This is a genomic window from Streptomyces luteogriseus, assembly GCF_014205055.1.
In the GTDB taxonomy this organism is placed as follows: Bacteria; Actinomycetota; Actinomycetes; order Streptomycetales; family Streptomycetaceae; genus Streptomyces; species Streptomyces luteogriseus.
In genome coordinates this window covers 3360322-3474858 of the sequence record NZ_JACHMS010000001.1, presented here as the reverse complement: position 1 = coordinate 3474858, position 114537 = coordinate 3360322, and the positions used below count along the sequence as shown (strand labels likewise).

Below are 114537 nucleotides of genomic sequence, written 5' to 3'. Positions count from 1 at the left end.
CAGCCGCCGATCCAGCGCGGGCCGCGCGGCCGGGGCGGCCGGGGGCGCTGGGCGGGTATGTCCTCGCGGGAACCGGGCCGGGTGCCGAGGCTGATGTTGACGGCCGCGGCGACATCCAGGTCGTGGGTGTCGCGAGGGCCCCACAGATAGCCCGTGCCGCCGATGTGGGTGCCGTCCTTGACGATCGGGTCGCGCCACCAGGAGGGCGTGGTGAGGAGCACCGGCGGTGCCTGGGGCTCCGGCGGGGCGTCGGCCGCGGCCTGGGCGGCCAGCGGGTCGGGGCTGAGGGCGCCGCGCTGGCGCGACCAGTAACCGGCGCCCGCGAGGAGGAGGGAGAGGACGACGGCGAAGGTCAGCACCCCGCCGTTGTGCAGCATGGTCAGGAACACCCCGCAGCCGACCAGCGCGAACAGCACGGCCGCCAGGGCCTGGCCGTCGACGCGGCCGGTGAGCAGCTTGCGGACCTCGTTCTCGTCCTCGTCGTCGTACGGGACGAAGAGCCAGGCGAAGCCGTAGAAGAGGAGGCCGATGCCGCCGGTGGCGGAGAGCACGGCGAGGGTGATGCGGAAGATCACCGGGTCCATGTCGCACTGCCGCCCGAGTCCGGCACAGACGCCGGCCAGGGCCTTGTGGCGGCGGTCGCGGCGGAAGGTGTGGGGCGGCCCGGCCGGGGCGGCGTCCTCGGCGGGGGCGGCCGTACCGGGTGCTCCTCCCTGCTCTCCCGCGCCCGCGCGCCCGGGTGCGGATCCCGCGGCGGGCGCGGCATCCTGCGGCCCGGCGCCCGGAGCGGGGCGTGGGCCGGAGCCGGGTCCCGGACCCGTCGCGGCGTGCTCGTGATCGGTCATGGGTCCATGGTGACGGGCGCGGCGCCCCGGCGGGAGTCGGAACGACCCTGGCCGGACCCTGATATCGGCCCTGAGAAGCCGCTCGGGAAGCGTTCGAGGGGCGGTCCGCGGAGATCAGGGGAGCTCTAGGGGTCGACCCTGATGCTCCCGCCTCCCGCACATGTGACCATCAATGGCATGTCGGAAGCCGCAGCAGCGCCACTCGCCGAACCGCGGCCGCCGCGCAAGCTCTACCGCAGCAGTGACGGACGCTGGCTCGGGGGCGTGGCGCGGGGCCTCGCCGGGCATCTCGGGCTGCCCGTGATCTGGGTGCGACTGGTCTTCGTCGGCCTGTTCATGGCCGACGGCCTCGGCGCGCTGCTGTACGCCGCGTTCTGGTTCTTCGTCCCGCTCGGCGTCGGCGGTGTCGAGGCGCAGAAGCCGCCCTCCCCCCTGACCGCGGAGACCTCGTCCGACGGCCGCCGCAGGCTCGTCGCGCGCAGACCCGACAAGGGTCAGATCGTGGCCCTGCTCCTCATGGTCGTGGTGGCCATGGTCTTCGTGGGCAATGTGAACCTCAGCGGCGGAGCCAGGGCGTACCTCTGGCCGATGGTGTTCGTCGGCGCGGGCGTCGCCCTGGTCTGGCGGCAGGCGGACAACGCCCGCCGGGCCCGCTGGGCCGAGGTCGGCCGCCGCCGGCGCACGGTCACGCTGCTGCGCTCGGTGGGCGGCGTGCTGCTGGTGACGGCCGGCGTCTCCGGCATCTTCGTCCTGCAAGGTTCCGCGGCCCACCTCGGATCCGTCCTGCAGGCGGCCCTCGCGGTCCTCGTCGGGATAACGCTGCTCGCCGGGCCCTATCTGGTGCGCATGACGCAGGACCTCTCCGAGGAGCGCCTGATGCGCATCCGGGCCCAGGAGCGTGCGGAGGTCGCCGCCCATGTGCACGACTCGGTGCTGCACACCCTCACCCTGATACAGCGCAACGCGGAGAACGCGAACGAGGTCCGCCGCCTGGCCCGCGCCCAGGAGCGCGACCTGCGCACCTGGCTCTACAAGCCCGAGGGCACCGGCAAGGACGAGGCCGACGAGCCCACCACCCTCGCCGACGCCGTCCGGCACAACGCGGCCGAGGTGGAGGACAAGCACGGCGTGCCCATCGAGGTCGTGGTCGTGGGCGACTGCCCGCTCGACGAGAGGATCTCCGCGCAGATGCAGGCCGCGCGGGAAGCAATGGTGAACGCCGCCAAGTACGGTGGCGAGGGCGGCGCCGTACAGGTCTTCGCCGAGGTCGAGGGGAAGACGGTCTTCGTGTCCGTCCGGGACCGCGGCCCCGGCTTCGACCTCGGCTCGATACCCGCCGACCGGATGGGTGTCAGAGAATCGATCATCGGCCGCATGGAGCGCAACGGCGGTACGGCGCGGCTGCGCGCGGTGCCGGACGGCGGCACGGAGGTCGAGCTGGAGATGGAGAGGGCGGAGAAGACGTCATGAGCGACCCGACCGAGGCGAACGGTACGGCGGGATCGGCGGAGGCGGCCGGACCCGCGGAGTCGGGCGGCGGCCCCGGGCGGCACGTGCGCGTGGTCCTCGTGGACGACCACCGCATGTTCCGCACGGGGGTCCAGGCCGAGATCGGGCAGACCGAGCAGACCGGAGTCGAGGTCGTCGGCGAGGCCGCGGACGTCGACCAGGCGGTCACGGTCATCACCGCGACCCGGCCCGAGGTGGTCCTCCTCGATGTGCATCTGCCGGGCGGGGGCGGTGTGGAAGTGCTGCGCCGCTGCGCCCCGTTGATGGGCGACGCCGAGCAGCCGGTCCGCTTCCTCGCGCTGTCCGTGTCGGACGCGGCGGAGGACGTGATCGGCGTGATCCGCGGCGGGGCCCGAGGGTACGTCACCAAGACGATCACCGGCACGGACCTGGTGAACTCCGTCTTCCGCGTCCAGGAGGGCGACGCGGTCTTCTCCCCGCGGCTGGCCGGCTTCGTCCTGGACGCCTTCGCCTCCACGGACGCGCCGCCGGTCGACGAGGACCTGGACCGCCTGACCCAGCGCGAGCGCGAGGTGCTGCGGCTCATCGCGCGGGGCTACGCGTACAAGGAGATCGCCAAGCAGCTGTACATCTCGGTGAAGACGGTCGAGTCGCATGTCTCGGCGGTGCTGCGCAAGCTCCAGCTGTCGAACCGGCACGAGCTGACGCGCTGGGCGACGGCTCGCCGGCTGGTCTGACTCCGGCGCTCACACGACCCGGGTCGCCCCGGCGAACGGCATCTCGTCCAGCGGGGCGACGCGCACCGGCGCGGAGGGGTTCGGCGCGTGGATCATCCGCCCGTTGCCGACGTAGATGCCGACATGGCTGATGCCGGCGTAGAAGAAGACCAGGTCGCCGGGGAGGAGTTCGGAGCGGGAGACGCGGCGGCCCGCGGTGATCTGGGAGTACGTCGTGCGGGGGAGGGAGACGCCCGCGGCCCGGTACGCGGCCTGGACGAGGCCCGAGCAGTCGAAGGCGTTCGGGCCGGTGGCGCCCCAGACGTAGGGGCTGCCGAGCTTCTGGTAGGCGTAGGAGACGGCCGCGGCGGCACGGGGGTTGGGCGCCTGCGACGAGGCGGAGCCCGGGGCGGCGAGGGTGTCCCGCGCGCCCGTCGAGCGGGAGGCGCGGTCGGGCGACGCACCCGGCCGGGAACGTTCCTGCACGCCGAGCCTGGACAGCAGCTGCCGTGCCGAGCCCAGCTTGCCGGTGATCGTCTTCTTGTGCTGCTTCAGCTCCTTCTGCCGCGACTTCAGCGAGGTCAGCTCGATGTGGGCGGCCCCGCGCAGCTGCTCGATCTCCCGCAGCTGATTGCGTACGCCCGCGACGGCGGCGTTCTGCCGGTTGCCGACCCGCTCCACGAACTCTGCGTTCTCGAGGTACCGGTCGGGGTCGTCGGACAGGGCGAGCTGCACCGCGGGGTCGAGGCCCCCGGCGCGGTACTGCGCGGCGGCGACCGAACCGAGTGCGTCCCGAGCGGAGTTGAGCCGCTCCTCCTTGCGCGCCGCCTGGTCCTGGAGATCCTTGAGCCGCTGCCCGGCCGCGTAGGCCTTCTCCTTCGCGCCGTTGTACTTCTCGGTGGCGACCTCCGCCTCCTGGTACAGCTCGTCCACCTTGGCCTTGACCTGGGCGGGGCTGAGCTGGGGTTCGGCGTGTCCTGTGCCGTCGAAGCCCGTCGCTGTCGCCGCGCCCGCGAGGGCGATCGTGGCGGCCGTACGGGCCTTGCTGCCACCCATCGAGCGCTGTCGGGGCTTGCGGTGCGCTGCCACCTGGAGGCCACGTCCTTTCCTCGACCGCCGAGGGGTGTGTGCGGCCGCCGGGGGAGCGGACGGGCGGCCTGCGCGTCCGGCGACGGCCCGCACAGGGGGAGCGGATCGCCGCCGGACTTCTCGGCGGTGGTGTCCGACTGCCGCCCCTGGCCCGGGCGGCGGTGGGGAGCCGGGCACCTGGTGGAGGACGCTAAGCGTCGCCGTGCCGGGCCGGTGGCGGGTGTGCGGAAGTGACGTGAGAGGACCGGCGGTGACCGTATGCGATCGTGACCCCGCCGTGGCGCCGTCCACTTCACTCAGCGTGATGACCGATGCGTCGAATTCGGAGCGAGTGACCGTGATCGGGTGCTATGGGGCGCATATATGCATCGGTGGGCCGGTGTCGGGTGCCCCAGGAGCGCCTGATTAGGCTCCGGCCCCATGGACGTACTCATCCACCTCTTCGTCGGCCTCCACATCATCGGCATCGCCTCGCTCCTGGGTGGCTTTCTCACCCAGCTGAAGGCGATGGGCGAGGGTATCGCCCGCTTCACCCCCGCGATGCTGCACGGCGCCTTCACGATGCTGGTCACCGGTGTGATCCTGGTCGGCCTCAACCAGGCCGACGACCAGTCCGTGAACAACATCAAGATCGGCGTGAAGCTGGCCCTGCTGATCGTGATCCTCGGCCTGGTCTACGTGAAGCGGGACGAAGAGAAGGTGGACAAGGGCCTCTTCGGCCTGGTCGGTCTGCTGACCACGGCGAACATCTTCATCGCCGTGCTCTGGACCTGACCTGGGAACGCCGGGCGCCGGCCCGGGCGGCGGTGAGAGCCCAGGCGGTGCACCCGAGCCAGGCGGCCACCGCGATCCACAGCAGCACCTCCCCGGCGGCGTCGAGCCAGGCGACGTCGAGCGCGGCGGCCACCGCCAGGGCGGCCGTGGCGGTCACGACCGCGGCGAACACGGTCGCCCAGCGCCGCACGTCGTAGTGGTGCCGGGGCCAGAAGAGCTCGGCGAGGAGCAGGGCGACGCAGGCGATCAGCGCGAGCACGAGCAGAGTGACGACCGTCGTGCGCAGGGCGCTGGTGTTCTCCTCGTTCCACAGATACAGGCGCGGGCCGTCGGCGCTGAGCAGTTTCGCCCCGGCCAGGGCGGAGACGGCGAGGGCGCCGGCCGCGAGCCAGTGGTCCCCGCACCCCTCCTCCACCTGCCGGGGCTGGAAGCGGAACAGGGCGAGACAGTAGAGGGAGAGTCCCAGCCAGAACAGCACCAGGGCCGCGTGGGCGAGCCAGGCCACCGCATCGGCCGCGGCGAGCGTGGCGCCGAGTACGGCGAGCCCCTCGGTGGCCACGCAGCGCAGGAACACCGTCCCGCGCCGCCCCTGGGCCTCCACGGTGAGCAGCACCGCCCAGAGCAGCATGGCGAGCGCCAGCAGTGCCTCGGCGAGGGGCTGCCGGCCGGCCGCGGAGAAGCCGGTGCCGAGGACGGCGGTCGCGGCCACGGTGGTGAGCGCGGCCGGCGTCTCCGCCCGCCACTGGCCGTGCCTGCGCTGGGCGAGGCCCGCGGCCGCCACCAGCCAGGCCGCGCAGGCCAGGGCGAGGGCGATGCGGGAGAGGACCTCGTACCCCGTGGAGTCGAGTCCGACCGACACGATGCCGGTCGCCAGCGCATACGTCGCCCACCAGGTGGCAAACGGGGAGGGACCGGACATAGCGCCGATGCTAGAGAGCGCCGTGCGGGTTACGAGAGGGGCACGCGCACGTGCCCCTCAAAAACGTGGCGGGACTTCTCAGGCCGGGCGCACCACGCTGTGGATCGCCGACTCGCCGTCGTAGAAGATCGACTCCTCGCGCACGTACGTGCCGGGCTTCGGGGCGTGGATCATCATGCCGTTGCCGATGTATATCCCGACGTGGGTGACGTCGTCGTAGAAGAAGACCAGGTCACCGGGCTGGGCCTGGGAGAGCGGGACCGTGGTGCCGGCGTTCACCTGGTCGTAGGTCGTGCGCGGCAGGGTGACGCCCGCGGCCTTCCAGGCGGCCTGGGTGAGGCCGGAGCAGTCGTAGGAGCCGGGTCCGACCGCGCCCCACACGTACGGCTTGCCGATCTGGGCGCGGGCGAAGGCGAGCGCCTTGTCGGCCTTGGTGGCGTACGAGGAGTCGGCCGGGGGCGTCGAGGAGGACGAGCCGGAGCCCGAAGAGCCGGACGAGGAGGACCCGCTGTCCTGCTGCTGGGCCGCCTCGTCCTGCGCCTTCTGCTGCGCGGCCTGCTGCCGGGCCAGCTCGTCGGCCTTGCGGGCGGCCTCCGCCCGCTTCTCCTTCTCGATCGCCGCCAGCCGGGCCTTCTCCTCGGCGGTCAGCTTCGACATCAGCTCGCGCGCGGCGGCGAGCTTCCGCTGGACGGTGGCCTTGGCCGTCCTCAGGCCGTCCTGCGAGTCGGTGAGCGTCTCGAGGCTCTCGGTGGCCTCCCGGCGCTTCTTCATCGTCTCGGACTGCTGCGTGACGTAGTCGTCGACCGCGACCTTCTGGCGGCCGGTCATCCGGTCCATCAGCTGGGTCTGGTCGAAGTAGTCCTGCGGGGTGTCCGCGAGCAGGAACGTGGCGGTGTCCGGGGCGGCGGCGCCGGTGCGGTACTGGGCGGAGGCGAAGGAACCCAGCTCCTCGCGCGCCTCGTTGAGCTTCTGGGTGCGCTGGGCGACGTCGTCGAGGAGGGTGTCGACGCGCTTGCGCTGCTTCGCGGTCTTCTCCTTGGCCGCGTTGTACTTGTCGGTCGCCGACTCGGCCTGGCGGTACAGGTCGTCGACCTTCTTCTCGACTTCCTCCAGGCTGGGCTTGTCGTCGGCCTCGGGGGCGGCGTTGGCCGACTGGGACAGCAGGGCCACGGAGGTGAGGGCCGCCGTTGCGAGGGCGGGGGTCCGTATGCCTGCCACGCGCGTACCCGTAGGACGCGACTTGCGGTGCGACGCCAAGGGAGGCGACTCCTTCCACGTTCCGCCTACCGGGTTAGCTGTCGGGTTCGGGCGGGTGGTTCGGAAGGTTTGCCCTACGGCCGTCTCCGTACAGGGAGTCGGGCCGATTCACCCCAGGTTCACGGTTGGGTCCCCGGCTCCGGCTGCCGCTGCGGCACACCGGACTCGGCGGAGGCCGCGCGGCCCGGCGACGTTCGCCGGTGGGGGTCATGCGGCCTGGTCGCACCGTAGCCAACTCGTGTGGCCCCTGTGAAGGTTGATGGGTGATATGCCCGATACATTTTCGTGACCTCACTCATGAGCGTTGCCGAGCGTGAGCGATCGCGGGGGATTGGTCACGAGTCGTCCATAATTGCGGGGGGTGTAGCAGGGCGTGGTCATGCGGTCATGGAGGGCGACAATGAGCCGCCGGGCATTCGGCGGGAGCCCCGGCGCGGGGCGATGTTCTCAGGGCGGCGGCGGGCTGTCAGTGGGGCGCCCTAGACTCGGAGAGCGATGAGCAGCCTCTTTGACGACAACTTCCTGGCGAACCTCCAGGCCCAGCGGGGCCCGGCCGACGAGCCCCCGCCGCCACCCGAGGACGATCACGTACCGGAGCCGATTCCGGACGATCTGTTCGGCGGGAAGTTCGACGCGCCCCCGGACCGGGACGCCTACTACCGGGACGGCGCCCCCCGTCCCGTGATCGACTCCGCCGCGCTGCTGGAAGGGCTGAACGACAACCAGCGCGCCGCCGTCGTCCACTCCGGCTCCCCGCTGCTCATCGTGGCCGGAGCCGGCTCCGGCAAGACCCGTGTGCTCACGCACCGCATCGCCCACCTGCTCGCCGAGCGGGACGTGCACCCGGGCCAGATCCTCGCGATCACCTTCACGAACAAGGCCGCCGGCGAGATGAAGGAGCGCGTCGAGCAGCTCGTCGGCCCGCGCGCCAACGCCATGTGGGTCATGACGTTCCACAGCGCGTGCGTGCGCATCCTGCGCCGGGAGAGCAAGAGGCTCGGCTTCACGTCGTCCTTCTCGATCTACGACGCCGCCGACTCCAAGCGCCTGATGGCCCTGGTCTGCCGCGACCTGGACCTCGACCCCAAGCGCTTCCCGCCCAAGTCCTTCAGCGCCAAGATCAGCAACCTGAAGAACGAGCTGATCGACGAGGAGGACTTCGCCGCCCAGGCCACCGACGGCTTCGAGAAGACCCTCGCCCAGGCCTACGCCATGTACCAGTCGCGGCTGCGCGAGGCGAACGCCCTCGACTTCGACGACCTGATCATGACGACGGTCAACCTGCTGCGCGCCTTCCCGGACGTCGCCGAGCACTACCGCCGCCGCTTCCGCCATGTGCTGGTGGACGAGTACCAGGACACCAACCACGCCCAGTACGCCCTCGTCCGCGAGCTCGTCGGCACCTCCGAGCACGCCGTCGACGTACCGCCCGAGGCGGAGGTCCCGCCCGCCGAGCTGTGCGTGGTGGGCGACGCCGACCAGTCGATCTACGCCTTCCGCGGCGCGACGATCCGCAACATCCTCCAGTTCGAGGAGGACTACCCGGACGCGACGACGATCCTGCTCGAGCAGAACTACCGCTCCACACAGACGATCCTCAGCGCCGCCAACGCCGTCATCGAGCGCAACGAGTCCCGCCGCCCCAAGAACCTGTGGACCAACGCGGGCACGGGCGCGCAGATCACCGGCTACGTCGCCGACACCGAGCACGACGAAGCGCAGTTCGTCGCCGAGGAGATAGACCGCCTCACCGACGCGGGCGACGCGAAGGCCGGCGACGTCGCCGTCTTCTACCGCACCAACGCCCAGTCCCGTGTCTTCGAAGAGATCTTCATCCGCGTCGGCCTGCCCTACAAGGTCGTCGGCGGCGTCCGCTTCTACGAGCGCAAGGAGGTCCGGGACGTCCTGGCCTACCTGCGTGTGCTGGCCAACCCGGAGGACTCGGTCCCGCTGCGCCGGATCCTCAACGTCCCCAAGCGGGGCATCGGTGACCGCGCCGAGGCGATGATCGACGCCCTGTCCCAGCGGGAGAAGATCAGTTTCCCGCAGGCGCTCAAGCGCGTCGACGAGGCGTACGGCATGGCCGCGCGCTCCACCAACGCCGTCAAGCGGTTCAACACGCTGATGGAGGACCTCCGCACCATCGTCGAGTCCGGCGCCGGACCGGCCACGGTGCTGGAGGCCGTCCTGGAGCGCACCGGCTACCTCGCCGAGCTCCAGGCCTCCACCGACCCGCAGGACGAGACCCGCATCGAGAACCTCCAGGAACTCGCGGCCGTCGCCATGGAGTTCGAGCAGGAGCGCGGCGAGGAGGAGCAGAGCACCCTGTCCGACTTCCTCGAACAGGTCGCGCTGGTCGCCGACTCAGACCAGATCCCCGACGAGGAGGACGGCGACGGCGTCATCACGCTGATGACCCTGCACACCGCCAAGGGCCTCGAATTCCCGGTCGTCTTCCTGACCGGCATGGAGGACGGTGTCTTCCCGCACATGCGCGCCCTCGGCCAGAACAAGGAACTGGAGGAGGAGCGGCGCCTGGCCTACGTCGGCATCACCCGCGCGCGGGAGCGGCTCTACCTGACCCGGTCCACGCTGCGCAGCGCCTGGGGCCAGCCCTCGTACAACCCGCCCTCTCGTTTCCTGGAGGAGATTCCGCCGACCCACGTGGAGTGGAAGCGGACGGGAGCGACCGCCCCCGCGTCCTCCGGGCCGGTCTCGGCGGTGGCGGCCTCGCTGTCGTCGTCCCGCTCGCGCTCGTCGGCGTCGGGCGCCTCCGGTTTCGCCACGCGCCGCACTGCCGAGAAGCCGGTGGTGTCCCTGGCGGTCGGGGACCGGGTCACGCACGACCAGTTCGGGCTCGGGACGGTCGTCGGGGTCAAGGGCACGGGCGGCAACGCCGAGGCGACGATCGACTTCGGCGACACCAAGCCGAAGCGGCTGCTGCTGCGGTACGCGCCGGTGGAGAAGCTGTAGCCCGGTGAGACGGGCCGGGGGCCCCGCTCGCTCCACGGGCGGGGGCTGCCAGGACGTTTGCTCGCTCGACGGGCGGGGGCTGCCGGTACGTTACGTCGGGTCGATGCCGTGGCTGCGCAGCCACGGGAGCGGGTCGATCGCCGAGCCGCCGCCCGGGCGCACCTCGAAGTGCAGGTGCGGGCCGGTGGAGTTGCCGGAGTTGCCGGAGCGCGCGATCGGATCGCCGGCCTTCACGGTCGTACCCGAGGGCACCGTGTAGGTGGAGAGGTGGCAGTACCACGTCTCCGTGCCGTCCTTCGCGGTCAGGATCAGCATGTTGCCGTACGCGCTGTTCCACTGCGTACGGACGGTGCCGTCGGTCGCGGCCATCACGGTCGTGCCGTACGAGACGGGGAAGTCGATGCCGGTGTGCAGGGACATCCAGTTGATGCCGGACTGGCCGTAGGTGGCGCTGAGGCCGTGTCGCGCGACCGGCAGGGCGAACTTGGGGCGCAGCCGCTCCTTGCGGGCCGCCTCCTCCGCCGCCCTCTTCTTCTCGGCCGCCTGCTGGGCCTTGAGGTCGATGCGCTCCTGCGTACGGCTGGCCCGGTCGGCGAAGTCGTCGGCGCCGGCGGACAGGCTCTGCAACTGCGTGTCCAGCTTGTTGTTGGCGGCGGCCGGCTTGACCGGCTGCGCGTCCGCCGCGGTCGTCTGGGCCTCCGCGGCACTGTCGCCGGAGAAGGTGCCGACGGAGGCGGCGGCGATCCCGGCGACACCCATCACACACGCCGAGGGCACGGCGAGGGTCATCAGCGCCGAGCGCTTCGGGGGCGTACGGCGGCGGGAACGGGATCCTGCGCGCGAGGCCGCCCGGGAGGACGGGGCCGCGGCGACGTCCTCCTGTCCGTCCAGCAGCGGGGCGACGACGGGCAGTTCGCCGGTGGCGGCCGGCTCGGCGCCGTCCGCGGCGGGGTCGTGGTAGCCGGCCTCGGCGGATTCGTCGTACGTGACCTGGTCGAAGGTGGCGGTCTCGAGCTGGTCGAACGTCGCGGTCTCGAGCTGGTCGAAGGTTTCGGCAGGGTGCTCGTACGCGTCGGGGGCCGGTGCGGCGGTGCCGTCGGAATTCCACTGCGTCGCGTCGAAGGCGCCCGTGTCGAAGGTCTGCGTGCCCCACTCCCACTGCTGGGTGTGGTCGGCGGGGTTGCCGGCCTGGTCGGGCTGGAGCCAGGAACCGGCGTCCCACTGCCCGGTGGCGTCGGGGGACGGCGCCTGGGAGGGGATCGCCGACATCGGCTGCTGCTCGGCCGTCCAGGAGGTCGTGTCGTAGACGCCGGTGTCGTAGGCGGCGTGGTGCTGGGCCGCGTACGCGTCGTAGTGCACGTTCTCGTGCGTGCCGGTGGGCCAGTGGCCGGTGCCGTAACTGCCCGTGTCCTGGCCGCTGCCCGGCATGTCGCCGAAGAGGGGGTCGGTCGCGAAGCTCGCGGTGGTGTGCGCGGTGGCGTCGAAACCGGCGCCGTGGGTACCGGCGACGGGGGCACCGGTGGCGTCAAAACCTGTGGCGGCGTAGTCGCCGTACGTGGTGAAGTCGCCGTGCTGGGCTTCCTGTGTGCCATGCGACGCGTAGTGCGCGGAGGCGGCGTCGGAAGCCGGAGCCGGGGTCATGGTCCCCGACGGGTGACGGTCGTTCACCAACTTCTCTTTCGCCTCGACAACAGGGGCTGCCAGAGCAGTGCGGCGACTGTACCCGGCGGTACGCGGGCACGACAATCTTCGGCAGGTTTCGCGTGCGCAGGAAACGGGCATTCGGCCGTGTTTTGGCGGACGGCGGGCACGGGTTTGGCCCTGTGTTCGAAGTTTGTTCGAGCTTGATCGGTGATGTGGCACCGAGTGATCGCTGTATGACGAGTCTCAGGCGACTGTCAGACCGGCGGTGTGTTCGGTGGACGGTTCACCCGGGCGGGCCGTGTCGAGGACCTGCCGTATGCCGTTGGCGACGGCGGGGTGCACGGGCAGGGCGAGATGGCCGATGCCGGTCACGCGCACGTTCTGCGCCGTCAGATCGGGATGATCGATGCAGGCCGTCTCCGGCGGGTCCATGACATGGTCCAGGTCGCTCCAGAAGCCGACGAAGTGCGTACGGCAGTCAGGGGCGGGCAGCGTGAGCTCCTCGAGCACCGGTGAGCCGGGGCGCATCTGGCGCACGATGGGGTGCGCGTCGGCCACGGGCATCACTCGGGTTCCCGAGTGCGGCGTGCCGAGCGTGACAAGGGTCCGCACGCGTGCGTCGCCGCCGAGCCGCTGCACGTAGTAGCGCGCTATCAGGCCGCCGAGACTGTGCCCGACGACATCGATCTGCCCGGCCCCCGTGCGCTCGCAGAGCTCCTCGATGCGCCGGCCGAGCAGCTCGGCGGCGGCGCGTATGTCGCGGGTCAGCGGCGAGTAGTTGAGGGTCTCGATCTGCTGCCGGCCGTGCTGGGCGAGGCTGCGGCGCAGTAGGACGAAGACCGAACGGTTGTCGATGAAGCCGTGCAGCAGGAGCACCGGCGGCTTTGCCTCCGTGGGCAGTTGGGCGGCGCCGTCCGCCGGCAGGGCCGGGACGGGGGCGCGCCGCTCCTGGGTGATGCCGGACGGGTAGAGGAGGAGATGCCCTGCCAGGATCGCGATCTCCAGGACGGTGGCCTTCAGGAGCGCCAGGGAGAGTCCCGCCGGCCTGCTTGGCAGCAGGCGCTCGCAGAACGGAAGAAAGGGCAGAGCCGCCCTGGTGACCTTCATGGCCGACCTCCTGTCGGCACGCGGGAGGACGCCTCCGCCCCCCGTGTGCTCTCGTGGGAAGCAGCTGCGAAGACGGCCGGCGAGGACCGCGAGAGCGGCGTGAGCCGCGTGAGCTGCGGGGGTGGAGCGCGGCGTGTGGCGTGTGTGACGCCGGTGGTGCGACGGGGGTCCCCGATCGGTGGGGTGACGAGGCTCCCCGCCGGCGCGCCGTGTCTGCCCTGCGTGCTGTGCGTGCGGTGCTTGCCCTGCGTGTCTTCCCCGAGATGCCGCACCGCCGCGGTGCCTGGTGGATGCGGCGTGACGGCAACCTCGGTGCGGCTCCCCTTGCGCTTGTCCCATCGTGTGATTTCCCCCTCGCTATCCACCGCGAAACTGCCGGTTGCGGGATCCTGGAGATAACGTTCGTTCACTTGCCCGGACGGTTCGGGGCGGGGTGTCCGTGCGGTGCGGCGTGTACGGCTTGCCCGATGTGTGCGGTACTTGTCGATACGGATGGATGTAATCGCTTCATGGAGGCAGTGATGGGTGTGGCAGCCGGTCCGATCCGCGTGGTGGTGGCCAAGCCGGGGCTCGACGGCCACGATCGCGGGGCCAAGGTGATCGCGCGGGCCCTGCGCGACGCCGGTATGGAGGTCATCTACACCGGCCTCCACCAGACTCCCGAGCAGATCGTCGACACGGCGATCCAGGAGGACGCCGACGCGATCGGACTGTCCATCCTCTCCGGAGCGCACAACACGCTCTTCGCGGCTGTGATCGAACTGCTCAAGGAGCGGGACGCGGAGGACATCCTGGTCTTCGGCGGCGGGATCATCCCCGAGGCGGACATTCCCCCGCTGAAGGAGAAGGGCGTCGCGGAGATCTTCACGCCGGGCGCCACGACCGCGTCGATCGTGGACTGGGTCCGGACGAACGCCCGGCAGCCCGCGCAGGCTTAGGACTCCGGCGGTCCGGCCCGGGTTCCCTCGTCCGGCCGGGGCCGGTACGCCCCCGGCCCGACGGGACGCGACGGCTGTCTCTCGCGGCCGTCCCGGTCGTCGGTGTACTCCGAGGCGGCCGGCTCCCGGACGGCGCCTGGTGCCGGATACCGCACGGATCCCGTCGGGCAGCGGGTTGTGGCGCGCCCTTCCCGAAGCGCCTACGGAGGTCAGGCCGCTCCCAGCTCCTCGGTCATCGCCGCGCGTAGTCGCAGGGTCGTGACCAGACGCTGGAAAGCCTCCGCCCAGTAGCCCCCGGCCCCCGGCGACGCGTTCTCCGGCTCGTCGGGCACGGCCAGCAGGGCGTCGAGCCGGGAGGCCTCGGACGGGTCGAGGCAGCGCTCGGCCAGGCCCATGACTCCGCTGAAACTCCATGGATAACTCCCCGCGTCCCGCGCGATGTTGAGCGCGTCCACCACCGCCCGGCCGAGCGGCGCCGCCCAGGGCACCGCGCACACCCCGAGCAGCTGGAAGGCCTCGGACAGTCCGTGCGCGGCGATGAAGCCGGCCACCCACTCGGCCCGTTCGGCGGCGTCCAGCGTGCCGAGCAGCTTGGCCCGTTCCGCAAGGGACACCGCACCCGGACCGCCCGCGTCCGGTGCCGACGGCTCGCCGAGCAGGGCCCGTGACCACTCGGCGTCCTGCTGGCGCACCGCCGCCCGGCACCACGCCGCGTGCAGTTCGCCCTGCCATTCGTCCGCCACCGGCAGTGCCACGATCTCCCGGGGCATGCGCCCGCCGAGCCGCCGCGACCAGGTCGAGAGCGGTGCCGCCTCCACCAACTGACCGAGCCACCAGGACCGTTCGCCACGACCCGCCGGGGCCTTCGCCACGACACCGTCGCGTTCCATGCCCGGATCGCACTCGTGCGGGGCCTCGACGGCGATCGTCGGGGTGCTCTTCGCGGCTCCGGCGGATTCCTCGCCCTCCACCCCTGGCCCACCGGGCTGCGCGGTCCGCATGTGGTCGATGGCCACGCACGCCCCCGCCCTGACCGCCATCCGCGCGGCCAGCGCCGAACCGGGAAGAGCGGACAGCAGTTCCGCCGCCGTCGCCCTGACGTTGCGGCTGCGGTCGGCCAGGGCCTGCTCCAGGAACGGCTCGTCGTCCGGACCCAGACCCGCGCGCAGGGAGTCGAGGAACATCAGCCGGTCCTCGGCCCGCTCCGTCGCCCATGTCGTCGCGAGCAGGTCGCGTGCGGCGGCCGGTTCGCGGGAGCGCAGGGCGGACAGCAGCGCGACCCGTTCGGCGAACAGGCCCTCCTGCCAGAGCCGCTGGATCCGCTCCTCGTCCTCGAGCTGCGGCAGGGCCGCTCCGCCGCCCGGGGTCGCGCGCAGAGCGAACCGCCAGTCCGGGTTCAGCCTGGCCAGCCACAGGGCACGCGGCCCCGCGAACTCCAGCGCCGCCGGCCGCAGATCGGTACGACCCCGGGCCGCGTCCAGCAATGCCGGGAGTACCTGCGGAGGCGGTGCGAACCCACGGGCGTTCGCCACCGCGAGCCATTGCGGCAGCAGCTCCGTCAGGTCGGGCGCGGTACCCCGCCGGCCGCCGCCGGACGGGCCCGGGCGGTCGGTCAGCAGCATCGCGAGCCTGCGGGCGGCCGCCGGGGGCAGGGCCGGACGCGGGTCCTCCGGAGCAGGCTGCGGACGCCCGGCCGCCCGTGCCGGGCGCAGACCGGCCCGTCGGCGTACGGTCTCCACGGCTGCCGCGTCCAGCAGGGCCGCGGGCGCGTCGGGGCCCGGCGCGGTGCCCGGCGGGGTGCGCCGGTCGGTGCCCAGCAGCGCGGTGGTGACGAGCCCCTCCCAGACGTCCGCGCCGGGCGCGTCCACAGGAGCGGGGGACCTGGTCATGAGCTTCCTTTCCGCGGGGCACCCGGTGGTTGAAGGCTCGCCCTTACCGGTTGTCCCGTGATGCCTGAAAGATTCGTGGATCTGTGGGAGGGGAGGGGCGGGTTGCCATGGTGTGAGCGGGGCCGCCGTCCTCCGCTCAGCACAGCGCGACCGGGTCACCCGGGCCCTCGGGCCAAACCGTCAGCGGGGTGAAGCCCTGGTGGCCGTATTCGCCGAAGACCTTGACCGGGGCACCGCCCGACAGTGCGACGAGCCGCCACAGACCCGGCCGGGAACGGGCGCCGGGGGTCAGCGGCAACGCCGCGTCCTCGTCGGCGTCCGCCAGCTGCCAGGAGTCGCCGTCCGGGGCCGGCACGACCCGGTCCAGCGTCACCGGGACGGACTCCAGCCACGGGTCGTCGCGCAGGGCGTCGCCGTAACGGGCCGCCGCCCGGGACGTGGTCATCCCCGGCGGACGTATCGCCGCGGGCGCGGACCGGGCGAACTGCTCGCCCAGGGCCACCCGCGGCTGCCCGGCGCCGGGATACGCGGACACCTCTGCCTCCAGGGCCAGTCCCACCGGCAGCGCCAGCTCCGGGGAGCGGCCCGCCGCGCCGTAGGAGAGGAGCAGGACTGTGCGGTGCGAGTCGGCGCCGTACAGCCAGATCCGGCGGGTCGTCAGGCGCGGGTCCGTCGTGTCGTACTGGGCGAGGACCAGCCAGCGGTCGCGCAGCGGCGGGCCGTCCGCGGAGGCCGGGAGGCCCATGCGGGAGCGGACCGTGGCGGCGAGGCCGTCCGGCAGCCGCTCGCGGCGCAGCCAGCCCCGGCCGAGGAGATGCAGCAACGCGCATTCCTCCAGCAGCCGCACCGGCCAGCCCGGACCGGTGGACGGGATCGCCCCCAACTCCCGCACCCGGCCTGCCAGACCCTGGGCCTGGGCGTCGACCATGCGGGCCGCCGTCTCCTCCCAGAGGCCGTACCCCGACTGCTCCGCGGTCGCCAGGCCGCCGCGCAGCAGGTCGGCCAGCCGCTGCTCCAGCTCCACCGCGCCCGCCGTGACCCTGTCGGCCCGGCGCTCCGCCCGGCGTCGCGCCGCCTCCGGGTCAGCGGACCCGGACTGCGCGCCGGAGTCGTCCCCGGCCTTCTTCTCCTCCGCACGCCTGCGCCGCCCCGCCGTCCACTGCCGGGCCCACTCCGGCTCCTGTCCCGGCGGAACCGCCGCGTCGTCGGCGGCCCAGAGCAGCAGCAGCCCGAGCGCGTGCTTGCACGGGAACTTGCGGCTCGGACAACTGCACTTGTACGCGGGACCGGCGGCGTCCGCGATGTCCACGACCGTCTGATACGGCTTGCTTCCGCTGCCCTTGCACAGCCCCCACACCGTCCCCTCGTCGGAACTCCCCGCCTCGGACCACGGCCCTGCCGCGCCGAGTTTGCTTCCCGCTTTGCGTGATGCGGCGTCAGGCGCCAGTGCCAGCACCTGGTCCGCGGTCCAGCGCGCCCCCTGCTGAGTCATGCCATCGAAGGTAGATCCCACCACTGACAATCGAGTCCGCGAGTGGTCTCGGCAGCGCGTTTTCGCAGGTCGGAATGGATTGTCAGTGGTGTGGTGCAACGTTGGTGCCAGATCCGAACCGGCCGAGCTGGAGGGGGACTTTGCCATGACTGTGTCCGTGGAGCCGACGTCCGTCGAAGCGGGGGAGACGGAAGCCGCCCAGGCGTTGCGACCGCACGCCGAGGACGCCTTCGCGCGGGAACTCGCCGCGCTGGCCGCCCAGGACGACCGGCCGCGCCCGGCCCGCTGGAAGCTGTCGCCGTGGGCGGTCGCGACCTACCTGCTGGGCGGCACGCTGCCGGACGGCACGGTGATCAGTCCGAAGTACGTCGGCCCGCGCCGCATCGTCGAGGTCGCCGTCACCACGCTCGCCACCGACCGGGCCCTGCTGCTGCTCGGCGTGCCGGGCACGGCGAAGACCTGGGTGTCCGAACACCTGGCCGCGGCCGTCAGCGGCGACTCCACGCTGCTGGTGCAGGGCACCGCCGGCACCCCGGAAGAGGCCATCCGCTACGGCTGGAACTACGCGCAGTTGCTCGCCCACGGCCCGAGCCGCGACGCCCTCGTGCCCAGCCCGGTCATGCGGGCCATGGCGGAGGGCATGACGGCCCGCGTCGAGGAGCTGACCCGGATCCCGGCCGACGTGCAGGACACGCTCATCACGATCCTGTCGGAGAAGACCCTGCCGATACCGGAGCTCGGCCAGGAGGTGCAGGCGGTCCGCGGCTTCAACCTGATCGCCACCGCCAACGACCGCGACCGCGGGGTCAACGACCTGTCCAGCGCCCTGCGCCGCCGCTTCAACACGGTGGTGCTGCCGCTGCCGGAGAGCCCCGAGGCGGAGGTCGACATCGTCTCGCGGCGCGTCGACCAGATCGGCCGTTCCCTCGACCTGCCGGCCGCGCCCGACGGGCTGGTCGAGATCCGCCGGGTGGTCACGGTCTTCCGCGAGCTGCGCGACGGGGTCACGGCCGACGGCCGGACGAAGCTGAAGTCGCCCAGCGGCACGCTGTCCACGGCCGAGGCGATCTCCGTCGTCACCAACGGGCTCGCCCTGGCGGCCCACTTCGGCGACGGCGTGCTGCGGCCGGGCGATGTCGCCGCGGGCATCCTCGGCGCGGTGGTCCGCGACCCGGCGGCGGACCGGGTCGTCTGGCAGGAGTACCTGGAGACGGTGGTCCGTGAGCGGGACGGCTGGAAGGACTTCTACCGGGCCTGCCGCGAGGTGAGCGTGTGAAGGACGCGGGGCCGGGGGCCCCGGGCGGTGGGGCGGCGGTCGGCGGCGGGTTCGGGGCGGGACGTGCGGGACGGGAGGGGGACGAAGTGACCGGTGTGGAAAGCGCCGTGGGCCGGCGGGCCGGGGCGGGACCGGTGCTGCTCGGGGTGCGGCATCACGGACCCGGATCGGCGCGGGCGGTGCGGGCGGCGCTGGAGGAGGTCCGGCCGCGGGTCGTGCTGATCGAAGGGCCACCCGAGGCCGACGCCCTGATCCCGCTCGCCGCCGACGAGGAGATGCGGCCACCGGTCGCCCTGCTCGCCCACGCCGTGGACGAGCCCGGCCGCTCGGCGTTCTGGCCAATGGCCGGGTTCTCCCCGGAATGGGTCGCCCTTCGCTGGGCCCTGGACCACGACGTCCCGGCCCGCTTCATCGACCTGCCGGCCACGCACACGCTGGCCTGGGGGAGCCAGGAGGACGCGGAGGCGCCGGAGGGCGAACGCCCGCTGGACGCCGAGACGGTGACGGAGGAAGGAGACACCGGCCCCGGCCCCGCGGCCTTGCGGATCGATCCGCTCCGCGTGCTCGCCGAGACTGCCGGCTACGACGACCCGGAGCGGTGGTGGGAGGACGTCGTGGAGCACCGGGGTGCGGGGGAGGGCGACGCGCTGGCGCCGTTCACCGCGCTGGAGGAGGCCATGGGCGCACTCCGGGAGACCTACGGCAGCGGGGGGCACGACCGGGACCTGGTGCGGGAGGCGTACATGCGGCTCCAGGTCCGGGCCGCGCAGCGGGAGTTCGACGACGCGGTGGTCGTCGTCTGCGGGGCCTGGCACGTGCCCGCACTGCGGCGGAAGGCCACCGTCGCCGCAGACAAGGCGCTGCTCAAGGGGCTGCCCAAGGTGAAGACGGATCTGACCTGGGTGCCGTGGACCCACCGGCGGCTGTCCCGGAGCAGCGGGTACGGGGCCGGTATCGACTCGCCCGGCTGGTACGGGCATCTGTTCAGCGCCCCCGACCGGCCGGTGGAGCGGTGGCTGACCAAGGTGGCGGGAATGCTCCGCGCCGAGGACCGGATCGTCTCCTCCGCCCACGTCATCGAGGCGGTGCGGCTGGCCGAGACGCTTGCCGCGATGCGCGGCCGTCCGCTGCCCGGTCTGAGCGAGACGACCGACGCGGTGCGCGCGGTGATGTGCGAGGGCTCGGACGTGCCGCTGGAGCTGGTGCGGGACCGGCTGGTCGTGGGGGACGTGCTGGGGGAGGTGCCGCCGTCCGCGCCGGCGGTGCCGTTGCAGCGGGATCTCGCCCGGCTGCAACGCCGGCTGCGGCTGAAACCGGAGGCGTTGGAGCGGGAGTTGGAGCTCGACCTGCGCAAGGAGAACGACGCCGCCCGCAGCAGACTGCTGCACCGGCTGCGGCTGCTCGGCATCGCGTGGGGCGAACCGGCCGCCTCGCGGGGCAGCACGGGCACGTTCCGGGAGACGTGGCGGCTGCGCTGGGAGCCCGAGCTGTCCGTTCGGATCGCCGAGGCGGGGGTGTGGGGCACGACCGTCCTGTCCGCCGCGACCGCCAAGGCCGAGACGGACGCCGTCACCGCGCAGGGCCTCGCCGACGTCACCGCGCTCGCCGAGCACTGCCTCCTGGCCGAACTGCCCGGCGCACTGCCGACGGTGATGAGGATCCTCGCCGACCGGGCGGCCCTCGACACGGACGTCGGCCATCTCGCCCAGGCGCTCCCGGCCCTGGTCCGCTCCCTGCGCTACGGCGACGTGCGCGGCACGGACACCGGTGCCCTGGCCGAGGTCGCCGCGGGGCTGGCCGAGCGGGTCTTCGTCGGCCTGCCCCCGTCCTGCGCCGCCCTCGACGCGGACGCCGCCGAGGAGATGCGACGCCATGTGGACGCGGTGCACCAGGCCGTGGGCCTCCTGGGCGACGCGCCCGCGGCGGGACACGGCCGGCTGAGAGGACGCTGGCGGTCGGTGCTGCGGGTGCTCTCCGGGCGGGACACCGTGCCCGGAGTCATCCGGGGGCGGGCCGTGCGGCTGCTGCTCGACGACGGGGAGCTGACCCACGACGAGGCGGCCCTGCTGATGGGACTCGTCCTGTCACCGGGCACACCGCCGGCGGACGCGGCCGCGTGGATCGAGGGCTTCATCGGAGGGGGCTCCGGGGGCGGACTGCTCCTGGTGCACGACGAGCGGCTGCTCGGGCTGGTCGACGCGTGGCTGACCGGGGTTCCCGCCGAGGCCTTCACAGACGTACTGCCCCTGCTGCGGCGGACGTTCTCGGCGTACGAGCCCGGGGTGCGCCGGACCCTCGGTGAACTGGTCCGGCGCGGACCGGGAGCCGGGGGCGGCGCGACAGCCGCCGGCGGGGGGACACCCGGCTTCGCGGCCGACCTCGACCTGATGCGCGCGGACGCCGTGCTGCCGGTCGTACGGCTGCTGCTCGGGCTGGACGACGTGCGCGAGAACACCGACAACGACCTTGCGGGGGTGACGGGATGACGACCGTGGCACTGAAGGAGCGGACGAAGGCACCGGCGGCGGGGAACACCCCGGCGGGCGGACTCCGGGCGGGCGTACGGCCCGCTACGACCGTGCCGGTGATCCCGCTGTGGGAACGGCCTCGCAAGGGAGGACGGGGATGACGGCCGAGGCGACGGACCCGGCACAGGAGCGGCTGCGGCGCTGGCGGCTCGTGCTCGGAGGAGACTCCGCGGACGGCACCGGCTGTGCGCTGTCGGGGCAGGACGCGGCGATGGACGGGGCACTGACCGCGCTCTACGGCAGAAAGGACGGCAGGTCACAGGGGGGTCGGGACCGTTCGGCGGGGCTCGGGGCGTCGGCGCCGTCGGTGGCGCGCTGGCTCGGGGACATCCGCACGTACTTCCCCTCCTCCGTCGTGCAGGTCATGCAGCGCGACGCCATCGACCGGCTCGGTCTCGCCACGCTGCTGCTGGAGCCGGAGATGCTGGAGGCGGTCGAGGCGGACGTGCACCTCGTCGGCACGCTGCTGTCGCTCAACAAGGCGATGCCGGAGACGACGAAGGAGACGGCCCGGACCGTCGTGCGCAAGGTCGTCGAGGACCTGGAGAAGCGGCTCGCCACCCGCACCCGGGCCACCCTCACCGGCGCGCTCGACCGCAGCGCCCGCGTCAACCGGCCCCGCCACCACGACATCGACTGGAACCGCACCATCGCGGCCAACCTCAAGCACTACCTGCCCGAGTACCGGACGATCGTGCCGGAGCGGCTCATCGGATACGGGCGGGCGAACCGGTCCACGAAGAAGGAGGTCATCCTCTGTATCGACCAGTCGGGATCCATGGCGGCATCGGTGGTGTACGCCTCGGTGTTCGGGGCGGTGCTCGCCTCGATGCGGACGATCTCCACGCGACTCGTCGTCTTCGACACGGCGGTCGTGGACCTCACGGACCAGCTGGACGACCCGGTCGACGTGCTGTTCGGGACGCAGCTCGGCGGTGGCACGGACATCAACCGGGCGCTCGCCTACTGCCAGTCGCAGATCACCCGGCCCGCGGAAACGGTGGTCGTGCTGATCAGCGACCTCTACGAAGGCGGCATTCGCAACGAGATGCTCAAGCGGGTCTCCGCGATGAAGGCGTCGGGCGTGCAGTTCGTGACGCTGCTGGCGCTCTCGGACGAGGGGGCACCGGCGTACGACCGGGAGCACGCGGCGGCCCTCGCGGCGCTGGGGGCACCGGCGTTCGCCTGCACGCCCGATCTGTTCCCGGAGGTGATGGCGGCGGCGATCGAGAAGCGGCCGTTGCCGATGCCGGATGCGGCGTGAAGGGACCCGGTGGGAGGGGTGGATGACGGCGTGCCGACGCACCGCCGTCCGACCTGGAGCAGCAAAACGGACATGACGGGCCATCGGTAAGCAAGGGCTTGCGCAACCTCCGCACTCCCGTGCGAGGATCGGCGCCTGCTCGGCCGTGCGCGCTGCCGGCCGGGCAGTGCCGCTTCCGTCGCACGGGAGGAAGCTCCCCCTCTTGACCTGGTCAGCAGCCCCGCCCGAGGCCGCGTTGCGCGCGCTGCGCACAGCGGCCGGGCGGCGTGCGCTCCAAGTGGTGCTGCTGGTGGGCGGGTTGCTGGGATTCGGGCTGCTGTGCGGGGAGCGGGCCTACGCGGAGAGCGGCGTGGGGGCGCTGTCGGAGGGCCGGGCCGGGCAGGTCGTCAGCGGTGTTCACGCCCCGGGGGGCGCGGGGGACCGGCTCGGACGGGCTGCCGGCGACGTGGGGAAGACCGCGAGCGAGGGGGTGGCGGAGGCCCGGGTGAAACCGCTGTCACCGTCGCAGTCGTCGCCCTCGGCTTCGCTGTCGTCGTCCTCGCGGTCGTCTTCGCCTTCGCTGTCGTCGTCCTCGCCGTCGCCCTCGCCCTCGCTGTCGTCGTCCTCGCGGTCGCAGTCGTCCGAGCAGCCGTTGCACGCGGGGCGGCAGGAGCCGTCGAGGAAGTCGAAGAAGCCGTCGCACCCGGCCCTGCCCAAGCCCCCATCGCGCCCCGTGCTGCCCGACCTACCGGCTCTTCCGGCCTTCTCCGCTCTTCCGAACCTCCGGGTTCCAGCCGACCTGCCGACAGCGCCCTCTGTGCCAGGGCTCCCGGATCCACCCGCCCTGCCCGCCTCGCCGGGGCCGCACGACTCACTCCCGCTGCCGAGCCTGCCGGGTCTTCCTGTCCTGCCTGCACCCCCGGGCAGCGACACCGCACTCCCGGGAACGTCTGCCCTCCCCACTCTCCCCGTCCCCCTCCCCGTGCCCGTCACGACTGACCCGCGGCCGGGCGGGGCGACGACGCCGGTGGCGGACGCGACCGGACCCCGGCGGCAGGCCGGAACGCCGGACACCGCGGCCCACGACAACGAGCCCCGCGCCAACGACCGCCACGCGGCACCCGCGGGCCCGATGGTCGTCCCCGGCATTCACACGCACCACGTCAGACACACACACGCCACCGGCCACCCCGGCCACTCCGCCCACCTCGCTCACCCCGGCCACCCCGGGCCGTCCACCCACGCCGGACCCACCGCGTCCGACCGTCCGCCCGGCGGTCGTCCCGGCGGCGCGCTCGGCAACCGGTCCCTGGCCGACAGCGGCTCGTCACGGCACGGCGACGCCCACGCCGTCCCGCCGGGCCTCCGGGCCCCGCTCGCGCTCGTAGCCGGGCTCGTGACCCGTACCGACCGGGCCGGTACCCGGGGCGGACACCGGGGCATCCCCCTCTTCCCCGGCTAGCACGGGGAGACCGCCGAGGCCTCCCCGCCGTCGGCCCGCCGCCCCTTGCGGCGTTGAGATCCCCCAGCTCTTCACGAGGTGTCACGCCCGGACGGCCGAAAGCCGTCGGTGGTCCGAGGCCGAAACCTCGTGGAGGGGTCGGGTGCTCCCCATTGGGGTGGGGCCCGCCCGACCGATCCCCGGAGCCGGGCCCTGAACAGGGCCTTCGCACTGCTCCGGGGGTGTCCCGCGGGCCTCACCGGGTCAACCCCAGCCCGGTGAGGCCCCTCACCCACCCCCGTCCGGACCTCACACCCGGCACGCCGTGCCAGAGAGCGCGGCATCATGTGACAGGTATCACCGCTCAGGTGTGACCCTCGATTTAGGGGCCCCCCGGAAGCAGCGATAACCTGCGAGACGGACATGCCGCGCGCTCGGACACCGTGTGCGCCTCCCTTGTGACTGACAGCGGACGTCACGTTGCCCTCGCGGCACGCCCACGCAGACAACGAACCGCGAGATCACTGATAGGGACGGAAGCGCGTGGACCTGTTCGAGTACCAGGCGAGGGACCTCTTCGCCAAGCACGATGTACCGGTGCTGGCCGGTGAAGTCATCGACACGCCTGAGGCGGCCCGCGCAGCCACCGAGCGCCTCGGTGGCAAGTCCGTCGTCAAGGCCCAGGTGAAGGTCGGTGGCCGCGGCAAGGCCGGCGGCGTGAAGCTGGCCGCGACCGCCGACGAGGCGGTCGAGCACGCGACCAACATCCTCGGCATGGACATCAAGGGCCACACGGTCCACAAGGTGATGATCGCCGAGACGGCCCCGGAGATCGTGGAGGAGTACTACGTCTCCTTCCTCCTGGACCGTGCCAACCGCACCTTCCTCTCCATCGCCTCCGTCGAGGGCGGCATGGAGATCGAGGAGGTGGCGGAGACCCGCCCCGAGGCCGTCGCCAAGACGCCGATCGACGCCAACGTGGGCGTGACCCCCGAGGTCGCCCGCCAGATCGTCGAGGCCGCGAACTTCCCGGCCGAGGTCGCCGACAAGGTCGAGAACGTCCTGGTCACCCTCTGGAAGACCTTCATCGAGGAGGACGCCCTCCTGGTCGAGGTCAACCCGCTGGCCAAGGTCGCCTCCGGCGAGGTCATCGCCCTGGACGGCAAGGTCTCCCTGGACGAGAACGCCGAGTTCCGTCAGCCGGAGCACGAGGCCCTCCAGGACAAGGACGCGGCGAACCCGCTCGAGGCCGCCGCCAAGGAGAAGAACCTCAACTACGTCAAGCTCGACGGTGAGGTCGGCATCATCGGCAACGGCGCGGGTCTCGTCATGAGCACCCTGGACGTCGTCGCGTACGCCGGTGAGGCGCACGGCGGCGTGAAGCCGGCCAACTTCCTCGACATCGGTGGCGGCGCCTCCGCCGCCGTCATGGCGAACGGCCTGGAGATCATCCTCGGCGACCCGGACGTCAAGTCCGTCTTCGTCAACGTCTTCGGCGGCATCACCGCCTGCGACGAGGTCGCCAACGGCATCGTCCAGGCGCTGCAGCTGCTCAAGGACAAGGGCGAGGAAGTCACCAAGCCCCTGGTCGTCCGCCTGGACGGCAACAACGCGGAGCTCGGGCGCAAGATCCTCTCCGACGCCAACCACCCGCTGGTTCAGCGCGTGGACACCATGGACGGAGCGGCCGACAAGGCCGCCGAGCTCGCGGCTGCGAAGTAAGGGACGAGGGACTAAACAGCCATGGCTATCTTCCTCAACAAGGACAGCAAGGTCATCGTCCAGGGCATGACCGGTGCCACGGGCATGAAGCACACCAAGCTCATGCTGGCCGACGGCACGAACATCGTCGGTGGCGTGAACCCCCGCAAGGCGGGCACGTCCGTCGACATCGACGGCACCGACATCCCGGTCTTCGGCACGGTCGCCGAGGCGATCGAGAAGACGGGCGCCAACGTGTCCGTCCTCTTCGTCCCGCCGGCCTTCGCCAAGGCCGCCGTCGTCGAGGCCATCGACGCCGAGATCCCGCTCGCGGTCGTCATCACCGAGGGCATCGCCGTCCACGACTCGGCCGCGTTCTACGCCTACGCCGTGTCGCAGGGCAACAAGACCCGGATCATCGGCCCGAACTGCCCCGGCCTCATCACCCCGGGCCAGTCGAACGCCGGCATCATCCCGGGCGACATCACCAAGCCGGGCCGCATCGGCCTGGTCTCGAAGTCCGGCACGCTGACGTACCAGATGATGTACGAGCTGCGGGACATCGGCTTCTCCTCCGCCGTCGGCATCGGTGGCGACCCGGTCATCGGGACGACCCACATCGACGCCCTCGCCGCGTTCGAGGCCGACCCCGACACCGACCTGATCGTGATGATCGGTGAGATCGGCGGCGACGCCGAGGAGCGGGCCGCGGCCTTCATCAAGGAGAACGTGACGAAGCCGGTCGTCGGCTACGTCGCGGGCTTCACCGCGCCCGAGGGCAAGACCATGGGCCACGCCGGCGCCATCGTCTCCGGCTCCTCCGGCACGGCCGCCGCGAAGAAGGAGGCCCTCGAGGCCGCCGGCGTCAAGGTCGGCAAGACCCCGACCGAGACGGCCAAGCTGGCGCGCGAGATCCTCGCGGGCTGAATCACGCCGTACCTCTGCAAGACGCCGTACGGCTGAGCCCAGAGCTCATCGGTGGGCCCGCCCCCTGCACGGGGGGCGGGCCCACCGCCGTGTCCGCGCTTCCGCCGCCGGTCACCGCGGCTGTGGAAGCAGCCGGTCCGGTCCCTTCTGCTCCTCCTTGCGCAGCTTCGCGCGCAGTTCCTGCTCCGACTCCGACAGCGGTCCGGGCGCGACCGGTGGCGGTACGCCCTGAACCGTCTCTCCGGCCGGTACCGGTGGCTCGTAGTGGGTGGGGGCCGTGCGGACGGTGAGTGCCGTGGTGCCGATCAGGGCCACCGTGAAGGCGATGGCGGCCCGGGTCCAGAACCGGGCCCTGCGTTCCCCGCCCTTCCGTACGACCGCCGGTTTGGCGGCCCGCAGCCGTTCGGTGGAGGCCAGCTCGACCAGCCGCCAGTGCAGTGTTTCCGGGTCCGCCAGCTCCGGCAGCCGCTCGGCGAGCGCCTCGCGCGCGTGCGCCAGCCGGTTGACGGCTGCGCGGGTGCTCGCCTCCGTCTCCGCCGCCGTCTCCGGCAGGCCGAGCCCGACGCCGTCGTAGAGCACCAGCGTGCGGCGGTAGGACGGCGGGAGCTTCAGCAGGGTGTCCATCAGTGCCCGGTCGAAGGTGTCGGGAGGCGGTGGCTCGGGGTGCCGGTGGCGCGGCCGGAGCCGGTGCCACGGGGAGAGCGCGCACTCGTAGGCCATCGCGCGCACCCAGCCGGCCGGGTCGCGGTCGCGGGCCACCTCGGGCCAGCGCTGCCAGGCGATCTGGAAGGCCCGCTCCACCGACTCCCGGGCCAGTTCACGGCGGCCGGTCAGCAGATAGGTCTGCCGGACGAGCGCGGGTGCGCAGAAGGCGTACAGCGCGTCGAAGGCCTGATCGGGGGCCAGCGCGGTGATGGCGTCGTCCGGCCGGCGCGAGGGAGTCGTACGCCGGCGCTCGGTGAGGATGACGTGGTGTCCGTGCGGGAGGGGGGTGCGGTCGTGGTCCGGGGCAGGGGTGCGGGTGTGGTCCGGGACGGTGACGGGGCCGCGTCCCCGGTCCTTCACGGCGGGCGGTCGCTTCCGGTCGCCGGTGGCGGCCTTGCGCCGGGCCCGGGCGGTTCGCCTCGAGACCGCGGCCCGGGGTGCCGGCTCGGTGGCGCCGGTATCGACGGCGCCGTCCTGAGGAGGTGTCATCTCCGCCTCGTCGCCCAGCGAGTCGAGCAGCCTCGCGTACTTCTCCCCTTTGCGGCCGCGCGGCGTGGCGCGGCCGGTCTCCCATCCGCGCACCGTCTCACTGGTGACGCCCACCCGGGAGGCCAGCTGAGCCCGCGTCAGCGAGGCGGCCTCGCGCAGGCGTCGGCGTTCCTTGGGCGGTGGGAGCGGGAGGGCAGAGCTCTGCGTCACAGGTCGCCCCTCCGTCCGAAAAAGCACATAAGCGTATTTTGAGCGACACAGCGAGGGTTCGCCTGTTACGCCGGTAAAGCGCGTGTCGTTGGGAGCATGGCGGGCGTGAACGAGATGACCGCTCGCCGACGTTCGCCGTCACCACCCCTGCTCACCCGGATGCGTGACCGCTCGCCCGGACTGGCCGGCGGCCTCATGGGCGGCGCGCTTGCGGCGGGCCTCGGGCTCGCGTCGTTCGCCGTGCTCGTGATGCTGCTGTGGATCAGCTCGCCGTACCCGGACAGCGGGCCCGGCGGCGCCATGCATGTGGCGGCGGCGCTGTGGCTGCTGGCGCACGGTGCCGAGCTGGTCCGCACCGACACGCTCTCCGGCGTCCCCGCCCCCCTCGGCCTCCCGCCCCTGCTGCTGCTCGCCCTGCCGGTGTGGCTGCTGCACCGGGCGGGTCGGGACGTCGCGGACGGCGAGGGAGGAGACGAGGACGACGGCGACCACGGCTACGAGGAGGGCCTCGCCGTCGCCGTGAGCACGCCCCTGGTCTCCCCCCGCACCGCGTGGACGGGCGTCGTCCTCGGCTACCTCGCCGTCGCCGTGCCCGCCGCCCTCTACGCCGCCGGCGGTGTGCTGCGGCCGTCGTGGGTGTGGACCGGTGTGTGCGTCCCGCTGGTCGCCGTAGTGGCGGCTGGGGCGGGCGTGTGGTCGGCGTACGGCCGTCCGGGCCGGCCGCTGCGGCGGTTGCTGGGCGTGCTGCCGGCGGGAGTGCGCCCGCTGGTGCTCGGCCCGGACGCGCGCCCCGGCGTCGCCGCCCGGGCCTCGGCGGCCGGGGCCGGGGTGCTTCTCGGGGGCGGTGCGCTGCTGGTGGTGGTGTCGCTGGTGGGGCACGGGGCGGCGACCCAGGCGTCGCTGCTCCGGCTGACCGAGGGGTGGTCGGGGCGGTTCGCCGTGCTGCTGCTGTGCGCGGCCCTGCTCCCCAACGCGGCGGTGTGGGGTGCCGCCTACGCCCTCGGCCCCGGTTTCGCCCTCGGCGCCGGCCACGCCGTGGGCCCCCTGGCCTCGGCGCCGGCCCCGTTCCTGCCGCCGCTTCCGTTGCTGGCGGCGGTGCCGGAGGCGGGGCGGGGGGCGCCGGTGCACTGGGCGGCCGGGGTGGTGCCGGTGGTCGCCGCGGTGGTACTGGGCTGGACGGTGGCCAAGGGCGCGGTGCCGCCGGAGCGCGACGGGACGGGCCCGGGCGGCACGCGGGCGGCGGACGTCTGGTCGGTCGGCCGTACGGTCCGTGCCGCGGCGCTGGCGTCGGTGCTCTGTGCGGCCGTGCTCGCGGTGCTGGCCGGGCTGTCGGGCGGCCCGCTCGGTGCCGACGTGCTGTCCCGGTTCGGCCCCGTGTGGTGGCAGGCCGCCGCCGCGACGCTGGCCTGGCTGGGACCGCTGGCGATCCCGACGGCGGTGGGAGTACGGGCCTGGCGGTGCCGGTCATCCCGGGCGGAGGAGCCGAAGATCGGCAGCCGGCGAGAGGACGCGGCCGAGGGCTCCCACGTTCCCGGGCGGCTGCGGAAGGGCGCCCGGCCGGGCCGCGGCCGGTTCACGCGAACCGGCGTGGCCGGGATCGCGGGAGTGGCCGGGAGCGCGGGAGCCGCGGACGGCCCTCGGGGCGGCGGACGAGCCGACGGCACTCGAGGTGGCGGATCGTCCGCGGGCGACGAGGATGCCGAGGACTTCTGGGGCGCCGGGGCCTCGGACGGCCCTCGGGCCGCGGGAGTCGCTGACGGTTCTCGGGGGGCCGGGCGAGCCGGGGGCACTCGGCGTGCGGGGCGGCCCGGGGGCGACGAGGAAGACGCTTTCTACGGCCTGCGCGACCAGAACCGCGAAACGGACTTCGGTCTCTACGACTTCCTGCCGTCCGACCCGGCCTCGACCGACCGGTCCACCCCGCCGGAGAGCCCCTGAAGCGTCAGTCGTCCGTGCTCAGGAACCCCCGGAGCTCCTCCGGCAGAAGCTGGGAGCAGGACTGCTTCGCCTCGTTCGTGAGGGCGTCGTTGGTGCACGTGTAGTAGTCGCGGTAGACCAGCTGCGCCGTGAAGGACGCGGCGACCAGGGCGATCGCCAGGGACGCCGTGACCAGGCCGCTCACCGCCGCCGTCGTCTGGGGACGGCCGCCGCCCTGCTGCTCGGGGGCGGGGGAGTCCGGATCCGGCTTGCGGGGTTTGGCGCGCAGGGAGCTGATGGCCCAGTAGAGGGCGAGCGCGCCGAGCAGCAGCGCCACGTACGGCCAGCTGAAGAGGGCGAAGAAGAAGGCCCACATGCCTGACAGCAGGGCATAACGGGCGCGGCGCTGCGCGGGATCCGTCGGGTCCCAGCGCACGTTCGGGCCGCCGCCCTGGGGGCCGCCGCCCTGGCCCTCGGGCCCTCCGCGGGGGTGCTCACCGAAGCCGCCGGGGGAGCGGCCGGGCTGCTGGTCGCTCCACTGGCTGCCCCAGGGCGAGCGGTCGCCCCCCTCGCCGTGGCCGGAGTCCTGGGAGTCGTCGCCCGACGGGCGCCGCGGCTGCCAGGGCCGGTCCGGCGTGCCCTCGGGCGGCGGGGCGAAGGGGTTGTCCTTCTGGGACCCGCGCTCCCGCTCCTGCCCGCCGTCGCCACCCGAAGGCGCATCCGGCGGTGAGCTGGGGCGCTCCCGCAGCAGCACGGCGCCGCGCTCCCCTCCCTGCGGCAACAGCTGGGGGAACGTGAGGAGTCGCAGGCTGCGGTCCGGCATCAAGTGAGCGTCTTCCCGTTGGTGAGGAGGAATGGGTGGACAGAACGGAACAGCGTCGGACCCGGGTCCGTCACCTCCTGAACGCACCACGTCCGGACGTCGTTCCCGAACCGGCTCCGTCCAGACGCTACCTTCCGGCCGTGCCCCCGTCCCGTGGGGGCCGTCCGGTGTGCCGGTATCGTTGCTGACGGTCGGCCGCTTCGTAGGCTTCCCCGTATCCGGGGACGCAAAGCATTCGTATGAATGCACAAAACGTTGAGCGCCGACCGCCCAGGACAGACGCTCCCCCGAGAAAGGCCCCCACCGTGGCCGCCAAGCCCGTGGCCCCGCGCGCCAAGCGCCTCGTCGTGCTGGTCTCCGGATCCGGCACCAACCTGCAGGCGCTGCTCGACGAGATCGCCGCCGTCGGCGCACCGGAGTACGGGGCCGAGATCGTGGCCGTCGGCGCGGACCGTGAGGGCATCGAGGGGCTGGCGCGTGCCGAGCGCGCCGGGCTGCCCACCTTCGTGTGCAAGGTCAAGGACCACGCCAGCCGCGAGGAGTGGGACGCCGCCCTCGCCGAGGCCGTCGCGGCCCACGAGCCCGACCTCGTCGTCTCCGCGGGGTTCATGAAGATCGTCGGCAAGGAGTTCCTCGCGCGGTTCGGCGGGCGGTTCGTCAACACCCACCCCGCGCTCCTGCCCAGTTTCCCGGGAGCCCACGGTGTGCGGGACGCACTCGCGTACGGCGCCAGGGTCACCGGCTGCACCGTCCACTTCGTCGACGACGGCGTCGACACCGGGCCGATCATCGCGCAGGGCGTGGTGGAGATCCGGGACGAGGACGACGAAGGCGCTCTGCACGAGCGCATCAAGGAAGTCGAGCGAAGGCTGCTCGTCGAGGTCGTGGGGCGCCTCGCCCGCAACGGCTATCGCATTGAGGGACGAAAGGTAGTTATCCAGTGACCGCCGAGAGCAACAAGCGGCCCCTTCGCCGGGCGCTCGTCAGCGTCTACGACAAGACCGGTCTCGAGGACCTCGCGCGCGGGCTCCACGAGGCCGGGGTCGAGCTCGTCTCCACCGGCTCCACCGCCGCGAAGATCGCCGCTGCCGGCGTCCCCGTCACCAAGGTCGAGGAGCTCACCGGCTTCCCCGAGTGCCTGGACGGCCGGGTCAAGACCCTGCACCCGCGCGTGCACGCGGGCATCCTCGCCGACCTGCGCCTGGACAGCCACCGCGAGCAGCTCGCCGAGCTGGGTGTCGAGCCGTTCGACCTCGTCGTCGTGAACCTCTACCCGTTCCGCGAGACCGTCGCCTCCGGTGCCTCGCCCGACGAGTGCGTCGAGCAGATCGACATCGGCGGCCCCTCGATGGTCCGGGCCGCCGCGAAGAACCACCCGTCGGTCGCGGTCGTCACCAGCCCGGCCCGGTACGCCGATGTGCTCAAGGCCGTCCAGAGCGGCGGCTTCGACCTCACCACCCGCAAGCGGCTCGCCGCCGAGGCGTTCCAGCACACGGCCGCCTACGACGTGGCCGTCGCCTCCTGGTTCGCCTCCTCCTACGCGCCCGTCGACGAGTCGCAGTTCCCCGACTTCCTCGGCGCCACCTGGGAGCGCGAGCACACCCTGCGCTACGGCGAGAACCCGCACCAGCCGGCCGCGCTCTACGTCTCCGCAGCATCGATGAGCGGCTCCGCCGCGGGCGGCGGCCTCGCCCAGGCCGAGCAGCTGCACGGCAAGGAGATGTCGTACAACAACTACACGGACACGGACGCCGCCCGCCGTGCCGCGTACGACCACGCCGAGCCGTGCGTCGCGATCATCAAGCACGCCAACCCCTGCGGCATCGCGGTCGGTTCGGACGTCGCCGAGGCGCACCGCAAGGCGCACGCCTGTGACCCGCTGTCGGCGTTCGGTGGCGTGATCGCGGTCAACCGCCCGGTCAGCAGGGAGATGGCGGAGCAGGTCGCGGAGATCTTCACCGAGGTCATCGTGGCGCCCGGCTATGAGGACGGGGCCCTGGAGGCCCTCACCAAGAAGAAGAACATCCGCGTGCTGCGCTGCGCCGACGGACCGGCCGCGCCCGTCGAGGTCAAGCCGATCGACGGTGGCGCGCTGCTCCAGGTCACCGACCGTCTCCAGGCCGACGGCGACGACCCGGCCAACTGGACGCTGGCGACCGGTGAGGCGCTGAGCGCCGACGAGCTGGCCGAGCTGTCCTTCGCCTGGAAGGCCTGCCGTGCCGTGAAGTCCAACGCGATCCTGCTCGCCAAGGACGGTGCCTCGGTCGGCGTCGGCATGGGGCAGGTCAACCGCGTCGACTCCTGCAAGCTCGCGGTGGAGCGGGCCGGCGAGGAGCGGGCCCGGGGCTCGTACGTCGCGTCGGACGCGTTCTTCCCGTTCCCCGACAACATCGACGTCCTGGGCGCCGCGGGCGTCAAGGCCATCGTGCAGCCCGGCGGATCGGTCCGTGACGAACTGGTCGTGGAGGCCGCGCAGAAGGCCGGCATCACGATGTACTTCACGGGGACGCGGCACTTCTTCCACTGAGACCCGCCGGGACCGGTGACGGAGCGGGCCGGCGCAACCCCGCCGGCCCGCTCCGGACTGTCAGCCGTCGACCTCGTACCGGCCGGTCTCCAGGAAGTACCGCAGTTCCTCCGGAGTGCCGTCGATGACGTCCTCGGCGGCCGCGCGCAGGGCCGCGCTGATGGTCGGGTCGGCCAGGATGCGGGCGACGGCGACGCGGTCGTCTTCGGCCTGGGCGAGGCGGTAGCCGGTTTCCAGGAAGGCGCGCAGGGCTTCGGGGGTGTTGGTGTCGAGGGCCTTGGTGGCTTCGCGTTTGACGCCTCGGCCGGAGTCGGGGTCGCCGATGATGCGGACGATGGCGACGCGGTCGTCTTCGGCCTGGGCGAGGCGGTAGCCGGTCTTCAGGAAGGCGCGCATGTCCTCCACGGTGCCGTCGAGCGCTGCGTTGGCCTCGCGGGTGACGCCTCGTCCGGAGTCCGGGTCGGCCAGGATGCGCGCGATCGCGATACGGAGCTCGTCCTCCGTCATCTCGTCCACCGGCGTCCCGTTCGAGGGCGCTGCCGACGCCGCCGCCACGGCCGCCGGAGCGGTGCCCGCGGCGAAGGCCGGAGCGGTGAGCAGGAGGACGGGCGTCAGGGCGCCGGCGGCGACGAGCAGGGCACCGCGGGTGAGTCTCATGCGTGAACCTTCCTTCGGGACAAGGGAATCGAGAGCATGTTCGCATGTCCCGTTCGGTGAGTCCGCCCATTTGTGACGGCATGTCAACGCCCTTGTCCGCGCGGTCACTTTCGACCGTCGGGCGCGTACTCCTCCAGGAAGTGGGCGACCCGGTCGGCGTAGACGCGTACGTCCGGGGGCACGCCCTTGGCCGTGTTCACGGTGCGGTACGACGTGCGGTACGCGGCGGCGATCAGGACCTGCCGGTCGCCCGGCAGGGCCTCGTGCAGGCGCGGGGCGATCCAGCACAGGTAGCGGCCCATCGCCGGGATGGACTCGGCGGGAGGGAAGGGGGGCTGGGGGACCGTCTCGCCGGGGGTGCCGTCCTCGTTCATCCACCAGCGCAGGACGCTCGGGGTCCAGCGGGCGATGCCGTACTCGTCGTTGTCGGGGTCGGACAGGTCCGGGTCGAAGTCGCTCTCCACCTTCAGCATGGCGGCGATCAGGACCGGAGTGACCTCCTTCTGGTCGCAGTCGTGCGCCGTCTCGACGATCAGCAGCCGGTAGGCGGGCGGAACGCCCCGGTCGGTGCGGAGTTCGGACGCGCCGTAGGCGGCGGCGGAGACGTTCGCTGACGCGCCGGAGCCGGTGCCGCCGCCGGTGCCGCCGGCGCCCGCCCAGACGCTGATGCCGTAGGCGAGGGCGGCCAGGGCCGCGGCCGCTCCGGCGAGGACGGCCGCGACGGACCCGCGGCGCGGGCGGCGGCGGGCGGGGCGCAGGCGGGGCAGGCGCAAGCCACGCCGGTCCGGACCCGCGGCCGCCGTCACGCGGCGCAGCAGCGCGGCGCCGTCGATGCGCTGCCGGTGCGTCCGGGTCAGGCAGGCGCGCACGATCTCCCGCCAGCCGTCTGGCAGTTCCGGCGACAGGCGCAGTTCGTCGACACCGCGGGCGTAGGCCGCGGCCGCGTCGCGCCGGGCGGTCGAGGTGGCGCCGGGCAGGGGGAAGGAGCCGGTGAGCACGAGGTGGGAGAGGACGCCGAAGGCCCAGATGTCGGCGGACGGGCGGATGCGGCGGCCCCGTTCGCCGATCTCGGTCCACAGCAGTTCCGGCGGGGTGTAGTCGGGGGTGGCGAAGGCCGGCGTGTAGGCGTGGGTGCCCTCCAGCTCCGCGGCCATGTTGAAGTCGGCGAGGCGCACCGAACCGTCCGCCATCAGCAGCACGTTGGCCGGCTTCAGGTCGCCGTGCACCCAGCCGGCGCCGTGCAGCTGGGCGAGACCTTCGGCGATCTGCGCGAGCAGCGCGGGGCCGGCGGCGGGCCGGGGCGTGGCGGCGAGCAGGGCCGACAGGGAGCCCTCGGCCTTCTCCAGGACGAGGACGGTGGCGCCGTCCAGCTCCGGACGGCCCGGGTCGTCGACCGTCAGCGTCTGGTACATCCGCACCAGCCGCGGGTGCCGCAGCCGCCGGTACAGCTCGACCTCACGCTCGACCAGTTCGCGCAGGTGCGTCAGCCGGCGGGGCGTGGCCGTCCCGGTGGGCAGGAACTTCAGCGCGGCCGTGGGCGGCAGCCCGGCGCCGTCACCGACGCGCCGGGCCGCGTACACACTGCCGAAGGCGCCGGTCGCGATGGGTTCGCGCACCTCCCAGTCGCCGACCCGGTAGCCCTTGGGCACGGGTACGGCGTACGCCTCGGTCACCGGGTCGGCCCGGCCGGACGAAGGCCGCCGAAGAGCCGGAGGGCGCCGCGCGCGAGCCTGTCGGGGGTGCGGTTTCGCTCGTCCTCCGTGGTCGGCGGAGGTACCACGATGATGCTGTACAAGGTGCTCTCCCCGTGCCTGAACAGCTACCACCGTCAGAGTAGGGCGACGCACCAGGGCCGTGCCCCCCTCGTACGGGTGAGACACGGCCCTTGGATGTGATTGGCGTGAACTGGTCCGGTCGACCGGGCCCGTTCAGTAGCGGGGGCGGTTGAACCAGGCCTTGCCGTTGGCGTTGCCGACGAAGACGGCCACCAGGATGGCGAGAACGGTGTGCACCAGGCCGACGATGATGAACGGGTAGAGGCCGAGGACCGCCGTGATGATGGCGAACACCATGATGGTGACCCGGGCGCCGTTGCCGCCGTTCTTGAACTTGGTCGCCAGGACGGCCGCGAACACCAGCCAGGCCAGGCCGAACACCACGTAGCCCCAGATCACGCCGGTCGAGTCACCGACCAGGTCCTGGAAGGCGGTGTTGTCCTTCAGGGACGCGTCGTCCTTGGCGGCGTTGAGGGCCACCGCGGAGAAGGCGAAGATCGCCACGCCGATGACCTGGAGACCGACGATCACCCACATCATCACGCGGGCCGCGCCCACGGAGCCGGGCATGGTGGTCGGCGCGGCGGGGCCGCCGTAAGGGGAGACCGGAGGGGCCTGCGGGTAGCCGTAACCGGGCGCCTGTCCCTGGTCCTGCGGGTATCCGTAGCCCGGCTGCTGCGGCTGCTGCCCCTGGGGAGCGCCGTAGGGGTTGTTCGGGTCGCCGTAGCTCATGGGGGACTTTCCTCCGTTGGTCCTTGTGCGGGGACGACGCGTGACATCCCGCACGGAGGAAAATCTTCAGTATTGCGACCGTCCCCCCGTTGAGCTGCCCGCGGCACTTGTCGGGTCATCGTTCTTCACCACTGACCGGCTTGTCCAGCCGCATTCCCGATGTGTTGTGCAAGTGCAACATCGCTGATCATGGGCGGATACGGGAGGACGGGCACCCCGGTGCCCGGATTGCGGTCGGATTGGAACCGCGGCGGGGTCATCCGCGAGGATGGGGCCATGACCGCCCAGATTCTCGATGGCAAGGCCACCGCAGCCGCGATCAAGTCCGATCTGACCGCCCGCGTGGCGGCGCTGAAGGAGAAGGGCGTCACGCCCGGCCTCGGCACGATCCTGGTCGGGGAAGACCCCGGCAGCCAGAAGTACGTCGCCGGCAAGCACCGCGACTGCGCGCAGGTGGGCATCGCCTCCATCCAGCGCGAACTGCCCGCCACGGCGACCCAGGAGGAGATCGAGCGGGCCGTCCGCGAGCTCAACGAGGACCCGGCCTGCACCGGGTACATCGTGCAACTGCCGCTGCCCAAGGGCATCGACGAGAACCGCATCCTCGAGCTGATGGACCCGGACAAGGACGCGGACGGGCTGCACCCGATGAACCTGGGGCGCCTCGTCCTCAACGAGCCCGCCCCGCTGCCCTGCACCCCCAACGGCGTGCTGACGCTGCTCCGCCGCTACGGCGTGGAGATCAAGGGCGCCGAGGTCGTGGTCGTCGGACGCGGCGTGACCATCGGCCGGCCGATGCCGCTGCTGCTCACCCGCCGCAGCGAGAACGCCACCGTGACGCAGTGCCACACCGGCACGCGTGACCTGTCGGCGCACCTCAAGCGCGCGGACATCATCGTGGCCGCCGCCGGTTCCGCCCATCTGATCCGGGCCGAGGACGTGAAGCCCGGCGCGGCCGTCCTCGACGTCGGCGTCTCCCGCAGCGCCGAGGGCAAGATCGTGGGCGACGTCCACCCCGACGTCGCCGAGGTCGCCGCCTGGATCTCCCCGAACCCCGGCGGAGTCGGCCCGATGACCCGTGCCCAGCTGCTCGTCAACGTGGTCGAGGCGGCGGAGCGCAGTGTCGGCTGAGCACCGGGCCCCGAGCGGGGCGGAGCGCCGGGCCGCGGCCGAGACCGAGCACCGGGCCCGGGGCGCGGCGGAGCGCCGGTCCCCCGGCGAGGCCGATCACCGGTCCCCCGGCGAGGCCGATCACCGGACCCCCGGCGGGCGCGGGACGGCCGGCGGGCAGGAGACGCCGAGCGGACACGAGTCACCGGAGGAGCTCACCGTCCGGGACCCCGTCAGCGCGCCCGACGCCGAAGGGCGCCCGCGGCGGGTCACCCGGCGCTTCCCGCTGTTCACCAGGGACACCGCGCGGCCCGAGGGCGGCGGCCGGGCCGCGGCCGGGGACGCTCCCGCGCCCGCCCGGCAGTGGCCCGTGCTCGCCGTGCTGGGGCTGGCCGGGCTCGGGCTGCTGGTGACGGCGTTCGGCCAGTTCCGGATCGGGACGCTGCTGATCGGCGTCGCCCTGCTGGGCGGTGGCGCGATGCGATGGCTGCTGCCGGGCGTCGGCATGCTCGCCGTCCGCTCCCGTTTCACGGACATCGTCACCTACGGCCTGCTGGGCACCGTGATCGTTCTGCTGGCGCTGATGGCACAGCCGAATCCGCTGCTGCAGATCCCGTTCCTGAAGGACACCCTGCACTTCACGGTCACCAGCGAATGACGCGGGCGGCGGGCCGTCCCCTCCCCCGAGGAAGGACGGTCCGCCGCCACGACCCACCCTCGGGCACGGCGAACGGCCTGTTCAACGGCTGTCAGAGCGCTGTGGCACGGAAGTGACAGTTCCGGTACGTCTCGCTTCCGGTTCCGCTCCGATACCGCACAAAGTGGTGCGACGACGGGGTTGGCAGGGACAATCAGGACGGTCCAGGGTGTATCGCGCGCGGTCACCATGCTCCTGTGCGCCCCCCGTCAGGGAACTGAGATCCTGAGTGGACGCATCCCTGTGGGTATCCACAACGGGACTCGGCCAAGGCCGCCGCGCGCGGGGCGAACAGCGCGAGAAATATCAGCACGACCGGGGGGAAAAGGGGGAGCAATGCCTCGTTGGAAGGCCTTGCCGGATGAGCTCGATCCACAGATCAGGGAGTTCACCAGCCAGCTGCGCAGACTCGTGGACCGCAGCGGTCTGAGCATCGCGTCGGTGGCGGACCGCACGGGCTACAGCAAGACGTCGTGGGAGCGTTACCTGAACGGCCGGCTGCTCGCGCCGAAGGGCGCGATCGTGGCCCTGGCCGAGGTCACGGGCACCAATCCGGTGCACCTGACCACCATGTGGGAGCTCGCCGAGCGCGCCTGGAGCCGCTCGGAGATGCGGCACGACATGACGATGGAGGCCATACGGATCTCCCAGGCGCGCGCCGCGCTCGGGGAATTCGGCGGGCAGGACTTCACCGATCCCTCGGCCGGTGGCAAGACGGCCTCGGCGGGCGAGGGCAGGGCCGCCTCCTCGGGCGGCGGCAAGCCCGCCCGCCGCAGCGGCGGCACCACGGTCACCCCGGGTATCGCGGGACCGGCCGGGGTGGTCCCGTCCGTGCCGGCGCAGCCGACGGCGCCCGAGGTCCAGGACTCCACCGGCGCGAGTGTGCGGGAGGAGAGCGGCCGGGCCGCCGAGCCCGAGGTCAACTCGTGGGGGCTGGCCGGGTACCAGGGCCCGTCGGCGACGGGCGGGCGCTCCGCCGGGGCCGGTACGGGCCGGGGATCCCGGCCCGACGCGGGGGCCGGAACCCCCGCCGGATCGCCCGGGGGGCCCGGGTGGACTCCCGGCCCCGTTTCGGACCCGTACGGCGAACCCCAGGACGCCGTTCCGGGCCGGGCTGGTGGTGCAGGTGGCGGTGGTGCCGGGGGAACCCGCCGGACCGCATCTGCCTCCGCCTCTGCGGGCAAGAAGCGGACCGTGACCTTCCTCGCGGGGGTCGTGGGCGTGCTCGTGGTGATCGCCGGCGCGTTCTACCTCACCGGCGGCGGTGGCGACGACGAGGCCAAGGGCGGCGCCAAGTCGCCCTCGCCGACCGTCAGCGACGACCCGAAGCTGCCGCCGGGCGTGAAGTGCAGCGGTGACGCCTGCACCGGCAAGGACGCGGAGGCCATGGGGTGCAGCGGTGACCTGGTGACCACCGCCCAGACCGCGACCGTCGGCACGACCGTCGTCGAGGTCCGCTACAGCGAGACGTGCAAGGCGGCCTGGGGCCGTATCACCCAGGCGGCACAGGGCGACGAGGTCCAGGTCAGCTCGGGCAAGGCGAAGCAGACCGGCAGCATCACCGCGGCCGGTGACGCCATCGCCTACACCCCGATGGTGGCCGTGAAGAACGCCGCGGACGCCAAGGCCTGCGCGACCCTGGCGGGCGGCCAGAAGGGCTGCACCGACTAGCCCCCGGACGGCTCCGCCGGTTGACCGGCCGTATCGGCTGGTCGGCGTGCTGCATCGGTTGGTCGGTGGGCCACTCTGCCGGTCGGCGTGTTGCATCGGCTGGTCGGCGGGCCGCACCGGCGGGTCGTATCGGTTGGTCGGTGGGCTGCTCAGTCGGCTGGCGTGCTGCACCGGCTTGTCGCCGGGCTGCTCTGCCGGTTCTGCCGGTCGACGGCTGGGCCGACTGGTCGACCGACCGCATCGGCCGGTGAGCGGGCTGCTCTGCTGGTCGGCGGGCCGCACGGTTGGTCGGCGGGCCTCTCTGGGCCGCACCGGCGGGTCGTATCGGCTGGTCGGTGGGCTGCTCAGTCGGCTGGCGTGCTGCACCGGCTTGTCGCCGGGCCGCTCTGCCGGTTCTGCCGGTCGACGGCTGGGCCGACTGGTCGACCGGCCGCATCGGCCGGTGAGCGAACCGCTCCGCCGGTCGCCGGGCCGCCCCGCCCGTCGCCGCCCACCCCGTCGGCCGCCGCCCCACCCCCCGAGCCGAGCCAAGAATTTCCGAAGGGGGGGAATGCTCGCCGTAATCGGGGGCACGCGAACCGTACCCCCACGGGAGTCCGGCATGGTCGGTATCCCCCCAGGCGGCCGCCTTCGTCCTCCTCTCCCGGACGGGCGGCCGCCTCTTGCGTGGGGGGCGGGAACGCGCGTGCGGGCGGAAACAGGGTTGTGGGCCGGGCCACACCGACCCGGACGTCCGGGATCCCGGATGCGCGATAGCCTGACGGCTGGATGGATCTCTTGACGCCAAGAGATCGATCAAACGTCCGGGGCAGGGAGCCCGCCCCACCGCCAGCTGTCATACGGAGAACGCCATGACCCGCACTCCCGTGAACGTCACCGTCACCGGCGCGGCCGGCCAGATCGGTTACGCCCTGCTCTTCCGCATCGCCTCCGGTCAGCTGCTCGGCGCGGACGTGCCGGTGAAGCTGCGCCTGCTGGAGATCACGCCGGCCCTGAAGGCGGCCGAGGGCACGGCCATGGAGCTGGACGACTGCGCGTTCCCGCTCCTTCAGGGCATCGACATCACCGACGACCCGAACGTCGCCTTCGACGGCACCAACGTCGGTCTGCTCGTCGGCGCCCGCCCCCGTACCAAGGGCATGGAGCGCGGCGACCTGCTGGAGGCCAACGGCGGCATCTTCAAGCCGCAGGGCAAGGCCATCAACGACCATGCCGCGGACGACGTCAAGATCCTGGTCGTCGGCAACCCGGCCAACACCAACGCCCTCATCGCCCAGGCCGCCGCGCCGGACGTCCCGGCCGAGCGCTTCACCGCGATGACCCGCCTGGACCACAACCGCGCGCTGACCCAGCTCGCGAAGAAGACGGGCTCGACGGTCGCCGACATCAAGCGCCTGACCATCTGGGGCAACCACTCCGCCACCCAGTACCCCGACATCTTCCACGCCACCATCGCCGGCAAGAACGCCGCCGAGGTCGTCAACGACGAGAAGTGGCTGGCCGACGACTTCATCCCGACCGTCGCCAAGCGCGGCGCCGCCATCATCGAGGCCCGTGGCGCCTCGTCGGCCGCGTCCGCCGCCAACGCCGCCATCGACCACGTCTACAGCTGGGTCAACGGCACCGCCGACGGCGACTGGGTCTCCATGGGCATCCCGTCCGACGGTTCGTACGGCGTACCGGAGGGGCTCATCTCCTCCTTCCCCGTCACCACCAAGGACGGCTCGTACGAGATCGTCCAGGGCCTGGAGATCAACGAGTTCTCCCGCGCCCGGATCGACGCCTCCGTCAAGGAGCTCGAGGAGGAGCGCGAGGCGGTTCGCGGCCTCGGCCTCATCTGACGTCACGGCGGGGAGCCGTGGCCGTCTCCCCCCTTGCGTGCGCGGGCCCCGTACCGGTTGCTTCCGGTGCGGGGCCCGCGGCTTGGGCGGGGCCGGAGTCCTCGTCGGCCCGGCCGTATCCGATGGTCACCGCCACCGTGGCCGCCAGGACCAGCAGCCCCACGACGCGCAGCGCCGGTGCGATGCCGCCGTGCAGATCGCCGTGGGAGGCCAGGACCGTGCCGGTGACCGCGACGCCGAGGGCCGCGCCGATCTCCCGGGCCGAGGTGCCGAGACCCGAGCCGAGGCCCGCCTGGTGGGGCGGCAGGGACGTGACCACGCCCAGGGTCAGCGCGGGCATGCACAGCCCGGTGCCGGCGGAGATGACCAGCAGCCAGCAGGCGTAGAGCGGGTACGGCGTCCCGGCGCCGGCCGTGGACAGGCCCAGCAGGCCGGTGCCGATGAGGGCGAGACCGCCGCCGATCACGGGGCGGGGACGGGCGGACCAGCGGGCGGCCAGCCTGGGCACCAGAGCCATGCCGACGATGAGCGGCACGATCGCGACGCCGGTGCGGGCGGGGCCGTAGCCCTTGAGGCCCTGCAGGTACTGCGAGTTGACGTAGAAGAGGGAGAACAGGCCGAAGAAGCCGGTCGCCATGCCGAGCGTCGCCGCGCGCAGCCGGGGCGCGGTGAAGACGCGGGGGTCGAACAGCGGGGCGCGCGAGCGCAGGGAGACGACCGTGAACAGGGCGACGAGCAGGGCGCCCGCCGCGAACGCGAGCAGGATCCCCGGGGACGTCCAGCCGTACCCGGGGCCCTCGATGATGCCGAAGAGGACCGCGACCAGCCCGCCGGTGAGGAGCAGCGTTCCGGCCGGTGCCAGGTTGCTGTGCGGGGAGCGCGCCGTGCGCGGGGTGGTGACGGCGACCGCGACGACGAGCAGCCCGGCCAGTGGCACCATGGCCGCGAACAGGGCCCGCCAGGACGCGAACTGACCGGCGAGGCCACCGCCCAGGTTGCCCGCAAGCCCGCCCAGACCGAGCGCGAGCGTCCAGGAGGCCATCGCCCGGGCGCGTCCCCGCGGCCCGGCGAGGTGCATCAGGATCGACAGCGTCGCGGGCGTGATCAGCGCGGCTCCGGCTCCGCAGACGCCGCGCCCGGCGATCAGCGGCGCGGGGTCCCGGGCGAGAGCGCTGAGGGCGGCCCCGGCCGCGAACAGGGTGAGCCCGGCGAGCAGGGCGCCCTTGCGGCCGTACCGGTCGCCGAGGGCTCCGGCCGGGATGAGGAGCCCGGCGAAGACGATCACATAGGCGTCGACCGTCCACAGGATCTCGCCTGTCGTGGGGTGCAGGGACGAGGCGCTCAGCTGGGGGATCAGCAGGTTGACGGCGGCGACCATGCTCTGCGCCACCAGGGCGCAGGCGCACAGGGCGAGCAGGGTTCGACGTTTCAGGGCGTGCGAGGGCACGGCTCCTCCCGGGAGCTCGGTGGACGGGGAATCGCACTGCGACCGTAGGCTCGGGCCGTACCTGTACTCCAGTGCAACCTTTGCAAGGGATGGATGCGCGTGACGCAATCAAGCGGGCTGGATCTGAATCTGCTGGTCGCGCTGGAGGCGCTGCTGGAGGAGCAGAGCGTCGGCGGGGCGGCGCGGCGGCTGCATCTGTCCGAGCCGGCGATGAGCCGCACCTTGGGACGGATCCGCAAGGCGCTCGGGGACCCGGTGCTGGTGCGGGCCGGACGGCGGATGGTGCCGACCCCGCGGGCGCTCGCCGTGCGGGCCGAGGTGAGCGCGGTGGTCGAGCGGGCCCGGGCGCTGTTCGCGCCGCCCGCCGACACCGATCTGCGGACGGTGACCCGGACGTTCACGGTGCTGTGTCACGACGCCGTGGCCGCCGCCTGTGGGCCGGACCTGTTCGCGCGGGCCGCCCGGGACGCCCCCGGCATCCGGCTGCGGTTCCTCGCCGAGAGTCATGTGGACGCCCCGCTGCTGCGCGAGGGCACCGCCGATCTGGAGGTCGGCGTGATCGACACGGTGGCGCCCGAGGTGCACGTGGAGCCGCTGTACGAGGACCGGATGATGGGCGCCGTACGGGCCGGCCATCCGCTGCTGGAGGGCGAGTTGACGCCCGAGCGGTTCGCCCGGGACGCCGATCACCTGGTCGTCTCGCGGCGCGGAAGGCTGCGCGGCCCGGTGGACGAGGCCCTCGCCGCACTCGGCCTGACCCGGCGGGTGGTGGGCTCGGTGGGCACTTTCCCGGCCTCCCTCTTCGTGATCCGCTCCACCGACCTGGCCGGTCTGATCAGTCACTGGAGCGTTCCCATGGCGCGGGTCCTCGGCCTGGCCACCTTCGAGGTGCCGCTGCCGCTGCCGCCGCTCCCGGTCGGGCTCGCCTGGCATCCGCGTCACGACGTCGATCCCGCGCACGCCTGGCTGCGGGACGCGGTGCGGGAGAGCCTCGCCCGCTGGTCGCGGGAGGGTTGATCCGCCGAGGGGAGCGGCGGGGCGGGAGGCGTGTTCGCGCCGCCGTGCTCCACAGTGGGCCCGCACGCCCTGCGAATGATGAGTGTTTGGCCCCCTTTTGTCCGTGTTTTCAGTGACGCTGCGCACTTTCAGCCACCAGTGCGCATGCATTGAGGGCGGCAGGGCAGGCGAACTCGGTCTCTTAGTGGCACGAATGTGACACAGAGACGCTGATCAGGAACGGAAGGCGAACAGCGATCATGGCGGAAAGTACCGAACTTCAGGCGCGTGAAACCATCCATGCGGGAGGAGAGTGGCGAGCGGCCACCTCCGGGGCCACTCGCGAGATCCTCGACCCCGCGGACGCCCTGCCTTTCGCCGTGGTCGCGGAGGGTGACGAGAAGGACACCGATCTGGCGATCGCCGCCGCCCGGCGCGCCTTCGACGAGGGGCCGTGGCCGCACACCCCCGTCTCCGAGCGGGCCGCGCTGCTGCGCCGCGTCGCCGATCTCCTCGTGCGGGACCGGGAGAAGCTCGGCCGACTGGAGGCCCAGGACGCGGGCAAGACCGTCGAGGAGGGCCGCGTCGACATCGACTGTGTCGCCGACGCCTTCCGCTACTTCGCCGACCTGGTCGCCGGGGAGGCCCCGGGCCGGGTCGTGGACGCGGGCTCGACCGACATCCACAGCGTCGTCGTGCACGAGCCGATCGGCGTCTGCGCGATGATCACGCCCTGGAACTACCCGCTGCTCCAGGCCAGCTGGAAGATCGCCCCCGCCCTCGCCGCCGGCAACACCTTCGTCATCAAGCCGAGCGAGATCACGCCGATGACGACGATCGCGGTCATCGAGCTGCTCGTCGAGGCCGGACTCCCCGCGGGTGTCGCCAACATCGTCACGGGCCCCGGGCATTCGGTCGGGGCCCGCCTGTCCGAGCACCCCGACGTCGACCTGGTCTCCTTCACCGGCGGTCTGGTCAGCGGCACCAAGGTCGCCCAGGCCGCCGCTCCGACCGTCAAGAAGGTCGCCCTCGAACTCGGCGGCAAGAACCCCAACGTCGTCTTCGCCGACGCCTGCGCCACCGAGGAGGGCTTCGACACCGCCGTCGACCAGGCCCTCAACGCCGCCTTCATCCACAGCGGCCAGGTCTGCTCGGCAGGCGCCCGCCTCATCATCGAGGAGTCGGTCCGGGACCGCTTCGTCACCGAACTCGCCCGCCGCGCCGAGAAGATCCGCCTCGGCCGCGGCACCGAGGACGGCGTCGAGTGCGGCCCGCTCGTCTCCGAGCAGCAGCGCGCCAAGGTCGAGATGTACGTCGAGTCCGCCCTGAAGGAGGGCGCGGTGCTGCGCTCCGGCGGCAAGCGCCCGGCACCCTCCCCGCAGCGCCCGGAGAACGGCTACTTCTACGAGCCGACCGTCCTCGACCACTGCCACCGCGAGATGCGCGTCGTGCGGGAGGAGGTCTTCGGGCCGGTCCTCACCGTCGAGACCTTCCGCACCGAGGACGAGGCCGTCGCCCTCGCCAACGACACCGAGTACGGACTCGCGGGCGGCGTCTGGACCGCCGACGCGGGCCGCGCCCGCCGCGTGGCCGGCCGGCTGCGCCACGGCACGATCTGGATCAACGACTTCCACCCCTACCTGCCGCAGGCGGAGTGGGGCGGTTTCGGCAAGAGCGGAGTGGGCCGCGAACTGGGCCCCGCCGGGCTCGCCGAATACCGGGAGACCAAGCACGTCTACCAGAACCTCGCTCCGAAGCCGGTGCGCTGGTTCGCGGGCTGACCCCCGTCCCCCGCCGGGCCGCCGACCCCTCATCCCGGGCTGACCCCCACACCCCGGGCTGAACGTCCCCGTCCCCCGAGCCCGTTCACTTCATCCCCACTGGAGCAAGTACGCCATGCCCCACACCAGTCATGAGTACGACTATGTCGTGATAGGCGGCGGAACCGCTGGTTCCGTGATCGCCTCCCGCCTGACCGAGAATCCGGACGTCACCGTCGCCGTCATCGAGGGCGGCCCCAGTGACGTCGGCCGTGACGACGTACTGACCCTGCGCCGCTGGATGGGCCTGCTCGGCGGCGAGCTCGACTACGACTACCCCACCACCGAGCAGCCACGCGGAAACTCGCATATCCGGCACAGCCGGGCCCGTGTCCTGGGCGGCTGTTCCTCGCACAACACCCTGATCGCCTTCAAGCCGCTGCCGGCGGACTGGGACGAGTGGGAGGCCGCGGGCGCCAAGGGCTGGGGCGCGGTGCAGATGGAGGCGTACTTCGCCCGGCTCAACAACAACATCGTCCCGGTCGACGAGAAGGACCGGAACGCCATCGCCCGCGACTTCGTCGACGCGGCCCAGGAGGCGCTGGGCGTGCCGCGTGTGGAGGGCTTCAACAAGAAGCCGTTCACCGAGGGCGTCGGCTTCTTCGACCTCGCCTACCACCCCGAGAACAACAAGCGGTCCTCGGCGTCGGTGGCCTACCTGCACCCGGTGATGGACGAGCGGCCCAACCTGACGATCCTGCTGGAGACCTGGGCGTACAAGCTCCAGCTGGACGGCGACCGCGCCGAGGGCGTGCACGTGCGCACCAAGGACGGCGAGGAGATCCTCGTCAAGGCCCGCAACGAGGTGCTGCTGTGCGCCGGCGCCGTCGACTCGCCCCGGCTGCTGATGCACTCCGGCATCGGCCCCAAGGCCGACCTGGAGAAGCTCGGCATCCCCGTCACGCACGACCTGCCGGGCGTCGGCGAGAACCTGCTCGACCACCCCGAGTCGGTCATCGTCTGGGAGACGAACGGACCCATCCCGGAGAACTCCGCGATGGACTCCGACGCGGGCCTGTTCGTGCGCCGCGACCCCGAACAGCCGCACCCCGACCTGATGTTCCACTTCTACCAGATCCCGTTCACGGACAACCCGGAGCGACTGGGCTACCAGCGGCCGGAGTTCGGAGTCTCCATGACCCCGAACATTCCCAAGCCGAAGAGCCGCGGCCGGCTGTACCTGACCAGTGCCGACCCCGAGGTCAAGCCCGCCCTGGACTTCCGCTACTTCACCGACGAGGACGACTACGACGGCAAGACCCTCGTCGACGGCATCAGGATCGCCCGCGAGATCGCCAAGACCGAGCCCCTGGCCGGCTGGCTCAAGCGCGAGGTGGCCCCCGGCCCGGACGTCACCGGTGACGAGGAGCTCGGCGAGTACGCCCGCAAGGTCGCGCACACCGTCTACCACCCCGCCGGCACCTGCAAGATGGGCGCCGCCGACGACCGGTCCGCCGTCGTCGACCCCGAGCTGCGCATCCGCGGCCTGGAGGGCATCCGCATCGCGGACGCCTCCGTCTTCCCCACCATGACCACCGTCAACCCGATGATCGGTGTGCTCATGGTCGGGGAGAAGGCCGCCGAGCTGATCGGTGGTGGTTCCCAGTGACCGCGACCCTCGAACCCCCCACGGAGCAGACCATGGACACCACCCCCGTCTTCTCGGTGGAGGGCCTGTGGAAGGTGTTCGGCCCCAAGGCCGACCGCGTTCCCGGCGACCCCGAGCTCACCGCCCTCGACCCCGCAGAGCTGCGCTCCCGCACCGGCTGCACGGCCGCCGTCCGTGACGTCAGCTTCGACGTGCGCAAGGGCGAGGTCTTCGTCGTCATGGGCCTGTCCGGCTCCGGCAAGTCCACGCTGGTGCGCTGTCTGACCCGGCTCATCGAGCCCACGGCCGGCACCATCGCCATCGACGGCGAGGACGTCCGCGCCATGGACCGCTCCCGGCTGCGCGAACTGCGCCGCCACCGCGCCGCGATGGTCTTCCAGCACTTCGGCCTGCTGCCGCACCGCACCGTCCTCGACAACGTCGCCTACGGCCTGGAGATCCAGGGCATGGGCAAGGCCGAGCGGCGCGAGCGGGCCGCCGAGGTCGTCGCCAAGGTCGGCCTCGAAGGCATGGAGCACCGCCGCCCCAGCCAGCTCTCCGGCGGCCAGCGGCAGCGCGTCGGCCTCGCCCGCGCGCTCGCCGTCGACCCCGAAGTCCTCCTCTTCGACGAGCCGTTCAGCGCGCTCGACCCCCTCATCCGGCGCGAGATGCAGGAGGAGGTGATCCGGCTCCACCACGAGGAGGGCCGCACGATGGTCTTCATCACCCACGACCTCCAGGAAGCCCTCAAGCTGGGCGACCGCATCGCCCTGATGCGCGACGGCCGGGTCGTCCAGCTCGGCACGCCCGAGGAGATCGTGGGCTCGCCCGCCGACGACTACGTCCGCGAGTTCGTCCGCGACGTCCCGCGCGAGCAGGTCATGACCGTCCGTACGGCCATGCGCCGCCCGTCGGCCGACCAGGACGGCAGCGGACCGGCCGTGCGGCCCGATGCGACGGTCTCCGAGGCGATCGAGGCGGTCGCCCGCGCCCACGCTCCCGCCCGGGTCGTGGACCAGGGCCGCTGCGTGGGAGTGGTCGACTCCGACACGCTCCTCGGCGTCGTCGCCGGGACGGAGCAGCTCGCTCCGCCCGGGACGGAGCAGCCCAAGGAGGCGGTCTGATGGCGACCATCACCGCGAATCCGCCCAGGGTCGGCCTGCCCGGCCTCCTCAAGCACCGGGCCGTGCACAAGCTGCTGCTGCTCGCCCTCGCCGCCGCGATCCTCGTGCCGCTGGCCAACGCCCGCTGGGCGAGCGGCACCTGGCCGAGCGCGCTGACCGTCGACTTCTCCGAGCCGCTCGCCAAGGCCAGCGACTGGATCATCGACAACCGCGACAGCCACCCGCTGTTCCTGTACTTCTTCGGCCACGTCAGCAACGTCGTCGTCATCGCCGTACGGGCCGTCTACCTCACCCTCCTGGCCGTCGGCTGGGCGGGCGTGACGGCCCTGGGCGCGCTGGTCGCCTGGCGCGTGGCGGGCGTGAAGCTGGCCCTCGGCACGGCCGCCGCGTTCCTCGCCTGCGGGCTCCTCGGCATGTGGGTGCCGACCATGCAGACGCTCGCCCTGATGGTCGTCGCGGTCCTCGCGTCGGTGGTGGTGGGCGTGCTGCTCGGGCTCGCCGCCGGGCTGTCCGACCGGATGGACCGCGTGCTGCGGCCGGTCCTGGACACCATGCAGGTGCTGCCCGCCTTCGCCTACCTCCTGCCGGTCGTGCTGGTCTTCGGCATCGGCGTCCCGGCAGCCGTCCTGGCCACCGTCGTCTACGCCGCCCCGCCCATGGCCCGCCTCACCTCGCTCGGGCTCCGCGGCGCCGACAAGGAGGTGCTGGAGGCCGTCGAGTCGCTCGGCTCCACGGCACGCCAGCGCCTGCTGACGGCCCGGATCCCGCTGGCCCGCAAGGAACTCCTCCTGGGCCTCAACCAGACGATCATGATGGCGCTGTCCATGGCCGTCATCGCGGCCGTCATCGGCGCGGGCGGTCTCGGTGACCGCGTCTACCAGGCGCTGGCCTCCGTAGACGTCGGCGCCGCGCTCGCCGCCGGCATCCCGATCGTGCTGCTGGCCGTCGTCCTGGACCGCGTCACCTGCGCGGCCGGGGAGAAGCTCGGCGCCGAACCCGAGCCCCACAGCGGACGCGGCTGGCTCCTCGCCCTCGCCGGTGTCGTCGCCGTGGCGGTCGCCGGGCGGCTCGCGGGCCGCCTCGACTGGCCCGACTCGTGGGTCGTCGCCATCGCCGAGCCCGTCAACCGCGCCGTCGACTGGATGACCGCCCACCTGTACTCGGGCGTGCCCGTCATCGGCGGCACCGCCGACTGGGCCGGCCACTTCACCACCTGGGTCCTCGACCCGATGCGCGACGGCCTGCAGGCGCTGCCCTGGTGGGCGGTGCTGCTGATCGTCGCCGCCCTGGCCTGGGTCATCGGCACCTGGCGCACCGCGCTCACCGCCGTCCTCGCCATGGCCGCGATCGGTGTCCTCGGCGTCTGGAAGCCCTCCCTGGACACCCTCTCCCAGGTCCTCGCGGCCGTCGCCGTCACCCTGGTCGTCGGCTTCGCCGTCGGCATCGCCGCGGCCCGCAGCGACCGTCTGGAGCGGGCGCTGCGCCCGGTCCTCGACGTGTTCCAGACGATGCCGCAGTTCGTGTACCTGATCCCGGTCGTCGCCCTGTTCGGCGTCGGCCGCGCCCCGGCCGTCGCCGCCGCGATCGTCTACGCGCTGCCGGCCGTCGTCCGGATCACCACCCAGGGCCTGCGCCAGGTCGACCCGGCCGCGCTGGAGTCCTCCAGCTCGCTCGGTGCGACCAGCTGGCAGCAGCTGAAGCAGGTGCAGCTCCCGCTGGCCCGCCCGGCGCTGCTGCTCGCCGTCAACCAGGGCCTCGTCCTGGTCCTCGCCGTCGTCGTCATCGGCGGCCTGGTCGGCGGTGGCGCTCTCGGCTACGACGTCGTCTTCGGCCTCGCCCAGGGCGACCTGGCGACCGGTCTGGTGGCAGGCGGCGCGATCGTCTGCCTCGGCCTGATGCTCGACCGGGTGACCCAGCCCACCGAACGCCGCGCGAAGAAGGGAGCGTGACATGCGATTCCGTACCTCCGCCGCGGTCGCCGCGGTGAGCTCCCTGGCGCTGCTCACCGGCTGCGGTGCCGCCGACATGACCAAGCAGGCGTCGCCCTTCGCCAACGCTCAGGGCGCCAAGACCGTGACCCTGTCCGTGCAGTCCTGGGTGGGCGCCCAGTCCAACGTGGCCGTCGCCCAGTACCTCCTGGAGCACGAGCTGGGCTACCGCGTCGACACCGTCCAGGTCGACGAGGTGCCCGCCTGGGACGCCCTCAGCCAGGGCCGCGTCGACGCGCTCCTGGAGGACTGGGGCCACCCCGAGCAGGAACAGCGGTACGTCAAGGACAAGAAGACGATCGCGCCCGGCGGCGAACTCGGCGTCACCGGACACATCGGCTGGTTCGTCCCGACGTACTTCGCCAAGAAGCACCCGGACATCACGAACTGGAAGAACCTCAACAAGTACGCCGATCAGTTCCGGACCCCGGAGAGCGGCAGCAAGGGACAGCTGATGGACGGTTCGCCGTCCTACGTCACCAATGACAAGGCGCTGGTGAAGAACCTGAAGCTGGACTACCAGGTGGTGTTCGCCGGGTCCGAGGCGGCGCAGATCACGCAGATGAGGCAGTTCGCCAAGGAGAAGAAGCCCTTCCTCACCTACTGGTACTCGCCGCAGTGGCTCTTCAAGAAGGTCCCGATGACCGAGGTGAAGCTGCCGCCGTACAAGGAGGGCTGCGACGCAGACCCGGAGAAGGTCGCCTGTGCCTATCCGCACACCCCACTGCAGAAGTACCTCAACGCGGACTTCGCGAAGAAGGGCGGCAAGGCGGCGGCCTTCCTGAGGAAGTTCAAGTGGACGACCGAGGACCAGAACGAGGTCTCCCTGATGATCGCCGACAAGAAGATGACGCCGGAGGACGCGGCGAAGAAGTGGGTGGACAGCCACGAGTCCACGTGGAAGAAGTGGCTGTCCTGAGCGTCCCTACCGTCGCAGCCCCGCGGCGATCTCCCGCAGTGCGCGGGTGGCCCGCCGCTGGAGCCCCGGACCGAAGGTGACCCGGGTGGCCCCTCGTTCGCCGAGTTCGGCGGGCGAGGGGCCCTCGTCCGTCAGGGCCCCGACGTTGACCGGCCCCTGGATCCCGGCCCGCAGCAGCGGCAGGATCTCCGGCGGGGCCCCGATCGGATACACACAGTCGGCTCCGGCGGCGACGTACAACGCGGCCCGCTCGATGGCCTGGCCGGGATCGTCGACGCCGCGGGAGAAGGTGTCGATGCGCGCGTTGACGAACAGCCGGTCACCGGCCGCCTCGCGCACCTCCGCCAGCCAGGCGGCGTGTGCGCGGGGGTCCTTCAGCACCCCGTCCGCCGAGTCCTCCAGGTTGCAGCCGACCGCGCCCACCTCCAGCAGCCGCTCCACGAGGTCCTTCGGCGCGAGCCCGTAGCCGCCCTCCACGTCCGCCGACACGGGCACGTCGACGGCCCGGACGATCCGGGCGACGGCCGCGAACATCTCGTCGGCCGGGACCTGCCCGTCCTCGTACCCGAGCGAGGCGGCGACCCCGGCGCTGGGCGTGGCGAGCGCGGGAAACCCGGCCTCGGCGAACACCCGCGCGCTGGCCGCGTCCCACGGCCCGGGCAGCACGAGCGGATCACCGGGCACCCGGCCCCGGTGCAGGGCCCGGAACACATCGGCCTTGGTCATGGCGTGTAACCCCCTGGCGGAATCCGGCGACTCACCATCACCCGGTTCCAGTTGTTGATGGCGACGACCAGCCCGATCAGATGGGCCAGCCGCGTCTCGTCGAAATGCCGGGCCGCGCGCTCGTACACCTCGTCCGGCACGAACCCTCCCCCAGAGCCGAAAGCCTGGGAGGTGCCCCCAGTGAGGACCGTGACCGCCTCGGTCAGCGCCAGCGCGGCCCGCTCCCGCTCGTCGAAGACGCCCTCCGCCTCCTCCCACGCGGCCAGCAGATCCAACTGCCGCTCGCTCACCCCGTACTCACGGGCGAGCGCGAGGTGCATGTCGAGGCAGAACGCGCAGTGGTTGAGCTGCGAGGCGCGGATGACGACGAGTTCGGCCAGGGCCGGGTCGCCGAGGCCCTTCTTCGCCGTGGCGCTGACGTCCGAGAGGGCCCGGCCGACCGCGGGGTCCAGCAGCCGGGTCCGGGTCGTCACTTGTACTGGCCGGGCTCGTAGTGCCCCGGCGCCATCCGGCAGGTCACCCCGAACCGGTTCCAGGCGTTGATGGCCGTGATCGCGGCGATGACCTGTGCCAGCTCGGCCTCCTCGAAGTGCTTCGCGGCGTTGTCGTAGACCTCGTCCGGCACGAACCCGTCCGTCAGGACCGTCACCGCCTCCGTCAGCTCCAGCGCGGCGATCTCCTTCTCGGTGTAGAAGTGCCGCGACTCGTCCCAGGCGCTGAGCTGCACGATCCGCTCGACGCTCTCACCCGCCGCGAGGGCGTCCTTGGTGTGCATGTCGATGCAGAACGCGCAGTGGTTGATCTGGGAGGCGCGGATCTTCACCAGCTCGTACAGCGTGGGGTCGAGACCCTTACGGGCGGCGGTCTCCAGCCGGACCATCGCCTTGTAGACCTCGGGCGCGTGCTTGGCCCACTCCAGGCGGGCGGGCCGCTCGGGGGCGTACTCCGCGCCTGCCGGGGGCGTCGTCTCGTCGGTGTGCGTCGTCATGCCCTCGACCCTAGGAAGGAAGCAGCCCAGGAGTATGGTCCATTTCCATGGCGGAAACCTGGGCCACTCTGGGCATCGACCTGCTGGTGGAGCCGACCGGACCGGGCCTGCGCAGGGGCCTGACCGACGCCCTGCGCGAGGCCGTGCGCTCCGGCCGGCTGGCCCCCGGCACCCGGCTGCCCTCCTCCCGCGCGCTCGCCGCCGACCTGGGCATCGCCCGCAACACCGTCGCCGACGCCTACGCCGACCTCGTCGCCGAGGGCTGGCTCACCGCCCGGCAGGGCTCGGGCACCCGGGTCGCGATGGGGGCACCTCCCACGCCCTTGAGGCGGTGGGGGAGTGAGGTCGTCCCGCCGTCCGGCACGGCACCCCACCCCCGCGCCGCCACCCGCCCGGCCTACGATCTGCGCCCGGGCAGCCCCGACCTCGCGTCCTTCCCGCGCACGGAGTGGCTCAAGGCCGCCCGCCGCGCCCTCACGGCCGCCCCGTACCAGGCCCTGGACTACGGCGACCCGCGCGGCCGCCCCGAGCTGCGGGCCGCGCTCGCCGGGTACCTGTCCCGGGCCCGGGGCGTGCGCGCCGACCCCGAACGGATCGTGGTGTGCGGTGGGTTCGCGCACGGCCTGAAGCTGCTGGGCACGGTCCTGCGGGCGCGCGGGGCACGGACGGTCGCGGTCGAGTCGTACGGCCTCGACGTGCACAGGAGGATCCTGGCTGCGTGCGGACTGCGCACCACCCCGCTGCCCTTCGACCGACTCGGCACCGACCCGGGCGGGCTGACGGCCGCCGAGGCCGTTCTCCTCACCCCCGCCCACCAGTTCCCCATGGGCGTGCCCCTGCACCGGGACCGCCGTACGGCCGTCGTGGACTGGGCGCGACGCACCGGCGGACTGGTGCTGGAGGACGACTACGACGGTGAGTTCCGCTACGACCGGCAGCCCGTCGGCGCGCTCCAGGGCCTGGACCCCGACCGGGTGGTCTACCTGGGCACCGCGAGCAAGTCCCTCGCGCCCGGACTGCGGCTGGCCTGGATGGTGCTGCCGCCGGGCCTCGCCGAGGAGGCCGCCGCGGCCAAGGGCGGCGTCGACACGTGCGGGGTGCTGGACCAGCTGACCCTGGCCGAGTTCCTCACCTCCGGCGCCTACGACCGGCACGTCCGCGCGACCCGCCTGCGCTACCGGCGCCGCCGGGACGCCCTGGTCGCCGCCGTCGCCGCCCGGGCCCCGGAAGCCCGCGTCACCGGCATCGCGGCCGGGCTGCACGTCCTGCTGCGACTGCCGCCGGGCACCGAGCAGTCGGTGGTCCAGGCGGCGCACTGGCGGGGTCTCGCGCTCCACGGACTCGCCCGCTACCGCAACCCCGCCGCGCCGGCCGAGCACGACGACGCCCTGGTCGTCGGCTACGGCACCCCGCCGGACCACGCCTGGTCCGGGGCGCTGGACGCGCTGTGCGCGGTACTGCCCGGATAATCGCGCGAATTCCCCTCCGGAATACGTCCCGAAGGATATGGTCACTCCATGAGTGAACGTTCCTCCATATCCCGTGTCGCCCTGAAGAAAATAACCCCCGACGTCTCCGCGGCAATGGGCTCCCTGCATGCCGCCGCCGTCTCCGCGGCCCAGGACGCGAAACTCGAACCGGAACTGCTGGAACTGGTGAGGATCCGTGCCTCGCAGATCAACGGCTGCGCGTTCTGCCTCGACCTGCACACCCGGGACGCCCGCGGGCGGGGCGAGACCGAGCAGCGCCTCCACACCCTGGCCGCCTGGCGGGAGACGCCGTTCTTCACCGAACACGAGCGCGCCGCCCTGGCGTTGACCGAGGCGGTGACGCTGGTCCACGACGGCCGCGTCCCGGACGCCGTCTACGCCGAGGCGGCCGAGGTCTTCGACGAGGACCAGATCGCGGCCCTCATCTGGGCGGCCACCGTCATCAACGCCTACAACCGCATCGCGATAGCTACGCGCATGGTCCCGAAAAGCTGAAAAGAAAAGCGGAAATGGCGCCGGGTCGCATTCGACCCGGCGTTGCTTTCACTCCGCTTTTCCCGGCAATTCAGTCGGCCGGAAGCGGCTCCATGATGTCGTCCAGCCATGTCCGCCATTCACCGGCCCGTTCCGCCGGAGGCACCCGCATCGGCCGGCCGGCCCAGCCCGTCACGGGCCGGATTCCGTGCAGCGCGTTCACCAGCCACACCTCACGGCCGTCCAGCTCGGCCACGGTCCGCTCCCGGTGCCCGATCCGGAACCCGGAGCGCAGCGCCCGCTCCTGGACCAGCCCGGCCGTCACGCTCGGCAGGACGGGCAGCCGCGGCGGGGGCAGGCACAGGGTGTCGTCCTCCCACCACAGGACACCGGCGGTGGCCGACTCCAGGACCGTGCCCGAGGGGGCGATCAGCACCGCCTCCTCCGCGCCCTCGCCCGCGGCCCGGCGGCGCACCCGGGCCAAGGCGTCCAGGTCCGGCCCCTTGCGCCGCGGGACGGTCCGCGGATCGGACTGGCCCGCCGCCCACAGGCGCACCCCCGTGCCGAGCGGCGGAGCGGGCCGCAGCAGCAGCCGCAGTTCCAGGGACCCGGCCGCCAGCTCCACCCGGGGGAACCACGTCCCCGTGCGCGGCAGCGCGGCGGTCACGTCCTGCCAGAACGCCACGAGCCGCCGCGGATCCGGTCCGCCGCACTCAACGCAGGACCGCGAGAACCGCTGCCGGTGCCGGGCGTAGGCCCGCACCCCGCCCTCGCGCAACAGCCAGGAGTCCGCGACGAGCAGCCGCCCGCCCGCCCGCCGCCCGCTCCGGGGCCGGGGTCAGGCCACGGCGGGGCGTCCACGCCCACAGGCCCTCCGCCACCGCCGGTCTTGTCTCCACGAGGTCCTCCTCAGTACGTGCGGCCCGCGACCGCGGGTGTCCCGTGCCGGGGTCCGTAGGGCGCGTGCTCCAGCCAGGATCCACACCACGGCAGCACCGGCGCCAGGGCCGCCGCGGCCCGCTGTCTGGCCCGGACGATCCGGCGGCGCGGCCGCAGATGGTCCAGGGCCGTACCCGCGGCGGCCATGTTGAACAGGCCCGCCGCGCGCCGCACCTCGGCGAAGTGCTCGACCGCCGCGCCGGTCCCCGTGGCGATGGCCTCGGCCGCCGCCGCAGCGTCCGCGATCCCGCTGTTCATCCCGCGCGCCCCGAACGGCGGGAAGAGATGCGCCGCCTCACCGGCGAGCAGCACCCGCCGGTGAGGATCGGTGAACGAGGCCGCCACCATGCGCAGGAAGCGGTACGTCGACACCCACAGGATCCGGTCGCCGTAGCCGTCCCCGACGAGCGCGGGCAGCCGGCGCCGTACGGCCTCCTCGGTGCCGAAGTCCTCCGGCCGGTCGGTGTCGCGGCACTGGAGGTCGACCTGGAAGCCCCCGGTGAACGGCACCCGCATCACGCCGCGCCCGCCGGCCCCGGGGTGCTCGTAGTGGAAGACCCGCTCCAACGGCAGCTCGGCGCCCGGCACATCGGCGATGTCCGCGACGACGTGGAAGCCCTCGCCGCGGGTGCCCTCCAGCGCGATGCCCAGTTCCCGGCGGACCGCGGAGCGCGCCCCGTCGGCGGCGACCGCGTACGGGCCGGTCCACACCCGCCCGTCCTCGCCGGTCAGCGAGACGCCCGTCGGCGTGGTGCGCACACCCGCCACCCGCGCGCCCCACACGAAGTCCACCCCGGCCCGCTCGCACGCCGCCCGCAGGAACCGCTCGGTGTCGGTCTGGCGCAGGCTGGTGAAGGGCGGCGGGCCGGTCACGGGCGGGTAGGTCCGGGCGTAGACCTCACGGCCCCGGTAGAGGGTGCGCCGGGTGTGCCAGGTCCGTCCGTACGAGGTGATCTCGGCGGCGAGGCCGGGCAGCATCGCGTCCAGCAGGGCGAGGGTCTCCCGGTGCACGAACAGGGCCCGGCTGCCCGGTCGTTCACGCTCCCGCGGGTCGGCCTCCAGCAGCGTGACCGGCAGGCCGTGCGCCCGCAGCGCCAAGGCCGCCGACAGGCCCACCGGACCGGCGCCCACGACGAGGACCGGGGTCATGCCCGGGCGCCTTCCACCCTGGGCTCCGGCACGGCGGACAGCATCCGGGCGATCTCCCCGCGCTTCACCTTCCAGGTCGCCGTCATCGGCAGCTCCTCGAACCGCCACTGCCGCGGCTCGGCCATCGCAGGCAGCCCGGCCGTGGCCCGCCGCCAGCGCTCCGGGTCCAGGGGCCGCTCGCCGCGCACGCACACCACCGGCACCGGCTCGCGCTCCGCCCCCCGCACGATCACGACCTCGCGCAACTCCTCGAGCCGCGACATCAGGGCGTCCTCGACCTCCAGGTTGCTGTGCACGGCGTCGATCCGGTCGGCCTCCCGGTCGATCAGGTACAGCGCGCCCAGGCGGCCCCGGTAGCCCAGATCGCCCATCTCCCACCAGCCGTCGGTGAGCTGACGGTCGTAGCGCTCCTGGAGGCCGAGGTAGGTGAGGATCCGGCCCCGGGTGCGCGCCTCGATGCGGCCCGGGGTGCCGGGCGGGACCCGCGCGCCGTCGGCGTCGGTGACCCGGACCCGGGTGAAGCCGGGTATCCCGAACCCGACCCGGCGCCCGTCCGCCCGGGCCGCGCTGCGCCGGGTCACCACCTGGAACGCCACCGGCCCCGTCTCGCTCTGCCCGTACAGCTGGATCAGCCAGGGCGTGCGGCGCCGAGACGCGTCCAGCAGCCGCCGCACGGTGCGCGGGTGGATCGCGTCGAACGTCGAGCCGTACGACCGCACCCGGGACAGCGGCGCCCCGGGCGCACCGGCCAGCTCCTCCCACAGCACGAACGTGTTGGGGTGCGTCTCCACGATGCCGGGCCGGTGCCGGGCCAGCAGCGGCCCGACCGCGGCCGGGTCCGGGTCGGTGATCAGCACGAGCGGGCTGCCGAAGTGCAGGAGCACGCCGAGCAGATGGTAGAAGCGCGAGTGCACGAACGACATGTGCAGCGCGGCCGTCTCGCCCCGGGTGGGCCAGCCCATCGCCTGCTGCGGCACGAGCCGGTTCCACATGGTCCCCGCGCAGTGCACGGCCAGTTTCGGGACGCCGGTGGTGCCGGAGCTGTGGGTGATCAGGGCGGGTTCACGGGGGTGCAGCCGGACGGGCGGGGGCGGTTCGGCCCCGGAGTACGCCGCCAGCGGCTCGGCCCCGGGCGCCTCGTCCACGGTCAGCGTCCGCCGCACGAGCCCGGACACGCCGACGTCCCCCAGACCGGCCAGCGTCGCGCCGTCCGTGATCAGCCAGGGCCGCCGCAGCCGGGCGAGGAGCTGCCCGGCCACCGCGGGGGCCAGCGTCGGCGACAGCAGCACGGGCACGGCCCCGATACGGGAGACGGCACAGGTCAGCAGCATGATGTCGACGTTGTCGGCCTTGTGTACGACGACCTGCTCCGAGGGGCGCACCCCGGCCTCCCACAATCGGCCGGACACCTCCTCGACCACCTCGGCCAGCACGCGGTAGCTCAGGTCGACGCCGAGGCCGGGGGCGATGTCGAGCGGCCGGTCGAGCGTGACGAAGACCGCCCCGTGCCGGTCGGCCGCACGCCGGAAGACCGGTCCCAGATAGAACCCTCGGTCGGCGAACAGGGGCTGTCGCATGGGGTCGTTCCTCTCCGTGGTGGTCACCAGGCGCCCTTCCGGACCAGATGGCGGCGGAGCTTCCCGGTCGGGGTGCGGGGCAGCGACGGCACGAAGCTGACGCTGCGGGGGACCTTGAACGCGGCGAGGCTCTCCCGCGCCAGACCGAGCAACTCGTCGGCCAGACCGTCCCGGACGGGCGGGGCGGGGACCACGAACGCCCGCAGCCGGCTCGCGCCGCGCCCGTCGGGAACGGCCGCGACCACCACCTCCCGCACCGCCGGATGGCCGCGCAGCACGGCCTCCACCTCCAGCGGGGAGACGGTGATGCCGCCGACCATCTCCATGTCGTCGGCGCGGCCCAGATGCCGGTAGGTGCCGTCCGGTTCGCGGCAGGCCCGGTCCCGCGTGGCCAGCCAGCCGCCCACGAGCGTCCGGGCGGTCTCCTCGGGCCGGTCGAGGTAGCCGGGCGTCACCGTCGGCCCGCGCACCCACATCTCGCCCTCGTCGCCGTCCGGCACGGGGTGGCCGTCACGGTCGCGCAGCTCCACCTCGAAACCGGGGACGGGCGGGCCGACGGTGCCCGGGTGGTTGTGGGCGAAGCCGTTGGCGCAGAACGCGTGACCGGCCTCGGTGGAGCCGATCTGCTCCAGCACCGGCGCGCCCAGCAGCGCGGTCACCTGCCGCGCCAGCCCTTCCGGCAGCCCCTCGCCGGCCGACACCGCGGCCCGCACCGAGGCGAAGCAGCCCTCGTGCCCGTGCCCCCGCTCGGCGACCAGCGCGGCATACGCGGACGGCACGGAGTACAGCAGCGTCACCCGGTGCCGGGCCACGAGTTCGTCGATCATGGCCGGGCCGGGCCGCCGGTCCACCAGGACGGCGGACGAGCCGGAGAACAGGGGGAAGACGAACGCGTTGCCGAACCCGTAGGCGAAGAACAGCTTCGACACCGACAGGGTGACGTCCTCGGCGGTGATCCGCAGCACCCGCCGCCCGACCAGGTCGTGGTACGTCCGTGGATCGCCGTGCGTGTGCACGACGCCCTTGGGGCGGCCGGTGGTGCCGGACGTGTACTGCACGTAGAGCGGGCTGTGCGCGTCGACCTGGTGGGCGGGGGCGGGCCCGGCGGCGGGGGCGAGGGCCATCAGCTGGTCGGCACCCAGCCCCGCCCGGCCGGCGAACCGCGCCTCCAGGCCGGGCCCCGTCACACACAGCGCGGCGTCGGTGTCCTCGGCCAGGAACGCGTGGTCGGCGGCGGGCAGTTCGGGGTTGACCAGGACCGCGACGGCACCGAGGCGGGCGGTGGCGAGGAACGCCGTGACCCAGGCGAGGGAGTCCGGCAGCGCCAGCAGCACCCGGTCGCCGGGGCGCACCCCGTGCCCGGCCAGCACGGTGGCCGCGCGGGCTGCGAGGTCGTGCACCTCGCCGTGGGTCCAGGCGCGGTGTCCCTGGTGGAAGGCGGTCCGCCCGGTCCACCCGCGACGCTCGGCGAGCTCCGCGAGCTGGGCCGCGAGATTGCCGGGCGCCTCGGTCCCGGCCGGGTCCAGCGTGACCTGCGGACTGGTCATCGCCGGGCCTCCCCGGCCGCCCGGGCCGTCCGCCCCGGCGGGCCCTGCCGCCCCGTCCGGTCGGCGGTGTGCTGGTGCAGGGCCCGCATCGGGGCCGCCGTCTTCAGCAGCATCTCGTCGTACTCCGCCTCCGGATCGGAGTCGAGCACGATCGCGCCGCCCGCGCCCAGATGCATCACGCCGTCGGCGAGGACCGCGGTCCGGATCACGATGCTGAGGTCCGCGCCGCCCCCGCAGCCGAAGTAGCCGAGGGCGCCGGAGTAGACACCGCGGGCCTCGGTCTCCAGCGAGTCGATGATCTCCAGCGTGCGCAGCTTCGGCGCGCCGGTCATCGACCCGCCCGGGAAGCAGGCCCGCACACAGTCCACCGCGTCCGTGCCGGGCCGCAGCCTGCCCTGCACGGTCGACACCAACTGGTGCACGGTGGCGTACGTCTCCGTCGCCATCAGCTTGGATACCCGCACGGTCCCGGTCCGGCAGACCTGCCCCAGGTCGTTGCGCAGCAGGTCCACGATCATCAGGTTCTCGGCCCGGGTCTTGGCGTCCGACGCGAGCGCGTCCCGTAGCCGGGCGTCCTCCTCCGGCCCGTCGCCCCGGGGCGCGGTGCCCTTGATGGGCCGGGCCTCGGCGGTGCCGTCCCGGCCGATCCGCAGGAACCGCTCGGGCGAGGAACCGGCCACCTCCAGCTCCCCGAACCTCAGGAACGCCGCGTAGGGAGCCGGGTTGTCGCGGCGCAGCGTCCGGTAGAACTCCAGTGCGTCGGGCGGAGCGGGTAACCGGGCGGCGTTCGTCAGGCAGACCTCGTAGCTGGTGCCGGACCGCAGCGCCTCCCGGCACGCCTCGATGTCGGCGAGGTACGTCGCCCGGTCGCGCACCAGCCACGGCTCGGCTGCGCCGGGGTCGGCCGGGGGCGGTGGGCCGGGCACCGAGGGCTGCTGCCCCGTGGCCACGCAGGAGATCTCGGCGAGCGCGCCCTCCAGCCAGTCCGCGGCCTCCCGAGCGGCCTGCGGGGTGTCCTCCGCGAGGCACACGGCGTAGGTGAAGCCCTCCTCGTGGTCCACCGCGATCACCCGGTCGGCGAACAGCCAGGCGGCGTCCGGGGCGGGGGAGCGGTGCCGGTTGGACGACCCGCAGTCGGCCTTCATCTCGTAGCCGAAGTAGCCGACGTACCCGCCGGTGAAGTCGAACGGCAGCCCGGTCGCGTCCACCCGGCGGTTGCCCAACTGCCGCTTCAGATAGTCGAACACGCTTGCCCGGACCCGCCGCACGGGCCGCCCGGCCCGCTCGATCTCACACCGTCCGGCGTCGACGTCGTACCGCACGAACTCGGCGAGCGGCCCCTGATCGTCCCCGAGGAACGAGAACCGCGACCGCCCCGGCTCCACCAGCGAACTGTCGAGCCAGAAGGCCCGCGCCGACCCGGCGAACATCCGCCCGAAAACGGCCTCGGCGTCCACGGCCCCGGTGACCCGCCGCGTGTGCAGCCGATACCCGACCCGCTCCGGGCGCCGGGGGCGGGGGATGACGGGAGCGGGCATGCCGACTCCGGCGGTGGCCCGGGGCATTGATACGTCGCCACCGACCGTGTCACCGGCCGCCACCCGCCCCCCGACCGGGACGCCGCGGCCCGGCGAGATACCCGCGCTGCCGGACGCGGGTGCGGACACGGCCTCCTCGGCGCCCGCGTCCTGCTCCGCGGACGGACCGGTCTCGGTCGCCGGGGCGTCCACGTCGCCCGGGCCGGTGGCACCGGGCATCGGGGTGCAGGTGCTGCCCTCGGCGGCTGTCTCTCGCCCTGCGGTCGGGGCGGCTGCGCGGGGTGCCGGGGCGGTGGGGCCGCCTTCGGCGGATGCGGCCTGCCGCGTGGCGGGGGTGTCTCGGGTCGGAGCGGTGGCTTCCCTGGTCGGGCAGGTGGCACCGGGTGTCGGAGCGGAGAGGCCGCCCTCGGCTTGCGTCCCCCGCTCCGCGGCGGGGGCGGTTGCGCCGGGCGCCGGGGCGGGTGGGCCGCCCTCGGCCGGTGTCTCTCGCCCCGCGGTCGGGGAGATCGAGGTCGTAAGAAGGTCCGCGCCCATCGGGCCGGCGCCACCTGGCGTCGGGGCGCAGGGGCCGCCCTCGGCGGCTGCCCCCTGCCGCGCGGCAGGGACGCCCCGGGACGGTGAAGCGACTCCGCCCGCCCCGCCGGGCGTCGGAGTCGCCGCGGGGGACGCGGCGGCTCCGACGAAGGCGAGTGCCCCGGCCCCGCCGGGCAGTGTCACCGCGCCCTGGCCGACGGCGCCCCCCTGAGGAACCGCAATGCCCCGGCTGACCGCAGCGACCTGGAAGACGGCCGCAACCACGGGCCGACGAGCGCCAACGGCGCCGAAAGCACCCCCTGTCGCACGCCGGATCCCCGTCTCGCACTCCGGCACCACCGCCCGCCGCCGAACCGCCGGAGGCATCGGCACGGCCGTGTTCTTCGTGCGCAGCTTGCCGGCCCGCTCGGCGGTGAGGTTCCGGAAATTGACGAGCATGCGGTACCCGTACTCCGTGAGCACCGACTCGGGATGGAACTGCACTCCCCACAACGGCCGGCTGCGGTGCCGGAGCCCCATCAGGACGCCGTCCTCCGCCCAGGCCGTGGCCTCCAGCGTCTCCGGCAGCGGCTCGCGCACGGCCAGCGAGTGGTAGCGGACGGCCGTGAAGTGCTGCGGCAGGCCGTGGAACAGGTCCCGTCCGTCATGCCGGATCGTGGACAGATGCCCGTGCCGCGGCTCCGGAGCGGGCCCCACCAGCCCGGCCTCCGCGAGCGCGATGCCCTGATGCCCCAGACACACACCGAGCACGGGAACCGGGGAGGTCGCGAGCAACCTGCTCCCGATGCCGAAGTCACGTGCCACGCCCGGATGCCCGGGGCCCGGCGACACCACGAGGTTGTCGAACGCCCGGAGATCGGGAAGACCGTCGACGGGCGCGTCGTTCCGGAGCACCACCGGCTCCTCGCCGTTTACCTCGGCGATCAGCTGGAACAGGTTGTACGTGTACGAGTCGTAATTGTCGATGAGCAGGGTCTTCACCCGCCCACCTCCCTCTGATCGTTCGCGGGCCTATGCGGCCCGGCGTTTGTGCCGCCCGCGCAGTGCCTGGAGCGACGGGTAAAGCCATTTCCTGAAGAAACGCTGGAGCCGCGGCATGAGAATCCAGGTGACAAGGGCCGTCACACACAGACACAACAACAGCGTGCGAAACAGTGCGTTGAGGTCACCGAGATAGGGAAGCACCGTCAGATTGAACAGGAGCACCGGTGGAAAAACGGCGCTCATATTCACGAACCACAGTTTCCATTTGGACGGCGGAGTCGGCGGCGCGGGCGTCAGCGTCTGCGCGTCGAACCAGGCCCGGGCGCCCGGCACCCTCCGGCGCTCCGTCTCCCGGGCGACCCCGTCCAGCCGGGCGTCCCACTGCTCCCGGGAGGACGATTTCTCCCAGGCCAGGGCCGAACCCTCGCTGGCGAAGCGATAGACGACATGCCATTCCGCCCCTCCGTCGACAAGTACCCCACCCCCAAGAAACCCCGGCTGCCGCGCGGTCGCGCCCAGCATGGCCCACCCCCAGGAGTGGAAGTCGGCCGCACGGCCCGGCGTCACGTGATAGGCCACGGTGACCGTGACGGGATTACTGGTCACGCCGTCCCATACGGAAAGCGCTCACCCCGCGTTCAAGATTCAACAAACATTTTCGGGTTGCCCGCGAGACAGCTGCAGGACGGCCGCAAGACAGCCGCAGGGGAAGTCGCAGGACAGACGCCGGGGTAGCCCGCGACGCAGCTGCGAATTTGTCCGGATGGCGAAGAAATCCGGCAGCCGGGAAAGCGCTGCCGCTCACCGCGGCGCGACGGCTCCCTCCTCCCCCTCCTCCGCCTCCACCGGCGCCTCCCCGAACCGCGACAGCGCCAGCGCACCCGCCACCGCCACCGCGAAACCCAGGATCGCCAGCCACCCCAGCCCCGGTCGCGTCCGGTCCCCGAGCCACACCACACCGATCAGCGCGGGGGCGACGGTCTCCCCGAGCACCAGCCCGGCCGTCGCCGTGGTCACCGACCCGCGTTGCAGGGCCGAGGTGAGCAGCAGGAACGCCGCCCCGCCACCGAGCAGCAGCGCGTACGTCGCCGGATTGGGGAACAGCTCACCGGGCGAGAACCCGTCGATGAGCCGCACCGACACCTCCACCACCCCGAACCCCAGCCCCGCCCCGAGCCCGAGCGTCAGCGCCCGCCCCCGCTCCGGCAGCCGCCCTGCCGCCGCCCCGAGCAGCAGTACCCCGGCCGCCGCCCCGAGCATCGCCCACTTCAGCCAGGCCGGTCCCTCCTCGTCGCCCTCCGCCCCGGCCGCCAGCCCCAGCAGCGCGAGCCCGGCACACACCACCGCCACCGCCGCCCACTCGACGCGGCTCAGCCGCACCTTGAGCAGCCGCGCCGCGACCACGGCCGTCACCGCCAGGCTCGCGGCCAGCGCCGCCCCCACGGCGTAGATCGGTACCGACCGCAGCGCGAGGATCTGCAGCACGAAACCGAGCCCGTCCAGCGCGAGGCCGGCCAGGTACCGCCACTGGCGCAGCGCCCGCCACAGCAGCGCCACGTCCCCGCCCGGCCCGGTCGCCGCCGCCGAGCGCGCGGCGATCGCCTGCAGCACCGTCGCCGTACCGAAGCAGACCGCCGCACCAAGGGCGCACACCATTCCAAAGATCACAAATCGACAGTAGGGGAGCGGCCGCGGGCGGGGGGTCATGCGCGCCCGTTCACACCGATCTCTAGGCTGACCGTCTGTCAGTGCACAACGGGGCGACACGGGGGAGACACGCACATGGCCGAAACACGGCGAAGGCTGCGCTCGAGCACGGTGGTGCTGGGCGGCATGGGCGTCCTCGCGGCGGCCCTGTCCGCCTGCGGCTCCGACCCCGACCGCCGCTGTGTGGACCGGGACAGCTACGACTACATCAACGGCTACAAGATCGTGGCCGACAAGAACTGCTCGTCCGGCACGTCCTCCTCCGGCAAGGGCCGCAAGAAGACCGGCAAGACCAGGGTCGCCGACGCCGACTGGTACTACGACGCCGACGTCAGCGGCGGCTACGCCGAGGACGGCACCTTCAGCCGCAGCGAGGCCGTCGACCGGGGCGGCTTCGGCTGCTCCGGCTCCGGCAGCGGCGGCGGCTGACGGGCGGACACAGCCATGGAACGCCGGACCTGTGAGCCCCGCCCGGGATGGCAGCAGACCGTCGAGGAACAGGGCCTGATCTACCCCCTCACCCGCTACCCCGACGACTCCCTGCGCCCCTACTGGGACGAGAGCGCGTACTACGTCTTCTCCCTGGAGGAGATCGAGGCCCTCGAAGAGGTGGTCGAGGACCTCCACCGCATGTGCCTGGCCGCCGCCGGCCACATCGTCACCGAGGACCGCTTCGCCGACCTGGGCATCACCGACCCCCGCATCGCCCACGCGGTCGCCGAGGCCTGGCACCGCCGCGCCGAACTGCCCTCCGTCTACGGCCGTTTCGACCTCCGCTACGACGGCACCGGCCCGGCCAAGCTCCTGGAGTACAACGCCGACACCCCCACCTCGCTGGTCGAGGCCGCGTCCCCGCAGTGGTTCTGGATGGAGGACCGCTTCCCCGGCGCCGACCAGTGGAACTCCCTCCACGAGCGCCTCATCGACGCCTGGAAGAAGCAGGCCGCCCTCCTCCCGCCGGGCAGCCCCCTCTACTTCGCGTACTCCTCGGCGGACGAACTCGGCGAGGACATGATGACGGTCGCCTACCTCAAGGAGACCGCCGAACAGGCGGGCCTGGCCACCGACTGGATCGCCATGGAGGAGATCGGCTGGGACCGCCTCTCCGGCCGCTTCGTCGACAACCGCCTCCGCTTCATCCGCAGCATCTTCAAGCTCTACCCCTGGGAATGGCTCACCACCGACCGCTTCGCGGACCACGTCCTGGACACCCTCGACAACGGCGGCGGCACGGGCTCCACGCTGTGGATCGAGCCGGCCTGGAAGATGCTCCTCAGCAACAAGGCGCTCCTGGCGATCCTCTGGGAGCTGTACCCGGACCACCCGAACCTCCTCCCCGCGTACCTGGACGGCCCTCGCGACCTGTCCGCCAAGGGCTGGGTGGCCAAGCCCCTCCTCGGCCGGGAGGGCGCGGGCGTCACGATCCACGAGCCCGGCTCCGCCCCCACGCCCCGCGACGAACCCTGCTGCTACCAGCAGCTCGCCCCCCTCCCCGACTTCGACGGCAACCGGGTCGTCCTGGGCGCCTGGATGGTGGAGAACGAGTCGGCGGGCCTGGGCATCCGCGAGTCCTCGGGCCTGATAACGGACGAGTACGCGAGATTCCTGCCCCACGTGATCCTTTAGACAGAGCAGGAGGGGCACGCCCTGAAGGGGCGCGGGGCTGTATCGATGTGCGGCTACCGCCGCGCGGGCGCGATCAACCACACAGGACCCGCCCCCGGCACCGAGGAGCAACCCGGCAGACGCTCCCCACCCACCCCACCCGGTAGGCTGACCGTGGGCCGTGACTGGCGCGCTGGGATGGGACCAACCATCGGGGAGCGGCCCGAGCAGACAGAGCCGTGCGCCTGGGCCGTACCGTGAACGCTGAACGCAACGTCCGGAGGTCCACACATGTCAGCCGAGCCCCTCTCCCCCGCTTCCACCGCCTACCGCGCCGCCCTCGACGTGATCCGCGCCGTCGAACCCCGCGTGGCGGACGCCATCGGCCAGGAGGTCGCCGACCAGCGCGAGATGCTCAAGCTGATCGCCTCCGAGAACTACGCCTCCCCGGCCACGCTCCTGGCGATGGGCAACTGGTTCAGCGACAAGTACGCCGAGGGCACCATCGGCCGCCGCTTCTACGCCGGCTGCCGCAACGTCGACACCGTCGAGTCCCTCGCCGCCGAGCACGCCAAGGAGCTCTTCGGCGCCCGCCACGCCTATGTCCAGCCGCACTCCGGCATCGACGCCAACCTCGTCGCCTTCTGGGCCGTCCTCGGCGCCCGCGTCGAGGTGCCCTTCCTGGAGAAGACCGGCGTCCGCCAGATCAACGACCTCACGGACGCCGACTGGGCCGAACTCCGCCAGGCCTTCGGCAACCAGCGCATGCTCGGCATGTCCCTGGACGCCGGCGGCCACCTCACCCACGGCTTCCGCCCGAACATCTCCGGCAAGATGTTCGACCAGCGCTCCTACGGCACCGACCCGGCCACGGGACTCATCGACTACGAGGCGCTGCGCACCTCCGCCCGCGAGTTCAAGCCGCTGATCATCGTCGCGGGCTACTCCGCCTACCCCCGCGTGGTGAACTTCCGCATCATGCGGGAGATCGCCGACGAGGTCGGCGCGACGCTCATGGTCGACATGGCGCACTTCGCCGGCCTGGTCGCGGGCAAGGTCCTCACCGGCGACTTCGACCCGGTCCCGCACGCCCAGATCGTCACGACCACCACCCACAAGTCGCTGCGCGGCCCCCGCGGCGGCATGGTCCTGTGCGACGACTCGCTGAAGGACCAGGTCGACCGCGGCTGCCCGATGGTTCTCGGCGGCCCGCTCCCGCACGTCATGGCCGCCAAGGCCGTGGCCCTCGCCGAGGCCCGCCAGGAGTCCTTCCGCGACTACGCCCAGCGCATCGTCGACAACTCCCGTGCGCTGGCCGAGGGCCTGATGCGCCGCGGCGCGACCCTGGTGACGGGCGGCACGGACAACCACCTGAACCTGATCGACGTCGCCTCCTCCTACGGCCTCACCGGCCGCCAGGCCGAGGCCGCCCTGCTCGACTCGGGCATCGTCACCAACCGCAACGCCATCCCCGCCGACCCGAACGGCGCCTGGTACACCTCCGGCATCCGCATCGGCACCCCCGCGCTGACCACCCGTGGCCTGGGCACCGCCGAGATGGACGAGGTCGCCGGCCTCATCGACCGCGTCCTCACCACCGCGGAGGCGGGCACGACCAAGTCGGGCGCCCCCTCCAAGGCGTCCCACGTCCTCGACGCGAAGGTCGCGGACGAGATCTCCCAGCGCGCCACCGACCTCGTGGCCGGTTTCCCGCTCTACCCGGAGATCGACCTCGGCTGACCCCCGCGGCCCGTCACCCGTCCAGGACCTGGGCTGACACCCGCGGCCCGTCACTCGTCCAGATCGATCAGCACCTGACGCGGCTCCTCCCGTGGCGGTCCGGCTTCCCGCCGGGCCGCCGCGCGGCGTATCAGCAGCGTGCCGCTCGCACCGGCCGCGAGTCCCAGCGCCCCCGCCGCCACCGCCCACCGGACGTCGTCCCGCACCGGACCGCCGAGGTCCGCGGCGGCGGCCGGGCTCGCGACGGGCTCGCCGTCCGCGTCACCGAGCAGCGGCGCCAGGTCGAACCGCTCGAAGACGGACCGCGGCGCCCGGTGCCAGCGGATGTCGTCGTCCTCCACGGTGGGGCTGGGATCCGAGCGCACCCAGGGCGTGCCGTCCTCGGCGACCACCAGCTGGTCCTGCCGCTCGACGGCCACATCGCCGCCCGGCGGCCGGTTCGTGCTCGGCCGGCCGCCGACCCCGGACAGCCCCCAGAGCACCGTGAGCCGCACCTGCGGGAAGTCCCCCTCCGCCCAGCCGTCCGGCACCCGCTCCGTCTCCGTGTGCGTGGGCTGCAGCAACTGCCACAGCCGGGCGAAGTCGCGCTGCCCCGAGCGCAGTGCCGCGGTCCGCCCCGTGCCGCCCGCGACGACCATCGCCACGTCGGGAACGTCCCGCCCCCGCGCCGGGAAGCCCACGGCGGTGGCCACGGCCGCGGCGGCCGTCACCGCCGCACTCCCGGCCAGAGCGGCCACCAGCGCGACCGCGACCACCAGCACACGCCCCACGTGCCGGGTGGCCCGGCAGCGGCGGGAACTCGCCGGGCGACCGACCACGTACGCGGACCAGCGGCTCGACCGGGGTCCCGCCGCCCCGCCCCTGCGCCCGACGTCGGCCACGGGCCCGCCGGAGGACGGCCCGGGGCGGACGCGCCGCGCCCTCGCCGCGGTCCTCGGCCCGCCCGGCACCCCCGCCTCATGTCCGCCGCGCCGCGAACCGCGCGACGCGCTCCTCTCCGCCCCGCCCGGGCGACGCGCTCCGCCCACCCGGTCCCGACGCAGCTCTCCGCCCACCCCGCACCGTCCCCTCCCCGTCGGCCCCACCCCGAGCCCGCCCGGGGCAGCCCCTGCCGTGCCTCACCCTTGTTACACCGCCGGAGCCGAACGGGCGCCCGTCTGTTTCCGGCCGGGTTCCGGATCGGCCCCCGGGACCTGAGAGAATGGTGAGCATGGCCTCTGACCGACCTCGCGTGCTCTCCGGGATCCAGCCCACCGCCGGCTCGTTCCACCTCGGCAACTACCTCGGCGCCGTCCGCCAGTGGGTGGCCCTGCAGGAGACTCACGACGCGTTCTACATGGTCGTCGACCTGCACGCGATCACCATCCCGCAGGACCCGAAGGACCTGCGCGCGAACACGCGCCTGGCCGCGGCCCAGCTCCTCGCGGCGGGTCTCGACCCGGACCGCTGCACGCTCTTCGTGCAGAGCCACGTCCCCGAGCACGCCCAGCTCGCCTGGATCATGAACTGCCTCACCGGCTTCGGCGAGGCCGGCCGGATGACCCAGTTCAAGGACAAGTCCGCCAAGCAGGGCGCCGAGCGCGCCTCGGTCGGCCTGTTCACGTACCCGATCCTCCAGGTCGCGGACATCCTGCTCTACCAGGCCCACGAGGTCCCGGTCGGCGAGGACCAGCGCCAGCACATCGAGCTCACCCGTGACCTCGCCACGCGCTTCAACGGCCGCTTCGGCGAGACCTTCACCCTCCCGAAGCCGTACATCCTCAAGGAGACGGCGAAGATCTACGACCTTCAGGACCCGTCGATCAAGATGAGCAAGTCGGCGTCCACGCCGAAGGGCCTCATCAACCTCCTCGACGAGCCGAAGGCCACGGCCAAGAAGGTCAAGAGCGCCGTCACCGACACCGACACGGTGATCCGCTACGACGCCGAGAACAAGCCGGGCGTCAGCAACCTCCTGACGATCTACTCGACCCTCACCGGCGAGAGCATCGCCGAGCTGGAGGAGAAGTACACCGGCAAGATGTACGGCGCGCTCAAGACGGACCTCGCCGAGATCATGGTCGACTTCGTCACGCCGTTCCGGGAGCGCACCCAGCAGTACCTGGACGACCCCGAGACGCTCGACTCGATCCTCGCCAAGGGCGCCGAGAAGGCCCGCGCGGTCGCCGCCGAGACCCTCGCGCAGGCGTACGACAAGGTCGGCTTCCTGCCCGCCAAGCACTGAACCCGCCCCCGCGCACAGCCGTACCACCGAACAGCGCTGTACATCACTCCGGTTGCGCCTGCCCGTAACCCGGTCGTGGCCGTACAGTCGATAACCGGGTGGTCGTATCAGCGGCCACACTGACACGACAGGAGACGACGTGGGGACCGTAACGATCGGTGTCTCGATCGCGGTCCCGGAGCCTCACGGCAGCGAGCTCCAGCAGCTGCGCGCGGGCTTCGGCGACGCCGCCGCTCACGGCATCCCCACGCATGTCACCCTGCTGCCGCCGACGGAGGTCGACGAGGCGTCCCTGCCGGCCGTCGAGGCGCATCTGGCCGAGGTCGCGGCGGCCGGCCGCGCGTTCCCCATGCGGCTGTCCGGCACCGGCACCTTCCGGCCCGTGTCGCCGGTGGTGTTCGTCCGGGTCGTCGAGGGCGCGGAGGCCTGCACGCAGCTCCAGCAGCAGGTCCGCGACCCCGCCGGGCCGGCCCCCCGCGAACTGCAGTTCCCGTACCACCCGCACGTCACCGTGGCGCACGGCATCGACGACGCGGCCATGGACCGCGCCTTCGAGGCCCTCGCCGGCTACGAGGCCGAGTGGCCCTGCACCGGCTTCGCCCTCTACGAGCAGGGTGCCGACGGCGTCTGGCGCAAGCTCCGCGAGTTCCCCTTCGGCGGCTCGGTGGTCCCCCCGCAGAACGGGCGGATGGAGCGCGGCTCCCTCCCCATCCGCTGACCCGCCCGCGGGCTCAGACCGGCAGCCGCCGGAACACCGCGCGTGGCAGGTGCCGCAGCGCCGCCATCACCACGCGCAGCGTCCCCGGCACCCACACCGTCTCCGTGCGGCGCCGCAGCCCCAGCTCCACGGCCGTCGCGACCGCCTCGGGCGTGGTCGCGAGCGGCGCCTCGGGCAGCCCGGCGGTCATCCGCGTCCGGACGAAGCCGGGGCGTACGACCATGACGTGCACGCCCGTGCCGTGCAGCGCGTCGCCCAGGCCCTGTGCGAAGGCGTCGAGGCCGGCCTTGCTGGAGCCGTAGATGAAGTTCGCGCGGCGGGCCCGCTCGCCCGCCACGGACGACATCACCACCAGCGAGCCGTGCCCCTGGGACTGGAGCGAGCGGGCGCACACCAGACCGGCCGAGACCGCGCCGGTGTAGTTGGTCTGTGCCACCCGCACCGCCGCCTCCGGTTCCCGCTCGTCGCGGGCCTGGTCGCCGAGCAGCCCGAAGGCGAGCAGCACCATGTCGACGTCGCCCTCGGCGAAGACCTTGCCGAGCACGGCCTCGTGGGAGGCCGGGTCGAGCGCGTCGAAGGCGACGGTGTGCACGTCGGCCCCGAGCCCGCGCAGCTGCCCGGCCGCCTCCTCCAGTGCGGGGGAGGGGCGGCCCGCGAGCCAGACGGTGCGGGTGCGGCGGGCGATCAGCCGGCGGGCGGTCGCCAGCGCGATCTCGGACGTACCGCCGAGGACGAGCAGGGACTGGGGGAGGCCGAAGGCGTCCTTCATGACAGCTCCTAGGGAATGGCTCAGAGACTGAGGCGGCGGGCCAGGTCGGACACGAAGACCCCGTGGGGGTCCAGCTCGGCGCGCAGCTCGCGGAAGTCGTCGAGGCGCGGGTACATGGCCGCGAGCAGCTCCGGGCGCAGCCGGGCGTCCTTGGCGAGGTAGACGCGCCCGCCGGCGGCGGCGACCTCCTCGTCGAGTTCGTCGAGGAACGCGCCGAGGCCGGGCAGGCCCGCCGGGATGTCCAGCGCCAGCGTCCAGCCCGGCACGGGGAAGGACAGCCAGCCCGGGTCAGCTTCCCCGAAGCGCTTGAGGACGGCGAGGAAGGACGGGCAGCGGCGTTCGGAGATGCGGCGCACGATGCGGCGCAGGGCGTCCTCCCGGCCGTGGCCGACGACGAACTGGTACTGCACGAAGCCGCCCCGGCCGTAGACGCGGTTCCAGTGCGGCACGCCGTCCAGGGGGTGGAAGAAGCCGGAGATCCGCTGGAGGCGGCCGGTCCGGGCGCGGGGGGCCTTGCGGTACCAGAGCTCGTTGAACAGGCCCACGGTCGTCCGGCTGAGCAGGCCCTCGGGGAGGATCTCGGGGGTGGCGGGCAGGCGCGGGGTGCGGAAGGCGAGCGGGTCCCGGCGCAGGCGCGCCGGGAGCGCGTCCAGCGGGGCGTGGTCGCCGCGGGTGAGGACCGCTCGGCCGGTGGCGGCGCCCCGGGCCAGCAGGTCGATCCAGGCGACCGAGTAGCGGTAGCGGTGGTCGGTGGCCGTGAGCCGGGCCATCAGGTCGTCGAGATCCGTCGCCCGCTCGGTGTCGACCGACATCAGCGAGGTCTCGACCGGCTGGAGCCGGATCGTCGCGGTGAGGATCACACCGGTCAGGCCCATGCCGCCGGCCGTCGCGTCGAACAGCGGCGTGCCGGGGATCACCGTGCGGATCTCGCCGTCGGCGGTGAGCAGTTCGAGGGCGAGCACGTGCCGTGCGAAGGAGCCCGAGACGTGGTGGTTCTTGCCGTGGATGTCGGCGCCGATCGCCCCGCCGACGGTGACGTAGCGGGTGCCGGGGGTGACCGGCACGAACCAGCCGAGCGGCAGCAGCACCTCCATCAGCCGGTGCAGGGAGACGCCCGCGTCGCACAGCACGGTCCCGCCGTCGGCGTCGATCGCGTGCACCCGGTCCAGGGCCGTCATGTCGAGCACGGATCCGCCCGCGTTCTGCGCCGCGTCCCCGTACGCCCGCCCCAGGCCCCGGGGGATCCCGCCGCGCGCCCCGCAGTCCCGGACGGCTGCCGCGGCCTCCTCGTACGACCGGGGGCGGATCAGCCAGGCGGCGGTGGGGGCGGTGCGGCCCCAGCCCGTGACGGTGGTGTGGTCCAGGCCCATGACGTGCGGGTCGGAATCGGTGTCGGCAGACATGTCTTTGACCGTATCGCCCTGGTCTGGGCGATCAGTTCGGGAACATGGCATCCCTCCCCGAAATGGGTGATTAATGGGATGTCGCTCAATATTGCCGGAGTTCAGGCCTGATGGGCGTGAACAGTGAGTCCACATGGACGACCTCGACGACCTGCACGACATGGACCACCGGATCGTTTCGGCGCTCAGGGAGTGCGGCAGCGACCCGCGCGTCGCGGGCGCCGCGCGTGCCCTGTCCTGGGCGGGGGAGCACGCGGCGCTGTGGCTGGCGGCGGGGCTCGCCGGAGCCGCCGTCGACGGCGGACGGCGCGGCGCCTGGCTGCGCGGCACCGCCCTGACCGCGGGCGCGCACCTGGTCAGCATGGGGGTGAAACGGGTCGTGCGCAGGCCGCGCCCCGCGCACGTCGTGCCCCTGGTGCGCACCGCCGGCCGGCACTCCTTCCCCAGCTCGCACGCCACCTCCGCCGCGGCCGCCGCCGTCGCCTTCGGCGCCCTGGGGGCCCACGCGGTCCCGCCGCTCGCCGCCGCCGTGTGCGTCGCGCGCCTCGTGGCCGGTGTCCACTACCCCTCCGACGTGGCCGCCGGCGCGGCCCTCGGCGCCCTCACGGCCCGGCTCGGCGCCCGCTGGATGCGGGGAGGCGTCGACCATGACTGAGACGGCCGTCCTGCGGCAGCGCACCCACGAGGAGCGGCCCGCACCCTCCCACCGGGGTGGCCTCCTGGGCGGTCTCCTCAGGACCGCGCGCCCCAAGCAGTGGGTCAAGAACGTCCTCGTGATCGCCGCCCCGGCCGCCGCCGGGGAACTCTTCTCCCGGCACGCCCTGAGCCGACTCGCCCTGGTCTTCCTCCTCTTCACGGCCTGCGCCGCCGCCGTCTACCTCGTCAACGACGCCCGCGACGCCGACGCCGACCGCGCCCACCCCGTCAAGCGGCACCGCCCGGTCGCCGCCGGACAGGTCCCCGTACCCGTCGCCTACGCCGTGGGCGGCTGCCTCGGCGTCCTCGCGCCCGCCGCGGCGGCCTGGCTGTGCGGGCCCGCCGTCGCCGCCCTGCTGACCGCCTACCTCGCCATGCAACTGGCCTACTGCATCAGCCTCAAGCACGTCCTCGTCGTCGACCTCGCCGTCGTCACGACCGGCTTCCTGATGCGGGCCATGATCGGCGGACTGGCCCTCGGCATCCCGCTGTCCCGCTGGTTCCTGATCACCACCGGCTTCGGCGCGCTGTTCATGGTGTCGGCCAAGCGCTACTCGGAAGCCGTCCAGATGGCCGAAAAGGCGGGCGCCACACGGGCGTTGCTCACCGAGTACACCACCGGCTACCTCCGCTTCGTCTGGCAGCTCGCGGCCGGCGTCGCCGTCCTCGGCTACTGCCTGTGGGCCATGGAGGAGGGCGGCGTCCCGCACACCAGCGTCCTGCCCTGGCGCCAACTGTCCATGGTGGCCTTCATCCTGGCGATCCTCCGGTACGCCGTCTTCGCCGACCGCGGCACGGCCGGCGAACCCGAGGACGTCGTCCTGCGCGACCGCGCCCTCGCGCTCATCGGTGTGGCCTGGATGGCGATGTACGGTCTGGCCGTGGCGAATTGGTGACCACGCGCGCGAGGCGCGGCCTCCGGCCCGCCGGACCGGCGGCGTCGGCTCCGCCGAGCCCCGGGGCGCCGCGGCGCCGGGAACTGATCGGCTTCGCCACCGTCGGGCTCCTCGCCTACGCCGTCGACCTGGCCCTGTTCACCGGCCTGCGTGGCCCCGCCGGACTCGACCCGCTCACCGCCAAGTCCCTGTCCTTCCTGGCCGCCTGCACGGTCGCCTACGCGGGCAACGCCCTCGGCACCTACCGGACCGCGCGCGCACCCGGCCTGCGCCCCTGCGCCGTGTTCTTCGCGGTGAACCTCGCCGGAGCCGCCGTACAACTGCTCTGCCTGGCCGTCAGCCACTACGGCCTCGGCCTCACCTCGCAGCGCGCGGACACCGTCTCGGGCGCGGTCGTCGGTATGGCGCTGGCCACAGTCCTGCGGTTCTGGGGTACCCGTACATGGGTGTTCCGGGCGGAGGGCAGAGTCGGATCATGGACTGGCTGAAAAGGCTCCCGGTGATCGGGCCGTGGTCGGAGCGGCTGATGATCACCCACGCGTGGCGGTCGTACGAGCGGCTCGACCGCGTGAAGTGGCCGCGGCTGGCCGCCGCGATGACTTTCAGGAGTTTCGTCGCCCTGTTCCCGCTGCTGACGGTGTCCGCCACCATCGCCGCCGCCACGCTCAGCAAGGAGCAGGAGAACGCGCTGCAGGACAAGCTCGCCGAGCAGGTCCCCGGCATCTCCGACCAGCTGGACATCGCCGGCCTGGTGGACAACGCCGGCACGATCGGGCTCATCGCGGGCGCGCTGCTGCTCTTCACCGGCATCAGCTGGGCCGGCGCGATGCGCGAGTGCCTGCGCGCCGTGTGGGAGCTGCCCGACGAGGAGGAGAACCCGCTGGTGCGCTACGCCAAGGACGCCGGTGTCCTGGTCGGCCTCGGCGGCGCGCTCCTCGTCACCATCGCCGCCTCCGCCGTCGCCTCCGCGATGATCGGCTGGATCACCCGGCAGCTCGGCATCGACGAGGGCGGCTGGGGCGGTGTCCTGCTGCACATCGCCGCGCTCCTGATCGCCGTCCTCGCGAACTTCCTGCTCCTGCTCTACGTCCTCACCCTGCTGCCCGGCGTAGAGCCGACGCGCCACCGCCTGTTCGTCGCGGCGCTGACCGGCGCGATCGGATTCGAACTGCTGAAGCTGCTGATCAGCGGCTATCTGCAGGGCGTGGCCGCGAAGAGCATGTACGGCGCGTTCGGGGTGCCCGTCGCGCTGCTGCTGTGGATCAACTTCACCTCGAAGCTGGTGCTGTTCTGCGCCGCCTGGACGGCGACGCAGAGCAAGCAGGACGAAGTTCCCGAGATCACGGGCGAGTGCGGCGGCGCACCAGATCCGGCAGCGGCCAACGGCGGTTGACCAGGAACGCGCCGCCCGCGAGCAGCACCAGCACCCCGCCCGTGATGCCGAGTGCGATCCCGATGCCGCTGGAGCCGTCCGCGGCCGGGGCGCTGGCCACCGGCTTCGAACCGGTCCCGGCCGTGCCGCTGCCGCCGTCCCCGGAGCCGCCCGCCTCACCGGAGGGGTTCGCGCCGGGCTTGGCCTGCGCGGTGCCCTTCGGCGGCACCAGCTCGCCCACCGGCTGCACCTTCCCGGCCGCCTTGAAGCCCCAGTCGAACAGCCGGGCCGTCTCCTTGTAGACCTCGTTGTGATCGGGCTTCTCCGGGTTCATCACCGTCACCAGCAGCACCTTGCCGCCGCGCTCGGCCACGCCGGTGAAGGTGGCGCCCGCGTTGGTCGTGTTGCCGTTCTTGACGCCCGCGATGCCCTCGTAGACGGGCACGTCGGAGTCACCGGCCAGCAGCCGGTTGGTGTTCTGGATCTCGAAGGACTCGCGGACCTTCTTGCCCTTCTTGCCCTTCTTGGTCTGCCCGGGGAACTTGGCGCGGACCGTCGAGGCGTACTCGCGGAAGTCCTTCTTCTGCATCCCCGAGCGGGCGAACAGCGTCAGGTCGTACGCGGAGGAGACCTGCCCCTCGGCGTCGTAGCCGTCCGGGCTGACGACGTGCGTGTCGAGGGCCTGGAGCTCCTCGGCGTGCGCGTTCATCGCCTTGACGGTGTTCTCGACGCCCCCGTTCATGGCGGACAGCACGTGCACGGCGTCGTTGCCGGAGCGCAGGAAGACGCCCAGCCACAGGTCGTGGACCGTGTACGTCTCCTCCTCCTTTATCCCGACCATGCTGGAGCCCGCGCCGATGCCGGCCAGGTCCGCGGGCACGACCTTGTGCTTGGTGTCGCTCGGGAACTTCGGCAGCAGCGTGTCCGCGAACAGCATCTTCAGCGTGCTCGCGGGGGCCAGGCGCCAGTGCGCGTTGTGCGCGGCCAGCACGTCACCGGTCTCGGCGTCGGCGACGATCCAGGAGCGGGCGCTGACGTCCTTCGGCAGCACCGGTACGCCGCTCGCCAGGTTCACCTGCGTCCCCGGCCGGCCGAGCCGGGCGCCGCCCACGCTCGACATCGACGCCGGGGGAGTGGCCGACGGACTCGCGCTCGCCGACGGGCTGTCCGAGGGCTTCGGCGCGGCGACGGCGGCGGGCGCGGCCAGCGCGAGGGACGACAGGACGGCGGAGGTGACCAACAGGGATCGCCTGGTGGTCTGCTTCGGAGCGGACACGATCGGAAACGTACATGCCGTCCGGGGGGAAGTCCCGCCTCCGGCCCCACCCCGGGAACGGAACCGGACACGGCCTGGCGATACTGGTCTCATGCTGTGCTCATCCGGGGGACAACCCTCGGCCCCCCGGCCGACCCCGGGAGCCCGGCGTTGTGATGAAAGGTCTGATTTTGTGAAGCTCAGCCGCCCCGTCTCCTGGTTCCTGCTCGCCTTCGGGGTGTGGAGCTGGGTCATCTGGATCACTTTCGTCAAGAACCTGGTCGCGGACGGCAGCGGGCTCGCCTTCGACGACGGTCGTCCCACGGCCTACTTCTGGGTGCACCTGCTGCTCGCCGTCGTTTCCTTCGTATTGGGGACGGCCGTCGGGGCCATCGGGTTGCGTGGTCTGCGCGCACTGCGCCGGACGTCATAGCCGCGATCGGGAGACACGCCACCGTGGTCATCGTTTTCGTACTCGTCGCCGTACTGGTCCTGGCCGTCGTCGTGACGGCCAACTGGTATGTGTGGCGCCGGCTGTTCCGCGACACGACCCGCGGCCCGGGCCTCGTCCGCCGTGCCGGTGCGGTCCTGATCGCCGGCGGCTGGGTGCTGGCGATCGCGGCCCTGGTCGCCGAACGCTCCGGCGCCCCCTTCTGGCTCCAGCAGGTCCTCGCCTGGCCGGGCTTCCTGTGGCTGGCGCTGTCGATATACCTCCTGCTGGCGGTGGTGGCCGGCGAGATCGTCCGCCCGCTGCTGCGCCGCTTCCTGGAACACCGGGCGAGACGAACGGGCCAGGGCCCACGGCCCGACCCGGGACCGCGCACGGCAGGCCCCCGGGGCGACGGCGTCGCCGCGCCGCAGGCGAACGGCAGCGGCGCGGCCCCTGTGGCCGGGACCGGCGATGCCGGTGGAGCGCCCGCGTCCGCGACGGCGACAGGTTCGCGGCCGGGAGGCGGCGCGGCCTCCATCCCTGCGAGCGTCTCGCAGCCCGACGGCGGTGGTGGCGCGGCCTCCACCACGACCGCCGTGCCCACGGCGGGCGGCGGAGCGACCGCTTCCGCGGCGGCGCCCGCAGCCGCCTCGCAGCACGATTGCGGCGCCTCCGCCACCGCCCCTCAGCCGCCGAACGGCACCGGCCCGGACGCCGCGCCCGAGGCCTCCCCACAGCTGCCTGACACCGCCACCCCCGCCGGCCCCACCCGCCGTCTCTTCGTCTCCCGGGTCGTCGCCGGGGCCGCCGCGGCCGCCGCCGTCGGGACCGTGGGGTACGGGACGTACGGCGTGCTGCGCGGCCCGAAGGTCAAGCGGGTCACCGTGCCGCTGGCCAAGCTGCCGCGTGCCGCGCACGGATACCGGATCGCCGTGGTCAGCGACGTGCACCTCGGCCCGGTCCTGGGACGCGGCTTCGCGCAGAAGGTCGTCGACACGATCAACGCGACCCAGCCCGACCTGATCGCGGTCGTCGGCGACCTGGTCGACGGCAGTGTGAAGGACCTGGGCCCGGCGGCCGCCCCGCTCGCGCAGCTGAGGGCCCGTCACGGCTCCTACTTCGTCACCGGCAACCACGAGTACTTCTCCGGCGCCGAGCAGTGGGTCGAGGAGGTCCGCCGCCTGGGCATCGACCCCCTGGAGAACGCCCGCAGGGAGATGCCGTACTTCGACCTGGCCGGAGTCAACGACGTCGCGGGCGAGGACGAGGGCCAGGGCCCCGACTTCGCGAAGGCGCTCGGCGACCGCGACACGGCACGCGCGTGCGTGCTGCTCGCCCACCAGCCCGTCCAGATCCACGACGCCGTCGAGCACGGCGTCGACCTCCAGCTGTCCGGCCACACGCACGGCGGCCAGCTCTGGCCGGGCAACCTCATCGCCGCCGGCGCCAACCCCACCCTCGCGGGCCTGGACCGCTACGGCGACACCCAGCTCTACGTCTCGCGCGGCGCCGGCGCCTGGGGCCCGCCCACCCGCGTGGGCGCACCCTCGGACATCACCGTCATCGAACTCGCGTCGAAGCAGGCCTGACGGCGCGCACACCCTGTGAGAACGCTGTGAAACCGGACCGAAACGCCCATCGGCAAGGTCTTTCCCAACTCGTCGGATCTCCCTTCCCTCTGCCCGAAATCCTGTGATTGTGTGAGCCCGCCGCAAAGGGGTGCGGCACACGCACAAGGGCCTGGGGAGGGCAAAGCCGATGCGATCGGTTCGCATACGGATACTCGCGGGGCTGCTGGTCCTGGCCGCCGCGGGCGTGGGCGCCTGGCAGTTCCTGCCGTCGAAGGACGACGGGAAGACCGTCACGGTCGGCACGACGGACGGCGTCACCTCGCTCGACCCGGCCGGTGCCTACGACGCGGGCTCCTGGGCGTTGTTCAGCAACGTCTTCCAGTCGCTGCTGACGTTCGCGCCGGGCGGCACCGCCCCCGTGCCGGACGCGGCGAAGAGCTGCGCGTTCGCGCACGGCGACCTCACCACGTACCGCTGCCGGCTGCGCGACGGCCTGACCTTCCCGAGCGGCCGGGCCATGGACGCCGAGGACGTGAAGTACTCCTTCGACCGCATCCGGAGGATCAAGGCGCCCGTCGGCCCGGCGTCCCTGCTCGGCACGCTGGGTTCCGTGGACGCCGCCGGCATGACCGTGACCTTCCACCTGACCTCGCCGGACGCGACGTTCCCCTTCAAGGTGGCCACCGGCGCCGGCTCGATCGTCGACCACACCGCGTACCCGGCCGGCAAGCTGCGCACCGACGCCGGCGTCGACGGCACCGGCCCCTACACCCTCACCTCGTACACGAAGGGCCACGAGGCGGTCCTCGCGCCCAGCCGGCACTACCGGGGTGCCGTCGGCGGCACCGGACGCCCCGTCGACCTGCGGTACTACCCGACCCCCCAAGCCCTGGACACCGCCTGGAAGGACAGGCAGGTCGACGTCGCGACCGACCAGCTGCCGCCCGGCGTCCTCGCCGGACTCAACCCGAGCGACCCCGGCCGACGCGTCTACGAGGCGGACGGCTCCGAGACCCGGAACCTGTACTTCAACACCCGCGCGGGCAAGCCGCTGCACGACCCGAAGGTCCGGCAGGCCATGGCCTGGCTGATCGACCGCGAGCGGCTGGCCGCCACCGTCTACGACGGCACCGTCGACCCGCTGTACTCCCTGATCCCGGCGGGCCTCACCGGGCACACCACCTCGTTCTTCGACGACTACCCGAAGCCGGACCCGAAGAAGGCCCGGCAACTGCTCACCCGGGCCGGAGTCAGCCTGCCGGTGCACTTCACCTACGGCTACGCCGAGGGCCGCGGCGCCAGTGAGCAGGAGGCGGCCGAGATCAAGAAGGAACTGGAGGCGAGCGGCCTGTTCAAGGTCACCCTCCAGGGCTACGAATGGACCGCCTTCCAGAAGCAGTGGGCGACCGGCAGGCTCGACGCGTACGCCGTCGGCTGGGTCGCCGACTTCCCCGACCCGGACACCTTCGGCGCCGCGCTCGTCGGCACCGGAAGCGCCATGAACACCGGCTACAGCAGCAAGACCGTCGACCGGCTCGTCAAGGACAGCCGGCACTTCGCCGAGCGGACCGAGGCCGACCAGGACTTCCGCTCGGTGCAGCAGACCGTCGCCGAGGACGTGCCGGTGCTGCCGCTGTGGCAGGCCAAGGAGTACGTCGTCACCACCGAGGACGTCGGCGGCGGCCAGTACCTGTCGGACGGTACGGGCGTGTTCCGCCTGTGGAGCCTCACCGGCCTCTGACGCATCAGGGGTCGGTGCGCCGCCGGGCCGCCGGATCAGGGATGGCGTTCGTCATCCCCGGCAGGAACTCCGTGAACAGCTCGTGCACCTCGCGCACGAGCGGCCGCAGCACCCGGAAGCGGGCCAGGGCGACGCCCCGCGCGGTGAGCCGGGCGCCGCGCTCGGCCAGCCGGTAGCTGCGCTCGCGCCCCTCGGTACGGTCGAAGATCCAGTACAGGACCAGCCCCATCTGGGACAGCCACATCAACTCGGGAAGGATCTCCCGCAGTTCCTCGGGCACCTTCGTCTTCGTGGCCCCGGCGAGCACCTCCCGGTGGACGCTGATGGCCTCCTCGCGCGCGTGCTCCGACTCAGGCGAGAAGGGGCTGAGCGGGCTGTCCGGGTCGGCGGCGTTCTTGAAGAACTGCACCGCGAACTCGTGGTAGGGCGCGGCGATGTCCAGCCAGGCGCGCAGCACCCCCGCGAGACGGGCCTCCAGGTCGCGCTCACGGTCCAGGATCTCCCGGACCGCCACCTGGTGCTCGGCGGCGATCCGGTCGTAGAAGCCCTGGATCAGGTGCTCCTTGCCCGCGAAGTAGTAGTACGCGTTGCCGACGGAGACCCCCGCCTCCTTGGCGATGGCCCGCATGGTCGTCTTGTCGTAGCCGCGCTCCTGGAACAGCCGCATGGCCGTCTCCAGGATCAGGGCGCGGGTCTGCTCGGACTTGGTGGGGGTGGCGCCGTCGTCGGGGCCGTCGTTCTTCGCGGGCACGGGAAGAGAGCCTAACGTCAGCACGGGTGCGGTCACCGAGGGGCGCAGGTGCCGTCGGCGCAGCCGGGCGCGGTGTGGCTCCAGCCGGTGCCGGGTTCGTACGACCAGCCGTCCGCGCGCCGGTACACCTGACCGCCCCACTGCGCGCCGCCGCGCCGGCCCCGGTGCGCCTGCGCCCCGCGCCACTTGGCGGCGGCGAGCACCGCGCCCTTGGCCAGCAGGGCGCCGGAGGGGCTGCTCAGCCGGTGGGCGAGCGGCCGGTGTTCGCGCAGCGCCCACAGGGTGACCACCCAGGCGGCGGGGCCCCGGTAGACCTGTCCGGCGTCGCCGACGACGGTGATCTCGTCGAGGGTGGCGCCGTGGTCGAGGCCGGGAAAGCGCCGCCGGGCCTCCTCGGAGGCGGCCGGGACCGGCTCCAGCGGCACCAGCTGGGGCTGCCGCAGGAGCCAATCGCGCAGGAACGCGCACAGGGAGCACTCGGCGTCGTACAGGACGGTGAGCCGGCGGACCGGTGCGGGAGCGTTCATGCCGGTCGCGTTCGTGCCGGTGGCGTTCACGTGGGCCTCCTCCGCTCAGGCCCGCGCCTGCGGGGCCACCCAGCCCTGCGGCGGCACCGGGGGCACCTGCTCCCGTTCCATGGCGCCCCGGCGCCGGATCCGGTTGAGCACGTAGACGTTGGCCAGGTGCATCACGCCGAGCACCAGCAGCACCACGCCGAGCTTGGTCGACAGGACCTCGAAGATGCCGCGGGCGTCGGTGATGGTCTCGTCGTCGCTCAGGTACAGCGCGACGAAGCCGAGGTTGACGAGGTAGAAGCCGACCACCAAGAGGTGGTTGACGGCGTCGGCGAGCTTCTCGTTGCCGTGCAGCACGTCGGCGAGGAAGACCCTGCCGTTCCGGCTGAGCGTGCGGGCCACCCAGATGGTCAGACCGATGCTGACCAGCAGGTAGATGACGTAGGCGATGACCGTGCGGTCCATAGCCCCACCCTTCTTGAACACGTTCAAAACGTTGTCGGGGACGACTCTAGACCTACTTTTGAACATGTTCAACACGGGGGCCGGAGGGATTGTCAGTGGTGCCTCGTACTGTCGTCGGCATGGGAAACGTGACGTTCGTCGACGAGACGACGGCGGGGGAGCGGCGCACGGCCTGGGGGCTGGAGATCGCCGAAGAACGGCTGACCGTGGGGGAACTGATCCGGCGCCGGGTGTTCCAGGAGGTCGCCGAGTACAACGCCCGTACGCCGGAGGTCTTCCAGGGCCTCGTGCAGCCGGAAAACACCGAGCGCGTGCTGAACGGCTACGCGGTGCGCACGCCCCGCCGGATCGACCCCGAGACCCAGACGGCCCTGGCCATGCGGGCCTTCGCGGGGAACGGCTTCCTGGTGCTGGTGGGTGACCGTCAGGTCACCGACCCGGACGAGGAGATCGAGCTGGCGCTCGGCACCGAGGTCACGTTCCTGAAGCTCGTCCCCCTGGTCGGTGGCTGATGAGCTTCCTCCGCACGCCCCGGTCGCACGCGGACCGGCTGGGCAACAGGATCGCCGACGGCGACATCGGCCGGGTCGCCGACGAGGCGCTGCGCGCCCTGGACTCCAGCCGCGGAGCTTGGAGCACAGGCTGGGAGCGGGTGCTGGACCAGCTCCGGGCCCTGCCGGACGAGCAGCGCCGCGAGCTGCTGCACGCCCTGGCCGACCGCTTCGACCAGGCCGGTGACGACAGCGAGGCCCGCTGCCGCCATCTCGTCCTGTGCACCCTGGTCGCCGAGGGCCTCGACGGCGCGGAGAGCCTCGCCGACGACCCGCTGGCCGCCGAGCGCCACAAGGCCCTGGACGACCTCGCCCGGCGGCAGTCCTTCTGGTACGCGGCCCGCTTCGAGGTCCTGGGCCGGGCCGAGCTGGCCGCCGGCCGACCCCTTCCGGCCCCCGTCGTGGCCGTGATCCGCCGCGCGGCTCTCGACGCCTACCGCGCGGACGAGCTCGTCGAGCTGGCCCGGCAGCTCACCGACCCCGTCCTCAACGTCGGCGAGCCATGGGCCGAACAGGCCCTGAGCGACGCCACGACCCCCGAGTGGCACGCCCTCCTCGCCCACGCCGTCACCGCCACCGCCTCGAAACCCACGGCGAAGTGGGACAAACAGGCCCGTGCCCTCCTGGACACCCTCGGCACCGACCGCGTCCGTGAGACGGTCCTGTCCTGGCTCGCCCTCGTCGGCCGCCCCCGCACCCTCCCCCTGGAACGCCAGGAGTGGGAGCCGGACATCAACAACGCCTACGACCCGTACAACGCGACGGCCCTGCGCGGCCTGGCCTGGCTCCTCTCCCTGCTGCCGCCCCACACCGGCACGGTCCGGGCCCTGGGCGCCCTGGTCGAGACCTCGCTGAAGAAGGTCGCGGGCCTCGGCCCCCGCAACCCCAAGGCCGCCAACGCCGGTGTCGTCGCGCTGGCCCGCGTCGACTCCGAGCCGGCCCTGGCCGAACTCGCCCGGCTGGCCACCCGCGTGACGTACAAGAACACGGCCAAGCTCCTCGACGCGGCCCTGGAGGCCCGGGCCACCGCACTCGGCCTCAGCCGCGAGGAGATCGAGGAACTGGCGGTCCCGGCGTACGGCCTGACGGACATCGGCCACGCCGAACACCGCCTCGGCGAGGCGACGGCACTCCTCGAAGTCCGAGGCTCGCGAGCCGTGCTGAGCTGGCGCAACGCCGCCGGCAGGCCGGTCAGGACCGTGCCGGTGGCCGTGAAGCGCGACCACCCGGACGAACTGAAGGAACTGAAAACGGCGGTCAAGGACATCGACAAGATGCTCTCGGCGCAGAGCGAGCGTCTGGACCGCCAGTTCCTGGCCCGCCGCAGCTGGCCGTACGCGGTCTGGCGCGAGCGCTACCTGGACCACCCCCTGGTCGGCACGCTGGCCCGCCGCCTGCTGTGGACGGTCGACGGCAGGACGGCCGGATACGCGGACGGCGAGCTGCGGACCCTCTCCGACGACCCGCTGCCGCCGGGCACCCGGGTCGAACTCTGGCACCCGGTCGGCCGCGAGCCCGCCGAGACCGTCGCCTGGCGCGACTGGCTGGAGCGGCACGGCGTCACCCAGCCGTTCAAACAGGCCCACCGCGAGATCTACCTGCTCACGGACGCCGAGCGCGCCACCGGCACCTACTCCAACCGCTTCGCGGCCCACATCCTGCGCCAGCACCAGTTCCACTCCCTGGCCGCGATCCGCGGCTGGCACAACAAGCTGCGCCTGTGCGTCGACGACTCCGCCCCGCCCGCGACCCGCGAGCTGCCACAGTGGGGCCTGCGCGCCGAGTACTGGATCGAGGGCGATGGCGAGGAGTACGGCGTCGACACCACCGACTCCGGCAGTTATCTGCGCCTGCGCACCGACCAGGTCCGCTTCTATCCGATCGACGCCCCGCAGAACTCGGCCCACTGCTACGGCGGCGAGTACTCCATGTGGCTCCGCGACGGCAGGGACCCGGTCGACCCGATCCCCCTCCAGGACATCCCGCCCCTGGTCCTCTCCGAAGTCCTGCGCGACGTCGACCTGTTCGTCGGCGTGGCCAGCGTCGGCAACGACCCGACCTGGCAGGACGGCGGCCCCGGTGGCCGCTTCCGGGAGTACTGGACGTCGTACGGCTTCGGCGAGCTGAACGCGAGCGCCGAGACCCGCCGCCTGCTGCTCGACCGCCTGATACCCCGCCTGGCCATCGCCGACCGCTGCACCCTGGAGGGCCGCTTCCTCCACGTCCGCGGCGACCGCCACACGTACAAGATCCACCTGGGCTCGGGCAACATCCTCATGACCCCGAACGACCAGTACCTCTGCATCGTCCCCAAGTCCGCCCCGACGACCCCCGGGACGGGCTACCTCCCCTACGAGGGCGACCGCATGCTGGCGGTCATCCTCAGCAAGGCGATGATGCTGGCAGCGGACACGAAGATCACGGACCCGTCGATCCTGAGCCAGTTGTGAACGAGACCGGGGCCGACTTCGACAAGGTCCTTGCGGCTGCATACAAGATTCCAGCGACCCCACATCTTCGTGCGGATCGATCGAATCGTGGTACCTGATTCGATGCATCCAGGCTTCACGTGTTCACCTCTGTCAATTCCTGTTCGGTGCAATTTTTGGGGAATGAAGGCGAAGGGACAGGGGCCCCACCGGAGTGATCTCCGGTGGGGGCCCTGTCGCCGTTTGACGGCAACGCTGACGGCAAGGTCAGCGGACGGTGGCAGCGGCGGGCGGGTCGTCGGGGGTGTCTGTCGAGTTGAGGGCGTGGCCGAGGAGTTCCTTGATGACGACGCCTTCGAGGCCGCTGCGTGGCGGTGTTCAGCACGAGAGTGAGCAGGCTCGCACAAGGTGTAGCAGCCGGGTGCCGCGGCAATCGCAGAAACGATGACGATGAACGAAGCAGGGTCTGCAGGGAATCCATGCGGCAGACCCTTCTGGTTGGGGTCGATCACGCAGGTTCCGCGCTCAGACTTTACAGCCCCCCACCCGCCGCGTACTCAGCGCGATGTCGTCCATCCGCACCTCGTACGACGACGGGCTCGGGTCGGCCTGGTACAGCTGCCAGCCCAGCTTGAGCCGGTCGAAGGACGGGAAGACGAACGGGTCCGAGGTGCCGCCGTGCCGGTCGGTGGATACGGTCAGGTCGGGCTGGGGTATCCCGTCGAAGTAGACGGTGACGCGGTTGTCGGTGGCGTCCAGGTGGAACTCGACGCACTGCCACGTGTCGGCCCTCGCCGGGGCCGAGGTCTTCCAGGACGTCCAGTCCCCGGTCGGTCCGAGGTCGGAGCCGACGCCGTAGAAGTTCCCACTCTCCGTGGGCGCGTACTGTCCGCCGAGCGGCCGGACGAGCGTGGGGGAGTCGGAACCGGACGCCTCCGCGAGGGTCCAGTGCGCCCAGTCGGGGGCAGTCGGGAAGGCGTCCACGCGCAGTCGCAGCCGGGCCCAGAAGCTGTTGCCGGGCGGCTTGAGGTCGGGGAAGACCAGGAAGGCGCGGCCGTTGCCCTGGGTGCGGATGCGGAGTTCGCGGCCGTGGCCGGACGACGAACGGGCGATCGTCAGGCTGCCGTCGGACGTGTCGGTGGTCCACCCGCGGCCTTCGGTGACCGGGCCGAGGGGGAGGCGGTCGAAGGTCTCGCGTGCGAGGACCGGGGAGGGACTTGCCGAGGCGGTGGGGGATACCGGCAGCAGCGTGGCGGCCGTGGCCACGAGCGCGACGGCGGCTTTCCTCAGGGGCGTCATGAGCGACAGTCTCGTGACATCCGGCCCTATCGGTCACAGGAGCCATACGACAGGTGGCCGGAACCGGCCTGAATCTGGCCGGTTCCTCGTCCTGCGGCTCAGTCGCTCGTCCTCGGCTGGCCGGCCTTGAGGATTTCCGCCACGTCGAGGGTCACCTTGGCGCCGATGGAGTCCGGGAGAGTGACGAGCTCGCCGGAGGCGTGCGGGCGGTGGCCTTCGTAGGTACTTCCGACCGGGTTGGTCAGGACGTGGAGCCGCTGGTGCTTGCGGTTCCACGACGACGTAGACCGGGATCTTCGCCTCGGCGTAGGCGGCGACCTTCGTCTTCAGGTCGTTCTTCCAGTTCGTGGAGGTGACCTCCAGCACGAGGCGGAAGCAGACCGGGTCGTAGGCGTTGTTCTCGACGTGGTGATCCTCGAAGTCGGCGTCCACGACCGCGAGGTCGGGGATGGCATAGTCGGATGCCACTCGCGCGTCCGTTCCGGGAGCCCTCACCCGAAGGTGTGGCATATGCCGGAGGGCCCCGTCTCCAGCGGAAACGGGGCCCTCAAGGCGCAAGCGGTCGACCTCAGAAGCGGCGCGTGATCAGCGCACGCTTCACCTCTGCGATCGCCTTCGTGACCTCGATGCCACGCGGGCACGCGTCCGTGCAGTTGAAGGTCGTGCGGCAGCGCCACACGCCGTCGCGGTCGTTGAGGATCTCCAGGCGCTGCTCACCCGCCTCGTCGCGCGAGTCGAAGATGAAGCGGTGCGCGTTGACGATCGCGGCCGGGCCGAAGTACTGGCCGTCGTTCCAGAAGACCGGGCACGACGTGGTGCAGGCCGCGCAGAGGATGCACTTCGTCGTGTCGTCGAAGCGCTCGCGGTCCTCGGCCGTCTGGAACCGCTCACGCGTCGGCTCGTTCGTGTCCTTCGTGATGAGGAAGGGCATGACGTCGCGGTACGCCTGGAAGAACGGCTCCATGTCGACCACGAGGTCCTTCAGGACCGTGAGGCCCTTGATGGCCTCGACCGTGATCGGCTTCTCGGGGTTGATGTCCTTGATCAGCGTCTTGCAGGCAAGACGGTTCTTGCCGTTGATCCGCATCGCGTCCGAGCCGCAGATGCCGTGCGCGCAGGAACGGCGGAAGGTGAGAGTGCCGTCCAGGTCCCACTTGATCTTGTGGAGGGCGTCGAGGACACGCTCCTTGGGGTCGATCTCCACCTGGAAGTCTTCCCACACCGCCTCCGCCGCGACCTCAGGGTTGAAGCGGCGGATGCGGAAGGTGACCGTGATGTAGGGGGAGTCGGCGAAACCGGGCTCGGGCTTGCCGGCCGCGTCTTCCTTGTCCAGAACAGGGGTAGCCATCAGTACTTACGCTCCATCGGCTGGTAGCGGGTCTGGACGACCGGCTTGTAGTCGAGACGGACGGTTTCGGAGCCGTCGGCGCCGACCTCGCGGTACGCCATGGTGTGCCGCATGAAGTTGACGTCGTCGCGGTTCGGGTAGTCCTCGCGGTAGTGACCGCCGCGCGACTCCTTGCGGGCGAGCGCGGAGACGGCCATGACCTCGGCGAGGTCGAGCAGGTTGCCCAGCTCCACGGCCTCCAGCAGGTCCGTGTTGAACCGCTTGCCCTTGTCCTGGATCGAGACGTTCTTGTAGCGCTCGCGCAGCTCCGCGATCTTCTCGACCGCCGTCTTGATCGTCTGCTCGGTGCGGAACACCATGACGTTGGCGTCCATGGTCTCCTGCAGCTCACGCCGCAGCTCCGCCACCCGCTCGGTGCCGGTGGCGTCGCGCAGCCGCTCCACCTGCGCGACCACGAGCTCCGCCGGGTTCTCCGGCAGCTCGACGAAGTCCGCCTTCTGCGCGTACTCGGCGGCGGCGATGCCCGCGCGCTTGCCGAAGACGTTGATGTCCAGCAGCGAGTTCGTGCCGAGGCGGTTGGCGCCGTGCACGGACACGCAGGCGACCTCGCCGGCCGCGTACAGACCGGGGACGACCGTGGTGTTGTCCGCCAGGACCTCACCCTCGACGTTGGTCGGGATGCCGCCCATGGCGTAGTGAGCGGTGGGCTGGATCGGGATCGGGTCCGTGTAGGGCTCGATGCCGAGGTAGGTGCGCGCGAACTCCGTGATGTCCGGGAGCTTCGCGTCCAGCTGCTCCGGCGGGAGGTGCGTGAGGTCGAGGTAGACGTGGTCGCCCTCGGGACCGCAGCCGCGGCCCTCACGGATCTCCGTGTAGATGGAGCGGGAGACGACGTCACGGGACGCGAGGTCCTTCATGACCGGCGCGTACTTCTCCATGAAGCGCTCGCCGTCCTTGTTGCGGAGGATGCCGCCCTCACCGCGGGCGCCCTCCGTCAGCAGGATGCCCATGCGCCAGATGCCGGTCGGGTGGAACTGGAAGAACTCCATGTCCTCCAGCGGCAGCCCGCGGCGGTAGACGGCCGCCTGGCCGTCACCGGTCAGCGTGTGCGCGTTCGACGTCACCTTGAAGAACTTGCCGCAGCCGCCGGACGCGTAGACCACGGACTTCGCCTGGAAGACGTGGATCTCGCCGGTGGCGAGTTCGTACGCCACGACGCCCGCCGACTTCTTGACGCCGTCGACCTCGGTGATCAGCTGGTCCAGGACGTAGAACTCGTTGTAGAACTCCACGCCCTCCTTGACGCAGTTCTGGTACAGCGTCTGGAGGATCATGTGGCCGGTGCGGTCGGCCGCGTAGCAGGAACGGCGGACCGGGGCCTCACCGTGGTTGCGGCTGTGACCGCCGAAGCGGCGCTGGTCGATGGTGCCGTTCGGCGTGCGGTTGAACGGCAGGCCCATCTTCTCGAGGTCCAGGACCGAGTCGATGGCCTCCTTCGCCAGGATCTCGGCGGCGTCCTGGTCGACCAGGTAGTCACCGCCCTTGACCGTGTCGAAGGTGTGCCACTCCCAGTTGTCCTCCTCCACGTTGGCGAGCGCGGCGGCCATGCCGCCCTGCGCGGCGCCCGTGTGGGAGCGGGTGGGGTACAGCTTGGTCAGCACGGCGGTGCGGCTGCGCTTCGTGGACTCGATGGCCGCGCGCATGCCCGCGCCACCGGCGCCGACGATGACGGTGTCGTACTTGTGGATCTTCATGATTCTCGCAACCCCGTGCCTAGCGGATGTTCGGGTCGAAGGTGAAGATCACCAGCGTGCCCAGCAGGATGGTGAACACCGTGGCGGTGTAGAGCAGGCCCTTGAGCCACAGCCGGGTGTTCGCGCGCTCCGCGTAGTCGTTGATGACCGTGCGCAGGCCGTTGGCGCCGTGCAGCATGGCGAGCCACAGCATCAGCAGGTCCCAGACCTGCCAGAACGGGGACGCCCAGCGGCCCGCCACGAAGGCGAAGCCGATCTTGGAGACGCCGCCGTCCAGCACGAGCTGGATCAGCAGGTGGCCGAGAACCAGGACGACCAGCACCACGCCCGACAGGCGCATGAACAGCCAGGCGGCCAGCTCGAAGTTGCCCCGGGTGCTCTTGGGGGTCTTCTTGGTGCGCTGGCGCGGGGCCTCGATGAAGGGCGCCGGGTTGTCGACGGTGTAGACGGCGCCACCCTCGACGGGGCCGACACCGGCAGCGGACTTCTCAGTCGTGGACATTGGCGTCAGCTCCCGAACAGTTCACGAGCGGCGTGGCCGAGGACGGGGTAGATGGCCCCCAGCATCAGCACGACCCACAGGGCGACGACGGTCCAGAGCATCTGCTTCTGGTAGCGGGCGCCCTTGATCCAGAAGTCGACAGCGATGACGCGCAGACCGTTGAGCGCGTGAAAGAGGATGGCGGCGACGAGGCCGTACTCCAGCAGCGCGACGATCGGCGTCTTGTACGTGGCCACGACGGTGTCGTAGGCCTCCGGGGACACACGGACGAGAGCGGTGTCCAGCACGTGAACGAACAGGAAGAAGAAGATGAGGACGCCGGTGACTCGATGAGCCACCCAGGACCACATTCCTTCCCGGCCGCGGTACAGCGTTCCAGCCGGCACGGAAGTTTCCTCCGGGAGCGGGGATTGGGGCCGCGCCGGCTTGGTGTGTCGGTCGGGCCCGGCCGGGTACGGTCCACCGGCCCCCAGCATCGTAGCGATGCGTTGCGGCCGGGCTGCGCCGGGGTCTGGCTGTGTGATCAAACTGGCATGCGTACGGGCTAGCGGAAACGGCTTCTGGGGTGGGGTGCCCTGTTATCGGCCGGGTGCGGGTGCGCTGTGGTTGTTCGCGCAGTTCCCCGCGGCCCTGAGGGCGCTGACCAGCCGCCCGCTCGCCAGGCGCCGGAGTTCATCGGCCACGACCGCCCGCTCCTCTTCGGGATCGTTGGTCAATCGTGACCGGATGGCCGCGAGGAGGCGGTCCAGGGTCTCCGACGGGGACAAACCGTCCAGGCAGATGACGAACACGTGTCCGAAGCGGGCCTCGTAGGCGGCGTGGGCCGCGTTGAGGGCGGTGTGGGCCGCGGAGTAGCTGTCCGGCGGGAGCGTGGGCAGCGGCTCGGCCGCCAGTGCTTCGGTGAGGTCGGACCAGCCGAGGTCGTAGGCGGCCTCGTCCGCCGCGGCCAGCAGGGAGTCCAGGTCCGGATAGGGACGGTGGTCCGCGACACGCCCGGCCCAGCGGCGGCTGCGCAGGCAGGAGAGGAGGGCCTGCTCCAGGTCCTCCTCGGAGGCTGCGTTGAAGTGCTCCACCGGTATGGCGAGGCGGCCGGGGAGGTCTGGGAGACGGTGCGCAGGCAGCGTGGGTCCTCGTGGGCGTCACGTGTGTCGGCAGGGCAAGTTGTGAGAGATGTGACGTCACGCTATCGAGTACGACCACGGCGTGTCCGAAGGATGCCTGAATTTTCACCCGGGAGGGAGAGTTTCGGAACGCGTGGTGGACGCGCGCCGAGCGGCCCCGGGTTTTAGGTTGGCCGTGTGAGTCAGCACAGGCGCCGGACGGCGAAGCAGGAGAAGCAGCGGCAGGTGCTGGTCGTGGCCATGGCTGTAGCCCTGGTCGTGGTCGCGGCCGGGGTGAGTCTCGGGCTCTGGGCGTCCTCGGGGGGTGACGGCGGGTCCACCGGATCGGAGGCCGGATCCTCGCAGGGCGCCACCGCGGCGGCGCCCCCGGACAGGGCACCGGAAGCGGCCCCCAGCCCGACCCGCTCCTACCCCCTGTCCGAGACGCCCCGCACCATCCCCGCCGTACGGGACCACGAGCCGGCGCGCGGCCCGGGCTGGCAGCCGGAGAAGGGCAACCGGGTGGTCGTGGACGACCCGGCGCTGGCCGACGAGGGACGGCTGGTCGCCGGCGAGCTCGGGATGACGTACGCGGGCGAGAAGGGCGACAAGAAGGCCGGGGACCTGCGGCTGGCGCTGAACGGCGACAAGGGCGCGAACCCGGAGTCGTACACGATGACCGTGCGCGACGGGCGGGTGGAGATCGACGGGCCCACCGACGCGGGGGTCTTCTACGGCACCCGCACGCTCAAGCAGGAGACCCACGACGGCGGCACGGCGCCCGAGGGCGTGGTGAAGGACGAACCGGCCAAGCCGCAGCGCGGGTTCATGCTGGACATCGCCCGCAAGAACTTCACGGCCGGCTGGATCGAGGACCGGGTCCGGGAACTGGGCGACCTGAAGTACAACGAGCTGGGGCTGCACTTCTCCGACGACCAGGGCTTCCGGATCGAGTCCGACGCGCAGCCGGAGATCGTGTCCCAGCCGCATCTGACCAAGGCGCAGGTGCGGAAGATCGTCGACCTCGCGGAGAGCCGGCACATCACCGTCGTGCCCGAGATCGACTCGCCCGGGCACCTGGGCGCGGTCCTCCGCGCCCACCCCGACCTGCAGCTGCGCACCGCACAGGGGTCGGCTGTGCAGGGCGCCATCGACATCTCCAAGCCCGAGAGCGCCGAGATCGTCGACGAGCTGCTGAACGAGTACGCGGGGCTCTTCCCCGGCAAGCCCTGGCACCTCGGGGCCGACGAGTACCAGGCGCTGGTCCGCTCCGACCCGGAGGCGTCGTTCCCCCAGCTGGCCGCGGCCGCCCAGGAGAAGTACGGCTCCGGCGCGACGGTCGCCGACCTGACGACCGGCTGGCTGAACGACCGGGCCGACACCGTCCGCAAGCACGATCGCGTCCCGCGGGCGTGGAACGACGGCTTCTTCCGCGGCACCTCCGTGCAGGCCGCCAAGGACATCCAGGTCGCCTACTGGACCGGCAAGGAGATCGGCGCCCGGGCGCCCCTGGAGTACCTCCAGGCGGGCCGCAAGGTGATCAACTACAACGACGAGTTCCTGTACTACGTGCTCGGCGAGCCGCAGACCTTCGTCTACCCGACGGGGCAGCGGATCTACGAGCAGTGGACACCGCGGGTGCTGCGCGGCACCGCTGGCGTGCCGGCGCGCTACGACGGCCAGATCCTCGGCGGGACCTTCGCCGTCTGGTGCGACCTGGCGGACTCCCAGACGCAGGACCAGGTGGCGGCCGGGATCCGGATGCCGCTGCGGGCGACCGTCCAGAAGCTGTGGGACCCGGGCGAGCCCGAGCTGTCCTGGGCGCAGTTCCGGGCGCTGGCGGACAGGCTCGGCTGACCGGCACGAATTGGCCCATACGGCTGCGAACTCCCGTACGGCTGTGGTGGTCTTCTCGCGAGGAGCATCGAATATGCCGGGGGGAACCGGGACATGGGCTACTGGGGATACTTCGTCGTGGGCCGGGGGGAGCGGCCGCTGCCGGAACTGACGGCGCTGGCGGGGGCCGGGGACGGTCCGACGCGGCGCGCCTCGGCGCCGGGCGGATGGCAGGTGTGGGAGTACCCGAGCAGGGACGGCGACATCGGGAACATGAACGCCCTCGCCCGGGAGACCGGGGCGCCCGCGCTCTTCGGGTACGTCATGAACAGCGAGTGCGTGGTGCTGGAGGCCGCGGCCCCGGAGAGCGGGGCGTGGACGACCTGTCTCGCGCGCTCGGCCATGGCCGGGTATCTGGGGGCGGGCCGGGAGAGCCTCACGCTGGAGGACTACTTCCTGGAACCCGGCGAAGCCGCCGAGCGTGCCGTGCGCTGGGCCGCCGAGGCCGGGTGCGAGGTGAACGCCGACGCCCTCGTGGCCGTACTGACTTCAGACCCTGACCCCCTGGCCGAAAACCTCTTGTTCCGCTTCCTCGACAGGCTGGGTGTGGTGCCCCTGTGACACTCCGGGGCCGTTGCACGCAGTAAGGGGAAGTGCGGGTTCCGTAAGGGGTGAAGGCCGGGCAGCGGCCTGATCGGGCCACGGAGGCGGCCCGCGGAGGGAGGCGTGGATGAGCCTGGTGGAGTTGATCGCACAGGCCGACGAACGCGGGCTGGCCGCGAGCGGGCTGGCTTGTTTGGATCGGTGCGTGCCCCTGCTGGGCGGCGACGACGAGATCCTGCGGCCGCTGTGGGCGAGCCTCGGCGACGGTGCGGGTGCCGGCGAGTGGGGTGAGCGGCTGGAGCAGGCGCGCGGCAAGCTGGACGCGGCCGGCGCCGGGGACGAGGCTGCCGTGCTCGCCCACCGGATGCTCGAGGCCGCTCCCGCCGAGCCCTCCGCCGCGGGAGTCCGGGTGTGGGCCGACGCCTGTTCCGTCGCCTCCCTCCAGATCCACCGGCTCCTGGACACCGCCGAGGACGAGGCCTCGTCCGTCGACTCCCGCCGCGAGGGCCGTACGGAGGGCATGTCGCCCCTCGTCGCCGCCGAACTGCGCCGTCAGATCACCGTCCTGGAGGTCCTCGCCGGACACGGCCCGGCCGGGCTGCGCCGGGCGCTGGAGGTGTCGGTCGAGGGGCGCCGGGTGCTGCGCGCGGTGGTCTCCCGCCGGAACCGGCAACAGGGCTGAGGGAGCGGGTCCCCAGGCGCCCGACCGGCCTAAACCCCGTTCCTGGAAGAGTCCTGTGACTGTCCCTTGGGCGAGGTGGGGCGGTCCTGCGTTGCTTCGGGGAAGCCGCCGAATCCGGGTGACGAAACGCTTCGCCGCAGCGCTTTCCGGGATGTGACGACTCAAGCGGAGACCAGGCCATCGGCGGCTGCGAAGCCGCTGCGATGGGCGGCGGACACAGTGGCGACGATGCGCGAGGGAGCACGGCTGCGCCTCGACTACTCGGCGCAGAGCCTGTGGAGCATCGACCGGATGATCGAGGGGATACGGCGGGAGGGAGCGCCCGACGCCGCCGTCCGGGAGGTGCTGCGCGGCTTCGGCGCCTACGCCGGTGAGGTGATGGCGCGTCACTCCGGCGCCGAATGGTGGGCGACCGGCGGTGACCACTGGATCCGCACCCCCGACGGGCGCCTGTGGGACCCCATCGAGGAGGCGCGCCGCTGCTACGCGGGACACGGATCGCTGCGGCTGCTGTGCCGGGACGCGGTGAGCACCGGGCCCCGGCGGTAGCGTCACCGCCCGAGTACGCCCGCGTCCGCGGCGTCGTTCCCGGCCTCGTCCTCGTCCAGGGGTCCCGGCGGCTCCGTGGCGGGCTCGGCCGGCGTGCCGGCGTTCGCGGCCAGGGTGCGGATCTCTGGCAGGTCGTCGTAGAGGTGCTGTCCGGGGCATTCGGTCGGGTAGCCGTCGCGGTGGCCGGAGATGCGGTGGAACGTCACCTTCTGGCCCAGCTTGTACTTGCCGTTGTCGGCACCCGAGGTCAGCACGGTCGTCCCGGTCGGGTCGATGCCGTAGAGGCCGAGCTTCCACGCGGCGACCTTCGCGACCGACGCGCGCACCGCGGCGTTGGTGGCCGCCGTGGAGTAGTCGCCGAGCACCGAGACACTGCTGGTGGCGGTGTTGAACCCGTAGGTGTGCGCGCCGAGGACGGGCTTGTCGACGCCACCCGCACGGCCCTCGAAGACGGTGCCGCACTTGTCGACGAGGAAGTGGTAGCCGATGTCGTTCCAGCCGTTGCTCTGCACGTGGTAGAGGAACACGCCGCGCACGATCGACGCCGACTCGGAGCAGGTGTAGTCGTTGGTGCCCGCCGTGTGGTGGACGAACACCGCCTTGGTGTCGCCGGTGTAGGTGGGCGGGTCCTTCACCAGGGACTCGTCCGCGCCCCAGGCGGAACGCGACGTCATGGCGGGACGCTCGGCCGCCAGCGGACCGGCGGCCGGCCGGGCGGTGGCCGGATCGACGGCCTCGGTGTGCACCGCGTCCGATCCGGCCTCGGGGTCGACCAGTTCGACCCGCAGCCCTTCCGGCAGGCGCGAGCCCGACAGGCGCACCTGGACGCCGTCCGAGGGCCCGGTCCACAGCGGCTGGGTGCTGCCGCGCACCCCGGCCCGGTCGCGGTCGGGGCCGGTCTCGGGCCTACGGCCTTCGGTCTCCAGGGGGCGCCACGCGCTCCACGCGCCGCTCTCCCGGGAGCGGGTGCGCACCTCGGCGGTGCCGTCCAGGGCCGCGTCCGGATCGTCCCAGGTGACGCCGATCAGGCTGAACGGCTCGGTGGTGCGCGGCGCGAGGGACCGGTCGTGGGGGTCGCCGTCCGGCACCCGGACGGTGTGCACACCGTCCGAGGGGGTGGCCCGGGCGGGCTGGGTCAGTCCGAGTGCGCCGAGGGCCAGGGCGGTGGCGACGGCGGTGCGCAGGAGGCGGGGTGTCATACGGCGCTCGCCTTTCGTGGGCGGTGGCATCGCGAGCAGAGGTCCCCGGTACGTCACTTGGCCGAAACCTCCGCGGGGCGGGGCTCCCGAGGACGGCGGGCCGGGTTGACCCGAACGGTCGCGGGCGCCCGGCGCCTGACGCGCTGTGACACTTCCGCGCCGACCGGCGCTGATGAGCGTGGGAGGGCGCGCACTCGGCACGGACGAGGACGGTACTTGGGTCAGGGAACGGAACCCCGGCGTGGGCAGGCGTACGACGGGGAACTGGGCGCGGCCGTCGCGCGGGCCCAGCAGGGTGACGAGGCGGCCTTCGCGGTCGCCTACCGCTTCGTGCAGCCCGGACTGCTCGGCTATCTGCGCGGCCTGGTCGGGGACGACGCGGAGGACGTGGCGTCCGACGCCTGGCTGGAGATCGCCCGGGACCTCGGGCGGTTCCGGGGCGACGGGGCCGGCTTCCGCGGCTGGACGGCGACCATCGCCCGGCACCGGGCGCTGGACCATCTGCGCCGGCAGCGGGTACGGCCCCGGTCGTCCGCGCTGGAGCAGGACATCCTGGAACTGCCGGGACCGCAGAGCACGCACGACCAGGCGCTGGAGGCCATCTCCACCGAGCACGCCCTGGAGCTGGTCCGGGGGCTGCCGCGCGACCAGGCCGAGGCCGTGCTGCTGCGTGTCGTGGTCGGCCTCGACGGCCCCGCCGCCGCGCGGGTTCTGGGCAAACGGCCGGGCGCGGTACGGACGGCCGCCTACCGGGGTCTGAAGCGCCTCGCCGGGCAGCTGGGCGCGGCGAGTGTGACGGATGAGGCTCCCCGGACGCTGGGTGAGTCGACGTAGCGGAACCGGCGGTTTCGCGTGCGGCCCGGCCGGGTCGCACGGGGTCGGGGCCCTGAACAGGGCGGACCGGCGGGCCGTACTGGGGCCCGGCGGGCCGGCCGGCGCCGCCGGGCAGACGGATCGATCGGATCGAGCAGGGACGGAAACGGACATGGGTGAACGGCAGAGCGACGGCGGGCTGTCCGGCCGTGGTTCCCGGCACGCCCTCCTCGACGCCGACGTCGAGGCGCTGATCGTCGCCTCCCTCGTCCGGGACGGTGTCGACGCCCAGGCCGAGCAGCGGGCCGTGGCCGCCTTCCGGGCCGCCCGGGACGCCGGGGCCCTGCGCACGCGCACCCGCCGCCGGGACGACTGGCGCGCCCGGGAACGGCGGCGCCTCGGCCGGTCCCTGAAGACGACGCTCTCCGTGCTGCTCGCCAGTCTCACGCTGGGCGGTGTCGCCGTGGCGGCGATCGGCGTGGCGGGAACGCCGGAGGACGGCACGAAGGATGCCCCCGAGCGGAGGCCCGCCCCGAGCAGCGCCCCGCGCGACCCGTCGGAACCGCCCTCCCGCGACAGCCACGGCCCCGGCACCGGTTCCTCCCCGGACCGGCCCGCCCCCGCCGAGGACACCGAGGCCCACTGCCGCGCCTACGAGCGGGTCGGCCGGCGCGGCAAGGCCATGGAGGCGACGTCATGGGAGCGTCTGGTGGCCGCCGCGGGCGGTGAGAGGAACGTCACGGCGTACTGCGCCGGACAACTGGACGAGCCGAAGAGCGTGAGCGGTGGCCCCGCCAACGGTGGCCCCGCCGAGGACGACGGCGCACCCGCCGCGCACAACGGCACGGGCAACGGCTCGGACGACGGCGGGGACAAGGGCGCGGGCGCGAGCCGGAGCGAGGGCAAGCGCTCCCAGCCCAACGGCCGTCAGAAGTAGGGGATTCCGCGAGTACCCGCCGGCACGGCCGGGCGGCTCCGCGACCCCGCGGGGGCCCGCCATGGCAACGGCCGAGGCCGCCACCCCCCACAGGAGAGGCCCCGGCCGTCGCGCGGCACGGGCCGCGCGGCGGCCCGTACTTCCTACAGCGCCCGGTGTGCGTTTTCTGTCACACCCCGCTCCGTCACGGCTTAGTTGCATCTCGGACGGACATGGACGGGGCATGGTTTCAGGTCGTAACGTGCCATTCGCGCCAACAGAGAAGGCGGCGAGACCACCGCAACCACCTGCGGGCTTGTGACCGCAACCACTAATTGGGCAACCACGACGGCGAGAACCCGGTCCGCGAAAGCGGCGCCGGTCGAGGCGCAGAAGGGCGCGCGGTGCTGGGGGACGACGCGGAGCTGACCGCCGCGGTGCGCGCGGCACAGGACGGAGACGAAAACGCGTTCCGGACCGTGTACCGCACCGTGCATCCGCGGCTGCTCGGGTACGTACGGACACTGGTCGGCGACCCCGACGCCGAGGACGTGACGTCCGAGGCGTGGCTTCAGATAGCCCGCGATCTGGAGCGGTTCACCGGCGACGCGGACCGGTTCCGCGGCTGGGCCGCCCGGATCGCCCGCAACCGCGCGCTGGACCACATACGCATGCGCGGGCGCCGGCCCGCGATCGGCGGTGACGAGACCGAGCTGACCGGCCGTGCCGCCGAGTCGGACACCGCCGGCGAGGCCATCGAGGCGCTCGCCACGGACGGCGCGTTCTCCCTGATCTCCCGGCTGCCGCAGGACCAGGCCGAAGCGGTCGTGCTGCGCGTGGTGGTGGGGCTCGACGCGAAGACCGCCGCCGCGACGCTCGGAAAGCGCCCGGGCGCGGTCCGCACGGCGGCGCACCGGGGTCTGAAGCGGCTCGCCGAACTGCTCGGCGACGACCCGCAGACCGATCCGGAATCGGCCGGGGTGCTCGACGCCCTGCCGCCCCAGCGAGAACCGCGTGGCGGTGCCGTGACGTCCGCAGGTGTGACGCACAGCGTTGCGCGGACGCAGAAGGATGTGTGATGGCCGACGAGCAGTACAGGTGGCTGGACCGCGAAACGGCGGAGCGTTTGCTGAGCGGAGAGCCACCCGGAGCTGTCGAAGGCGCCGGCCGGGATCAGGCCGAACACCTCGCCAGGACCCTCGGCGCACTGTCCGCCACACCCCCGCTGACCAGCGATGAACTCCCCGGCGAGGCCGCCGCGGTGGCCGCTTTCCGCAAGGCCCGCGCGGAACGCGCCGACGCGGCCGCCGCCCCCGCGGCCATCGGCGGACGCGCCGCGGCAGACGTCTCCGACGCGGGGCTGGTCCGTATCGGTACCCCCGGCGACGGCAGCACCGTCACCGCCCGTCCGCCCCGCTGGGCCCGTCCCGCCCGCCTCGCCCTGGCCGCCGTGCTGGCGGTCGGCATGGTCGGCGGGGTGGCCCTCGCGGCCGGAACCGGAGGCCTGAGGGCGCCCTTCGGCGACGACGAACCCAACCCCGGCACCTCCGTCTCGGCCTCCGTCACCCATCCCGAACGCCCGCTGGTGTCGCCGTCACCGGGCGACACCGCGCAGGGCGGCTCCACTCCCGACGGCGGCGCCCCGGGCGGCTCGCCGAAGGGCGGGGCCGGTGCCCAGGGCGGTGACGCGGAGCGCGACGACGCGGCCCCGAAGCCGGAGCACCGGAAGGACGGCTCCGGCGGCCACCGCGGGGAGATCACCGCCGCCTGCCGCGACCTGCGCGACGGCAAGCGGCTGGACCCCGACCGCAGGCGTGCCCTGCGGGACGCGGCGGGCGGCCTCCGGGTACGGAAGTACTGCAAGGGCGTGCTGTCCCCGGCCGCCCCCCGCTCCGGTGGGCGCGGGAGCGACGACCACGCGGACAAGGGCCGGCACCAGGACAAGGGCTCCGGCCGGGACCGCAACCAGGACCGCAAGCAGGACGGCGACCAGAGTCGGAAGCAGGACAAGGCCGACCGCAAGGCCGAGAAGCGCGCCGAGAAGAAGGACGACGACGATGACGGCGCGGGCCGTGGCGGCTTCCGGACCTCTCTCGCGCCGCTGCGACCTGCGGTTTCGCACTCCCTGAAAATTTTCTGGCCGACGGTGTGACGTTTTCGGCCGCCCCGGCGCAGTAATGAGTGAGCCGACTGGTCATCGGCCGTCGCACAGAGCCGGGGTTCCCCCCGTACCTACGGCTCGTGCACCTGAGCGCGGGCGGGACACGTTCCCCCGGTCCCGCCCGCGCCCCTAACTCTCTCTCCCCGCCGTCACCAGGACACGACGACCCTGTCGCCGTTGCGGACCTGCGCGAACAGCTCCGCGATCGCCTGCTCGTCCCGTACGTTGACGCAGCCGTGCGAGCCGCCCGCGTATCCCCGGGCGGCGAAGTCCGCCGAGAAGTGCACGGCCTGGCCGCCGCTGAAGAACATCGCGTAGGGCATGGGCGAGTCGTAGAGCGTCGAGACGTGGTCGCGGGACTTCCAGTAGACGGAGAAGACGCCCTCCCGGGTCGGTGTGCCCTGCGAGCCGAAGCGGACCGCCATCGTCGACACGGTCCGCCCGTCGATCATCCAGCGCAGTGTCCTGCTGGTCTTGTCGATGCACAGCACCCGGCCGGTCCGGCAGCGCGCGTCCGGCGGGTCGGCCTGCTGGCCGCCCATCAAGTACAGGTCCCACCGGCCCGGCTCGCGCGTCATGCGCACCAGCCGCTGCCAGGTGACGGCGTCGGTCTTCCCGGTGCGCGGCAGCCCGCGCTTGCCCTGGAACCCGCTGACCGCCCGCTCCGTCTGTTCGCCGTACGTCCCGGTCGGCCCTTCGAACAGCCAGGCGACCTGCCGCAGCCGGGCCTGGAGCTCCCGGACGTCCCGGCCGGTGTCACCGCGGGACCACAGCACGCGGGGCGGGACGGGTGCGGCACTCGGCTTGTCGTCGTCCGGCGCGGGCGCGATGCTCGGCGCGCCGCCGCCCCGGGCGGGCGTGCGGTCCGGGGCCGGGGTGCCGCTGGGCAGCTCGATGTGCACCGGCGAGCGGCGCTTGCCCTCGCCGTCGGGGGTCTGCACCGTGCAGCCGGTCAGCGCGGCCAGCACGGCGAGTCCCGCTACGAACGCTCTTCCCATGCCCGTGGTACGCACACGGCCCCCCGCTCGTCTCACCGGTGTGCCCGGATGTCACCTGAGATGTTCCCCGGGCGTGACCGTTCGCGAACCACGGGGCATGGTGGTGAGCGAGGCCACTGCTCTTCGGGAGGCACACCACCATGGCGCGTGAGTCGGAGTCGGGGCTGCCGATCGAGCCGGTCTACGGGCCGGAGGCTCTGGAGGGCTGGGACGCGGCGGAAAAGCTGGGGGAGCCGGGGGCGTACCCGTACACCCGTGGCGTGTATCGGTCGATGTACACGGGCCGGCCGTGGACGATGCGCCAGTACGCGGGTTTCGGTACGGCGACGGAGTCCAACGCGCGTTACCGGCAGCTGATCGCGCACGGCACGACGGGCCTGTCGGTCGCTTTCGACCTGCCCACCCAGATGGGGCATGACTCGGATGCGCCGATCGCGCACGGCGAGGTCGGCAAGGTGGGTGTGGCGGTCGACTCGATCGAGGACATGCGGGTGCTGTTCGGCGGGATTCCGCTGGAGAAGGTGTCGACGTCGATGACGATCAACGCCCCGGCCGCCGTGTTGCTGCTGCTGTACCAGCTGGTGGCCGAGGAGCAGGGGGTCGCCGCGGACCGGTTGACGGGCACAATCCAGAACGACGTGCTGAAGGAGTACATCGCCCGGGGCACCTACATTTTCCCGCCCAAGCCGTCGCTGCGGCTGATCGCGGACATCTTCCGGTACTGCCGGGCGGAGATGCCGCGGTGGAACACGATCTCCATCTCCGGCTACCACATGGCCGAGGCGGGTGCCTCGCCCGCGCAGGAGATCGCCTTCACCCTGGCCGACGGCATCGAGTACGTGCGCACGGCGGTCGCCGCCGGCATGGGCGTGGATGATTTCGCGCCCCGTCTGTCGTTCTTCTTCGTGGCCCGCACCACCTTGCTGGAGGAGGTGGCGAAGTTCCGTGCCGCGCGGCGGATCTGGGCCCGGGTGATGCGCGAGGAGTTCGGCGCGCGCGACCCCAAGTCGCTGATGCTCCGCTTCCACACCCAGACGGCCGGGGTGCAGCTGACCGCCCAGCAGCCGGAGGTGAACCTGGTCCGGGTCGCCGTCCAGGGCCTGGCCGCGGTGCTGGGCGGCACGCAGTCGCTGCACACCAACTCCTTCGACGAGGCCATCGCCCTGCCGACGGACAAGTCCGCCCGCCTGGCCCTGCGCACCCAGCAGGTTCTCGCCCACGAGACCGACGTGACCGCCACCGTCGATCCGTTCGCCGGCTCCTACGTCATCGAGAAACTCACCGATGACGTGGAGAGGGCGGCGGTGGAGCTGATGGACCGGGTCGAGGAGCTGGGCGGCGCGGTCGAGGCCATCGAACGCGGCTTCCAGAAGGGCGAGATCGAACGCAACGCCTACCGCATCGCCCAGGAGACCGACTCCGGCGAACGCGTCGTCGTCGGCGTCAACCGTTTCCGGCTCGACGAGGAAGAACCCTACGAGCCGCTGCGCGTCGATCCGGCCATCGAGGCCCGCCAGGCCGAACGTCTGGCCACCCTGCGCGCCGAACGCGACCAGCCGGCCGTCGAGGCGGCCCTGACCGCGCTGAAGAAGGCCGCCCAGGGCGACGACAACGTCCTCTACCCCATGAAAGAGGCCCTGCGCGCCCGCGCCACCGTCGGCGAGGTCTGCACCGCACTGCGCGAGGTGTGGGGGGCGTACGTCCCGTCCGACGTCTTCTGACCGCCGCCCGGGGCGGGGATGTCAGACCTGCGTGCCACACTCATTCGCATGTTCGGTGTCATCGATCTGCCCACCTACCTGGCGGGCCTCGTCCTGATCATTCTGCTGCCCGGCCCCAACTCGCTGTACGTGCTGTCCGTGGCCGCCCGCCGGGGCGTGCGTGCCGGGTACACCGCCTCTGCCGGAGTCTGGTGCGGGGACACGGTGTTGATGACGCTGTCCGCGGCCGGGGTCGCCTCGCTGCTCCAGGCGAACGCCGTGCTGTTCGCCCTCGTCAAGTACGCGGGAGCCGGATATCTGACCTGGCTGGCCATCGGCATGCTGCGGGCCGCGTGGGGCATGTGGCGCACGCGCGGGGAGCGGACCGCCGAGGGTGAGGCGCCCCCGCCCGCCGAGGAGCGGCCCTTCCGCCGTGCCTTCGTCGTCAGCCTGTTCAACCCCAAGGCGATCCTCTTCTTCGTCGCCTTCTTCGTGCAGTTCGTGGATCCGCAGTACGCCTACCCGGCTCTGTCCTTCGTCGTCCTCGGCGTCCTTGCCCAGCTCGCCAGCGTGCTCTACCTCAGCGCGCTGATATTCGGCGGCACCCGGCTGGCCGCGGCCTTCCGCCGCCGCCGGCGCCTGTCGGCCGGGGCGACCTCGGCGGCGGGCGCGCTGTTCCTGGGGTTCGCGGTGAAGCTGTCGCTGGCGAGTTCGTAGCGCGGACGCGCCGGCACCGCCGGATCGGGCCTGGCGCGGACGCGCTAGCGCCGGCCGAAGCGGGCCAGGTACTCCGGAAGCCCGTCCACCGTGTCCCCCGCCCAGCCGACGTAGCCGTCGGGGCGGACGAGATACAGGCCGGGCCGGTACGCGCCGGGTGCGGGGCCCCGTACGACCGGGATCCGCGCGCCGAGGTCCGGTGCCTGCGCGTCTCCCAGGGCCAGCAGGGTCCAGTGCGGGCCGCGGAACGCGTCGAAGAGCCGGACGCCGGCCACCGTCCCGTCGGGTGCGCGGTCGCCCGCCCGCGGCGCGCCCGGGTCCGTCCGGATCTCGCGGGTGAGCGGCGACTCCCGGTAGCCGAGTCCGAGTTGGCGGGTCGCCCCGCCGCGCCGGGTCTCGCCGCGGTGCACCCGGGTGGACAGCCCGAGCACCTCGGCGGCGACGGGCCGCCGCTCCTGCTCGTAGGAGTCGAGCAGAACCGTGTCCGCGCCGTCGCGCAGCACCGCGCCCAGTTTCCAGCCCAGGTTGTAGGCGTCCTGGACGCTGGTGTTGAGGCCCTGGCCGCCGGCGGGGGAGTGCACATGCGCCGCGTCGCCGGCGAGGAAGACCCGCCCGCAGCGGAAGCGGTCGGCGAGGGCCGCCCGGGGCCGGAAGTCCGAGGCCCAGCGCAGTTCGGTCACGGACTCCGGCGCGAGGTGCGAGCGGGCGGCGACGACCTTCCGGATGCCGTCCAGGGAGAGGTCCGGTGCCGTCCCCTCCGGGAACCGCGCCACCAGCTGGAAGTCCTCGGTGCCGGCCAGCGGGCAGATCGCGAGGAAGCCGTCCCCCTCGCCGGGCGGGAAGACGTGCCAGTTGTCCCGGTCCAGGCCGCTGATCCGGACGTCCGCCACCAGCGTCGGGTGCGGGTCGACGGTCTCGCCCGCCATGCCTATGCCGAGCAGCCCGCGCACGGTCGAGCGGCCGCCGTCCGCCGCCACGGCGTACCGGGCGGTGACGGCCTCGCCCGAGGCGAACTCCGCGCGCACCCCGCCCTCGTCCTGCGTCAGAGCGACGACCTCCCGGCGGAAGGCCACTACTCCGCCCAGTTCCTCCAGCCGGGCCCGCAGGATCTGCTGGGTGCGCCACTGCGGCACCATCCACGGCTCGTTGTACGGCGCGTCCTCGCTCGGCTCGACGGCGTCGAACATCCGGTGCTCACCCGCCCGCCTGCCGTCCTGCCAGATCATCCCCACCGGGTAGGTGCCGCCCACCGCCCGGATCGCGTCCAGCACGCCCAGGTCGTCGAAGACCTCCATCGTGCGCGGCTGGATCCCCTTGCCGCGCGAGCCGGGGAACAGCCCTTGCGCCCGCTCCACGACCAGCGCGGGCACGCCCCGCCGGGCCAGGTCGATCCCGAGTGCCAGACCCGTCGGGCCCGCGCCCACCACCAGCACGTCCGTGTCCCTGCCCATCGGTCACCCTCTCCTTAACGCTGTTAAGTGGCTCTGCCTCACGAGCGTCGCCTTAACGGTGTTAAGTTGTCAAGCGTGAGTACGGAACGACGCGAGCCCCTGGACCGCCGCCGGGTCGCGGACACCGCGCTGCGGCTGCTGAACGAGGTGGGCCTGGACGGCCTGACCCTGCGCGCCATCGCCCGGGAACTGGACGTGAAGGCGCCCGCCCTCTACTGGCACTTCAAGGACAAGCAGGCGCTGCTCGACGAGATGGCGACGGAGATGTACCGCCGGATGGTCGCCGGGACCGCCCTCGACCCGGACGACACCTGGCAGGACCGGCTGCTCAGGGCCAACCGGGGGCTGCGCGCCGCCCTGCTCGGCTACCGGGACGGCGCGAAGGTGTTCAGCGGCTCACGCTTCACCGGCCTCGAGCACGCCGGGCCCATGGAGGACAACCTGCGCCTGTTCACGGCCGCCGGGTTCACCCTCGCCCAGGCGGCCCGCGCGCTCACCACCGCCTACCTGTACACCCTGGGCTTCGTCACCGAGGAGCAGGGTGTCCGGCCGCTGCCGGGCGAGCGCCGCGAGGGCTACGACATGGACGAACGCGCCCGCCTGATGGCCGACTTTCCCTTGTCGGCCCAGGCGGGCGCGGAGATCTTCGAGGACTACGACCGGCACTTCGAGGAGGGACTCGCCCTGGTGATCGGGGGGATCGGGGCGCGCTACGGGGTCTCATGACGGGGTCCGGCGGGTCAGGACCGTTTCGCGCGGGCCCGCCGCACGGCCCGGGTGACCACGGGCGGCAGCAGGTCCTTGGCGAGCCGGCGGGCCCGGGACGGGGAGGGCCGGGCCGGGCGCGCCGCCCGTGTCTCGGTGCCCCCGGGGGCGGCCGCGGGTGCGGGCGCCGGTTCCACGTAGTGCCGTGAGGGCGGGAAGAACGGCGGCTTCATGCCCCGGGAGCGGGCCCGGATCAGCCGGTGCCCGGCCGCCTCCTGCACGCTCACCCCGACGTCCGAGCGCTGCCGCAGCATCTCCAGCAGTTCTTCCTGGAGCGGCTCTGGGTCGCCCCAGGTGGCGTACAGCTTCTGCGTGCTGAGGCAGATCGGGCGCAGACCGCGGTTGAGGACGGCCTCCCATGCGGCGACCGCGACACCCGGGGTGTGCTCGGAACGGAAGTCGTCGAGGACCACGACCCCTTCGGGCAGCAGGATGTCGTGGGCCGCGCCGATGTCGCCGTACACGTGCTCGTACAGGTGCGAGGCGTCGATGTGGATGAAGCGGCAGGTGTCGGGGGCCACCTTCTGGTCCACCAGGGAGCTGGGGCCGGTGATCACCGTCGGCAGGGTGTCGTGGAAGGAGAGGTAGTTCCGCTCGAAGGCCTGCTGGGTGAGCGAGGCGTACGACTTGGCCGACTCCGCCTGGTTGGCGTCGTCGGGGGCGTCGCCCTCGAAGAGGTCGCAGACCGTGAACCGCTCGCCGTCCTGGAGGTGGTGGCCGAGCAGGATCGCGCTCTTGCCCATGTAGACACCCAGTTCGAGCAGGTCGCCCTTGGTGCCGGCCTTCTTCTGCCGTTCGAGGAACCAGGTGAACAGCGTCTGGTCCAGGGGCGGGAACCAGCCCGGGACGTCGGCGAGTTCGCCGGGGTGCGTGTCGGTGGCTTGTGCGTGGGTCATGAGACGAGCCTTCTCTTCGAGCGTTGCCCCGATCGACGGCCGGTTGAACGTCCCGTGAACAGGGTCAGCGGGTCTTCGTCAGGGCCGCCCGCAGCCGGGGCGTCAGCGGCCTCTCCACATACTTGTGCAGCAACCACGCCAGCAGCAGCATTGACGCCACCGTCAGCGCGAAGGTCACCCCGGAGGGCAACCCCAGACCGCGGTGCAGGGCGTGGATCACCACCCAGCCGAGATGCTCGTGGACCAGGTAGAAGGGGTACGTCAGCGCACCCGCGACCGTCAACCACCGCCAGTTCACCCGGCCGAGCAGCCCCAGCGCGATCGCGGCGACCGCCACGAAGCCGAACGTGACGACGGCGATGATCCCGAACGAGGAGCGGTAGGAGAAGGCCTCCGGGTTCGGGGCGTGCCACAGCCCCTGCACCGCGTAGTGCTGGCCTATCAGCCAGCTGACGGCCACGATGCCCCACCCGTGGACGTCCCGCCGGTCGCGGTGCACGAGGTAGAGGCCGACACCGCCGATGAAGAAGGGCGCGTACTCGGGCATCAGGACGATGTCGAGCAGCGGCATGTCCGCGTTCTCGGCGATCACCGCGGCCAGCATCCACCCCGCGCAGAACATGATCACCCGGCGGCGGTTCGCCCCGGGCAGCACGACGCACAGGGCGAACAGGGCGTAGAAGCGGACCTCCGCCCACAGGGTCCAGCACACCCCGAGCACCCGGTCCACGCCCAGGGGCATCTGGAGCATCGTCAGGTTCACCAGGGCGTCGCTCGGCGACACGGCCTGGTAGGCGACCACCGGCAGCGCGAAGACACCGGTCACCAGCAGGACGGCCGCCCAGTAGGCGGGCAGCAGCCGGGAGGCGCGGGAGGCGAAGAACGACGTCAGGGGACGGCCCCAGCCGCTCATGCAGATCACGAAACCGCTGATCACGAAGAAGACCTGGACACCGAGGCAGCCGTAGGCGAACAGCGAGTGCAGGGTGGGGAACTGGTCCCGGGGCGAGGTGCCCCACGCCTGGGCGACCTCACCGTCGCGTCCGCCGTAGTGGTACAGCGCCACCATCAGCGCGGCCACCAGCCGCAACCCGTCGAGGGCGCGCAGCCGCCCGCCGGAGTCCCTTCCACGCCGTGGGACGGTCGTGGCCCCCGGCGGTTCGGCCGGCACGGTGGCACCGGGTCGGGGCGTGCGGGTGCTGACGACCGTCTCGGTCACGCTGGAAACCTCTGTGTGGCTCGTATGTCCCTTGCCTGAGCCGCCTGTGGGCGGGCGCCTGTCACCCTAGGACGGGAGTTGACGCAATCACGTTCGATGGCGACAGGCTTCGCCTGCCGGTCCCCATGGGTTCATCTGGATGTCGCCGGGGGACGGGCGGCCGGGCGGGACCGGCTCAGCGGCGGACCGCCTTGCGCAGGGCCCGGGCCCGCCTGACCACCCGGCGTGCCGTGGAGTTGCGCGGCAGGAACGCCAGCCGTTGCGGAATGCCGCCGGGCAGTCCGAGCGCGGTGAGGCGGCGCTTCTTGAAGTAGCGCCGGGTGCGTGGACCGAGGTGGCGGGCGAGGAACCGCTCGGCCTGCGGGCGCAGGTCCGGGTAGATCTGCGGCTGCATGGTGAACCCGAGGGCCGTGAGGAGGCCGGACAGCCGCTCGGCCGGCAGGACGTCGCCGTCCTCTCCGCTCTCCAGGCCTGGCAGCAGCGCGTCCGCCAGGGTGGCCGGCACCCGGTTGCTGTTCTGATACGGCGTCAGCCGCTCCAGCAGCAGCTCGGTGCCGATGCGGGCGACCGGCAGGTCGTAGAACGCGGACGCCGTGAACAGGGCGGTCGAGAAGCAGCCGACGACCAGCGCGGGCCGGGCGCGGTCGAACAACACCTCGGCGAGCACGGGCGTGTCCAGCACGGTGAGGTCCACGCCGAGCTGCTCCGCCTCGGTCTCCAGGGCGCGGCTGTAACGGGCCGGTGCGGTCGGGTGGGGCTTGAAGACGACCGTGCGATGACCGCGGGCGACGGCGCCCCGCATCATCCGCACGTGCAGGTCCTCTTCCTCCTCGGGGGAGAGGATGTTCAGCGCGGAGAGGTACTGGCCGAGCAGCAGCGCCGAGTCGGCGGGCAGGCCGGGCAGTTCGGGCACCGTCTCGGTGACCTCGCCGAGCACCTTCAGGAACGCGGGCGTCGGCACCAGGTGCGCCGGCACGCCGAACTCGGTCAGCAGCATCGGCGTGAGCCCCGGCACCAGATCGAGGTGCAGCAGCCGCCGCACCCGCGTGCCGACCAGCGGGTCGAGCTTGTTGCGGGTGGGGCCGTAGCTCATCAGCCCGTCGGCGTAGACGTCGACGGGGGCGTCGGTGAACACCTGGGCCACCGTGAGCGCGGGTGCCACCTGGATAGATTCCAGCACCAGGCTCACCCGGTCGTCGCCGAGGTCCCACAGCAGCCGCAGATAGCGCTCGAAGAGCGGGATGTCGTCGGCGCGCGGTGTCCACGCCCCGGGGTGGAAGGGGCGGATCGCCTCGTTCCAGGACAGCACCTCGTCGAAGTGCTCGCGCAGCGGCGCGAAGCCCGGCATCTCGTCGAGAGCCGGAGTGGTCTCCGGGGTCGCCGAGTTGTTGAACACCAGCAGCACCCGGCGGTCCGGCTCCTCGAAGAGGCCGGAGTCGATCGCGGCGGCCAGGGTGGCGACGCCGTAGAGCGTCGAGGCGCAGAAGATCTGGGTGGTCCCGGGCATCAGGCGGCCGCTCCCGTCGTGGTGACCCGGCGCCGCAGCCGCCGCAGCTTGGACGAGCGGTCCATGTCCATGGCCTCCAGTGCGTCGGCGAGTGCGTCCTGCGGCATGCGCTTCATGGCCGCCGCGCTCATCGACCGCAGCCGCCTGGCCACGGCCGGTTCGAACCTGTCCTCGTTGGAGAGGTGGTGGGCGATGATCGCGCAGTAGGTCCGCACCGCCTTGGGCAGCAGCCTGTCGGCGTCACGGTCCGCGGCCGTCTCCTCGATCACCTGGTCGAAGGCGCGGATGAAGTCGAGCTGGCGGACATCACCGATCTGCGTCAGGGACGAGGCCACCCCGCGCCGGTAGAACACGCCCAGCAGGCTCACCACGGCGAACGACTCCGCCTCGCGGTGCAGCTTCCAGATCCACGGCCGGTCCTCGGCCGTGCGCAGCCCGTCGGTGAAGTGGAGCAGGCCCTTGTCGGCCAGGCGGCGGTGATAGGCGCCGGCCCAGGCGTAGGCGTAGTCCACCGAGGTCGAGCGGTGAGCGGGCAGGATCGCCTCGCGCGGGCTGAACACCTCCCAGCGCCGGCCGATCGGCACCCTGCTCACGGAACGGGCCCGGGCGGTGGCCTGCACATGGTCGGTGCGCACGAAGTCGCACCCCAAGTCGTCCATCGCGGACACCAGTTCGGTGAAGTAGCCGGGGGCCAGCCAGTCGTCGCCGTCCAGGAACGTCAGGTACTCGCCCTGCGCCGCGTCCAGGCCGGTGTTGCGGGCGGTGGCGAGCCCACCGTTCCGCTCGTGGCGGATGTACCGCACCTGGGCGACATCCGAAAGGTCCTCGGCCGCTCGTTCGAGAATGGCCGGAGTTTCGTCCTTGGAATGGTCGTCGACCAGGATGAACTCGAAATCGCGGTCGGCGTTCAACCGAAGGCTTCTGAGGGTGTCCGGGGCATATTGCTGCACGTTGTAGAACGGCACGATCACGGAAAGCTTAGGCACCCGCAAAACGTTAGGAGGCCGCCCGGCAGCGGAACTTTCCGATGAAGGTACACCGGGTGAACTCCATGTGTCAGAACGGTGCACCCCGTGTACTTCCCGCCTTCCGGCAGGCCAGTTCGGCTCTCGGTGGGCTGTTGTTAACTTTTCGTTGAGTCGCGGTTCCGCCGCTCCTCGGATTCGCTTTCTAGCGTCTTCGACGTGCCAGTAAGTACACCGAAGCGCCTGCGCATCGCGGTCCTCGCCGACAGCGACACCCGATGGAAATGGGGTGCGCTGACCGCGGACCGCATCGCCCCGGGACCGTCCATGGAAGCCGCACCGCGCGAGAGCGCGCAAGCCGGCCCCCTCCTCGACGGATTCCTGCTGCGCGGCCGGGCCACGCCCACCCCGCGCCAGCTGGAGGAAGTGGGCGTACGCGCCGACTCGCTGCGGGAGGTCACCGCCGTCGAGTTCCTGCGCGCCATGGCCGAGGAGTCCTACGACCTCCTCGTCCTCTCCCTCGTCGGCGGCGGAGTGCAGGCGATGCTCCACGGCCTGGCACGCGTCTGGGAGCACCGCACCTCGCGGCCCGTCGTCGTCACCGGCTACGTCGGTGTCGTCTACGAGAAGCTCGCCGACGGCCTGCTGCTGCGGCACGGCGCGGACCTGGTCCTCGCCAACTCCCGCCAGGACGCGGACCGTTTCCGCGCCGTCTACGAAGGGGTCGGCGCCGACGCCTCCGCGGTGACCGAGGTGGCCCTGCCGTTCCTCGGCGGTGCGCCCTACCCAGGGGAGCACGACCCGTACACGGTGGTGTTCGCCGCCCAGCCCTCCGTCCCGGACAGCCGCACGGACCGTACGTACCTGCTGGACCGGCTGGTGCAGCACGCCCGCCGGCACCCCGAGCGCGAGGTGCTGCTGAAGCTGCGCTCCAAGCCGGGCGAACACACCACCCACATCGAGGAGTTGCCCTACCAGAAGCTGGTGCAGCGGCTCGATCCGCCCGGCAACTTCCGCCTGGTGTACGGCAACATGGGCGAGGTCCTGGACCGGACCGACCTGCTGGTGACGGTCAGCTCCACGGCCGCCCTGGAGTCGCTGCACCGCCGTATCCCCACCGTCGTACTCACCGACCTGGGCGTGCGCGAATCCCTCGGCAACCACCACTTCGTGGGCTCCGGCTGCCTCGCGTCCTGGGACCAGCTCGACGCCGGGCACCGGCCCGTGCCCGACGAGGAGTGGGTCTCCCGGCAGGGCGTCGCGGCTGGGGGCACCTCCCGGACGGAGTCTGGGGGAGGCTCCTACGCCTCGGCCTTCGACGCGGCCCGCAAGCGCATCGCCGAGCTGCTCGACCGGCCCGGCGGCCTGCCTCCGCTGACCCCGTACTACACGCCCGTCACCGCGCCCGGCTATCTGCCCGGGATCCTCGCCCGCCACCACCTCGGCCCGGACGGCACCCCGCTGCCCGGCGCGCCCGCCGCCGACAAGGAACCCGGACCGGTCCGGCAGATCGTGCGCCGGGCGGCGCGCGGCGCCTACCGGCACGGCGTCCAGCGCGTGGCGCCCGTCATCCGGCGGATGGGCGAACTGTGAGCCGCCCCGACAGCAGCCGCCCCCATGCCCCTGCCCAAGGAGTAGACCCCATGTCCCGACCGGAAGCGGGCCGAGGCGCCTCGGTGCGCCGCGTGCTCGCCGTGATCCCCGCCCGCGGCGGCTCCAAGGGCGTCCCCGCGAAGAACCTCCTCCCCGTCGGCGGCGTCCCGCTGGTGGCGCGCGCGGTGCGCGAGTGCCGGGCATCCCGGCTGGTGACCGACGTCGTCGTCTCCACCGACGACCAGGCCATCGCCGCCGCCGCCCGTGAGGCCGGCGCCGAGGTCGTGCTGCGCCCCGCCGCCATCGCCGGCGACACGGCCACCTCCGAGGCCGCCGTCCTGCACGCCGTGGACGCGCACGAGGCCCTGCACGGCGCGGTCGTGGACGTCGTCCTGCTCGTGCAGTGCACCAGCCCGTTCATCGTCCGCGAGGACATCGACGGGGTCGCGGGCGCGATCGTCGAGAACGGCGCCGACACCGCGGTGACCGTGGCACCGTTCCACGGGTTCATCTGGCGGGACGCCGAGTCCGCCGAGGACGTCGTCGCGGCCGGATCCGTCGCGGAGCACGACGCCGCGGTCGGTGGCGGCTACGGCGTCAACCACGACAAGTCCTTCCGGCCCCGCCGCCAGGACCGCCCCCAGGACCTGCTGGAGACCGGCGCCGCCTACGCCATGGAGGCCTCCGGCTTCCGCAAGCACCAGCACCGCTTCTTCGGCCGCACCGAGCTGGTCCGCACGGACCCCGCCCGCGTGCTGGAGATCGACGACCCCCACGACCTCGCCCGCGCCCGGGCCCTCGCCCCGCTCTTCGACGCGGCCCGGCCCGGCGCCCTCCCGACCGCCGACGACATCGACGCGGTCGTCCTCGACTTCGACGGCACCCAGACCGACGACCGGGTGCTCGTCGACTCCGACGGACGGGAGTTCGTCTCCGTGCACCGCGGGGACGGACTCGGCATCGCGGCCCTGCGCAACAGCGGCCTGCGGATGCTCATCCTGTCCACGGAACAGAACCCTGTGGTCGCCGCCCGGGCCCGGAAGCTCAAGCTCCCGGTGCTGCACGGCATCGACCGCAAGGACCTCGCGCTGAAGCAGTGGTGCGAGGAGCAGGGCATCGCGCCGGAGCGCGTGCTCTACGTCGGCAACGACGTCAATGACCTCCCGTGCTTCGCCCTCGTGGGCTGGCCCGTGGCGGTCGCGAGCGCCCACGACGTCGTGCGCGGCGCCGCACGCGCGGTCACCACCGTCTCCGGTGGCGACGGCGCGATCCGAGAGATCGCCAGCTGGATCCTCGGCCCCTCTCTCGATTCCCTCACCAAGTAAGGACATCTCTGCCATGAGCACCAACTCCCGTATCCGCCGCTTCGGTTCGCGCGAGGTCGGCCCGGGCCGTCCGGTCTACGTCTGCGGTGAGATCGGCATCAACCACAACGGCGAGCTCGAGAACGCCTTCAAGCTGATCGACGCCGCCGCCGAGGCCGGCTGCGACGCCGTCAAGTTCCAGAAGCGCACCCCGGAGATCTGCACCCCGCGCGACCAGTGGGACATCGAGCGCGACACCCCCTGGGGCCGGATGACCTACATCGACTACCGCCACCGCGTGGAGTTCGGCGAGGACGAGTACCGCGCGATCGACGACTACTGCAAGTCGAAGAACATCGACTGGTTCGCCTCCCCGTGGGACACCGAGGCCGTCGCCTTCCTGGAGAAGTTCGACCTCCCCGCCCACAAGGTCGCCTCCGCCTCCCTCACGGACGACGAGCTGCTGCGCGCCCTGCGCTCCACCGGCCGCGCCGTGATCCTCTCCACCGGCATGTCGACGCCGAAGCAGATCCGCCACGCCGTCGAGGTCCTCGGCTCCGAGAACATCCTCATGTGCCACGCCACGTCGACCTACCCGGCCAAGGCCGAGG

General features: G+C 72.5%; 99 protein-coding genes, 2 pseudogenes and 2 riboswitches (2 of these 103 cut by a window edge). Of the genes and pseudogenes, 54 read left to right on the top strand and 47 right to left on the bottom strand.

Going from position 1 to position 114537, the window contains the following annotated elements; genetic code table 11:
* Window positions 1-845: the 5' portion of a PspC domain-containing protein gene (locus BJ965_RS14930; RefSeq protein ID WP_184909096.1), read on the bottom strand. 610 nt of this gene lie to the left of the window's left edge; only the first 845 of its 1455 coding nucleotides appear in the window; its start codon is at window positions 843-845; the stop codon falls past the left edge of the window.
* 177 nt (window positions 846-1022) lie between these two features.
* Here BJ965_RS14930 and BJ965_RS14925 point away from each other — a divergent pair, with 177 nt between their 5' ends.
* On the top strand, window positions 1023-2315 hold the full coding sequence (locus BJ965_RS14925; protein WP_184909095.1) for an ATP-binding protein: 1293 nt from the start codon (window positions 1023-1025) through the stop codon (window positions 2313-2315).
* The gene (locus tag BJ965_RS14920) at window positions 2312-3052 is read left to right on the top strand and encodes a LuxR C-terminal-related transcriptional regulator (RefSeq protein ID WP_030841980.1); all 741 of its coding nucleotides are present in this window, start codon (window positions 2312-2314) and stop codon (window positions 3050-3052) included. Before BJ965_RS14925 ends, BJ965_RS14920 begins: the two co-directional genes overlap by 4 nt.
* 9 nt (window positions 3053-3061) lie before the next feature.
* Here the strand turns inward: BJ965_RS14920 and BJ965_RS14915 are convergent, their stop codons facing one another.
* On the bottom strand, window positions 3062-4120 hold the full coding sequence (locus tag BJ965_RS14915; protein ID WP_184909094.1) for a C40 family peptidase: 1059 nt from the start codon (window positions 4118-4120) through the stop codon (window positions 3062-3064).
* A 420-nt stretch (window positions 4121-4540) separates the two neighbouring features.
* On the opposite strand from BJ965_RS14915, the gene BJ965_RS14910 reads away from it, so the two are divergent.
* Complete coding sequence (locus tag BJ965_RS14910) at window positions 4541-4894, top strand: hypothetical protein (protein WP_184909093.1); 354 nt, start codon at window positions 4541-4543, stop codon at window positions 4892-4894.
* Here BJ965_RS14910 and BJ965_RS14905 read toward each other — a convergent pair.
* Window positions 4872-5813 carry an SLAC1 family transporter gene (locus BJ965_RS14905; protein ID WP_184909092.1) on the bottom strand — a complete coding sequence of 314 codons (942 nt, stop codon included), beginning with the start codon at window positions 5811-5813 and terminating at the stop codon, window positions 4872-4874. The two genes, BJ965_RS14910 and BJ965_RS14905, sit on opposite strands and share 23 nt — an antisense overlap.
* Before the next feature lie 78 nt (window positions 5814-5891).
* A complete protein-coding gene (locus BJ965_RS14900; protein ID WP_184909091.1) occupies window positions 5892-7070 on the bottom strand; it encodes a C40 family peptidase in 1179 nt (392 codons plus the stop codon).
* 8 nt (window positions 7071-7078) lie between these two features.
* Window positions 7079-7251, bottom strand: a riboswitch (cyclic di-AMP (ydaO/yuaA leader).
* A gap of 314 nt (window positions 7252-7565) precedes the next feature.
* On the opposite strand from BJ965_RS14900, the gene pcrA reads away from it, so the two are divergent.
* Window positions 7566-10043: a DNA helicase PcrA gene (pcrA, locus tag BJ965_RS14895; RefSeq protein ID WP_184909090.1), complete on the top strand. Its 2478-nt coding sequence runs from the start codon at window positions 7566-7568 to the stop codon at window positions 10041-10043.
* A 90-nt stretch (window positions 10044-10133) separates the two neighbouring features.
* On the opposite strand, the gene BJ965_RS14890 is transcribed toward pcrA, so the two are convergent.
* Window positions 10134-11711: a M23 family metallopeptidase gene (locus tag BJ965_RS14890; RefSeq protein WP_313666870.1), complete on the bottom strand. Its 1578-nt coding sequence runs from the start codon at window positions 11709-11711 to the stop codon at window positions 10134-10136.
* Between the two features lie 219 nt (window positions 11712-11930).
* Window positions 11931-12794 carry an esterase/lipase family protein gene (locus tag BJ965_RS14885; protein WP_184909088.1) on the bottom strand — a complete coding sequence of 288 codons (864 nt, stop codon included), beginning with the start codon at window positions 12792-12794 and terminating at the stop codon, window positions 11931-11933.
* Between the two features lie 521 nt (window positions 12795-13315).
* On the opposite strand from BJ965_RS14885, the gene BJ965_RS14880 reads away from it, so the two are divergent.
* Window positions 13316-13732: a cobalamin B12-binding domain-containing protein gene (locus BJ965_RS14880; protein WP_184909087.1), complete on the top strand. Its 417-nt coding sequence runs from the start codon at window positions 13316-13318 to the stop codon at window positions 13730-13732.
* 209 nt (window positions 13733-13941) lie between these two features.
* On the opposite strand, the gene BJ965_RS14875 is transcribed toward BJ965_RS14880, so the two are convergent.
* Window positions 13942-15621 carry a DUF5691 domain-containing protein gene (locus tag BJ965_RS14875; protein ID WP_184909086.1) on the bottom strand — a complete coding sequence of 560 codons (1680 nt, stop codon included), beginning with the start codon at window positions 15619-15621 and terminating at the stop codon, window positions 13942-13944.
* A gap of 136 nt (window positions 15622-15757) precedes the next feature.
* A complete protein-coding gene (locus BJ965_RS14870) occupies window positions 15758-17113 on the bottom strand; it encodes an SWIM zinc finger family protein (RefSeq protein ID WP_184909085.1) in 1356 nt (451 codons plus the stop codon).
* A gap of 145 nt (window positions 17114-17258) precedes the next feature.
* On the opposite strand from BJ965_RS14870, the gene BJ965_RS14865 reads away from it, so the two are divergent.
* The 3 genes from BJ965_RS14865 to BJ965_RS14855 all read left to right on the top strand — a co-directional run bounded on the left by BJ965_RS14865 (window position 17259) and on the right by BJ965_RS14855 (window position 22181).
* Window positions 17259-18389, top strand: coding sequence for an AAA family ATPase (locus BJ965_RS14865; protein WP_184909084.1), 1131 nt, complete (start codon window positions 17259-17261; stop codon window positions 18387-18389).
* Between the two features lie 86 nt (window positions 18390-18475).
* Window positions 18476-20875, top strand: a complete 2400-nt coding sequence (locus BJ965_RS14860; protein WP_184909083.1) for a DUF5682 family protein — start codon at window positions 18476-18478, stop codon at window positions 20873-20875.
* A 139-nt stretch (window positions 20876-21014) separates the two neighbouring features.
* The gene (locus BJ965_RS14855) at window positions 21015-22181 is read left to right on the top strand and encodes a VWA domain-containing protein (protein WP_184909082.1); all 1167 of its coding nucleotides are present in this window, start codon (window positions 21015-21017) and stop codon (window positions 22179-22181) included.
* Between the two features lie 396 nt (window positions 22182-22577).
* Here BJ965_RS14855 and BJ965_RS14850 read toward each other — a convergent pair whose 3' ends face one another.
* Window positions 22578-22877 (bottom strand): hypothetical protein, encoded by a 300-nt coding sequence (locus BJ965_RS14850; protein WP_184909081.1) that lies wholly within the window; start codon window positions 22875-22877, stop codon window positions 22578-22580.
* A 265-nt stretch (window positions 22878-23142) separates the two neighbouring features.
* Between BJ965_RS14850 and BJ965_RS14845 the strand changes: the two genes are divergently transcribed.
* The 3 genes from BJ965_RS14845 to sucD all read left to right on the top strand — a co-directional run bounded on the left by BJ965_RS14845 (window position 23143) and on the right by sucD (window position 26229).
* On the top strand, window positions 23143-23622 hold the full coding sequence (locus BJ965_RS14845; protein WP_184909080.1) for a hypothetical protein: 480 nt from the start codon (window positions 23143-23145) through the stop codon (window positions 23620-23622).
* A 522-nt stretch (window positions 23623-24144) separates the two neighbouring features.
* A complete protein-coding gene (sucC, locus tag BJ965_RS14840) occupies window positions 24145-25323 on the top strand; it encodes an ADP-forming succinate--CoA ligase subunit beta (protein ID WP_030842026.1) in 1179 nt (392 codons plus the stop codon).
* A 21-nt stretch (window positions 25324-25344) separates the two neighbouring features.
* Entirely contained in the window at window positions 25345-26229 is an 885-nt protein-coding gene (sucD, locus tag BJ965_RS14835; RefSeq protein ID WP_184909079.1) for a succinate--CoA ligase subunit alpha, read from the top strand.
* A 111-nt stretch (window positions 26230-26340) separates the two neighbouring features.
* On the opposite strand, the gene BJ965_RS14830 is transcribed toward sucD, so the two are convergent.
* A complete protein-coding gene (locus tag BJ965_RS14830) occupies window positions 26341-27633 on the bottom strand; it encodes a helix-turn-helix domain-containing protein (RefSeq protein ID WP_184909078.1) in 1293 nt (430 codons plus the stop codon).
* A gap of 96 nt (window positions 27634-27729) precedes the next feature.
* Here BJ965_RS14830 and BJ965_RS14825 point away from each other — a divergent pair, with 96 nt between their 5' ends.
* A complete protein-coding gene (locus BJ965_RS14825) occupies window positions 27730-29571 on the top strand; it encodes a cell division protein PerM (protein WP_221513133.1) in 1842 nt (613 codons plus the stop codon).
* A 4-nt stretch (window positions 29572-29575) separates the two neighbouring features.
* On the opposite strand, the gene BJ965_RS14820 is transcribed toward BJ965_RS14825, so the two are convergent.
* Window positions 29576-30373: a hypothetical protein gene (locus tag BJ965_RS14820; protein ID WP_184909077.1), complete on the bottom strand. Its 798-nt coding sequence runs from the start codon at window positions 30371-30373 to the stop codon at window positions 29576-29578.
* 305 nt (window positions 30374-30678) lie between these two features.
* Between BJ965_RS14820 and purN the strand changes: the two genes are divergently transcribed.
* Together purN and purH are read left to right on the top strand one after the other, a co-directional pair.
* Complete coding sequence (gene purN / locus BJ965_RS14815) at window positions 30679-31317, top strand: phosphoribosylglycinamide formyltransferase (RefSeq protein ID WP_184909076.1); 639 nt, start codon at window positions 30679-30681, stop codon at window positions 31315-31317.
* Entirely contained in the window at window positions 31314-32900 is a 1587-nt protein-coding gene (gene purH, locus BJ965_RS14810; protein ID WP_184909075.1) for a bifunctional phosphoribosylaminoimidazolecarboxamide formyltransferase/IMP cyclohydrolase, read from the top strand. The genes purN and purH overlap by 4 nt, the downstream gene beginning before the upstream one ends.
* A 60-nt stretch (window positions 32901-32960) precedes the next feature.
* On the opposite strand, the gene BJ965_RS14805 is transcribed toward purH, so the two are convergent.
* The 4 genes and pseudogenes from BJ965_RS14805 to BJ965_RS14795 form a co-directional block, all read right to left on the bottom strand.
* Window positions 32961-33557: an ALF repeat-containing protein gene (locus BJ965_RS14805; RefSeq protein ID WP_184909074.1), complete on the bottom strand. Its 597-nt coding sequence runs from the start codon at window positions 33555-33557 to the stop codon at window positions 32961-32963.
* 104 nt (window positions 33558-33661) lie between these two features.
* Window positions 33662-35230, bottom strand: coding sequence for a protein kinase domain-containing protein (locus BJ965_RS14800; RefSeq protein ID WP_184909073.1), 1569 nt, complete (start codon window positions 35228-35230; stop codon window positions 33662-33664).
* 26 nt (window positions 35231-35256) lie between these two features.
* Window positions 35257-35352, bottom strand: a pseudogene (locus BJ965_RS40435) (FHA domain-containing protein); the annotation flags it as partial.
* Window positions 35353-35485: 133 nt separating this feature from the next.
* Window positions 35486-36064, bottom strand: a complete 579-nt coding sequence (locus BJ965_RS14795; RefSeq protein WP_184909072.1) for a hypothetical protein — start codon at window positions 36062-36064, stop codon at window positions 35486-35488.
* A 276-nt stretch (window positions 36065-36340) separates the two neighbouring features.
* On the opposite strand from BJ965_RS14795, the gene BJ965_RS14790 reads away from it, so the two are divergent.
* The 4 genes from BJ965_RS14790 to BJ965_RS14775 all read left to right on the top strand — a co-directional run bounded on the left by BJ965_RS14790 (window position 36341) and on the right by BJ965_RS14775 (window position 41383).
* Window positions 36341-37195, top strand: a complete 855-nt coding sequence (locus BJ965_RS14790; protein ID WP_030842053.1) for a bifunctional methylenetetrahydrofolate dehydrogenase/methenyltetrahydrofolate cyclohydrolase — start codon at window positions 36341-36343, stop codon at window positions 37193-37195.
* The gene (locus BJ965_RS38720) at window positions 37185-37832 is read left to right on the top strand and encodes a DUF3017 domain-containing protein (RefSeq protein ID WP_184909071.1); all 648 of its coding nucleotides are present in this window, start codon (window positions 37185-37187) and stop codon (window positions 37830-37832) included. The genes BJ965_RS14790 and BJ965_RS38720 overlap by 11 nt, the downstream gene beginning before the upstream one ends.
* 375 nt (window positions 37833-38207) lie before the next feature.
* The gene (locus tag BJ965_RS14780) at window positions 38208-39542 is read left to right on the top strand and encodes a helix-turn-helix domain-containing protein (protein WP_184909070.1); all 1335 of its coding nucleotides are present in this window, start codon (window positions 38208-38210) and stop codon (window positions 39540-39542) included.
* 851 nt (window positions 39543-40393) lie between these two features.
* Window positions 40394-41383: a malate dehydrogenase gene (locus BJ965_RS14775; protein WP_030842061.1), complete on the top strand. Its 990-nt coding sequence runs from the start codon at window positions 40394-40396 to the stop codon at window positions 41381-41383.
* Here the strand turns inward: BJ965_RS14775 and BJ965_RS14770 are convergent.
* Window positions 41376-42830 carry an MFS transporter gene (locus BJ965_RS14770; RefSeq protein ID WP_184909069.1) on the bottom strand — a complete coding sequence of 485 codons (1455 nt, stop codon included), beginning with the start codon at window positions 42828-42830 and terminating at the stop codon, window positions 41376-41378. The two genes, BJ965_RS14775 and BJ965_RS14770, sit on opposite strands and share 8 nt — an antisense overlap.
* A gap of 93 nt (window positions 42831-42923) precedes the next feature.
* On the opposite strand from BJ965_RS14770, the gene BJ965_RS14765 reads away from it, so the two are divergent.
* The 6 genes from BJ965_RS14765 (at window position 42924) to BJ965_RS14740 (ending at window position 51265) form a co-directional block, all read left to right on the top strand.
* Complete coding sequence (locus tag BJ965_RS14765; RefSeq protein ID WP_184909068.1) at window positions 42924-43847, top strand: LysR family transcriptional regulator; 924 nt, start codon at window positions 42924-42926, stop codon at window positions 43845-43847.
* 239 nt (window positions 43848-44086) lie between these two features.
* Window positions 44087-45607, top strand: a complete 1521-nt coding sequence (locus BJ965_RS14760) for an aldehyde dehydrogenase family protein (protein ID WP_184909067.1) — start codon at window positions 44087-44089, stop codon at window positions 45605-45607.
* Window positions 45608-45722: 115 nt separating this feature from the next.
* Window positions 45723-47255, top strand: coding sequence for a GMC family oxidoreductase (locus BJ965_RS14755; RefSeq protein WP_184909066.1), 1533 nt, complete (start codon window positions 45723-45725; stop codon window positions 47253-47255).
* Window positions 47256-47287: 32 nt separating this feature from the next.
* Window positions 47288-48358: a quaternary amine ABC transporter ATP-binding protein gene (locus tag BJ965_RS14750; RefSeq protein ID WP_184909065.1), complete on the top strand. Its 1071-nt coding sequence runs from the start codon at window positions 47288-47290 to the stop codon at window positions 48356-48358.
* Window positions 48358-50307: an ABC transporter permease gene (locus tag BJ965_RS14745; RefSeq protein WP_184909064.1), complete on the top strand. Its 1950-nt coding sequence runs from the start codon at window positions 48358-48360 to the stop codon at window positions 50305-50307. The genes BJ965_RS14750 and BJ965_RS14745 overlap by 1 nt, the downstream gene beginning before the upstream one ends.
* 1 nt (window position 50308) lies before the next feature.
* A complete protein-coding gene (locus BJ965_RS14740; protein ID WP_184909063.1) occupies window positions 50309-51265 on the top strand; it encodes an ABC transporter substrate-binding protein in 957 nt (318 codons plus the stop codon).
* 6 nt (window positions 51266-51271) lie between these two features.
* Here BJ965_RS14740 and BJ965_RS14735 read toward each other — a convergent pair whose 3' ends face one another.
* The 3 genes from BJ965_RS14735 to BJ965_RS14725 are packed head-to-tail and all read right to left on the bottom strand — an operon-like array spanning window position 51272 to window position 52979.
* Window positions 51272-51991, bottom strand: a complete 720-nt coding sequence (locus BJ965_RS14735; RefSeq protein WP_184909062.1) for an isocitrate lyase/PEP mutase family protein — start codon at window positions 51989-51991, stop codon at window positions 51272-51274.
* Window positions 51988-52464 carry a carboxymuconolactone decarboxylase family protein gene (locus BJ965_RS14730; protein WP_184909061.1) on the bottom strand — a complete coding sequence of 159 codons (477 nt, stop codon included), beginning with the start codon at window positions 52462-52464 and terminating at the stop codon, window positions 51988-51990. The genes BJ965_RS14735 and BJ965_RS14730 overlap by 4 nt, the downstream gene beginning before the upstream one ends.
* Window positions 52461-52979, bottom strand: coding sequence for a carboxymuconolactone decarboxylase family protein (locus BJ965_RS14725; protein ID WP_184909060.1), 519 nt, complete (start codon window positions 52977-52979; stop codon window positions 52461-52463). The genes BJ965_RS14730 and BJ965_RS14725 overlap by 4 nt, the downstream gene beginning before the upstream one ends.
* A gap of 47 nt (window positions 52980-53026) precedes the next feature.
* Between BJ965_RS14725 and pdxR the strand changes: the two genes are divergently transcribed.
* Window positions 53027-54448: a MocR-like pyridoxine biosynthesis transcription factor PdxR gene (pdxR, locus tag BJ965_RS14720; protein ID WP_184909059.1), complete on the top strand. Its 1422-nt coding sequence runs from the start codon at window positions 53027-53029 to the stop codon at window positions 54446-54448.
* A 48-nt stretch (window positions 54449-54496) separates the two neighbouring features.
* Window positions 54497-54964 carry a carboxymuconolactone decarboxylase family protein gene (locus BJ965_RS14715; protein ID WP_184909058.1) on the top strand — a complete coding sequence of 156 codons (468 nt, stop codon included), beginning with the start codon at window positions 54497-54499 and terminating at the stop codon, window positions 54962-54964.
* A gap of 70 nt (window positions 54965-55034) precedes the next feature.
* On the opposite strand, the gene BJ965_RS14710 is transcribed toward BJ965_RS14715, so the two are convergent.
* From BJ965_RS14710 to BJ965_RS14675, 7 genes are all read right to left on the bottom strand, one after another.
* Window positions 55035-55706 (bottom strand): aminotransferase class IV, encoded by a 672-nt coding sequence (locus tag BJ965_RS14710; protein ID WP_313667755.1) that lies wholly within the window; start codon window positions 55704-55706, stop codon window positions 55035-55037.
* Between the two features lie 146 nt (window positions 55707-55852).
* Entirely contained in the window at window positions 55853-57031 is a 1179-nt protein-coding gene (locus BJ965_RS14705; protein ID WP_184909057.1) for an FAD-dependent monooxygenase, read from the bottom strand.
* Window positions 57028-58608, bottom strand: a complete 1581-nt coding sequence (locus BJ965_RS14700) for a class I adenylate-forming enzyme family protein (RefSeq protein WP_184909056.1) — start codon at window positions 58606-58608, stop codon at window positions 57028-57030. Before BJ965_RS14700 ends, BJ965_RS14705 begins: the two co-directional genes overlap by 4 nt.
* A gap of 23 nt (window positions 58609-58631) precedes the next feature.
* On the bottom strand, window positions 58632-60155 hold the full coding sequence (locus BJ965_RS14695; protein WP_184909055.1) for an AMP-binding protein: 1524 nt from the start codon (window positions 60153-60155) through the stop codon (window positions 58632-58634).
* Window positions 60152-63208, bottom strand: a complete 3057-nt coding sequence (gene pabB, locus BJ965_RS39330) for an aminodeoxychorismate synthase component I (protein ID WP_313666867.1) — start codon at window positions 63206-63208, stop codon at window positions 60152-60154. Before pabB ends, BJ965_RS14695 begins: the two co-directional genes overlap by 4 nt.
* A gap of 30 nt (window positions 63209-63238) precedes the next feature.
* Window positions 63239-63817 (bottom strand): antibiotic biosynthesis monooxygenase, encoded by a 579-nt coding sequence (locus BJ965_RS14680; protein WP_184909054.1) that lies wholly within the window; start codon window positions 63815-63817, stop codon window positions 63239-63241.
* 195 nt (window positions 63818-64012) lie between these two features.
* The gene (locus BJ965_RS14675) at window positions 64013-64867 is read right to left on the bottom strand and encodes a hypothetical protein (RefSeq protein ID WP_184917172.1); all 855 of its coding nucleotides are present in this window, start codon (window positions 64865-64867) and stop codon (window positions 64013-64015) included.
* Between the two features lie 126 nt (window positions 64868-64993).
* On the opposite strand from BJ965_RS14675, the gene BJ965_RS14670 reads away from it, so the two are divergent.
* From BJ965_RS14670 to BJ965_RS14660, 3 genes are all read left to right on the top strand, one after another.
* The gene (locus BJ965_RS14670; protein ID WP_031107119.1) at window positions 64994-65347 is read left to right on the top strand and encodes a hypothetical protein; all 354 of its coding nucleotides are present in this window, start codon (window positions 64994-64996) and stop codon (window positions 65345-65347) included.
* Window positions 65348-65362: 15 nt separating this feature from the next.
* Window positions 65363-66544: a glutathionylspermidine synthase family protein gene (locus BJ965_RS14665; protein WP_184909053.1), complete on the top strand. Its 1182-nt coding sequence runs from the start codon at window positions 65363-65365 to the stop codon at window positions 66542-66544.
* Window positions 66545-66694: 150 nt separating this feature from the next.
* Window positions 66695-66781: riboswitch (ZMP/ZTP riboswitch) on the top strand.
* A gap of 33 nt (window positions 66782-66814) precedes the next feature.
* Complete coding sequence (locus BJ965_RS14660; RefSeq protein WP_184909052.1) at window positions 66815-68263, top strand: glycine hydroxymethyltransferase; 1449 nt, start codon at window positions 66815-66817, stop codon at window positions 68261-68263.
* A gap of 50 nt (window positions 68264-68313) precedes the next feature.
* On the opposite strand, the gene BJ965_RS14655 is transcribed toward BJ965_RS14660, so the two are convergent.
* Window positions 68314-69033, bottom strand: a complete 720-nt coding sequence (locus tag BJ965_RS14655; protein WP_376777919.1) for a hypothetical protein — start codon at window positions 69031-69033, stop codon at window positions 68314-68316.
* A 440-nt stretch (window positions 69034-69473) separates the two neighbouring features.
* Between BJ965_RS14655 and trpS the strand changes: the two genes are divergently transcribed.
* Both trpS and BJ965_RS14645 read left to right on the top strand, forming a co-directional pair.
* Window positions 69474-70487, top strand: coding sequence for a tryptophan--tRNA ligase (trpS, locus tag BJ965_RS14650; RefSeq protein WP_184909051.1), 1014 nt, complete (start codon window positions 69474-69476; stop codon window positions 70485-70487).
* Between the two features lie 139 nt (window positions 70488-70626).
* On the top strand, window positions 70627-71205 hold the full coding sequence (locus tag BJ965_RS14645) for a 2'-5' RNA ligase family protein (RefSeq protein ID WP_184909050.1): 579 nt from the start codon (window positions 70627-70629) through the stop codon (window positions 71203-71205).
* Window positions 71206-71218: 13 nt separating this feature from the next.
* On the opposite strand, the gene BJ965_RS14640 is transcribed toward BJ965_RS14645, so the two are convergent.
* Entirely contained in the window at window positions 71219-71974 is a 756-nt protein-coding gene (locus BJ965_RS14640) for a decaprenylphospho-beta-D-erythro-pentofuranosid-2-ulose 2-reductase (RefSeq protein WP_097219499.1), read from the bottom strand.
* A gap of 20 nt (window positions 71975-71994) precedes the next feature.
* Window positions 71995-73377, bottom strand: a complete 1383-nt coding sequence (locus tag BJ965_RS14635) for an FAD-binding oxidoreductase (protein ID WP_184909049.1) — start codon at window positions 73375-73377, stop codon at window positions 71995-71997.
* 133 nt (window positions 73378-73510) lie between these two features.
* On the opposite strand from BJ965_RS14635, the gene BJ965_RS14630 reads away from it, so the two are divergent.
* The 4 genes from BJ965_RS14630 (at window position 73511) to BJ965_RS14615 (ending at window position 76362) form a co-directional block, all read left to right on the top strand.
* Window positions 73511-74032, top strand: coding sequence for a phosphatase PAP2 family protein (locus BJ965_RS14630; RefSeq protein WP_184909048.1), 522 nt, complete (start codon window positions 73511-73513; stop codon window positions 74030-74032).
* A complete protein-coding gene (locus BJ965_RS14625; protein WP_184909047.1) occupies window positions 74025-74969 on the top strand; it encodes a decaprenyl-phosphate phosphoribosyltransferase in 945 nt (314 codons plus the stop codon). Before BJ965_RS14630 ends, BJ965_RS14625 begins: the two co-directional genes overlap by 8 nt.
* Window positions 74970-75052: 83 nt before the next feature.
* Complete coding sequence (locus BJ965_RS14620) at window positions 75053-75457, top strand: GtrA family protein (RefSeq protein WP_184917166.1); 405 nt, start codon at window positions 75053-75055, stop codon at window positions 75455-75457.
* Window positions 75445-76362 carry a YihY/virulence factor BrkB family protein gene (locus BJ965_RS14615; protein ID WP_184909046.1) on the top strand — a complete coding sequence of 306 codons (918 nt, stop codon included), beginning with the start codon at window positions 75445-75447 and terminating at the stop codon, window positions 76360-76362. The genes BJ965_RS14620 and BJ965_RS14615 overlap by 13 nt, the downstream gene beginning before the upstream one ends.
* Here BJ965_RS14615 and BJ965_RS14610 read toward each other — a convergent pair.
* Window positions 76310-77617 carry a D-alanyl-D-alanine carboxypeptidase family protein gene (locus BJ965_RS14610; protein WP_313666866.1) on the bottom strand — a complete coding sequence of 436 codons (1308 nt, stop codon included), beginning with the start codon at window positions 77615-77617 and terminating at the stop codon, window positions 76310-76312. The genes BJ965_RS14615 and BJ965_RS14610 overlap by 53 nt on opposite strands.
* Before the next feature lie 172 nt (window positions 77618-77789).
* Here BJ965_RS14610 and BJ965_RS14605 point away from each other — a divergent pair, with 172 nt between their 5' ends.
* From BJ965_RS14605 to BJ965_RS14595, 3 genes are all read left to right on the top strand, one after another.
* Complete coding sequence (locus BJ965_RS14605) at window positions 77790-78029, top strand: SCO4848 family membrane protein (protein ID WP_030842131.1); 240 nt, start codon at window positions 77790-77792, stop codon at window positions 78027-78029.
* A 23-nt stretch (window positions 78030-78052) separates the two neighbouring features.
* Window positions 78053-79615, top strand: a complete 1563-nt coding sequence (locus BJ965_RS14600; RefSeq protein WP_184909044.1) for a metallophosphoesterase — start codon at window positions 78053-78055, stop codon at window positions 79613-79615.
* A gap of 169 nt (window positions 79616-79784) precedes the next feature.
* Entirely contained in the window at window positions 79785-81338 is a 1554-nt protein-coding gene (locus BJ965_RS14595; protein WP_184909043.1) for an ABC transporter substrate-binding protein, read from the top strand.
* 4 nt (window positions 81339-81342) lie between these two features.
* Here BJ965_RS14595 and BJ965_RS14590 read toward each other — a convergent pair whose 3' ends face one another.
* Genes BJ965_RS14590 through BJ965_RS14580 form a run of 3 tightly spaced genes read right to left on the bottom strand, consistent with a single transcriptional unit; the run spans window position 81343 to window position 83069 of the window.
* Window positions 81343-82089 carry a TetR/AcrR family transcriptional regulator gene (locus tag BJ965_RS14590; protein ID WP_184909042.1) on the bottom strand — a complete coding sequence of 249 codons (747 nt, stop codon included), beginning with the start codon at window positions 82087-82089 and terminating at the stop codon, window positions 81343-81345.
* Between the two features lie 32 nt (window positions 82090-82121).
* The gene (locus BJ965_RS14585) at window positions 82122-82616 is read right to left on the bottom strand and encodes a thiol-disulfide oxidoreductase DCC family protein (RefSeq protein ID WP_184917163.1); all 495 of its coding nucleotides are present in this window, start codon (window positions 82614-82616) and stop codon (window positions 82122-82124) included.
* 45 nt (window positions 82617-82661) lie between these two features.
* Window positions 82662-83069: a hypothetical protein gene (locus BJ965_RS14580; protein ID WP_184909041.1), complete on the bottom strand. Its 408-nt coding sequence runs from the start codon at window positions 83067-83069 to the stop codon at window positions 82662-82664.
* A gap of 119 nt (window positions 83070-83188) precedes the next feature.
* Between BJ965_RS14580 and BJ965_RS14575 the strand changes: the two genes are divergently transcribed.
* Both BJ965_RS14575 and BJ965_RS14570 read left to right on the top strand, forming a co-directional pair.
* Window positions 83189-83581, top strand: a complete 393-nt coding sequence (locus BJ965_RS14575; protein WP_184909040.1) for a hypothetical protein — start codon at window positions 83189-83191, stop codon at window positions 83579-83581.
* Window positions 83581-86070, top strand: coding sequence for a DUF4132 domain-containing protein (locus BJ965_RS14570; RefSeq protein WP_184909039.1), 2490 nt, complete (start codon window positions 83581-83583; stop codon window positions 86068-86070). The genes BJ965_RS14575 and BJ965_RS14570 overlap by 1 nt, the downstream gene beginning before the upstream one ends.
* Window positions 86071-86574: 504 nt before the next feature.
* Here BJ965_RS14570 and BJ965_RS14565 read toward each other — a convergent pair.
* The 7 genes and pseudogenes from BJ965_RS14565 to BJ965_RS14535 all read right to left on the bottom strand — a co-directional run bounded on the left by BJ965_RS14565 (window position 86575) and on the right by BJ965_RS14535 (window position 92025).
* Window positions 86575-87348 (bottom strand): hypothetical protein, encoded by a 774-nt coding sequence (locus BJ965_RS14565; RefSeq protein ID WP_184909038.1) that lies wholly within the window; start codon window positions 87346-87348, stop codon window positions 86575-86577.
* 98 nt (window positions 87349-87446) lie between these two features.
* Window positions 87447-87813: pseudogene (locus BJ965_RS14560) on the bottom strand (Uma2 family endonuclease); the annotation flags it as partial.
* Window positions 87814-87916: 103 nt separating this feature from the next.
* A complete protein-coding gene (locus BJ965_RS14555; RefSeq protein ID WP_031107859.1) occupies window positions 87917-88696 on the bottom strand; it encodes a succinate dehydrogenase iron-sulfur subunit in 780 nt (259 codons plus the stop codon).
* A complete protein-coding gene (gene sdhA, locus BJ965_RS14550; RefSeq protein ID WP_184909037.1) occupies window positions 88696-90450 on the bottom strand; it encodes a succinate dehydrogenase flavoprotein subunit in 1755 nt (584 codons plus the stop codon). Before sdhA ends, BJ965_RS14555 begins: the two co-directional genes overlap by 1 nt.
* Window positions 90451-90469: 19 nt before the next feature.
* Window positions 90470-90952 (bottom strand): succinate dehydrogenase hydrophobic membrane anchor subunit, encoded by a 483-nt coding sequence (locus tag BJ965_RS14545; protein ID WP_030842160.1) that lies wholly within the window; start codon window positions 90950-90952, stop codon window positions 90470-90472.
* Window positions 90953-90957: 5 nt separating this feature from the next.
* Window positions 90958-91338: a succinate dehydrogenase, cytochrome b556 subunit gene (gene sdhC, locus BJ965_RS14540; protein WP_031107855.1), complete on the bottom strand. Its 381-nt coding sequence runs from the start codon at window positions 91336-91338 to the stop codon at window positions 90958-90960.
* Between the two features lie 192 nt (window positions 91339-91530).
* The gene (locus tag BJ965_RS14535; protein WP_184909036.1) at window positions 91531-92025 is read right to left on the bottom strand and encodes a 2-oxo-4-hydroxy-4-carboxy-5-ureidoimidazoline decarboxylase; all 495 of its coding nucleotides are present in this window, start codon (window positions 92023-92025) and stop codon (window positions 91531-91533) included.
* A gap of 288 nt (window positions 92026-92313) precedes the next feature.
* On the opposite strand from BJ965_RS14535, the gene BJ965_RS14530 reads away from it, so the two are divergent.
* From BJ965_RS14530 to BJ965_RS14515, 4 genes are all read left to right on the top strand, one after another.
* Window positions 92314-93909 (top strand): beta-N-acetylhexosaminidase, encoded by a 1596-nt coding sequence (locus tag BJ965_RS14530; RefSeq protein ID WP_184917160.1) that lies wholly within the window; start codon window positions 92314-92316, stop codon window positions 93907-93909.
* 93 nt (window positions 93910-94002) lie between these two features.
* Window positions 94003-94509 carry a hypothetical protein gene (locus tag BJ965_RS14525; RefSeq protein WP_184909035.1) on the top strand — a complete coding sequence of 169 codons (507 nt, stop codon included), beginning with the start codon at window positions 94003-94005 and terminating at the stop codon, window positions 94507-94509.
* 109 nt (window positions 94510-94618) lie between these two features.
* The gene (locus tag BJ965_RS14520; protein ID WP_184909034.1) at window positions 94619-95173 is read left to right on the top strand and encodes a hypothetical protein; all 555 of its coding nucleotides are present in this window, start codon (window positions 94619-94621) and stop codon (window positions 95171-95173) included.
* Window positions 95174-95326: 153 nt separating this feature from the next.
* Window positions 95327-95722 carry a hypothetical protein gene (locus tag BJ965_RS14515; RefSeq protein WP_184909033.1) on the top strand — a complete coding sequence of 132 codons (396 nt, stop codon included), beginning with the start codon at window positions 95327-95329 and terminating at the stop codon, window positions 95720-95722.
* 2 nt (window positions 95723-95724) lie between these two features.
* On the opposite strand, the gene BJ965_RS14510 is transcribed toward BJ965_RS14515, so the two are convergent.
* Window positions 95725-96921 (bottom strand): N-acetylmuramoyl-L-alanine amidase, encoded by a 1197-nt coding sequence (locus tag BJ965_RS14510; RefSeq protein ID WP_184909032.1) that lies wholly within the window; start codon window positions 96919-96921, stop codon window positions 95725-95727.
* Window positions 96922-97137: 216 nt separating this feature from the next.
* Between BJ965_RS14510 and BJ965_RS14505 the strand changes: the two genes are divergently transcribed.
* The 4 genes from BJ965_RS14505 (at window position 97138) to BJ965_RS14490 (ending at window position 100802) form a co-directional block, all read left to right on the top strand.
* Entirely contained in the window at window positions 97138-97755 is a 618-nt protein-coding gene (locus BJ965_RS14505) for an RNA polymerase sigma factor (RefSeq protein ID WP_184909031.1), read from the top strand.
* A gap of 151 nt (window positions 97756-97906) precedes the next feature.
* Entirely contained in the window at window positions 97907-98671 is a 765-nt protein-coding gene (locus BJ965_RS14500) for a hypothetical protein (RefSeq protein ID WP_184909030.1), read from the top strand.
* Between the two features lie 383 nt (window positions 98672-99054).
* Entirely contained in the window at window positions 99055-99729 is a 675-nt protein-coding gene (locus BJ965_RS14495) for an RNA polymerase sigma factor (RefSeq protein ID WP_184909029.1), read from the top strand.
* Complete coding sequence (locus BJ965_RS14490; protein WP_184909028.1) at window positions 99729-100802, top strand: hypothetical protein; 1074 nt, start codon at window positions 99729-99731, stop codon at window positions 100800-100802. Before BJ965_RS14495 ends, BJ965_RS14490 begins: the two co-directional genes overlap by 1 nt.
* A 158-nt stretch (window positions 100803-100960) precedes the next feature.
* Here BJ965_RS14490 and BJ965_RS14485 read toward each other — a convergent pair whose 3' ends face one another.
* Window positions 100961-101809 (bottom strand): L,D-transpeptidase family protein, encoded by an 849-nt coding sequence (locus BJ965_RS14485; RefSeq protein WP_184909027.1) that lies wholly within the window; start codon window positions 101807-101809, stop codon window positions 100961-100963.
* A 140-nt stretch (window positions 101810-101949) separates the two neighbouring features.
* Between BJ965_RS14485 and BJ965_RS14480 the strand changes: the two genes are divergently transcribed.
* Window positions 101950-103530: an acyl-CoA mutase large subunit family protein gene (locus BJ965_RS14480; protein WP_184909026.1), complete on the top strand. Its 1581-nt coding sequence runs from the start codon at window positions 101950-101952 to the stop codon at window positions 103528-103530.
* 48 nt (window positions 103531-103578) lie between these two features.
* The gene (gene leuE, locus BJ965_RS14475) at window positions 103579-104226 is read left to right on the top strand and encodes a leucine efflux protein LeuE (protein ID WP_184909025.1); all 648 of its coding nucleotides are present in this window, start codon (window positions 103579-103581) and stop codon (window positions 104224-104226) included.
* 44 nt (window positions 104227-104270) lie between these two features.
* On the opposite strand, the gene BJ965_RS14470 is transcribed toward leuE, so the two are convergent.
* Window positions 104271-105677: an FAD-dependent oxidoreductase gene (locus BJ965_RS14470; protein ID WP_184909024.1), complete on the bottom strand. Its 1407-nt coding sequence runs from the start codon at window positions 105675-105677 to the stop codon at window positions 104271-104273.
* Between the two features lie 75 nt (window positions 105678-105752).
* Between BJ965_RS14470 and BJ965_RS14465 the strand changes: the two genes are divergently transcribed.
* Window positions 105753-106403 carry a TetR/AcrR family transcriptional regulator C-terminal domain-containing protein gene (locus BJ965_RS14465; RefSeq protein WP_184909023.1) on the top strand — a complete coding sequence of 217 codons (651 nt, stop codon included), beginning with the start codon at window positions 105753-105755 and terminating at the stop codon, window positions 106401-106403.
* A gap of 14 nt (window positions 106404-106417) precedes the next feature.
* Here the strand turns inward: BJ965_RS14465 and BJ965_RS14460 are convergent, their stop codons facing one another.
* From BJ965_RS14460 to BJ965_RS14445, 4 genes are all read right to left on the bottom strand, one after another.
* Window positions 106418-107338: a class I SAM-dependent methyltransferase gene (locus tag BJ965_RS14460; protein WP_184909022.1), complete on the bottom strand. Its 921-nt coding sequence runs from the start codon at window positions 107336-107338 to the stop codon at window positions 106418-106420.
* A 64-nt stretch (window positions 107339-107402) separates the two neighbouring features.
* Window positions 107403-108557, bottom strand: coding sequence for an acyltransferase family protein (locus BJ965_RS14455; protein ID WP_184909021.1), 1155 nt, complete (start codon window positions 108555-108557; stop codon window positions 107403-107405).
* Between the two features lie 175 nt (window positions 108558-108732).
* Entirely contained in the window at window positions 108733-110064 is a 1332-nt protein-coding gene (locus BJ965_RS14450; protein ID WP_184909020.1) for an alpha-2,8-polysialyltransferase family protein, read from the bottom strand.
* Entirely contained in the window at window positions 110064-111050 is a 987-nt protein-coding gene (locus tag BJ965_RS14445) for a glycosyltransferase family 2 protein (RefSeq protein ID WP_184909019.1), read from the bottom strand. Before BJ965_RS14445 ends, BJ965_RS14450 begins: the two co-directional genes overlap by 1 nt.
* 198 nt (window positions 111051-111248) lie before the next feature.
* On the opposite strand from BJ965_RS14445, the gene BJ965_RS14440 reads away from it, so the two are divergent.
* The 3 genes in view from BJ965_RS14440 to BJ965_RS14430 are tightly spaced (at most 50 nt apart) and all read left to right on the top strand, a layout consistent with a single transcriptional unit that may run on beyond the window.
* Entirely contained in the window at window positions 111249-112622 is a 1374-nt protein-coding gene (locus BJ965_RS14440; protein WP_184909018.1) for a DUF6716 putative glycosyltransferase, read from the top strand.
* 50 nt (window positions 112623-112672) lie between these two features.
* Window positions 112673-113947 (top strand): N-acylneuraminate cytidylyltransferase, encoded by a 1275-nt coding sequence (locus BJ965_RS14435; protein WP_184909017.1) that lies wholly within the window; start codon window positions 112673-112675, stop codon window positions 113945-113947.
* Between the two features lie 13 nt (window positions 113948-113960).
* Window positions 113961-114537, top strand: partial view of an N-acetylneuraminate synthase family protein gene (locus BJ965_RS14430; RefSeq protein ID WP_184909016.1) — the 5' portion only. 362 nt of this gene lie beyond the right edge of the window; 577 of the gene's 939 nt are visible here — the first part of the coding sequence; the start codon lies at window positions 113961-113963; the stop codon falls past the right edge of the window.

Coding starts and splice junctions, on each gene's coding strand:
- BJ965_RS14925 (WP_184909095.1), top strand. CDS start 1,023: ATGTCGGAAGCCGCAGCAGCGCCACTCGCCGAACCGCGGCCGCCGCGC.
- BJ965_RS14920 (WP_030841980.1), top strand. CDS start 2,312: ATGAGCGACCCGACCGAGGCGAACGGTACGGCGGGATCGGCGGAGGCG.
- BJ965_RS14910 (WP_184909093.1), top strand. CDS start 4,541: ATGGACGTACTCATCCACCTCTTCGTCGGCCTCCACATCATCGGCATC.
- BJ965_RS14905 (WP_184909092.1), bottom strand. CDS start 5,813: ATGTCCGGTCCCTCCCCGTTTGCCACCTGGTGGGCGACGTATGCGCTG.
- pcrA (WP_184909090.1), top strand. CDS start 7,566: ATGAGCAGCCTCTTTGACGACAACTTCCTGGCGAACCTCCAGGCCCAG.
- BJ965_RS14885 (WP_184909088.1), bottom strand. CDS start 12,794: ATGAAGGTCACCAGGGCGGCTCTGCCCTTTCTTCCGTTCTGCGAGCGC.
- BJ965_RS14880 (WP_184909087.1), top strand. CDS start 13,316: ATGGGTGTGGCAGCCGGTCCGATCCGCGTGGTGGTGGCCAAGCCGGGG.
- BJ965_RS14875 (WP_184909086.1), bottom strand. CDS start 15,621: ATGACCAGGTCCCCCGCTCCTGTGGACGCGCCCGGCGCGGACGTCTGG.
- BJ965_RS14870 (WP_184909085.1), bottom strand. CDS start 17,113: ATGACTCAGCAGGGGGCGCGCTGGACCGCGGACCAGGTGCTGGCACTG.
- BJ965_RS14865 (WP_184909084.1), top strand. CDS start 17,259: ATGACTGTGTCCGTGGAGCCGACGTCCGTCGAAGCGGGGGAGACGGAA.
- BJ965_RS14855 (WP_184909082.1), top strand. CDS start 21,015: ATGACGGCCGAGGCGACGGACCCGGCACAGGAGCGGCTGCGGCGCTGG.
- sucD (WP_184909079.1), top strand. CDS start 25,345: ATGGCTATCTTCCTCAACAAGGACAGCAAGGTCATCGTCCAGGGCATG.
- BJ965_RS14825 (WP_221513133.1), top strand. CDS start 27,730: ATGGCGGGCGTGAACGAGATGACCGCTCGCCGACGTTCGCCGTCACCA.
- BJ965_RS14820 (WP_184909077.1), bottom strand. CDS start 30,373: ATGCCGGACCGCAGCCTGCGACTCCTCACGTTCCCCCAGCTGTTGCCG.
- BJ965_RS14805 (WP_184909074.1), bottom strand. CDS start 33,557: ATGAGACTCACCCGCGGTGCCCTGCTCGTCGCCGCCGGCGCCCTGACG.
- BJ965_RS14795 (WP_184909072.1), bottom strand. CDS start 36,064: ATGAGCTACGGCGACCCGAACAACCCCTACGGCGCTCCCCAGGGGCAG.
- BJ965_RS14790 (WP_030842053.1), top strand. CDS start 36,341: ATGACCGCCCAGATTCTCGATGGCAAGGCCACCGCAGCCGCGATCAAG.
- BJ965_RS14780 (WP_184909070.1), top strand. CDS start 38,208: ATGCCTCGTTGGAAGGCCTTGCCGGATGAGCTCGATCCACAGATCAGG.
- BJ965_RS14775 (WP_030842061.1), top strand. CDS start 40,394: ATGACCCGCACTCCCGTGAACGTCACCGTCACCGGCGCGGCCGGCCAG.
- BJ965_RS14765 (WP_184909068.1), top strand. CDS start 42,924: ATGCGCGTGACGCAATCAAGCGGGCTGGATCTGAATCTGCTGGTCGCG.
- BJ965_RS14760 (WP_184909067.1), top strand. CDS start 44,087: ATGGCGGAAAGTACCGAACTTCAGGCGCGTGAAACCATCCATGCGGGA.
- BJ965_RS14755 (WP_184909066.1), top strand. CDS start 45,723: ATGCCCCACACCAGTCATGAGTACGACTATGTCGTGATAGGCGGCGGA.
- BJ965_RS14750 (WP_184909065.1), top strand. CDS start 47,288: ATGGACACCACCCCCGTCTTCTCGGTGGAGGGCCTGTGGAAGGTGTTC.
- BJ965_RS14745 (WP_184909064.1), top strand. CDS start 48,358: ATGGCGACCATCACCGCGAATCCGCCCAGGGTCGGCCTGCCCGGCCTC.
- BJ965_RS14740 (WP_184909063.1), top strand. CDS start 50,309: ATGCGATTCCGTACCTCCGCCGCGGTCGCCGCGGTGAGCTCCCTGGCG.
- BJ965_RS14735 (WP_184909062.1), bottom strand. CDS start 51,991: ATGACCAAGGCCGATGTGTTCCGGGCCCTGCACCGGGGCCGGGTGCCC.
- BJ965_RS14725 (WP_184909060.1), bottom strand. CDS start 52,979: ATGACGACGCACACCGACGAGACGACGCCCCCGGCAGGCGCGGAGTAC.
- pdxR (WP_184909059.1), top strand. CDS start 53,027: ATGGCGGAAACCTGGGCCACTCTGGGCATCGACCTGCTGGTGGAGCCG.
- BJ965_RS14715 (WP_184909058.1), top strand. CDS start 54,497: ATGAGTGAACGTTCCTCCATATCCCGTGTCGCCCTGAAGAAAATAACC.
- BJ965_RS14705 (WP_184909057.1), bottom strand. CDS start 57,031: ATGACCCCGGTCCTCGTCGTGGGCGCCGGTCCGGTGGGCCTGTCGGCG.
- BJ965_RS14700 (WP_184909056.1), bottom strand. CDS start 58,608: ATGCGACAGCCCCTGTTCGCCGACCGAGGGTTCTATCTGGGACCGGTC.
- BJ965_RS14695 (WP_184909055.1), bottom strand. CDS start 60,155: ATGACCAGTCCGCAGGTCACGCTGGACCCGGCCGGGACCGAGGCGCCC.
- BJ965_RS14675 (WP_184917172.1), bottom strand. CDS start 64,867: ATGGTGTGCGCCCTTGGTGCGGCGGTCTGCTTCGGTACGGCGACGGTG.
- BJ965_RS14670 (WP_031107119.1), top strand. CDS start 64,994: ATGGCCGAAACACGGCGAAGGCTGCGCTCGAGCACGGTGGTGCTGGGC.
- BJ965_RS14665 (WP_184909053.1), top strand. CDS start 65,363: ATGGAACGCCGGACCTGTGAGCCCCGCCCGGGATGGCAGCAGACCGTC.
- BJ965_RS14660 (WP_184909052.1), top strand. CDS start 66,815: ATGTCAGCCGAGCCCCTCTCCCCCGCTTCCACCGCCTACCGCGCCGCC.
- trpS (WP_184909051.1), top strand. CDS start 69,474: ATGGCCTCTGACCGACCTCGCGTGCTCTCCGGGATCCAGCCCACCGCC.
- BJ965_RS14640 (WP_097219499.1), bottom strand. CDS start 71,974: ATGAAGGACGCCTTCGGCCTCCCCCAGTCCCTGCTCGTCCTCGGCGGT.
- BJ965_RS14635 (WP_184909049.1), bottom strand. CDS start 73,377: ATGTCTGCCGACACCGATTCCGACCCGCACGTCATGGGCCTGGACCAC.
- BJ965_RS14630 (WP_184909048.1), top strand. CDS start 73,511: ATGGACGACCTCGACGACCTGCACGACATGGACCACCGGATCGTTTCG.
- BJ965_RS14625 (WP_184909047.1), top strand. CDS start 74,025: ATGACTGAGACGGCCGTCCTGCGGCAGCGCACCCACGAGGAGCGGCCC.
- BJ965_RS14615 (WP_184909046.1), top strand. CDS start 75,445: ATGGACTGGCTGAAAAGGCTCCCGGTGATCGGGCCGTGGTCGGAGCGG.
- BJ965_RS14595 (WP_184909043.1), top strand. CDS start 79,785: ATGCGATCGGTTCGCATACGGATACTCGCGGGGCTGCTGGTCCTGGCC.
- BJ965_RS14585 (WP_184917163.1), bottom strand. CDS start 82,616: ATGAACGCTCCCGCACCGGTCCGCCGGCTCACCGTCCTGTACGACGCC.
- BJ965_RS14580 (WP_184909041.1), bottom strand. CDS start 83,069: ATGGACCGCACGGTCATCGCCTACGTCATCTACCTGCTGGTCAGCATC.
- BJ965_RS14575 (WP_184909040.1), top strand. CDS start 83,189: ATGGGAAACGTGACGTTCGTCGACGAGACGACGGCGGGGGAGCGGCGC.
- BJ965_RS14570 (WP_184909039.1), top strand. CDS start 83,581: ATGAGCTTCCTCCGCACGCCCCGGTCGCACGCGGACCGGCTGGGCAAC.
- BJ965_RS14565 (WP_184909038.1), bottom strand. CDS start 87,348: ATGACGCCCCTGAGGAAAGCCGCCGTCGCGCTCGTGGCCACGGCCGCC.
- BJ965_RS14555 (WP_031107859.1), bottom strand. CDS start 88,696: ATGGCTACCCCTGTTCTGGACAAGGAAGACGCGGCCGGCAAGCCCGAG.
- sdhA (WP_184909037.1), bottom strand. CDS start 90,450: ATGAAGATCCACAAGTACGACACCGTCATCGTCGGCGCCGGTGGCGCG.
- BJ965_RS14545 (WP_030842160.1), bottom strand. CDS start 90,952: ATGTCCACGACTGAGAAGTCCGCTGCCGGTGTCGGCCCCGTCGAGGGT.
- BJ965_RS14530 (WP_184917160.1), top strand. CDS start 92,314: ATGGCTGTAGCCCTGGTCGTGGTCGCGGCCGGGGTGAGTCTCGGGCTC.
- BJ965_RS14525 (WP_184909035.1), top strand. CDS start 94,003: ATGGGCTACTGGGGATACTTCGTCGTGGGCCGGGGGGAGCGGCCGCTG.
- BJ965_RS14520 (WP_184909034.1), top strand. CDS start 94,619: ATGAGCCTGGTGGAGTTGATCGCACAGGCCGACGAACGCGGGCTGGCC.
- BJ965_RS14510 (WP_184909032.1), bottom strand. CDS start 96,921: ATGACACCCCGCCTCCTGCGCACCGCCGTCGCCACCGCCCTGGCCCTC.
- BJ965_RS14500 (WP_184909030.1), top strand. CDS start 97,907: ATGGGTGAACGGCAGAGCGACGGCGGGCTGTCCGGCCGTGGTTCCCGG.
- BJ965_RS14490 (WP_184909028.1), top strand. CDS start 99,729: ATGGCCGACGAGCAGTACAGGTGGCTGGACCGCGAAACGGCGGAGCGT.
- BJ965_RS14485 (WP_184909027.1), bottom strand. CDS start 101,809: ATGGGAAGAGCGTTCGTAGCGGGACTCGCCGTGCTGGCCGCGCTGACC.
- BJ965_RS14480 (WP_184909026.1), top strand. CDS start 101,950: ATGGCGCGTGAGTCGGAGTCGGGGCTGCCGATCGAGCCGGTCTACGGG.
- leuE (WP_184909025.1), top strand. CDS start 103,579: ATGTTCGGTGTCATCGATCTGCCCACCTACCTGGCGGGCCTCGTCCTG.
- BJ965_RS14470 (WP_184909024.1), bottom strand. CDS start 105,677: ATGGGCAGGGACACGGACGTGCTGGTGGTGGGCGCGGGCCCGACGGGT.
- BJ965_RS14460 (WP_184909022.1), bottom strand. CDS start 107,338: ATGACCCACGCACAAGCCACCGACACGCACCCCGGCGAACTCGCCGAC.
- BJ965_RS14450 (WP_184909020.1), bottom strand. CDS start 110,064: ATGCCCGGGACCACCCAGATCTTCTGCGCCTCGACGCTCTACGGCGTC.
- BJ965_RS14435 (WP_184909017.1), top strand. CDS start 112,673: ATGTCCCGACCGGAAGCGGGCCGAGGCGCCTCGGTGCGCCGCGTGCTC.